The organism is Janthinobacterium saanense (genome assembly GCF_014200675.1).
In the GTDB taxonomy this organism is placed as follows: domain Bacteria; phylum Pseudomonadota; class Gammaproteobacteria; order Burkholderiales; family Burkholderiaceae_D; genus Janthinobacterium.
On record NZ_JACHCI010000006.1, the window covers coordinates 77,931 to 193,273 of the forward strand.

Consider the following 115,343-nt stretch of genomic DNA (forward strand, 5'->3'; position numbering starts at 1 on the left):
GTTGACGACCGTAATGCCAGTGGCCGCCGTGGCGCCGAAAGTGACTGCCGTCGTGCCGGTGAAGTTCGTACCGTTGATGGTCACGCTGGTGCCGCCCGTGGCGGGGCCAGAGGTAGGCGAAATACTGCTTACCGTAGGCGCCGCTACATAGGTGAACTGGTCTGCAGCGCTGGTGGCGCTGGTGCCGCCTGGCGTGGTAATTCTTACGTCCACCGTGCCCGTGCCGGCAGGCGCCGTTGCCGTAATCTGCGTGGCGTTGACGACTGTAATGCCAGTGGCCGCCGTGGCGCCGAAAGTGACCGCCGTCGTGCCGGTGAAGTTCGTACCGTTGATAGTCACGCTGGTGCCGCCGGTGGCGGGACCAGAGGTGGGCGAAATACTGCTTACCGTAGGCGCTGCTACATAGGTGAACTGGTCTGCCGCGCTGGTGGCGCTGGTGCCGCCTGGCGTGGTAATTCTTACATCCACCGTGCCCGTGCCGGCAGGTGCGGTTGCGGTAATCTGCGTGGCGTTGACGACCGTAATGCCAGTGGCCGCCGTGGCGCCGAAAGTGACTGCCGTCGTGCCGGTGAAATTCGTGCCATTGATGGTCACGCTGGTGCCGCCGGTGGCAGGACCAGAGGTGGGCGAAATACTGCTTACCGTCGGTGCCGCCACATACGTGAACTGGTCGGCAGCGCTGGTGGCGCTGGTGCCGCCTGGGGTGGTAATTCTTACATCCACCGTGCCCGTGCCGGCAGGCGCCGTTGCCGTAATCTGCGTGGCGTTGACGACTGTAATGCCAGTGGCCGCCGTGGCGCCGAAAGTGACTGCCGTCGTGCCGGTGAAGTTCGTACCGTTGATGGTCACGCTGGTGCCGCCGGTGGCAGGACCAGAGGTGGGCGAAATACTGCTTACCGTCGGTGCTGCTACGTAGGTGAACTGGTCGGCAGCGCTGGTGGCGCTGGTGCCGCCGGCGGTGATGACGGTGATATCCACCGTACCAATACCGGCAGGCGCGGTTGCCGTAATTTGCGTAGCGCTATTGACTGTAAAGCTGCTGGCATTGCTGGCACCAAAACGCACAGCCCCCGCCCCTGTCAGATTGGTACCGGTGATGACCACGCTGGCACCACCCGCAGCTAAGCCCGTGGCAGGTGAAATAGCACTCACCGTCGGCGCCGCCAGATACGTGAACTGGTCGGCAGCGCTGGTGGCGCTGGTGCCGCCTGGGGTGGTAATTCTTACATCCACCGTGCCCGTGCCGGCAGGCGCCGTTGCCGTAATCTGCGTGGCGTTGACGACCGTAATGCCAGTGGCCGCCGTGGCGCCGAAAGTGACTGCCGTCGTGCCGGTGAAGTTCGTACCGTTGATGGTCACGCTGGTGCCGCCTGTGGCGGGGCCAGAGGTGGGCGAAATACTGCTTACCGTCGGTGCTGCTACATAGGTGAACTGATCGGCAGCGCTGGTGGCGCTGGTGCCGCCTGGCGTGGTAATTCTTACGTCCACCGTGCCAGTGCCGGCAGGCGCCGTTGCCGTAATCTGCGTGGCGTTGACGACTGTAATGCCAGTGGCCGCCGTGGCGCCGAAAGTGACTGCCGTCGTGCCGGTGAAGTTCGTGCCATTGATGGTCACGCTGGTGCCGCCGGTGGCGGGACCAGAGGTGGGCGAAATACTCGTTACCGTCGGCGCCGCCACATACGTGAACTGGTCTGCCGCGCTGGTGGCGCTGGTGCCGCCTGGGGTGGTAATTCTTACGTCCACCGTGCCCGTTCCGGCAGGCGCCGTTGCCGTAATCTGCGTGGCGTTGACGACCGTAATGCCAGTGGCCGCCGTGGCGCCGAAAGTGACCGCCGTCGTGCCGGTGAAATTCGTGCCATTGATGGTCACGCTGGTGCCGCCGGTGGCAGGGCCAGAGGTGGGCGAAATACTGCTTACCGTCGGTGCTGCTACGTAGGTGAACTGGTCGGCAGCGCTGGTGGCGCTGGTGCCGCCTGGCGTGGTAATTCTTACATCCACCGTGCCCGTGCCGGCAGGCGCCGTTGCCGTAATCTGCGTGGCGCTGACGACCGTAATGCCAGTGGCCGCCGTGGCGCCGAAAGTGACTGCCGTCGTGCCGGTGAAGTTCGTACCGTTGATAGTCACGCTGGTGCCGCCGGTGGCGGGGCCAGAGGTGGGCGAAATACTGCTTACCGTCGGTGCTGCTACGTAGGTGAACTGGTCTGCCGCGCTGGTGGTGCTGGTACCGCCAGCGGTAGTCACCCGGACATCTATCGTACCCGTACCTGCGGGCGCAGTGGCCGTAATTTGCGTGGCGCTATTGACAGTAAAGCCGGTGGCATTGGTCGCGCCAAAACGCACGGCTGTCGCACCCGTCAGATTGGTACCGGTGATGATCACGCTGGTGCCGCCGGTGGTAGGGCCAGAGGTGGGGGAAATGCTGCTTACCGTGGGAATAGGCAAAGCATTGATCGTCATACTGATACTGATCGTTTTGGCATAAGGGCCGCCACCACCCGTGCTATCCGTGGATTTCAGGACAAAATTGAAAGTACCTGTGGCCGTCGGCGTCCCCGACAACAGGCCGCTGGCCGACAAGTTCAAGCCCGTCGGCAAAGTACCCGATTCCACCACATAGGTGTAGGCAGAAGTACCGCCACTGGTGCTGAATTGCTGGCTATACGCCTGTGACACGGCACCGGCGGGTGGACTTGCTGGCGTAATTACCAGCACAGGCGCGGCTACCGTAAATGAATAATTTTTGGTGGTGGTAAGCGCTGTCGGCGTGGTCGAATCCGTGATCTGCGCTCCAAACACGAACACACCAGTCGATGTCGGCGTGCCGGAAATGACACCAGCGGTCGATAAAGTCATGCCTGTCGGCAAGGTAGAAGATAGCGTATATGTATACGGCGCAACGCCGCCGGTGGAACTTATGGTCTGGTTATAACTCACACCAACCACGGGAGCGGGCAAGCTGGCTGGCGTCACCGTGATGGGGCTTGATGGCGGCAGAATGGTCACGGTAAAAATGATATCGCCAGCCAGGTCGTCCCTGAGCGTAAAAGTATCGGAGGTCGCTCCGTCGCCATTATTGGTATAAAAAACGATGCCATCGCCATTGCCGGCGACGTTGGGGATACTGCCATGCGAAGGCGGCACTGGCATGCCCGTAAAGCCGAACGGCGAACATCCGGATTGGTCTATCGTGTGGGTGCCGCCTGACGCCACCGTGAAGCTCTGGTTGGGCGGACACTCCGTGCTGGGCCCAGCCTGCGCCGGACTGGCGCCCAAGGCCAGCATCAGCAGGCATAACCAGCCCAGAAGTCTTATTGAACTGGACTGTAGTTTTGCCGTTAGGCCGACGCCGCCTACCCCGGCGCCTATTATTTGCTGTCGATGCAATGCAGGGGAAAAACGAGAAAAAAACCTAATCAACCGATGAGATAGACCGTTGACAAAAAATAACATTATTTCCCCGCACAGAGATTTTTAAAACGAAATTGAGTAGGAATCCACATCACAAACGATGCCAAAAACATACATTTTAGTGAGGCAACAAATATTGACGCTTGCCGTATGTCAACGTATGCTACCTTGCATAGCCAATAAAGCAATAAAAAAAAGGAGACTACCTAAAAAACAACAATGTTAAGAAATTGGAAATGTAAAAATCCCACCGGTAATTTCACTTCAACCCTGGAGAACGACAATGGCTGATGTTTATGTCGGACAAATAATGATGAGCGGATTTGGCTTTGCGCCGCGAGGTTTTGCCGCCTGTAACGGGCAAATACTGCCTATTAACCAGAATCAAGCCCTGTTTGCGCTGCTGGGAACGTACTATGGCGGCAACGGTTCAACCACCTTTGGATTGCCTAATTTACAAGGATCTGTACCGATCCATACGGGTCCGTCGGTCGACCCACAATGGCAGCCCACTACCTATCCCATTGGTAGTCGTGCCGGCGTTGAAGCTGTCACCTTGACAGTGACCCAGATTCCTGCGCATACGCATACAGCCACAGCCCTGAGCACGGCGGCGACCCTGAAGAATCCCAACAACGCACTATTTGCCGACAGTGGTACGGAAGCCATTTATGGCAGTGCCACTGGCCCCAAGGTGACGCTGGCCAGCCAGACCCTGGGACTGACGGGCGGCAACCTGCCGCATCCGAATATGCAGCCATTCCGCGTCATCAATTTCTCCATCGCCTTGAACGGCATCTTCCCTAGCCGCAACTAAAGCCACCACTCCAGGAGATAGCTATGAGCACACCTTATATAGGCGAGATCCGCCTGTTTGCCTTTGCGCGCATTCCCAATGGCTGGCTGGCCTGCGATGGCAGCCTGGTATCGATTGCCAACAATGAAACCCTGTTCACCTTGATCGGCACCACCTACGGCGGTGATGGCGTCAACACCTTTGGCGTGCCGGACCTGCGCGGCCAGGTTCCCCTGCACCAAGGCACGGGGCCACAACTGACGGCGCGGGTACTGGGCCAGAATGGCGGCACCGAGCAGGTCACCCTGCTGGGAACCCAGCTAGCGCAGCATACGCATGGGTTTAATGTGACCAGTACAGTGGCCACTGCCTCTACTCCGGCAGCAACCCTGCTGCTAGCGGCCCCGGCCAATAACGACAAGATGTATACCAGCAGCCTGGCTGGCCTCACCTCTTATTCACTGTCGCAGGCTGCAGTCACTTACACCGGCGGCAACCAGCCACACGACAATACGATGCCAACCCTGACTGCATCCTTTTGTATCGCCGGGGTAGGTATTTATCCGTCGCAGCAATAACAGCTTCCGTGCAAGCAGAGCACCACTACAGGTGCGCATTGCCAACCAAACTGACCAGGAGAACCTATCGTGACAACACCATTCCTCGGCGAAATACAAGTCTTTGGCTTCAACTTTGCCCCGGCCGGCTGGGCCAGCTGTAACGGCGCCACCCTGCAAATACGCCAATATACCGCCCTGTTTTCATTGATCGGCACGCAATATGGCGGCGATGGCGTAAACACCTTCCAATTGCCCAACTTCACGGGACGCGCTCCCTGTAGCCAGGGTCAGGGGCCGGCCCTGACAGCGCGCACTATCGGCGATACATTTGGAAGTGAAAGCGTGCAACTCGATCTGACGCAAATTCCCAACCACACCCATCAGCTCACGGTGGAGCGTCAACCGAATACGACTTTGCAGCACAATGTTCCATTGACGAATGATGGCTTGATTACCATCGGTGGCACGAATACCTTCCTGCCGACAACCACCCCTACCACCACGTTTGCGCCCGCGGCGATCTCTCCTGTGGGCGGCAATCAGGCACACGAAAATCGTCAACCGCTGCTGGCGTTGAATTTCTGCATCGCCCTGCAGGGTGACTTTCCTGCATTTGGCTAATTGCGTGCATCAAGGAACAGGCGATACCATCGCGGTATTTGCCTGGTCCGCCCCCTCGCCCTAATTGAACACTGCCTGATACAGGAAGCCGTGACTGTCGCGTGCTACTGGCACCAGAAAAATACCCATTACACCCAGCACGGCATGCTGCATCTGGAAGATCTTCTGCTCAAACAGAATCGCTGAACTATTGTGAAACAGCAAGCTGAACGGCACGCGCTGCATGGCCTCCGGCGTTGCCCCCTGCAGCGGGCCTGCTTCCAGTAAAACAAAAGCAGCGTTATCGTCGCTGAGCGAAATAAAACTATCGTTGACGCACTCGGCAAAATGTTCCAGGGTAAGAAAAGTCATTATTCCAGGCGTTCCATGCGATAAGGGGATTATGGTTAATGCAATGTTTATTCTAAGTGATGGTGCATCAACTGCATAGCAACTTTCGATGCAAAGCGGCCTGTGCCACCGCGATCGAAATTACATCGTCATGACCGTCTGGTCGATCTTTCGGTGTGCATTGCCGCTAAAGCAACGCTGCTTGATGAAATGCCGGCCCAGAAGGTCGCCACATCAGAACTGGGACGCCGCCTTGACTCAACGCCGCAAAGCGCAGCACGCCTGAGCAATTTACCTTCCGCTACCCTGGCGTTCGAAGCGCAACTGGCGCGAGGTATCTGACTGGTCCGTGGCCAGAAATCCATCGGCCTGCGGTTCGATACGAAAGCGTGCGTTGCCAATGTACATGGCGTTATCCTGCAAGCTGCCCGACTGCACTTCACCGCGGCTATAGGTGGACAGCCGGCCATCTGCCTGCACCGTGAGCTTCACCATCGCCTTTTGACGGCTATCGAAAGCGGAAAACTCGCCCGCATTCCAGCGCTGCACTTCGCGCGGCTGCGATGGCGGATTCTCTTGCTGCGCCTTGTTATTGGCATTGGCGGCCATCGCGGCGATGACCGCCAGGCCGACCACGCCCACCGCAATCGCGGCTTTCTTGTCGCTATCCTTGTCGCGCCCCACCCGGAATTGAGCGGAACATCCCCTGTCGACCCACACGCCCCGGTTTTCATAACCCCAGCTACGGCCTTCCCGGCATTGATTGTTGGAAAACTCCCTGACCAGCTTCACTTCTCCATCCGTATCGGCGCGACAAAAATTGTAGCGCCCGCGCTCACTCTCGCAATTGACCTTATCCGACGCCATCGCAGGAAACGGCACCCATGCCATGGCAGCGATCAGCACACTGCTGACCGAACGACGCAATACAGTATTCATAAAAATCCAGGTAGTTGACGCCAGAACTCGGCTTGTACCCGGAGAATACCACAAAGGTTTTATTTCTACCACTATGGTATATTTAAATTCTTTGTGGTTGTAATTAGTCACCGGTTTGGAAGGTTCGAACTCAGGATTTGCCCGAAGGCGGCATGCTCACCTCAAATATTTACACAAAAATTACACAAAAATATGGTTTTTGTGTAATTTGTGTGTAAAATTCACTGCATGGACAGCGCAGGGGTCATCAAGCAACTCCAGTCCGAAGGATGGGAACACGTTTCCACGCGTGGCAGCCATCACAAGTATCGCAACCCTAAAACTGGTAGATGGGTGATCGTTCCACACCCGAAGAAAGACCTGCCGATAGGCACAGTCAACTCGATACTGAAACAAGCTCAATTGAAGTGAGACCGCACATGTTATATCCGCTCTACGTATGGAAAGACGCCAACAGCGCCTATGGCGCTGCGTTTCCAGATCTGCCTGGGGTCAACACTGCCGCCGACGATCTGCATGATCTCAACAAGGCCGCACAGGAAGCCGTCGAAACGATGTATGAAGGAGAGGCAAATATTCCTGCTGCATCCGACATTGGAAAATGGATGAGCGATCCCGATTACGCCGATGGTTTCTGGATGCTGGTGGAGATCGACCTGTCGAAAGTCAACACCAAGCCGGTACGCCTGAATATCTCCCTGCCGGAAAGCCTGCTGCGCGATATCGACCGGTACGCCAAATCCCGCCACCTCACACGCTCAGGGTTCCTGGCGCAGGCGGCCATGAAGGCGATGGCGGAGTAGCGCGCTGGCGGCAAGCGGGGGACTAAAGAAATAGGATGCTTGTCGCAAGCTCTGGCGCTCAAAGGAGCGGCTGAGATACCCTGCAACTTTCACACCTGATCCTGACGGCGGCTATGTGATCACATTCCGCGACATCCCCGAAGCCATCACACAAGGCGATGACAAAGCCGAAGCCATCTTCATGGCACACGACGCGCTACGCGAGGTGATGGGAGGTGATGGGTTTCTACTTTGATGAAAAACGGCTGGTGCCACTGCCACCAGAAGCCCAGCATGACGAGCGCATGAGCGATCTTCCCATCAGCGTTACCGCCACAGTGCTGCTGTTCAATGAAATGCTGGCTCAGAAGGTCAGCGCATCCGAATTGGGGAGCTGCCTTGGAATAACAAAACAAACCGCAGCGCGCCTCTCCAATTTGGAACAGGCGACCAGGATCGATCAGATCGATGCTGGGCTACAGGCGCTGGGGAAACGGTGGGTGCTGGATGTGGCTGCCGCGTAGTGCCAGTCCTTCCACTCTTTATGTCCGCACCGTTCAGCCGCTATCGACGACCATTCAGACTAGCTAACCAAATATGATTGCTAAGCCCGTGTCTGAATGGCAGAACTGGCCCCAGCTCCGTGCTTACTTTTAATGCATGTGTCCTATTTGCAAATCTGGCCCCAAGATAATTCGAATTCACCAGGTGGCATATCCGCCTCCATAACCGTTAAATCTTTCCCGACTGAGATATACCGCTTAAACCCTGTGTATCCACCAAAGCTATTTTTCGAATTCACTTCGCCACATGGGGCGCCTTTGATGCCGATAAACTGATTCTGAAATTGAGCTGATTCAGGATCCTTTAATTTTAACTTAACGTACTTTTCGCCAAGTATTTTAAGGTTAGCATTAATTCTTGCCTCCTTTTGTGCAGCAGATTCCCCGCACGCAAGCAGAGCTGTGGACATGGCAACAACTCCAAAAGTTAAAAAAATCCTTCGCATACAATTCCTCCATACATTTCAAAGAGGCAATATTACACTAATGAGATTGCTGTACAAAAGCCGCCTCATGGGTGGCAAACAAAAAAAAGACCGCCACATGGACGGTCTATGCAAGGAACAACTCAAGGGCGCGCGCAGAGGCTCTGTCACCGCTGACACGAACGGCAGTCGACTCGCCCCATGGCGGCGGACAATCCCGCTTGGTCGCCCGATGCGATTCAGCCAGATAGTCGCAAGACAGGCGGCGCAGCAGACGCGCTTCCCATGGTTGCAGCTCAAAACCACGGGCGGCCTGCCAGGCGGCCATCTCGGCAAAGGTCACCGGCCCGGCGCCCATGCCGGCAGCAACGGTCGGACCGAACTCATACAGGTAGTCAATCAGATACGGGATCAGGTCAAAGATGGCCAGGCCTACATCTACGTGCAGGACAAAGGCGACCCGCGCCAGGTCGACCTGATCAAAATCTTGAAATTAACTGAAAGCGAAAAATGAGCGATATGAGCGAAGTGAAAAAATTCATGCGTATGCCGGCCGTGATCGAGGCAACCGGAAAGGCGCGCCAGACCATCTACGACAACATGAAAGCGGGCACCTTCCCCCAGTCAGTCCGGATCGGCCCAAGGTCGATTGCATGGGACGCTACGGAGATCGCCGCCTGGCAAAAAAAGGGGAGCGACGAGCGCTCAAAGTCCGATTAAGTACGGAAAAGTACGGCAAGAGCCAAGATTTTTTAAGGCACCTGTAAGGCACGAAGCACCTGGACAAGAAAAAGGCCAATCCGAAGATTGGCCTAAGTCCTTGAATCTATTGGTCGGGGCGAGAAGATTCGAACTTCCGACCCCATGCACCCCATGCATGTACGCTACCAGGCTGCGCTACGCCCCGACGAGGTAGGAATTATAGCAGAGGCTTTTGGGTTTTTGCCATGCTTTGCGCAGGATTCATTTCGATCTGCGCAAAGTTTATTTCTGCTGCCAATCGAGTGCCTTATTCGCCCAGCAGCAAGGCGGCGGCGGCGATGCGGAAGCCGGCGACCATCGGGCCGGTGTTGACATCGGGATTGTGCAACACACGCAGGGGCAAGCCCTGATACATGGAGATCAGGGCGTTCAAGCGCCCTTCCAGCATTTCATCGCCAGCCGGCAAGCCGCGCTTGATGCGGGCGGCGCGGACGATGTCCAGGAACAGCTGGCGCGAGCGGCGGTCCGCGCAGCGCAGCATGGTGGCAATCGCCGGGTTGCGCGATGCTTCGGAGAATATCTCCAGCGGCATCACCCAGGTTTTCGGGTCCATGCTTTCCAGCACGTGTTCGTATGCATTATCGATCACCGCCTGCAGCGGGTCTTCCTGTTGCGCCAGGTCCTGCATCAGGTTCGAGACACGTTCCATATTCTGCATGACGAAGGCGGCGATGATCGCATCCTTGCTGTCGAAGTAGTTATAGATGTGTCCCGCGCTCATGCCGGCGGCCTTGGAGATTTCGGCCATGCTGGCGCCGTGGAAGCCGCGGCGGCTGAAGCAGCTTTCAGCTGCATCGAGCACTTGCTTGCGCCGCGTGTTGGCGCGCTCGGGATCCGGATGCTTCTTTTCAACTTGGTTCATGACTTTTCCAGTAGCGCGCCGGCCCTGCCCTTATGGGCAAGACCGGCGTCGGCGTCCTCCTTGATTATTGGACGCCGCCAGCCGTTGCCACGACTGTCTGCTCAGGCTGCCAACCGCCACCCAGCACCTGATACAAGGTCACCAGATTGGTGGCCTTGGCCAGGCGCGCCGTGATCAGGCTTTGCTGCGCCGTGTACAGCGCGCGCTGGGCCACCAGGGCGTTCAGGTAGGTATCGGCGCCCTGCTTGTAGCGCGCATCATAGATGCTGTAGCTCTTGGCGGACGCGTCAACCAGCGCTTGCTGCGATTGCAGACGCTCGTCGATCGTGCCGCGTTGAGCCAGCGCATCGGACACTTCACGGAAAGCCACCTGGATGGCTTTTTCGTATTGCGCCACGGAGATTTCACGCTGCACCTTGGCGATATCGAGGTTGGCGCGGTTCACGCCGCCATCGAAGATCGGCAAGCTGATCTGCGGGATGAAACTCCAGCTGCCGCTGCCGGCCTTGAACAGGCCAGACAAGTTGCTGCTGAGCGAACCGGCCGTCGCCGTCAGCGAAATGCGCGGGAAGAAAGCCGCGCGCGCTGCGCCGATATTGGCGTTGGCGGCGCGCAAGGTGCGCTCCGCTTCGAGCACGTCAGGACGGCGCTGCAACACATCGGACGGCACGCCCGATGGAATGTCAGCAAGGTTCGCCACCTGGCCAAACTCGCCTTGCGGCAACAGTTCGGCTGGTACGGCGCTGCCGACCAGCAAGGTCAGCGCGTTTTGATCGAGCGCAACCTGGCTGGTGTAGACAGCCACATCGGAACGGGCCGATTCCACGCTGGTCTGGGCATTGTATTTGTCCAGGCCAGACGCGGCGCCTGCGTCGAAGCGGCGCACGGCCAGGTCATACGAGGCTTGCTGGCTCTTCAGGGTGTCTTGCGCCACCAGCAGACGCTGCTGGTCGGCCACCAGGTTCAGATAGGCGCTGGCCACACTCGATACCAGGCTGATCTGCTGAGCGCGGCGTGCTTCTTCCGTCCCCAGGTATTGTTCCAGCGCACTGTCGGACAGGCTGCGCACGCGGCCGAACAGGTCCAGCTCGTAAGACGACACGCCCAGATTGGCCGTGTACTGGCGCGTGATCGACGCTTCGTCGTTCGGGCTGGCGTTGCGCGGAATGCGGGTCGCCGTCTGGCCGCCCGATGCCGACAGGGTCGGTATCAGCGCGGCGCGCTCGATGCCGTAGGTGGCGCGCGCCTTCTCGATATTCAGGATCGAGACGCGCAAGTCGCGGTTATTGGCCAGCGCCAGTTCCAGTACCTGGCGCAAATGCGCGTCGGCAAAGAAATCGCGCCAAACGATGTCGGCCACCGGCTTGGCGTCAGCCGCCGCCGTGTCGGCCTTGTAAGACGGGCCGGTCGGCCAGCCTGCGGGCGCCGGTGCTGCCGGGCGCTCGTAGGTCGGGGCCAGGCTGCAGCCAGCCAAAAAGGCCAGCGCTGCCATGGAGAGTAGCGTTTTTTTCATATTAATGCGCATCCTTAGAAAGCGTGACGGCAGGCGAAGCAGGCGCAGCTGGCTTCTCGTTTTTCGAGAAGAAACCGCGCACCAGCACGAAGAACACCGGCACGAAGAAGATACCGAGGAAGGTTGCCGACAGCATCCCGCCCAGCACGCCGATACCGATGGCGTTCTGGCTACCCGAACCTGCACCGCTGGAGATTGCCAGAGGCAACACGCCCAGACCGAAAGCAATCGAGGTCATCAGGATCGGACGCAGACGCAAACGCACCGCGTGCAAGGTGGCGTCCAGCAAGGACATTCCGGCATCCTGCATTTCCTTGGCAAATTCAACGATCAGAATCGCGTTCTTCGCCGACAGACCGACCACGGTCAGCAAGCCAACCTGGAAGTAGACGTCGTTCGACAGGCCGAACAGCGAGGTGCCGAGGACGGCGCCGATCACGCCCAGCGGTACCACCAGCAGCACCGAGAATGGAATCGACCAGCTTTCATACAGTGCAGCCAGGCACAGGAACACGATCAGCAGCGACAGCGCATACAGCTGCGGCGTTTGCGAACCGGATTCGCGCTCTTCGAGCGACACGCCGGTCCAGCTGAAACCTATGCCAGGCGGCAATTGAGCGACCATTTTTTCCATCGCATCCATCGCCGCGCCGGTACTTTGGCCCGGCGCTGGCGTACCCAGGATTTCAACCGAGGACAAGCCGTTGTAGCGTTCCAGGCGTGGCGAAGCATAGATCCACTTGCCGGTGGCAAAGGCCGAGAACGGCACCATGTCGCCGGTAGCATTGCGCACGAACCACTTGTTCATGTCTTCCGGCTGCATGCGCGAATCAGGCTGACCCTGCATATACACTTTCTTCACACGGCCGCGGTCGAGGAAGTCGTTCACGTAAGCACTACCCCAGCCTACGCTGAGCACGCGGTTGATATCGGCGATCTGCAAGCCCAAAGCGGTGGCTTTCTGCTGGTCGATATCGATCTTGTACTGCGGCGTATCTTCCTGGCCGTTCGGACGCACACCCACCATCACCGGGTTTTTAGCCGCCATACCCAGCAACTGGTTACGTGCAGCGATCAGCGCATCGTGGCCCAGGCCTGCCTCATCTTGCAGTTGCAAGTCGAAACCACTGGCGTTACCCAGTTCCAGCACGGCTGGCGGCGCAAACGTAAAGACCAGCGCATCCTTGATCTGCAGCAATTTGCCCATGGCGCGACCGGCCACCGCAGGCGACTTCAGATTCTTGTCGGTACGCAGTTTCCAGTCTTTCAGGCGCACGAAGGCAATACCCGTGTTCTGGCCGTTACCACCAAAGCTGAAGCCAGCCACGGAAAATACCGAAGCGACTGCATCTTTTTCATCGTTCATGAAGTGGTCTTCCACTTGCTTGATCACACCCAGGGTGCGCTCTTGCGTGGCGCCGGTCGGCAACTGGATTTGCGTAAACAGAATGCCCTGGTCTTCTTCCGGCAGGAAGGAGGTCGGCAAGCGCAGGAAGACAAATACCAGGCCAGCGAGCAACAGTACATACAGCAACATCGAACGGGCGCGGTGGTTGATCATGCTGGCCACCAGGCCCTGGTATTTATTGCTGCTGCTATCGAAGCTGCGGTTGAACCAGCCAAAGAAACCCGTGTTCGAGGCGTGATGGCCTTTTTCTACCGGTTTGAGCAAGGTGGCGCACAACGCTGGCGTAAATACCAGGGCGACGATCACCGACAAGACCATCGAGGAAACGATGGTGATCGAGAACTGGCGGTAAATCACACCGGTCGAGCCGCTGAAGAACGCCATCGGCACGAACACGGCCGACAGCACCATGGCGATACCGACCAGCGCGCCCGTGATCTGCGTCATGGACTTGCGCGTCGCTTCCAGCGGCGACAAGCCCTCTTCACTCATCACCCGCTCGACGTTTTCCACCACCACGATCGCATCGTCCACCAGCAAGCCGATGGCCAGCACCATGGCGAACATGGTCAGGGTGTTGATCGAGTAACCAAACGCGTTCAGGATGCCGAAAGTACCCAGCAGCACCACTGGCACGGCCAGGGTCGGGATCAGGGTAGCGCGGAAGTTCTGCAGGAACAGATACATGACCAGGAACACCAGCACAATCGCTTCTACCAGGGTTTTGACCACTTCTTCGATCGACAGCTTGACGAACGGCGTGGTGTCGTACGCGATCTGGGAGCTCATGCCTTCAGGGAATTGCTTGCTCAGCTCGGCCAACATCGCCTTGGCGGCGTTAGCCGTGTCCAGCGCATTGGCGCCGGTAGCGAGCTTGATCGCCACACCGGTTGCCGCATGGCCGTTGTAACGGGCGACGGTATTGTAGTTCTCGCGGCCCAGCTCCATGCGCGCCACGTCCTTCAGGTACACCATGGCGCCGCTGGTCGTGGTTTTCAGCAAGATTGCGCCGAACTGTTCCGGCGTTTGCAAGCGGCTTTGCGCCGAAACGGTAGCGTTCAGCTGCTGACCCTTGACCGATGGCGTGCCACCGAGTTCACCAGCCGACACTTCGGTGTTTTGCGCCTGCACGGCCGTGATGATGTCGCCAGGCGTCAGGTTGAAGCTTTGCAGCTTGGCCGGATCGAGCCAGATACGCATGGCGTATTGCGAACCGAACAGTGTCACATCGCCCACGCCCGCGACGCGGCTCAAAGGATCGACCACGTTGGCGGCGACATAGTCGCTCAAGTCGGTCTGGTCCATCTTGCCGTTTTCGGAAATGAAGCCGAACACCATCAAGAAGTTCTTGGTGGCTTTCGAGACGACCAGACCCTGTTGCGTCACTTCGGCAGGCAGCAGTGGCGTGGCCAGTTGCAGCTTGTTCTGCACTTGCACCTGAGCAATGTCAGGATTGGTGCTGTTGGTGAACGTCAGGGTGATGGTGATGCCACCGGTCGAGTCGCTGGACGACGCCATGTAGCGCAAGCCATCGATACCCTTCATCTTTTGTTCGATGACCTGGGTGACTGCATCTTCAACGGTCTTGGCAGAGGCGCCAGGGTAGGAGCCAGCGATGGAAATCGATGGCGGCGCGATACTAGGGTATTGCGAGATCGGCAAGCCGAGGATCGACAACACGCCGCCAAGCATGATGACGATCGCGACCACCCAGGCGAAAATCGGGCGGTCAATGAAAAAACGGGCCATTAATATTCTCCTGAATTAGTGGGCGCTGGCGGCCGAGGCGGCTGCCGATGCCGATGCGGCTGCGCCAGGCGCGGCGGGAGCCTGGGCCGGCACGGCGACAGCAGGTGCGCCTGGCTTGATTTTTTGCAAGCCTTCCACGATCACGCGGTCACCAGTAGCCAGACCCGAGGTCACCAGCCAGCTGTCGCCGACGGTGCCACCAGTGGTCAGCACGCGCTGTTCAACTTTGCCTTCCTTGTTCAGTATCATGGCGGTCGCTTCGCCGCGCTGATTACGCGTCACGCCGACTTGCGGCACCGTGATGGCTTGATCGTTGACGCCGGTTTCCAGCTGCGCACGCACATACATGCCTGGCAGCAAATCACCTTTTGGATTCGGGAACAGCGCGCGCAGCACCACGTTGCCGGTGGTCGGATCGACCGTCACGCCAGCAAACTGCAGCTTGCCCGGTTCGCTGTACTTGCTGCCGTCCGGCAGCAGCAGGCTGACCTTGGCCTGGCCATCGCCGGCCTTCTTCAGGCTGCCGTCAGCCAATTGGCGCTTCAGGCGCAGCAAGTCGGTGCTCGACTGCGTCACATCGACGTAGATCGGATCGAGCTGCTGCACGGTGGTCAGGGCAGTCGTCTGGCCTGCCGTGACCAGCGCGCCGGCCGTCACGGTCGAGGTGCTGGTGCGGCCGCTGATCGGCGCCGTCACGGTGCTGTATTTCAGGTTGATGTTGGCCGTTTCCAGCGCTGCCGCTGCCGACTCGACGTCTGCCTTGGATTGCTCGAAAGCCGCGACTGCATCATCGTAATCCTGGCGGCTCACGCCTTCGATGGCCACCAGTTCCTTGTAGCGCGCCGCTTTCGGACCAGCCGTCAGCAGATTGGCCTTGGCCTTGGACAGGGCCGCCTTGGCCGAACTGTAGGCAGCCTGGAACGTCGCAGGATCGATCTGGTACAGGGCCGCGCCTGCTTTGACATCGCTACCTTCGACAAACAAGCGTTTTTGAATCAAGCCGCCCACTTGCGGACGCACATCGGCGACCTGATAGGCATTGGTACGACCGGGCAAATCGACCGTCATCGGCAACGCGGCCGGATTAACAGTAAACACGACCACCTGCGGCGCTTGTTGCGCGTGCGGTGCCTCCTGTTTTTTACTGCAGCCGGCCATGATTACAGTGGCGCACAGAACGGCAATAGCGCCGCTCGTACGCGGCGACGTCAAGGAAAAAGTTGGTTGCATCATGGACTTTCTGAAAGAGAAGCAGGCTAGTGTCGTTAGAAATGAGTGAATTTATTAACGCAGATCAAAGAATGAACGATCATTCTAAAATCGTCAAGGGTCGTTACAATTGAAACAAAGTAACTATTAATGCGATTGAATTGTCAATGAGGCAATATAAAGAACAAAAGAACAGCTGGGTCGCAGCAGCCGGATCAGACAACTGACAGGCGACGGCAAAAGGAGTGACGCGGAATAGTGGCTTGAATGAATACTGTAGCAGGGTAAGAGTTTCTTTGCAGAACGTGGTGATATGTGCGCAACACTAACGGGCGCCCCCCTGTTCGGCATAATTATTTACCAATGGTATCGAAAAGGCACTGTAGAACATGTGCGCTACTATGGTTGTCCGATGCGAGACCAGGCAGGGGTGCCACATGACCGCAATAGCACAGGACAGCACGCCACCACCGCAGGGCCAGGGGGCGCCAGCCTTGCCGGCGCTCCCCTTGTCGCCCTTGCTATCGACCGGCGTAGCGGGCCTCGATACCGTGCTCACTGGCGGCCTGCTGGCCGAGCGCCTGTATCTGGTCGAAGGCATCCCCGGCACAGGCAAGACCACCCTGGGCCTGCAATTTTTGACCGAAGGCGCGCGCCTGGGCGAAGCCGTGCTGTATATCGCACTGGCCGAGTCTGAGCCGGAGCTGCGCGCCGCCGCCCTCTCGCATGGCTGGGACCTGGCCGGCATCGCCATCGAGGAAGTCTCGTCCAACGATGACATCATCGATCCGGAACGCCAATACACGATTTTTCATCCGTCCGAGATCGAACTGGCCTCCACCAACCAGCGCATCGTGGCAGCCATCGAAAAACACCAGCCTACCCGGCTGGTACTCGATTCACTTTCGGAATTGCAGTTGCTGGCTGAAAGCCCGCTGCGCTACCGGCGCCAGGTGGTAGCACTTAAGCAATATCTGGCAAGCAAGCATTGCACCAGCATCCTGATCGATGACCGTTCTGCCCTCGATGATGGCTTGCAAGTGCGCAGCGTGGCCCATGGCGTGCTCTCGCTGGAATTGCACAATCAGGATTATGGCAATGACCGGCGCCGCCTGCGCGTGGTGAAATACCGCGGCGTGTCGTTTCGCGGCGGCGCGCACGATTACAAGATCGCCTACGGCGGCCTGGTGGTGTATCCGCGCCTGGTAGCGGCCGATACCCGGCACGATAGCGGCCATCGCCACCTGTCGAGCGGCATACCCGAACTCGACTTGATGACGGGCGGCGGCCTGGAAGAAGGCATGAGCACCCTCATTTCCGGCCCGGCCGGCAGCGGCAAGTCCACCTTGGCGGCGCAATTCGTGCATGCGGCCACTGCGCGCGGTGAAGCCTGCGCCATGTTCCTGTTCGAAGAAGCGCGCAACAAGTTGCTGAACCGGGCCGACAGCGTGGGCATGCGCCTGAACGCGGCCTTGTCCACCGGCTTGTTGAGCGCACAGCAAGTCGATCCGGCCGAACTGGCGCCGGGAGAATTCGCCCATGCCGTGGTCGACGCCGCCGACCGGGGCGCCAAAATCATCGTCATCGATAGCCTGAATGGCTATATGCATGCGGTGCCCGATGAACGCTTCCAGAATACCTATCTGCATGAACTACTTAACTATCTGAGCCAGCGCGGCGTGGCCACCCTGCTGGTCGGCGTGCAGCCCAATATACTGGGCACGACCATGACTACCTCGTCCGACGCCAGTTATCTGGCCGACAACGTCATCATGCTGCGCTACTATGAAACGGAGGGTGAAGTGCGGCAAGCCATTTCGGTGTTCAAGAAACGCGCCAGTACGCATGAGCGCAGCATACGCCGCTTCGAAATCGATAGGCAAGGCATACGCATCGGTCCTGTGCTGGCCGGTTTTCACGGCATATTGTCGGGCCTGCCTACGGCGGGACAGGCGCCATCGCCCTAGGGCAAGCCATGGAAGAACGCATCCTGATCTACGCGCCGGCCGGCCAGGACGCCATTCTGGCCGGCAAGGTGTTAGCCAGCGGCGCCATGCTCAGCCACGCCTGTCATTCCGCTGGCGAGCTGGCCGAACAACTGGCGCTGGGCGCGGGCGGCGTGCTGACGGTCGATGAAGCGCTGCATGGGGGCGGCTATCAGGTGCTCGATAACTATGCACGCCAGCAGCCGGACTGGTCCGACTTGCCCATCATCCTGCTGACGCATGCAGGGCGGGATAGCCTGCCGCTGCGCCAGGCGATTGCCACCCTGGGCAATCTGACCCTGCTGGAGCGCCCGGTGCAGGTGCTGACCCTGATCACCTCGGCGCACGCCATGCTGCGCGCGCGTCAGCGCCAGTACCAGGTGCGCGAGACGCAGCGCCGCAAAGATCAATTTCTCGCCAGCCTGGGCCATGAATTACGCAATCCGCTGGCGCCCATCAAGACCTCGGCGGCCCTGCTCGGCCATCTGTATCCGGACTCGGCGCAGGTGGCCAGGCTGCAGGCCGTGATCGAGCGCCAGGTGACGCATCTGACGCGGCTGGTGGATGATTTGCTTGACGTGGCGCGCATCAACACGGGCAAGATCGAACTGCAATACCAGGATTTCACGCTGGAGCAGATGCTCGGCCATGTGCTGGAATTGTGCCAGCCAGCCGCCAGCGAGCAGCACATCGGCATCAGCCAGGACTTGCCGCCGTACACTGTCAGGCTGCATGCCGACTATGCGCGCGTGGTGCAGATCTTTGCCAACATCGTGTCGAACGCAGTGAAATTTACGCCGCCAGACGGGCATATCCATGTCGCTGCCCACATGCAGGGCAGCCAGTTGCTCGTCAGCATAGAAGATAACGGGATAGGCCTGGACGCGGACGCCATGGCGCGCATCTTTTCCATGTTCGAACAAAGCCGCACCGTGGAAGGCAAGATGACCAGTGGCCTGGGCATAGGCCTGAGCCTGGCGCGCCAGTTTGCCGAAATGCATGGCGGCACCGTAGACGCCGATAGCGCAGGCCCCGGCCATGGCAGCCGCTTCCTGGTCACATTGCCAGCCAGCAAGGCGGACATACCGGACGCCACGCCTGCCATGCCGGAAACGGCGCCCGCCCCCACCGGGCCAGCCGTGCACGTGCTGGTGGTGGACGACAACCACGATGCAGCCGATTCACTGCTGGCACTGTTCCAGATGGAAGGCTACGCCGCCAGCGCCGCCTACGATGGCGAACAGGCGCTGGCAGCCGTCGCATCAGACTGGCCGCAACTGATACTGATGGACCTGGGCATGCCGGGCATCGATGGTTATGAAGCGGCGCAGCGCATACGCCAGCAGGCGCATGGGCGCGAAGTACTGATGATCGCACTGACAGGCTGGGGCCAGGGCGACGCCCGTCAGCGCACGGCGCAAGCGGGATTCGATCATCACGTCACCAAACCGGTCGACTTCGACGCCATCGCCGCCCTGTTCCGGCAGCACCTCAACGATAAAAAAAAATGAGGTCTATTTCCAATTTCCGCGTAATTCCTGTACCCGCTGCTGCAGTAACTCCGGCGTAGCTTCTTCCGGCGGCACGGGCACACCCACGGCCAGCGACAGGCGCGAGCGCAAGCCTGCCTTGAAAGCCCGCTCAAACAAGTGGCCGTTGCGGTGGCTCAATAAATGCCCCCACAAGCCGCGCAGCGCCAGCGGAATCACGGGCACCTTGCTGCGCTCGATGATCTTGGCGATGCCGCCCTTGAATTCGCTGATCTGGCCTGTACGGGTCAGCTTGCCTTCCGGGAAGATGCACACCAGCTCGCCTTCATGCAGCGCTTGTGCGATATCAATAAACGCTTTTTCCATCAGGAAAGGATCTTCCTTGGCCGGCGCGATCGGTATGGCCTTGGCCGTACGGAATATCCAGCCCAGCAAGGGCATCTTGAAGATGCGGTGATCCATCACGAAACGGATAGGACGCGGGCTGGCCGCCATGATGACGATGGCGTCCACATAACTGACGTGATTGCACACCAGCACGGCCGCGCCTTCGGTGGGAATGCGCTGGCCATCGACCACTTTGACCCGGTGTACGGTCTGTATCAATATCCACGCCAGGAAACGCATCAGGAATTCCGGCACCAGCGAGAAGATGTAGGCGGCCACCAGCGCATTGAGGATGGCGGTGATCAGGAACAATTGCGGTATCGTGAAACCCTGGCCCAGCAGCACGATGGCCACGCCGGCCGCCGCCACCATGAACAGGGCGTTGAGGATATTCATACCGGCGATCGTGCGCGAAATGTGTTTCGGGTCGCAACGGGTCTGTATCAGGGCAAACAGGGGCACGATGAAAAAGCCGCCAAACACGCCGATCATGACGATGTCGATCAGAATGCGCGGCACGCCCGCCTGGGCGATAAAGCCCAGCGCATCGACCACCTGCGTATTGGCATAGGCATTGCTGGCGAAAAACAGATCGATACCGAACAGCGACAGGCCGATGGAGCCGAACGGCACCAGGCCGATCTCGATCTTGTGGCCCGACAAGCGTTCGCACAGCAGGGAACCGGCGCCGATGCCGACCGAAAACACGGTCAGTAGCAAGACGAACACGCTATGGTCGCCATGCAAAAAGTCCTTTGAATACACGGGAAATTGCGCCAGGATCAGGGCGCCATAAAACCAGAACCAGGAGTTGCCCAGCATGGCCAGGAAGACGGGACGGTTCTTGCGTGAAAAACGCAGGTTGCGGAACGATTCAGCGACGAAATTGACGCTGATCTTCAGGTCCGGCTCGGGCGCCGGCGTGCGCGGCACGCGGTAGCTGGCGATCAGGCCCAGCACGGAGACAAAGATGGTCGCGCCGGCCACCAGTTCCACCCCCAGCGGCTTGTGCACGATCAATACGGCGCCCAGTATCTCGCCCAGCAAGATGCCGACAAAAGTGCCCATCTCGATCAAGCCATTACCGCCGACCAATTCCTCGGGTTTCAGCTGCTGCGGCAGATAGGCATATTTGACGGGGCCGAACAGGGTCGAATGCACGCCCATGCCAACCACGGCGGCGACCAGCAGCCACAAGGTGTGCGTCATCCAGCCAGCGGCGGCCACGGCCATGATGGCCAGCTCCATCCATTTCACGAAACGGGCCAGGCCCGCTTTTTCAAACTTGTCGGCCAGCTGGCCGGCTGTGGCCGAGAACACCACATAGGGCAAGATGAACAGGCCGGGGATCAGATTGGTGATGGTGGACGGATCCAGCGTGGTCCAGCTCAGCGCATCGTAGGCGAGTATCACCATCAAGGCCGTCTTGAACAGATTGTCGTTGAAGGCGCCAAAGAACTGGGTCCAGAAAAATGGCCCGAAACGACGCTGTGACAATAAGGAAAACTGGCTTTGTTGACTCATGGTAGGCAATGGGCGATGAAGGAATGGCTAAAATACAGCACTATCTGGCGCACGACAATCTGAATGTCACTGGGTTGCTTATCATCAATACACGATTCTGCGCGCCGCCCCATGCTGGCCACTACTCTGTCTGATGGCTATCATCACCAATCGTACAGAGTGCTCCTACTTTGGGCGTGCCCTCCTGTCACGCCCGTACCGCGAGGAAATTCTATCCATGGCCAACCTCATTCTGATAGCCGTATTACTGGCGGGCGCGCTCAGCACTGCTTTTATCGTATCCATACTGGCCTATATGAATACCATCACGCTGGAGGAGGCCAACAGACAATTGCGCACGGATATTGACAGTATGCAGGCGCGCCTGCGGGCGCTGGAACGCCTTCCTGCTGCGACGACTCCCATCCTTGAACCTGCCAAAGCTGCGCCTGCGGCAGCACCCGTCCAGGCAGCCGCCGTTGTCAAGGCCGAGCCTGTCAAAGCCCCGCCTGCGCCACCGCTGCGGCCAGTCTCACCGCCCCCGCCCAAGCCTGCCCCCACCCTGCCCGATACCCCAGCCTGGATAGCACACAAGGATGGTCTATTTGCCAAGGCCAAAAACTGGCTGTTGACGGGCAATCTGGTGGCCAAGCTGGGTTTATTGATTCTGTTCCTGGGCGTCAGCTTCCTGCTCAAGTATGTGTCGGCGCAAGTGACGCTGCCCATCGAACTGCGGCTGACTGGCATCGCGCTGTTTGACATCGCCCTGCTGGCCTGGGCCTGGCGCATCCGCGGTAGCCGTCCCGGCATCAGCCTGCCGCTGCAGGGCACCGCGCTGGCGATACTGATGCTGGTCACTTTCGGCGCCTTCCGCCTGTACGGTCTGATGCCTGCCGGCCTGGCTTTTGCCCTGCTGTTCGTGCTGACGGCCCTGACTTGCCTGCTCGCGGTGCTGCAAAACGCTGTCTGGCTGGCCGTGTTCGGCATCGTCGGCGGCTTTGCCGTGCCGCTGCTGGTGTCGACCGGCAGCGGCAACCATATCGGCCTGTTCAGTTATTACGCACTGCTCAATGCGGGCGTGTTCGTGATCGCCCTGCAACGTGCCTGGCGCATCTTGAATGTGCTGAGCTTTGGCTTTACCTTTGCCGTCGCCACCACCTGGGGCCTGCTGCGCTACACGCCGGACAATTATCTGTCGGCACAATTGTTTCTGATCCTCTACGTGCTGTTTTATGTCAGCATCGCCATCGCCTACTGCGCGCGCCAGGCGCCGCGTTTGAAACATTATGTGGATGGCACGCTGGTATTCGGCACGCCGCTGGCCGCCATGGGCTTGCAATTTGGCCTGGTGCAGCAGTTTTCATTCGGCCTGGCCTTTTCCGCGCTGATTGCCGGCCTGTTTTATACAAGCCTGGCCGTAACGCTGTGGCGCCGCGACAATTTCAGGCTGCTGGCCGAAACCTTCTTGGCGCTGGGCATCGTCTTCGGCACCCTGGCGATTCCATTTGCGCTCGATGGCCGCTGGACCTCGGCCGCCTGGGCGCTGGAAGGCGCAGGCATCGTCTGGGTCGGCTTGCGCCAGCGTCAGACGCTGGCCTGGGCCTTCGGTTTGCTGGTGCAGGCGGCTGCCTGGATTTCTTTCCTGGTCGCCATGATGGGACTCGATGCGGCTGCGACCCTACAAGCCCATCTATGGCTGGGCTGCCTGCTGCTATCCGCCGCCGCAATGGTGATGGCGCTCAGTTTCCGCCGCCATGGCAGCCCCTTGTATCCTGATCTGATGCCCAACCTGGCGGTGATTTTCCTGATCGCCGCCACGGCCTGGCTGCTGGGCGGCGTCTGGAATGAAATCCTGCTGCATACCGAGGCTGCAACACAATTGAACCTGCTGACCATCAGCGGCCTGGGCGTGGCCGCCTTGCTGGCCTGGCTGGCCCACCGCCTGCAATGGCAAGCCGCGCGCGCCCTGCTGCTGGCGGTGCAGGCGCTGGCCGGCTTGATGTTGCTCAGCCGCGCCAGCTGGGCCTGGGACCAGCATCCTGCCAGCCTGTTCGAAGGCTCCTTCCTCAGCGCCCTGCTGCTGGGCGCCGCCGCCTTTGCCAGCGCCTGGTTCACGCAGCGCCAGGCCCGCCAGGGCGATGACTTGGCTGCCCTGGCGACGCGGCCCCTGCTGCAATGGAGCGCCATCCTGTGGTTTGCCGCCATCCTCGTGCCGCTCAGCAGCTGGCTGCTGCAGCTGATCGATGGCAAGCTGCCATTCCAGGCGCAGGCGGGCGAACACTGGCTGGCCCTGTACGTCATCACCGTGGCCGTTACCACGCCGGCGTTTGTACTGCTGGCCCAACGCCTGGCCTGGCCGCTGCTGCGCTGGTTCGGCGTTGCCGCCTGGCTGGTGCTGGGCTTGTGGAGCATCAATCTGTTGCTGGAACTGTCCATGCGCAGTGATCTGCCGAGCGGCCTGTCGTGGCTGGCGCTGGCTTGCGCCCTGGCAACGGGCGAATATCTCTTATACATCTGGCCGCGCGCCGGCTGGCGTCTCGACGCGCGCGCCTTGCGCCTGCTGCATACGATCAGGACGGCCGCGCCCTGGTTGATGCTGTGGCCGGTGGGTTATCTATATGTCAGCGCATGGCTGGCGCCGCACGAAGACAGCGTCAGCCCTGCCTGGGCACGTTACCTGCCGGCCTGGGCCATGATGCTGGCGCTGGCCTGGCTGATACGCCGCTGCCGCCTGGGCGGCTGGCCGGTGGCGCCCATCGCTGGCTGGTATCAGCGCACTCTGATCCCGCTGGCCGCGCTCTGCTCGCTGCTGCTCATGAGCGCCTGGAATATCCTCGACGATGGCGCCATGGCGCCCCTGCCCTATTTGCCACTGCTCAATCCGCTGGACTTGAGCAGCGGCTTCGCCATGCTGCTGGCAATAAGCGCTCACCGCCTGCTGCCAGCGGGTGAGTGGCCACTGCCAGCCCGGTGGCAGCCGCGCCTGCCTCTGGTCGCCGCCTGCTTCGTGTATGGCTGGTTCAACCTGATGCTGCTGCGCACGGTGTCGCATTATCTGGGCGTACCCTATGAATTTAACGCCATGCTGGGCTCGCAATTCGTGCAAGCCATGCTGTCCCTGGTCTGGAGTATCACGGCCCTGCTGCTGATGCGCCGCGCGGCGCACCGGCAACGGCGCCAGCAATGGAGCCTGGGGGCCGTGCTGCTGGCGCTGGTCGTCGTCAAGCTATTTACCTTCGACCTGTCGAACGTGGGCGGCATCGAGCGCATCGTGTCATTTGTCGGCGTGGGCTTGCTGATGCTGCTGATCGGCTATCTGGCGCCTTTCCCCAAGGCCAACACGCATGTGCCAGCCGAACCGAACCCGGGAGCCGCATGAAAACCGTACTCTTTTTCTGCAGCTTGCTGATAGCGGGCGCCGCGTCTGCAGCATCGCAAGACCAGCCGCAAGACTACGGCTGGAGCATCGTGCTGACGCCGCAAGCTGGCGCCGGCCTGAGCCGCATGAGCTTGCCCACCGATGTGTATCTGCACGCGCGCTCAGCCAGCCTGGACGATGTGCGCCTGTTCGACGGCAGCGGCAAGCCCCTGGCTTTTGCCATTACCGCGCCGCCCGTGCAATCGCGCACGCAGCGCGACAGCATTCCGGTCAACATTTTTCCGGTGGTCGGGACGCAAGTCTCTCACAGCAATCTCGATGGCTTCGATATCCATACCGGCAATGATGGCCGGTTGCTATCGGTCAGCTCGCGCGAAGGCACGGCGCCTGGCATGGCATCGCGCTTGCAGGCACTGGTGCTCGATGCCGGCAAGCAAAGCAAGGATGGCCGCATCAACGCCCTGCGCTTTACCTTACCGCATGACACCGACAACTACAACGCGCAAGTACTGCTGGAAGTGAGCGACGACTTGAAACAGTGGGACGCGATTGCCACCACCACCCTGAACTGGCTGCGCAACAGCGATGCGCAAACCCTGGCGAACGACCGCATCGACTTTGCGCCGCGCAGCTTCCGCTATGCCCGCCTGAGCTGGCAGTACGGCGAACCCATCGCCTTCGCCGCCATCGACGCACAGCAACTGAGCCAGACGGCGATCGCCGCGCCGCGCGCCTCGATTGCGCTGCAGGGCACGGCCGGCAAGAGCGGCGGCGAACGCCTGTATGCCACACCGATTGCCATACCGGCCGATAGCATCAGCTTGCAGCTAGACGACAGCAACACCGTCATGCCCGTGACCCTGGGCGTCTATCACCAGGCAAATACAGCGCCACAACACAGGCTGCGCTTAAGGCCACGGACGACAACCAGCGGCCACTTCGAAGCGCTGCTGAACACCACCTTTTATCGCATCAATGTCGATGGCAAGGAGAAAATCTCGGGTGAGCTATCCATGCCGGTGGTGCAGACGGCGCAATGGGTATTGCGTCCGCAAATAGAAAGCGCCACTGTCATGAACAGCAAATCGATGTTGCATCTGGGCTGGACACCTGCCCAGCTGGTCTTCCTGGCCAGCGGCAAGCCGCCGTATCAGCTGGCCTTCGGCAAACAGGGCGCCAGTGCGGCGGCGCTGCCGCTGTCGCAAGTCGCGCCAGGTGTCAAGCCGGAAGAGTTGCTGGCTTTGCCGACGGCTACCCCAGGCCAGCTGGTGGCGCTGAACGGTACTGCGCCCGTACAAAAAACGCCGGACAGCGCAGGCTTGCGGCTGGCCGCCCTGTGGGCCGCCTTGCTGCTGGGTGTGGCCGTGCTGGGCTTTTTTGCCTGGCGTTTGCTGACACAAATCCGGCAAGAGCCCAGGGCTTAATACCGTCTATTTAAGGCCGCAAATTCAATGCCGCAACAGCGCCTTGAAGGTTTGCGGCATCCACGGCCGTGCCGCCAGCATGAAGCTGATGGCCAGGCGTTCATTGCCGGGCAGGCGCGCATCCTCCTGGTGCTGCTGCGAAAACTCCACCGCCACCTGCTTGAGCCGCTCCAGCAGGGCAGCCGTGGATTTTTTTGACAGCATCACATTGACCAGGCGCAGCAATTCCGTCTCGCCGTCGAATTGCGAATTGAGGTAGTCGCCATACGCTTCTTGCTTGAAGTAGGTATGGATGGGACCGTTCGGTATCCACGCAAACGTGCGCGCCACCAGCAGTTTTACCCGGTTGTTCGGCAACAGTTCCAAAAAACCGATCTTGTCCAGGCGTAGCAGGTATTTGATGGCTTGCGCTTCGCTGATGTCATAGATGGCGAGGATCTGTTCCAGCGGCAGCAAGTTCAGGGCCGAGACGGCCACCACGAACAGGCGCGGATCATCGATGATTTCTTTCTCTTGATCATAGGTCAAGCCCGTGATCAGGGTCGGCACGGCCTGCGCCGCCTGCATGGCTTGCATCAATTGCGGGAAGTCGCTGTCGATGGCCACCAGGATCTGCTCCAGGCGCTGCAGCGTAAATTGCTTGAGCGAAAACATGCGCTTGACGCTGGCTTCCGACACCTCGATGCGCCGGGCCAGTTCGGCATACGTCACGGAACGCGCTTTTAACAAGCGTTTCAAGGCTTCGATCAAGGCATGGGTTTGCTGCATCTCATTCTTTCACAATCAACAAGCAAATATAGTATCAAAAAATAATACCACCAGTATGAACACTCACTACGAGTAGCGTTTTCGTTGACCCAACACAGGCGCTGGCTAATCATGGCGCTGCCAATCAGGCACATATGAAGGAGACCACCATGCAACGCTTGCTACCCCTGTATTTGTCCATCTTGCTCGCCATATCCGGCACGGCCCATGCCGGCGTCTCGGAAAACCTGTCGAAAGGATCGCAAAATCTCAGCCAGGGTTCCGCCATCGTGGTGGCCGGCTCCATGTCGATGCTGGTGGCGTCCGGCCAGATCGTCGTCGCCAGCGTGCAAACCGTGGGCGAAGGCATCGTCATCGTCCTGAAAGGCGCATCCGAAGCGGGCGGCGCCTCCATTCAGTTGAGCGCGCAAGCGGCCAAGGGTTTGTCGGTGGCGGTCGGCACGGTGGTCAGCGTGGTGGCGGTCTCCACCGGCCACGTGCTGGTCTTGTCGGGCAAGGCGATTGCCTTCATCCCGAACGAGCTGGGCCAGGCTTTGCTGCACCACTCCAAGGTTTAACAACGCCACGCATAACAAAGGACACACCATGAAACGATACGCGCTGTTGTTGCTGTGCCTGGCCCTGGCCGGCGCCGCCCATGCGGGCCGCTCGTGCGAAGAAAAGCCCAGCGATGCCGATACCGTGATCAAATCGATGGACCTGGCCAATAAAACCTTGCAGGCGCTGGATGCGTCAGGGGCGCAAGTGGCGCTGCTGTCGCGCATAGGACAAGACTTGTCGAAGTACAATCTGCGCTACTCGCACATGGCGCTGGCCTGGCGCGACCATCCCAAGGGACGCTGGCTGGTGGTGCATGAACTCAATCAATGCGGCACGGCGGAATCGTCCTTGTTCAATGAAGGACTGGGCAATTTCTTCATGAGCGATGTCTTCATGTATGAAGCCTTGATCACCATACCGGATCCGGAAACGCAGCAGCAGCTGGCGCGCATCCTGGCCAGCAATACGCCCAAGCGCCTGCATGAAGCACACTACAATATGCTCGCTTATCCGTTCTCGACCAAATACCAGAATTCGAACCAGTGGATACTGGAAACCCTGGCTGCGGCCAGCAATGCGCCGGGCAAGATCGAAACGCGGGCCGAAGCGCAAAGCTGGCTGCGTAGCGCCAACTACCTTCCGCAAACGCTGGACATACCGGCCACGACGCGCCTGGGCGGGCGCATGTTCCGCGCCAATATCGCCTTCGACGACCACCCGTTCGACCGCCGCATGGGAGGCAAGATCGATGTCGTCACTGTCGATTCCATCACCCGCTTCGTGCGCCAGCGCGAACCGGATGTGCAGGAAATCGTGGTGCGCTGAATTTACAGAAAATCGCCGGACGCCAGCGTGGTCGTCCTCAGCATGGGGGGCTGGGCCAGCGGCGTAGCGCTGCACAGCACGATGGATAGCGCGGGATGGACCAGCGTTACGGAACTGGCCGCATCCTGGCCCAGCTTGTAAGCGGCTTCGGACGCACTCCAGCGCTGATAAAACGCTGCCGTGCGTGCAAGCTGCGGCATCGCCGCCAGCTCGTCTGAAACCGCCGCGCCAAACGCCTGCCGCGCCAGCGCCAGTACATCACGGTGTGGATCGCATACCTCGATGTCGAGCCCCAGCGCCGCTTCGCTACTCACCGCGCAAGCGATCCAGGAGCCGCTGTGTGCAATGCTGAAATACGGACCGGCGGGCGGCACCAGCAATAGTGGCGCCTGTCCTGGCCGCTCCTCCAGCGTAATTCCTGCTGGCGGCAAGCCGAGCATCTGCCCCATGGCCAGGCGCAGCATGGCGCGCCCCAGCAAGAATTGGCGCTGGCGCAATGGCCGTCTGAAACGTCCATAACGCGCCGCCTCCGAGCCACTCAGCCAGGATGCAAACCGGGGGAAATGTGCCGCATCGACATTGCGTGCATCGGTTAGCCAGATGGTAGCGTCGGCATGGGGCAAGGCAGGTAACATCGCAGTCATGGGATAGGAAAAAGCGCAGTCTGCCATGAATCCCTGCAGTTGACACGATAAAAAAGGCAGCAGAGGTTCCCCTCGCTGCCTTTTAGCTATTGCAGAATACCTACGCTTTTACGCCGGCACGCATGACCTTAGTTCGTTGCACCCAGCGACTTGTCATCGGCGCCCGTTGGACCACCTTCGGCACGCACATAATTCGCCTTGATGTAAGAGCTGCTCAGATTGGCGACGCGCGTCAGCATCAAGTTATCGTGTACGCCAAACATGAAGCCGGCTGCCATGGCGCCCGCACGCTGGAAGAACTCAGGAGTCGCTACCGTGACGCCCTTATCATCATGGATCAATACGCGCATGCGTACACCCGAGCTGCCTGCCAGGGGGCCCAGCAGCACGCGCTTGGCGCCGGCGGTGAACTGGATTTCTTCGACGATCGGTTCGATGATCAGCACACGGCCGTTGTCCGGACGTGCATTCCACTGCGTCAGCGATTCAGCCATGTCCTTATGGATATTTTCCTCAATTTTTGCCAGAGCAGCCGGATTGCCGGTATAGCCTTGGGCAAAAACCGTAGGCTTGACTTGAATCCGGCCATACGAGGAAAACGCCTCGCTTGGTGCCGGATTATTGGTTGCCGATGCCTTCACGCGCGTGGCGCAACCTTGCAGCATCGCCATTGCCAGCACCGCGCCAGCAAAAACTACGGTTGTCGAAATTTTTTTCATGAGTACATTCTCTTTCTTATTTAAATGACTTTGTTATCGCCATTCTGGTGATTAGCTGGATTAACAGCCGCTTTGGGCTTCTTTCAGGTTTCTACTTGCTGCCTTTTAACTTGACGAAATCCCCTTTCAGGGCAACGTCAGTCATGATGGCACCGTCATGACATTCGAAATGCGTGGCGCTGGAATGCTCCACGTTTTTGTAATTGCTGACGATATGGATGACAGCATCGGCACCCAGGGCCTGCGCACGCTTTTGCAGCGCCAGCATGTCCGACCGGAAAGTCAAGTTGCACGACATTTCTGCGGATTTGCCCATGCCATTGATTTTCTGGCCAGGACAGCTATCAACGCTGCCATCACCGTTCCTGCGATTATTTCTTTCATTCCGGCTTACTCTTCAGTATAAAAATAATACAAAAAAAACAGGACCACCTTACGTACCATCAAGGCGACCATCATGCGCGATAGCGTTTGAAAATCAGCGACGTATTGATGCCGCCAAAGGCAAAGTTGTTGGACATCACATAGTCGCAATCGATGGCCCGCCCTTCGCCGACGATGTAATCGAGCGGCGCGCATTGCGGGTCGACCTGCTGCAGATTGATGGTGGGCGCAAACCAGCCTTCGCGCATCATTTCGATGCTGATCCACGCTTCCAGCGCGCCACAGGCGCCCAGGGTGTGTCCCATATAGCTTTTCAGTGAACTGATCGGCGTCTGGCCGCCAAACACCTCGAACGTGGCTTGCGATTCAGCAATATCGCCCTGCTGCGTGCCGGTGCCATGGGCATTGACATAACCGATATCGGCAGGCTGCAAGCCGGCGTCGGCCAGCGCCAGCAGCATCGCCTGGCGCATGGTGACGGCGTTCGGCTGGGTCACATGGCAGCCATCGCTGTTGGTGCCGAAACCGACCAGTTCCGCATGGATGGTGGCGCCGCGCGCCTGCGCATGTTCCAGCTCTTCCAGGATCAGACAACCGGCGCCTTCGCCGATGACCAAGCCATCGCGGCTGGCCTCGAAAGGGCGCGGCGTCGTCTGGGCCGCGTCATTGCGCGTGCTGGTGGCAAACAAGGTGTCGAACACGGCGGCTTCGGTGGCGCACAGCTCCTCGGCGCCGCCGGCGATCATCGCCAGCTGCTTGCCGCTGCTGACTGCTTCGTAGGCATAGCCTATGCCCTGGCTGCCCGAGGTACAGGCGCTCGAGGTGGTGATGACCCGGCCCGTCACGCCAAAGAACACACCGATGTTGACGGGCGCCGTGTGCGCCATCATCTTGATGTAGGTGGTGGCATTGATGCCCTTGGTGGTGCGCTCTTCCATCATGCGTCCAAAGTCGCCGATGGCGCTGGGCGTGCCGGCCGACGAACCGAAGGAAATGCCCATCTGGCCGCTCTTGACCAAGGGGTGTTCCGCCAGGCCAGCGTGTTCGAGCGCCAGTTCGCTGGCACGCGTGGCCATCAGGGCGATGCGTCCCATGCTGCGCACCGCCTTGCGGTTGTAGCGTTCCGTCAGCTCGAACGGTGCGGCCGGCGCCCCCAGCTGCGTGTTCAAGCCTTCGTAGCCGGCCCAGTCTTCCATGCGCACGATGGCGTTGCGGTACTCGCCAAGGCGCTGGCGGATGGCTGGCCAGTCATTGCCGATCGGGCTGATACCGGCCATGCCGGTCACTGCAACCCGCCGGCTCATGCCATGCCTCCGTTGACGGAAATAACCTGGCGCGTGATGTAGCCCGCTTCCTCGCCGACCAGGAAACTGACGGCCGCGGCCACCTCTTCCGGAGTGCCGACACGGCGCGCCGGGATCATCTTCAGCGCTTCGTCCAGCGGCACTTCGCTGATCATGTCCGTCTCGATCAGGCCAGGCGCCACGCAGTTGACCGTGATGGCGCGCTTGGCCAGTTCCAGCGCCAGCGCCTTGGTCGCGCCGATGATGCCGGCCTTGGCGGCGCTGTAATTGACCTGCCCCCGATTGCCGATCAGGCCAGATACCGACGCCATGGTGACGATGCGCCCCGGCTTGCGGCGCTGGACCATCGGCATCACCAGGGGATTGAGCACATTGTAAAAACCGTCGAGATTCGTCTGCAAGACGATATCCCAGTCCTCGCCCGACATGGCCGGGAAGGCATTGTCGCGCGCTACGCCCGCGTTGCACACGACGCCGTAATAGCAGCCATGTTCGGCGATATCGGCTTCCAGCGCGGCGGCCGCCGCGGCACGGTCGCCGATATCGAATTGCAGCACGCGCGCCGCGCGCCCCAGCGCCACGATTTGCTGCGCCACCGCTTCAGCTTCACCACGGGCGCTACGGCAATGCAGCACCACGTCAAAGCCGTCGCGCGCCAGGCGCAAGGCAATCGCCTTGCCGATGCCGCGCGACGACCCCGTCACCAATACACTTCTATGACTCATACTGCGCTCCATTCATGCTCTCCTGCAGAAATTGCTTTGCATCCTCGGGCTGGAATACCGTAATCGTCGATTGCGCCAGCACCACGCCGGCCATCTCGATGCGGCATTCGAATGCACCCAGTCCATTCTCGCCTTGCAAAACCTGGTGCACATGCACTTGCAAGACGCTATCGCAGGGAAATACGGGCACTTGCGCATCGTAGCGCCGCGCCCCCAGCAAAAAACCAATCTTCACGGGCCCGCCTGTCAGGCGCGCCTGGTAACCCGCATACGCGGCAATCGCCTGCGCCATGTATTCAACGCCGACCCAGCTACCGACACCGGCCGATGGCGCGTCGTAAAACACGCTGCCGGCATGGATGGACACTTCGGCGCACAGATTTTCCGCATCGGCCGACAGCACCCTGTCGAGCAGCACCATGGCGCCGGAATGGGGCACCAGCTCGCGAATATCTGGAAAACTCATGCTCCCCTCCCAAATAACAGGACGGCATTCGAGCCGCCAAAGGCAAACGAATTACTCAAGGCCCAGTCCAGCGGACGGCCCAGACGCGCACCGGGCAAGGCCAGGCTTAGCGGCGGCAAGCTCTCATCGGGCAAACCATTCCATAGATGCGGCGGCAGCATGCCCTCGGGGTTATCGTCTTGCATGGCCAGCCAGCACAGCGCCGCCTCGATGGCCGCCGCCGCGCCCAGCGCGTGGCCTGTCAGCGGCTTGGTCGAACTGACCATGACCTGCCCGCCGAACAGATCGGCTATCACGCGCGCTTCCATCGCGTCGTTCTGGCGCGTGGCAGTGCCGTGCAAATTCACGTAATCGACCTGCGATGCGCGGATGCCTGCGCGCGCCAGAGCCGAGCTGATGGCCAGTCGCGCACCGCCGCCCTCGGGATCGGGTGCCGACATATGATGGCCATCGGACGATTCGCCCCAGCCCTGCAACGCCACGGCGGACGGTTCGGCCGTCATCAGGAACAGCGCGGCGCCCTCGCCGATATTGATGCCGTCGCGCCCGGCCCCCAGGGGATTGCAGCGCTGCGCGCTGACCGAGGCCAGTGCGGAAAAGCCTGCCACCGTAAAGCCGCACAAAGTATCGACGCCGCCCGTCAGCACCGCATCGACCAGGCCCATGCGGATCAGGCGCGCGGCGCTGGCCATCGCCTTGGCCGCCGAGGAGCAAGCCGTCGAATGCACCCAAGCCGGACCATCAATGCCCAGCTCCTGTGCCAGCATCAGCGCTGGCGAGCCCATTTCCTGCTGCGCATAATGAAAGGTGCCGGGCAAGCCATGGCCCGCCACATGCGCGCCGATCGCCGCTTCCGTTTCGGCGATGCCCGAGGTGCTGGTGCCGATCACCACGGCCACCCGGCTGGCGCCGTAGCGCGTGATCGCCTGTTCTACCGCCGGACGGATCTGCGCCAGCGCCGCCAGCGCCATCTGGTTGTTGCGGCTGCGCGCGCCAATCGCGTGATGCCCAATTGACGGCAGCGGCGTATCGACGACGCCGAGCGGCAGCCTGCGCCCTGGCGTATGGCTATCGACAGGCACCACGCCGCTGTGGGCAGCGAACAGGCGCGCGCGCACCTCTTGCGCACCACTGCCCAGCGCGCAGATAATGCCGCAGGCATTCAAATACACAGTCAGTCCTGCCATGTTCAAGCTCCGTCAGGCGCGTTCTGTATCGTCAAACGATAGTGGTAACGCAGGTTATCGAGCACCACCGTGCCGCTCCAGCGGGGCATGCTGCTGTAGGCGATGACCGTCACCACTTCCCCATTGAGCGACAGGGTACGGCGCAAGCCCTCATCCTCGATATGCCATCCAGCTGGCAAGGCCTGGGCGATGGCTGCACGCGGCCACAGGGTCAGCTGCATGTCTTCCAGCACATCATCGGCACGCACCTGCGCCGGCAGCATCAGATGACGCCAGGACGTCATTTCCTTGCCGTCGTAATGCAGCGACAGCACGCGCTGGCCGAACGCCAGTCCCACCAGGTCCAGGTGCGACGGCTCCACTTCCAGCGCCGCATCGAGTTCATCGATCCTTCCTCCCCGTTCGACGCGCAGATGCTGCTGCACGCTGACCGAAGCGCCCAGTGCGGACGGCGCCAGTTTCAGGCCCAGGCGCGCCGGCGTGGAAGGCGGTGCGCTGGCGCAGCCGGCCAGTACCAGCAACAGGGCTGGCGCCCATCGTTGACAATGTAAAAACATCAGATTGCTCCTGCGGCATCGGCCGCACTACGGTTGTCGGCTTCGGCAAAGCATGGCGACAGCAGCCACACCAGGGTCGTACCCATCAACATGGTCAAGCCAAAGGCCTGCAAGGCGGCTGTCTTGCTCAAGGCAAGCAAACCGAAGGACAAGAGGGTATTGGCCGCCGACAGGCCCACCGCCAGCCAGGGCGTGTGATTGCGGCGGTCCGGATCTTCTTGCATGAAGATGCCGTAATCGACGCCCACGCCCAACAGCAGCATCAGCGCCAGCACGTGGAACAATTGCAGGGGCTGGCCCAGGTAGCCCAGCAGGGCCAAGGCCGCCACGCTGGCCAGCGCCGTCGGCGCCAGCACGCGCCAGGTGCGCCGGCGATAACGCGGCAGCAGCAAGCCATACACCACCAGGTAGGCGCCCAGCACCACAGCGCCCATGTAGACACGGTAGCGTCCCAGCACCGACGATATTTCAGCCACCTTGTCGACCCACTGCACCCCAGGCAGGCCATCGCCTGCATGCGCCAGCAGTGGAATGGCCGCGTACTGCATGCCACGCAGCGCCACGATGGAGGCGTAGCCGCCCTCCACCTTGCCCAGCCATAAATGGCGCCATGGCTCGCTGGCCGGCACCTTCAGGAAATCGGCTATGGTCAATGGCGCGCCTGCCAGCACCAGCTGTGCGCGCACTTTGTTCGCCCACGCCGGACCTTCATCGACAGACTGCGCCAACAGATCGAGTCCGGCGCCTGGCTGCAGAATGGCGGAGTCGAGCAGCGCCCGCCGCTGCGTTTGCGTCTGCAGCGACGGCACCCAGTTCGACATCGCCTGAACACCATTGATGTGCTTTTGTGCGATCAGCGGCAGCAAACGCTGTTTCAGCGCTTCCTCGCGCCGCAGCACATGCTCCACACTATCTGCACGTACCAGATAAAACTGCACCGGCGTTGGCGCATCGAGCAATTGACCGAGCTTGATCTGATCGCGTATCAGATGCGCAGGCGGTGTTTGCAGCAAGCGGATATCGTCGTTGACACCCAGGCGCGCAATGCCCATGCCGGCAAACAGGGCAAACAGCAGTGCGCACGCCAGCGTGGCACGGTTGGCCCGCAACTGCGGCCAATACGCGCGCGCCGCGCCATAGCGCTTGACCAGCACACCGCTTTTCAAGGTGCCGCCACTGATCAAGGCGGGAAACCAGCACACCACCGTCAGCCAGGCAAACACCAGGCCGAGTGCAGAGAACACGGCCATGTGGCGCAAGCCCGGAAATGGCGTCAGCGCCAGTCCCATGTAGCCGATCACCGCCGCCAGCAAGGTCAGCGCCAGGCTGGGCAGCAGGCGGCGCAGCAAGGCGCGCGAATCGAGCGCGGGATCGGCGCCCAGGCGGTTGCACAAAAAGTAAATGCCATAGTCCTGGGCCACGCCGATCAGGCTGGCGCCAAACACCAGCGTCATCAAATGTACTTTACCGAACAGCAGCCAGCATACGGACAAGGAACCCAGGCAGCCTATGCCGATCGACAGCAGGATCAGGGAAATCGGCTTGACCGAACGGAAGGTCAGCCAGGTCAGCAGGATGATGCCGGCCAGCGAACCGAGGCCGATGGTCGATACTTCGCGCGCCGCCTGGCTACTGGCCGCGGCCGCATGCAAAATGACGCCGGCGCTGATGATTTCCACGCCGGGCACAGCAAGTCTTGCAGCCGCTTCCGCCTGGGCCAGCAGCGGCAGCACGGTTTCCTGCGCGCCCAGCGAAAAGGCCGGTGCCTTCAAGGTCATCGGCAGCAAGGCGTACTGGCGTTCGCTGTTGGCGACGAACAGGTGGCCGTCGCGCGGACGCACGGGGGTTTCCTGTGCCCGCTCTTGTACCCAGCCGCCAAACAGGCCAAACGGGTCGTCCTGCCAGGCGCCCAGCTTCGGCCCGCCAAACGGACTATAGAGCTGGCTCAGTGCCGCGTCGCGCCAGAAAACGGCATTTTCCTGGCGCAGCTGCGCTTCCTGCGCCACGCTCACGAGCGGCAGACGATGCTGCTGGAACAGGGCCAGCCAATCATTTTGCGTCTGCTCATCGATTGGCGTGGATTCGAACAGGCCGGCGTGGCGCGCCAGCACGGCGCTGTAGGCGTCAGCCGCCCGCTTGGCATCGTTCCAGTCCGGCGCACCAACCAGTACCACCAGGCGCTGCTGCGCCGCGTCGACCATATGCGTAAACGACGCCTGCAGCACCGGATCGCGTTCCTGCACCGGCAGCAAGGCGAGAATATCGGTCTCCGGCGCGATGCGTTTGCCCAGCCACAGATAGGCATTGTGCGCCAGCAGCAGCGCCACCACCAGCGCCCAGGCGATGGCCATCGCGCGGCCTGCGGCGCGCCTGCGGTTCGTCAGGACATTCAAAACAGGGCCGCCTCTTGCGCCGTGATGGACGACGGTCCCGTTTCAATCGCAGAAAACACGATGCTGGTGCGGTCGCCGCTCGCTTCGCTGATCGTGATGTTTTTCACGAAGGCGCCGCCATCGAGCCGGATGCTGCCGATCGCCTTGGCCAGCGCTGGCTGGCGCGCCTTCAGCGCCACCTGCCAGGTAGTCCCGTCGATGCTGCCATCGACTTCAAACAGGGTATCGAGCTGCGCCAGGTCCCCGCCCAGCAAGGAAAACAGCACGCTGTTGATCATTTTGACCACCGGTTCCGTCTTTGCATCGAGGCGCATGGCCACCCGGTCGCCCTGGAAATGCACGATCTCGTCGCGCGTCAGGCGCAAGGTATTGGGAAATGGCTGCAGGGTGCGCCACAGCACGCCCTTGCCCGCCACCACGCAAAAACGGCCATTCGACGACAGCGCCTTTTTCATGCCAGCCAACTGCTTGCTCTGGTCGAAACGGCCACACAGCTGCTGCGGCCTGGCCAGCATGGCTTCGATTTTCGCCACCGGCGCAGCCGCATGCAGGGGCGCCATCGCCGCCAGGCAGCATACCGCCAGCAAGGTCTTCATATATTTGTTCATACGCTAGTCAATCCCAACTTTTCAAACAGGACGGGCGGCGAGGCAAAACACATCTCGCCGCTGGCGATATCGACGGCCACCTGGGTCGTACTGGCGCGGTTCAGGCGCTGGCCAGTCACGCTGTCAGTGACCAGGTACTCGATCTTCAGGCGGTCCTCCCACTCCACCAGGTCGGCGCGCAAGATCAGGCGCTGGCCGAAGGTGGCCGGCGCCACGTAGCGCAGATGCATGTCGATCACGGGCCAGGCATAGCCGGACGCCTTCATCTCCACATAGTTGTAGCCGATGCTGTCGAGCAGCGCACAGCGCACCACTTCCAGGTATTTCACATAACGGCCATGCCAGACGATCTCCATCGGATCCAGGTCAAAAAATTGCACCTGCATCTGCACTTCCGCGTGCCAGCGGCTGGCAGCAGCCGTCTTGCTGCGTACCTTATGCATGTTTATCTCCGTACAACGGCCAGGCACGGGCGCGCACGCGGTCGAGCAGCACGCGCAGTTCCGGATCGAGGCGGCGGTCTTCTTCCACCGGTGCGATATCGTCGGCCAGCGCCGCCATCATCTGCTCCAGGGCCGGGTGCGGCGCCACGTCGGGATTGACTTTGCAGCGCAGCCAGACGCCCTGGCGCACGGTGATCAGCAAGGCGGCAGCTACCTGCTCGCACAGTTCCAGCACGCGCAGGCAATCGCGCGCGGCGATGGTGCCCATGCTGACCTTGTCCTGGTTATGGCATTCGGTCGAGCGCGAGAAAACCGAGGCAGGCATGGTCAGCTTCAACGCCTCGGCGGTCCATGCTGACGCGCTGATCTGCAAGGCTTTCAGGCCGTGATTGATGGCCGCGCGCGGCCCGGTGGCGCCCGACAGATTGGCCGGCAAACCCTGGCTGTAGCGGCTGTCGACCAGCAAGGCCATTTGACGGTCCAGCAGGTCGGCCAGATTGGCGACCGTGTTCTTCATGCTGTCCATGGCAAAGGCGATATGGCCGCCATAGAAATGGCCGCCATGCAGCACGCGTTCACCCTCGGCGTCGATGATGGGATTGTCATTGGCGCTATTGAGTTCATTCTCGATGGACGAGCGCAGCCACGGCAAGGCGTCGGCCAGCACGCCGATCACATGCGGCGCGCAGCGGATCGAATAGCGGTCCTGCAGGCGCTTGCCATTGCGTTCCCAGGTATCGGTAGGCAAGTCCTCGCGCAGCCAGGCAGCCACCTGCTGCATGCCCGGATGCGGCTTGACCGAAAACAGTGTTTCGTCGAAGTGGTGCGCATTGCCATCGAGCGCAAACGAAGCCATGGCGGTGATACGCGTCGTCAAACGGGCCAGGTATTCGGCGCGTTCATACGCCAGGCAAGCCAATGCCGTCATGACGGCAGTGCCATTCATGATCGCCAGCCCCTCTTTGGGACGCAGGCGCAGCGGCGTGATGCCCGCTTCGCGCAGCGCCTGTTCGGCCGGCACCTGCACGCCGTCGCGCCACACTTCGCGCTCGCCGCACAGCACCGCCGCCAGGTAAGACAGCGGCGTCAGGTCGCCACTGGCGCCGACCGACCCTTCAGATGGAATCAAGGGCAGCAGCCCGGCGTCGAGCAGGCGCGCGATCTGCGCCAGCAATTCGACGCTCACGCCGGAAAAACCCTTGCTGAGCGAAGCCAAGCGCGTCGCCATGATGGCGCGTGTCTGCGCTGGCGTAAAAAATTCACCGAGGCCGCAGCCATGGTAGGTGTACAGATGGTGCGGCAATTCAGCCACCAGTTCCGGCGGCACGGTGACGGTGCACGAATCGCCATAGCCGGTGGTCACGCCGTAGATAGTGCCATCCTCGCGCAGCAAACGGTCCAGGAAATCAGCGCCGCGCGCAATCGCCGCCAGAAAAACGGGATCGCTGGACAATTCGGCGCTGGCCCGGCCATGCGCGATATCGGTAATGTCTTCGATGCGCAGGCGCTCGCGGTCGAAGCGGACGGCGCGCCGGGTATGTTTCAGGTCAGCGAGATGCATCGGGAATATCCAGTCTTGTAGTATCGGGGAGTTGCCAAAAATCGTAAAAATTGAACCATTCGAGCGGCGCGCGCAGGCAGTGATGCTGCAAGCGCGCCGCATAATCGGCAGCCAGTTCGGCCAGCATGGCGTCGCGTGACTTGCGCGGCAAATGCAAAGATGCGCGCAGCAGTTCGAAATGCACTTCCGAGCGCCGGCCTATCCGCATCGAAAACAGCATATAAACAGGACATTGCAGCACGCTGGCCAGCACATAGGGGCCGATGGGAAGCGCCGCTGTCTGGCCCAGGAAAGGCGCCAGCGCCACACGCGGCTGGGGCGAAACGGGAATCCGGTCGCCGGCGATCACCACGAACTCGCCCTGCGCCACGCGCTCGGCCAGCAGCATGGCCGTGGCCGGCGTCATTTCCGTCACCTGCAGCAAATTGAGCTGGCTGTCCGGGTTCAGGCGCGCTAACATCCGGTTGAACGCCTGCGCGTGGCGCGTATGCACCAGCACCGTCAGTTTCAAGCGCGCGTTGTGCTGCGACAGCACGCGGCACAAGTCCAGGTTGCCCAGGTGAGAACAAATCAGCAAGGCGCCGCGCCCCTCATCCAGGCAACGGTTGACGCCGTCGGCTCCATGCAGGCTCACGCTGCGCATGTCATACAGGCCGCCCCACAGCAGCATCTTGTCGAGGATGGTTTCGGCAAAGGAGGCAAAGTGCCGCATTACGCCCAGCCGAGCAGGCCCGCCGCAAGCGGCGATACGGCACAGGTAGGCGCGCGACACGCGGCGCGCGCGCGGCTTGGCCAGCACATACCAGGCCAGCACCGGATAAAGCACCACGCGGAACGGCCAGCGGCCAAAGACGCGGCAAATCCAGAACAACACGCGCATGCCGGCCACGAAGCTCACTTCGTTAAGGCCAGCCCAATGCCCGCGCTGTTGGTCCGTGCTTGCCGTCATTGCCTTCGCCAGTGACGTGCCAGCAAACGAGGCACGCGCCCCAGCATGCCCAAAAACAGGCGTGCGTGCATCACCGATATCTGTACATTGTCGCGCCACAGCTGGAAATGCGAGACGCCGTCGCTAGGATAGCCGACCCGCGTCGGCAGGTTGACCATCGCCAGGCCGTCCCAATACAGGCGCACCAGCACTTCGGTATCGAAATTCATGCGCTGCCCCAGCTGGCGCCGCTGCGCCAGCGCCATCAGCGGCGCCAGCGGATAAACGCGGAAACCGCACATGGAGTCGCGAATCCGCAGCGACAGCGTATTGATCCATACCCAGACATGCGTCGCATAGCGGCCATAGTAGCGCGCCGCCGGCACCGACTCGTCGTACTGGGGATAGCCGACGATTACCGCCGATGGCACCGCCCGTGCCCGAGCCAGGAAACGCGGCACATCATCGGTCTCGTGCTGGCCATCGGCATCGATCTGCAGCGCGTGGCTGTAACCGTGCGCTTGCGCATGGCGGCATGCGGTCAGCACGGCGCCGCCCTTGCCCTGGTTGTGCGCATGGCGCAGCAGGGTTACGCTGGCCGGATGCGCCGCAGCCAGCACATCGAGGACCAGCGCAGCGGCAGCAGCGCTGCCATCGTCGACCAGGATCAAAGGGACGCCATGCGCCAGCAAACGCGCCACCACGGCGCCGATCGCATGTTCATGGTTAAACACCGGGATGACGATGCAGGGATTGAAACGCACTTCAGTCACAGCGTGCTCCGGCGCGGCCAAAGCGCAGCAGCGAATGGCAATACCCGATACCGTCACGCGTGGTCAGCAATTCCAGGCCAGCCGCCTGCGCCAGGCGAATATAGTCGGTGCTCTGGTAAATCTTGCTGTTCCCGCTGGCCATGGCCGTGAAGTACGGCGATGTGTTGATCAGGCAGTAGGCGGCAATATCATATTGCTGGCGATCCCAGAAGGTATCCATGATCAGCACTTGCCCGTTCGGCCCCAGCGCTTGCTCCACCCTGCGCAGGATGCTGGCGATGGCGACCTCGCTGAAGCAGCTGAGAAACTGGCTCATCCAGATCAAATCCATGCCCAATGGCAGTGGCGCACCATCATCGAGCAGGTCGCAGGCATGCAAATGGGCGCGGCCGCGCACCCCGGCACCAGTCAGGGTCTGCTCGGCCACCGCCAACTGGCGCTCCAGGTCGACCAGATGCAATTGCACCCCGGCGTGGTAGCTCAGCGCCGCATTGGCGAACTTGCCCGTATTGGCGCCGATGTCCATGATGCGGCGCGGCGCCGTGGCGAAAACGTCGGGGAAAATCTCGGGAAACGAGGTATCCGAATAGTGATGGTCAAAGGCGAACCAGCTACCCTTGGCCGGCTCCGGCAGCGCAGACAGGCCTTGGTATAAAGTAGGCCAGTCGCCCAGCGCGGCCAGTCCCAGCGGCTGTTCGGCGTCCAGCGAACGGTCAAGATCGTACATGCCCTGGTAACAGACGTCGTGGTTGAAATCCAGGTTAATCTGCGTAATGCTGTCCGTCAGCACGCAATAGCCCACCTTGTCGAGCACGTACGCGCCATCGCGCAGATACACGACACCGGCCGACAGGCATGATTCCAGCGCCACCTTCAGCGCATACTCCGTCCAGCGGCCGCCAGCGGCCATCTCGGCGACGCTCAAGCCGCTGTGGCCAGTGTCGGCCAGCGCCTGCAGCATGCCGCGCTTCCAGGCATAACGCACGCATTGAAAAACGACAGGACCGAAAGCGATCTTTTGCGCCTCGAAACGGGCGGCAAAGGCACTCTGGCGTTCGGGCGAGAATTTTTTATCTAACATGCGCTCACGGCTGGAAAGGTGTAGGGGAGTCGCCACCGGGAACGGCAATGGCATCGGGATGAAAGTCGATGCGGCCACTGGCATGCTGGCCGGCGTCCGACAGATAACGGAAATGCAGGCTGGCCTTGGCCGCGTCATATTCCAGCAGCAGACGCACTGGCCGTTCCGGCAGCACCGGCTGCTGGAATTTCAGGGCATGCATGGCGCGAAAGCGGGCGGGCAGCGCCAGGTGCAGGCGCGCAAAATGCAGCGCCCACTCGACTTGCACCACGCCAGGCAGCAACGGTGCGCCCGTGAAATGGCCATCAAAATAAAACAGCGTGGCGGGAACCCGCAATTCGATCAGCAGCCTCGGCGCGACACCCTCGGTGGCGCACTCGATCAGCTGCGCCTGCGGCAAGCGCGGCTTGTCCAGCAAAGCCAGCAGCAGCGATTGCGTGGTCTTGCCCTGCGCATTGATCGGCATCTGCTCCAGGTAGCGCCAGCGGCGCGGCAAGGCCACCGGCTCGACCTGATCACCCAAGGCCAGTTGCAGTTGCCGGTTCAGGGCCAGCTTGCCTTCTGCCTCCAGCAGCGCGCGGCCGGCAGTGCTGCAAACGATAAAGGCGGCCACCTTCTGGCGCTCGCCGGCAGGCGCGTCGCACAGCAGCACGCGTGCCTCTGCCACCAGCGGCGTGGCCAGCAAGGCCGCCTCGATGGCGCTCAGCGAAATGCGCTTTTCTTCGATCTTGACGATACGGTCGCTGCGCCCCAGCAGCTGGAAATGTCCCTCGGCGGTTTGCCGCGCATGGTCGGCCAGGGCCAGCCAGCCATCATCGGCCAGATGCGCCGAACGTACGGCGAGCGCGCCATCGTCGTCCAGCAGGCGCCACTCTACGCCGGGGAACGCCTGCCAGCTATCGTCATCCGGACGGTCGGCCGCGCGCTGGCGCCATGCCACGCCGCCTGTCTCCGAGCTGCCATAAATCTCGCACGGCATGCAGCCCAGCAGGCGCCCGGCTGCCAGCGCACTGTCCGGGTCCAGCGGGCCACCCGATGAAAACACGGCGCGCAACTGGCTGCGCGCACCTGACCAGGCCAGGTGTTCGGGCAGGCGTTTCAAGTGCGCCGGACTGGCGGCCAGCACGCAAGGCCCCTGCGCCAGCAAGGCGGCCAGCTGTTCCGGGAAATCCACGCTTGACGCATGCACGGCACGCCCGGCGCACAGCGGCCACAGCACCTTGAACAGCAAGCCATAAATATGCTGGTGCGTGACGGTCGCGACCACCGCCGCGCCATCGGCACGCGCACCAAACAACTGCTCCAGCGTGGCGATCTCGCTGCCTAGCTGTGAAAGCTTCTTCGGAATCGCCTGCGCCACGCCGGTGCTGCCTGAGGTGTACACCACCAGCGCGGGGAAATCGTCATCGAGCACTGTCCATTGGCGTACGCCGGGAACGTGGGCAGGCGCTGACAGCGGCGCATACGCCGCCGGAAACTGGCCCAGGAAGCCGTCTACTGATGCGGCCAGCGAGGCGCAACTGGCCGGCAAGGTATCGGCCGTCAGCCAGATCGTCTTGCCTGCCTGCCAGGCGCCCAGCAGCGCGGCGCCAAATTCGATGCTGTCGTCAAGGTACAGCGCAAAATGGCGGCCCGCCTGCCCTTCCAGCAAGCTGGCCCAGGCATCCATGCGCGCAATAAAATGCACATGATCGCGTACTGTGCCGTCGCGCCAGCCGACCGGCATGGCAGCGGGACGGGTGGACAAGGCGTGCGCGAGGCTGGCCAGCGCAAGAATGGGAGAACGTGGTTCAGGCATGATGCAAACGTTTAAAACGCAGACGGACCAGATATTCGGCGCCGAATAACAGTCCCATTAAAATATAGGCGATCAGACCCGTGTACAACGACCAGACGGCTTCGCTGGCCCACAGTGCCGTGCCCAGTGCGATGCTGCCGTTGACGATGAAAAAGCCGCACCAGACTTGTGTCACGCGGCGCGTGTACTGCACTGCGGCGGGCGGAAAATCCGTTTCGCGCAGGCGCGCCAGCCGCTCCACCACCGACTGCGGCGTCCACAGGCTGTAGCCGAAGGTCAGCAACAAGACCGCGTTGACCAGTACCGGGTACAGTTTCAGCGGCAGCAGCAGGTTGCTCCACAGGGCGCAGGCGGCCAGCAGCAGCCCGGCCGCTACCGACCAGCGCGCAGCGCGCTGCAGCTTCAGCGCGGGCAGGCGGCAGGCGACCGCCAGCAAGAGCAGCAAGGCCAGCCAGCGCGGCTCGACCTGGCCATGAGCAAGCCAGATCGCCAGCGGATAGAGCACGGTCAGCAGCAGCGCGATGGCATTGAGCAGCACGCTTTATACCGCCTGCTCCGACAACGACATCGCGTGCAGCGCCTCGACCACATCGTCAATCGTGCGGATGGTCTTGAACACTTCTGGCTGCAAGCGCTTGCCCGTCAATTGCTTCAGTTTCACCGCCAAGTCCACCGCGTCGATACTGTCAATATCGAGTTCTGCGTACAGATTCGACTGGGGCTTCAGCACTGCCGGGTCAAGTTCGAACATTTCGGCCAACAACTGCACCACCCATGCATACAGCTCATCGCGGCTCATTTCACTCATATCTACCATTTTGCTGTTCCCTTACTTCTTTCTGTGAGTGTCAACCATGGCCGCCAGCGCCCGTACCGAGGCAAAGTGGCGGCGTGTATCGGCCGAATCAGCCGACAGGGAGATGCCATATTTCTTCTGCAGTGCTACGCCCAACTCGAGCGCGTCGATCGAATCGAGTCCCAGTCCTTCTACAAACAGGGGCGCATCGGCATCGATATCAGCAGGACTGATGTCTTCCAGCTGCAGCGCCTCGATGATCAATTCCTTCACTTCCAGTTCAAGCATGTTGTTCCTGTATCCCGCTAAAGTAATGTTGTAGATAATTGGTTAAACTGCGCGCCGCCATCACGTCGCTGGCACCATCACCGGTAAATTGGCCAATCGCCAGGTCGTCCTGCACCGTGATCTCGAAGTGCGCGCGGCACGAAGGCACGCGCCACCATTTTTCGCCCTTGCCCAGGGTCGAAGGCCGGCAACGTATCAGCACCGGTGTCACATCGCGCTGACCACGCACGGCGATATTGGCAGCGCCACGCTTCAGTACGATCTCACCGCTATGTGGCGTCCGCGTCCCTTCCGGAAAAATAATCAGGTTATTGCCGCGTGCCAGCGATGCCAGGCAGGCATCGACCAGTTCGGGGCCGCCCGTGTTATTGATGTAACCGGCGGCGCGCACGGGACCGCCTGTAAACAGGTTGTTCCACAAACCAGACTTGACGATACAATCGGCCCGCTTGACATACGCCATCAGAAAAATCGTATCGATCAGGGTCGGGTGATTGGCCAGGATCAGCAAACCTCCCCGCTTCAACTTGTCGATACCGCGCAGGTCATAGCGCAGCACACCCAAAGCGCGCATCAGCCCTATATAAAAACGAAAGCTCCAGCGTATGACGGTGCGCGCGCAGCCAGTTCGTGCCTCACGCCGCCATACCAGCAGATGCAGCAAGGGGAACACCAGCACCCGCAGCAGCACCCCACCCAAGCCAAAGGAGGCAAAACTGAACGCCGTCGCGACGGTGCGCCAGCCCAGGCACAGCCCATCACGCATAAAAATCAATTTACGCAAGACGGCTCCAGCACCACTGCTGGCGATTGGTGGCATGCTGGTACGTGCGCGCCTCGCCCAGCATGAAGCGCTGGACCGCCAGGGTGGCGGGCATGGCGCTCGCCGGCATATCTAACGCCGCGCCGTCGCTCTCACGCCCGCGCCATGACAATTCAAAACGGGCACCCTGCCCTGCGCTATCGGCCTGCAACAGCCAGGCAAACGCATGCGGCTGCTCATGGCAGTCCTCGAAAGCCTCGAACGGCGCGGGCAAGGGGCAGTCGGCAGCCAGCAGCAACACCTGCGCTGCACCATCTGCCAGCAGAGAGCAGGCCTCGATCACTGCCGCCTCGATACTGGCGCCGCCGGCAGCCAAGGCCAGCTGACTCGCGTGGTCTGCACGGGCAATCGAAAACAGCGCGGCGCTGGCGTTATGCACGGCCATGCCAAACGCCGTGGGAGACAAAGGCTCGCCCTGCACCAGCGCGGACAACAGTTCGACTGCGCGCCCCACCTCGCCATGGCGCGAACAAAATACCAGGGGAATATCGCGTTGCTCGCCAAGACAGGCATACGCCGTCTCCAGCGCCATCTTGCCAAGCTGGCCTGCGCGGCGGCGCAACAGGGGCGCCATCAGGCGTACGCCGGGCTCACCACCGGGAGGAATTGGCGCAGGCGGCAGGGCCGCTTGCGCCCACGCCTGCCACTGCTGTGACGTCTCCAGACCGGGAGCCCAGGCAGCATGTCTGATAATGGAAAAACGTACGCCGTTGGTGCGCATATATATTTACCTGAGCTCATATAAAAAGTTGAACTCAGGTCAAAACTACGCAAAAAAAAGCCCCGCCAGCGTTCTTTTAAAATTATAAACGAAGGCAATCAAAATGGACAAAACAAATATCCATGAGGCAACTTTATTATAGAAAGTAAAAATACTGAAAATTGAGTATGCGCCGTGCCCAGTTACTATCTGTAACACTTTTTTTCATTATGATTCAGGGTAGAAGTCGTCATTTCAGCAGCCGTTTACAGCACAGGGATTTTCGGCGATGCGGAAGAACGAGCGCCTTGATAGCCCCATCACTGTTGTTTTTAAGAAACAGTCACTCATGCCAGGGTCATACTCGTAAATATCAATTAATTAATTTTTTCATTTATCCGGGGTTTTGCCATTCATCCACAGAGGGAAAATCTCGTCCAGGGCTTCCCATGCAGGGATGGCTATTTTCAGGGATAAAACAATCTCACCGTTTTACCGCGTGGATTTTGCAATCGCAAAAGAAATTATTTTTTATATAATTTTGAGAATAATGGACCTATCAGCAACACCAGCACCACCATGCGCGCCACGTGAAAGGCGGTGACGATGGGTACGCCCAGATGCAGGGTCTTGGCCGTCAGCGACATCTCGGCGATGCCGCCCGGCGAAGTGGCCAGGATGGCCGTGCCGGCATGAATGCCCATTGCCTGCGACAGGCCCAGGCCGAAAGCGGCCGCTGCCAGCAGCATGGCCACCGTGCATACCGCCACGCCAGCGAGGAAACGGGGTGCGGCATACAGAAAATCAGGGGTGAAACGCGTACCCAGCGCGATGCCGATAAACAGCTGGCCGGCGCGTATCATCCATTCGGGCAAGCGGGACAAATGGATGCCGAACGCTGTCAGCAGCAGCGCCGCCAGCAGCGGCCCGATCACCCAGGCGTTGGGCAGCTTGCCCCGCTTGAAAACGAGGGCGGCGGCCACGGTGATCAATACCAGCAGCAGCAAGCCGCCCACATCGACCATGGCGGCGCCGGGCACGAAATTCTCATGCCCTTCTTCCAGTCCATGGCTGCCCCAGTAGCGCACGCCGAATGGTATGGTGGCCACCACCAGCATCATGCGCAGGCTGTGCGCGGCGGCGACCCGGCCCACATTGGCGCCATGGCGCTCGCTCTGCACCGCCATTTCGGACGCCCCGCCGACCGCCATCGCAAAGAAAGCGGTGGCACGGTCCACGCCGGCGAGGCGCTGCAGCGCCAGGCCTCCGAGCCAGCCCAGTGCCAAGGCAACCACCACGCCAAAGATGATCCATGGCGTGTACGAAGCCAGCACGGCCAGCACGGGCGCCGTGAAATACAGGCCCAGCGCGGTGCCGATGGCCCACTGGCCCGCTTCGCGCACGCGCACGGGGCAAGCCAGTTCGCGCCCCGCCAGGCGCAGCGCAGCGGTGGCAAACAGCGGGCCTATCATCCACGGCAGCGGCGTGTGCAGCCACAGACAAATGGCAGCACCGAGCAGGCCCGCGGCCAGCGCCGCAGCGAAGGCGCGCCAGCGCGGCCACCACAGCACGTTTAAAACACCCAGAGTTTATCGGCCGGCATATGCAGCCAGTACTTGCCCGCTTCAAGCTTGTGGCGCGAATACGCGCGCAGGCTGATATTGTCGCCGCCCTCGTGCTGGAACAGGCATTCCCAGCGGTCGCCCAGATACATGCAGGTCAACAGCGGCAGTTGCACGGAATTGTCCACCTGCATGGCGCTGATCTTCACCTCTTCCACGCGTATCATGGCCGTCACTTCCGCACTCGTGTTGGCGCCGCGCGCCACGCCCTGCATGGTGGCGCCGTCGACCAGCAACTGCACCTGCTTGCCGTCGCGCTGCAGCAGCTTGCCGGGCAGGCGGTTGTTACTGCCCATGAATTCAGCCGTGAACAGGGTGTCCGGTGTTTCATACATGCTCTGCGGCGTGCCCTGCTGCTCGATCTTGCCGTTATTGAGCAGCAAAATACGGTCGGAAATGGCCATCGCTTCGGCCTGATCATGCGTCACCATCAGGGCCGACAGGCCCAGGCGCACGATCAGTTCGCGCAAGAAGGCGCGCGCCTCTTCGCGCAGCTTGGCGTCCAGGTTCGACAGCGGTTCATCGAGCAGGATTACGGGCGGGTTGTACACCAGCGCGCGGGCAATCGCCACGCGCTGCTGCTGGCCGCCAGACAATTGATGCGGATAGCGCTCGCCCAGGTGTCCCAGGCCCAGCTGCGTCAGCACTTCCTTGACGCGCGCGGCGATTTCCGTGCCGCCCATTTTGCGCAGCTTGAGGCCGTAGGCGACGTTGTCGAACACGGTCTTGTGCGGCCACAGCGCGTAGGACTGGAACACCAGGCCCAGGTTGCGCTGCTCGGCCGGCATCTCGAAGTTTTTCGCGCCATCGAAGACATTGCGCTCGCCGATTTCTATCGTGCCGCCTTTCGGGCTTTCCAGCCCGGCGACCGCGCGCAGCAAGGTGGTCTTGCCGCTGCCCGAAGGCCCCAGCAAGGCAACCACTTCGCCTTTTTTCAGGTGCATCGAGACACCCTTCAAAATCTGGTTGGCGGACGGGCCGGTGCCGTAATCGAGGTACAGCTCATTGACGGTCAATTCATTCATGGTCTTGTCTCAATCTCTGTATTTGGTCTATGTAATTAGTTGTGTAACTTGACGCCAAAGCGCAGCGCGATCCCCAGGCCGATGGCCACCAGGGTGATGTTGATGAAGGACAGCGCCGCCACCAAGTCGGTGGAGCCGCCCGCCCACAGCGATACCAGCATCGCACCGATCACTTCCGTGCCTGGCGAGAGCAGGTACACGCCGGTCGAATATTCGCGCTCGAAGATCAGGAACACCATCAACCAGGCGCCCAGCAAGCCGTATTTGATCAACGGCAGGGTGACGTCGCGCGTCACCTGGCCACGGCTGGCGCCGACGGCGCGCGCCGCCTCTTCCAGTTCCGGGCCCACTTGCAGCAGCGCGGTGGAGATCAGGCGCATGCCATAGGCCATCCATACCACCGAATACGCCAGCCACAGGGCGAAGATGGTGGAGCGCACTTCGCGCAGCGCCGGGATCAGATGGGCGCTCAGCCACATCGCCACGCCGTTATCCATGCCCTTCAACATGCCATCCAGCCAGGCCGGCACGAACAGGAATACCCACAGAAAGGAGAGACCGGCCAGCAGGCCCGGCACGGCGCGCGGCACCAGCACGCTGTAGTCGAGCAGGCGCGTGATGCCGTCCTGCTTGCGGTGCATGGCCAGCGCAATGAAGCTGTAGCAAGCCACGGCCAGTGCACCGCCGACCACGCCGATCAAGATCGTGTTGACGATGCCGCGCACCAGCGAAGGCTGTTCGAAAATATCGCGGAAATGCTGCAGGGTCAGCACGTCGGCCAAGTGCACGCCCTCACCCCAGTACTGCACGAAGGAGCGCAGCACGATGCCCGTCAACGGCAAGATAATCGTGAACAGCAGCCAGCCGGCCAGCAGGGCAAACGCCAGCCACTTCCAGCGGCCCAGCGGCATGGCCTTGCTGCGTGCGCCCTTGCCCTTGATCGACACATATTTATTGGCAGACTTCAGCAGCCAGCGCTGTATCATCACCAGCGGCATGGTCACCATCACCAGGCAGACGGCAACGGCGGCCATCAGGTGATACGACGGCGTACCCAGTTTATTGGTCAGCTTGTACAGATAGGTCGGCAGCACCAGATGGCCTTCCGGGTCGCCCAGCACCAGCACCAGGCCGAACACTTCAAAACCCAGGAAGAACACCAGCACGCCGGCATACGCCAGCGCCGGCATGATCATCGGCAGCGATACGTTCAGCATCACCTGCATAGGCGAGGCGCCAGCCACGCGGGCCGCTTCTTCCACGTCCGATCCCAGGCTTTTCAGGGCCGACGAGGCGTACAGGTAAACGTGCGGCACGTGCGTCAGGCCGGCAATGATGATGATGCTGGTAAATGAATAGATATTCCAGGGCACGAAGCCGAGCAGCTCCTTGGCCCAGATCGAGTAAAAGCCCACAGGCCCCATCGAGACGACGTAGCCAAAGCCCATCACCATCGGCGAGACGAAAATCGGCACCAGCAGCATCGGAGCAACCCAGCTGCGACCCGGCAAATCGGTGCGCACCATGAGGAAGGCCAGCATGCCGCCCAGCGGCACGGCGATCACGGTCAAACCAAAAGCGAGCATCAGGCCATTCTTGAAGGCCATGGCGAAATCGGGATCATCAAAGATGAAACGGTAGGAATCAAAGCCGAATTCGCGCACCGGCATGAAGAAGGGTGCGGACAAAAAGCTTTGATAAAAAATCAGGAACAGCGGCAGAAAAATGGCGATGCAGGTAATCGTCACAACCAGGCCGCGCGACCAGTTCAGGCGCGACAAGAGTGAGCTTGACCGTACAGGCAAGGGCAAGATGGCAGTTTGCATGATGAATCCAATGAATGAAGGGTGCGGCATCCGCGCGCAGGTTTTAGCTGCGCGCGGCTAAGACGGCTTTACTTCTTACCAGCCGTTTCCTTCCACTGCTTCAGGAAAGCCATGCGCTTGGCTGGCCCCAGGAATTGCAGGATGATCGGGTGCACGGGCACCGGCTTGATGTTATCGGCGCCGATCACCTTGATCAGGTCAGCCGAGGTGGTCTCGCCCTTGACGTCGGCGCGGATGGCGAACAGCTTGGAATCGTTGGCGATCACGGTCTGGCCGCGCTGCGACAGGATGTAGTCTAGCCACAGCTTGCCGGCGTTGACGTTTTTGGCGTTCTTGTTGATGAACTGTACGCGCGACAGTATCAGGGTGTAATCCTTCGGCAGCACCACGCCGATCGATGGATCGGTCTTGGCGCGCACCAGTGCGTAAGAGCCCAGCACGTTATAACCGATCAGGTTTTCACCCGATGAAATGCGTTCCATCATGGTGCCGGTCGACGATTGCACGCGCACCTTGGCGGCGCCAAACGCGTTCAGCAGCCCCATGAATTGCGGGTTTTCCTTGGCGTCCTGCGCCATGAACATGAAGCCCACGCCCGATTTTTCGATGTCGTAGGTGGTGACCTTGTCCTTGAACTTCGGCGTGGTGATCAGCTTGGCGAAATCGGCATGCGTCTGCGGCACTTCCTTGGGGTCGAGCAGACGCTTGTTGTAGACGATGGCGGCCGGCTCGAAGGTGGTGCCATACGCCATGTCGTCCCACATCGCCCAGCCGGGAATTTTGGCCGCTTCCACCGATTTGTATTTCAGCGCATAACCGTCCGAGGCCAGGCGCATCTGCAAATCCATCGCCGACGACCACATCACGTCGGCCGTATTGCCGCCCGCCGCCACTTCGGAAATGAAGCGGTTGTACACCTCGGTCGAATTCATGTCGTTGTATTCAACCGTGATGCCCGGGTACAGGGCATTGAAGTCCTTGATCAGCGGTGCCGTGGCCTTGCTGTCGGTGGCGCCGTAGATGACGACCTTGCCTTCCTTCTTCGCCGCATCGATGATCTTCTGATAATCGGCCGGATAGCCGGGAGGCACTTGCGCAAAAGCGGCGCCGGCCAGGCTGGCAAAGGCGGCGGCAAGCGCTGCCTGGAGGATGGTTTTGGTTTGCATGGTGATAGGTCTCCGTCTGTAAAAGTTTTTATGACTGCTAGTTGTTATGCGCGTTCAGCGCATCAGGCCCAGCTCACTGGCACGTTTGGTGTAATCGTCGACCGCTTTTTTAACGTAGGTGCTCAGCTGCGGCCCTGTCAGGGCAAAGGGATACAAGCCTGCCTTGGCCCGCAGGCTGGCAAACTCCGGCGTGGCCATCATGCGGTCAAAGGTGGCCACCCAGCGCTGGTAGTCTGCGTCGGGCACTTGCGGTCCCATCCAGACGCCGCGGATGATGGGCCAGACTACGTCGACGCCCTGCTCGCGCGCCGTCGGCACGCCGGCCAGCACGCCTGGCAGGCGCTGGTCGGCCAGCACGGCCAGCACGCGCGCATGCTGGCCGTCCGCGTTCAGGGTGGCTTCGGAGGTATCGCCCGACACCACCTGCACGTGATTGGCCTGCATCGCCGTGAACACTTCGCCGCCGCCTTCGAGTGCGACAAAGCGCAGCACCTTGGGATCGATACCCGCCTGGCGCGCCACCAGCGCCATCTTCAGCCAGTCCTGGCTGCCGATGGTGCCGGAGACACCGATCAGCACCTTGTCCGGATGCTGGCGCAAGGCGTCGATCAGGTCGGCCAGCGTCTTGTAGGGCGAGTCGCTGCGCACGGCGATCATGCCGTAGTCGGTCCCCAATGCCGCGACCCAGCGCACATCGCCAGCCTTGGCGTTGCCGAACTTGCCCTGTGCCAGATTGAGCAGCGAACCGCCCGAAAACGCCACCAGGGTGTCAGCTTCTGCCCGGCGGCGCTGCGAGGCCATCGAATGCCAGGCCACGGCGCCGATGCCACCGGGCAGATAGCTGATGTGCATGGGACGTGACTGGCTCTGCTGCAGCGCCAGCCCTTTCCGCGCCAGCTTGCAGGTCAGGTCCATGGCGCCACCCGGCTTGGATGGCACCACGCATTCGACTGGCGCCAAGGCAGCCGCGCTGTCCGCCGCCATGGCTAGCGGCGACAGGAAAAACAGGGCCAGGAAAAGAGTGCGCAACATGGCCATGGATCAGAAGCGGTGCTGCATGCCAGCCATCAGGCCACGCTGGGTGTTGCCGAAACCTGGGTCGTCGCGCGACAGGCCCACCAGCTGGTTGTTCTTGGCCTTGGCGTAGGCGCCCACCACATACAGGTCGGTACGCTTGGACAGGGCATAACGCACGCGCGCCACGTACATGATCGGATCGGCGTCCGTGTTGGCAGCGACGTTTTTCACGTCCTGGTAGTAGATGGCGCCGGTCAGCGTGACGGCCGGTGCGGTCAGGTAGCTGACGCCGCCCCAGTAGATGGTGCCGCGCACGTCCGGCTTGCCGGTGGCCGCCGGATCGAGCTTGTAATCGCGCGCCACGGCCTGCACCTTCCATGCGCCTTCGTTGTACATCGCACCCAGGTGATAGGCGGTGGTTTTGTCGCGCCCGCCGTTGGCTATCGTATTGCCGTTGACTTTTTCATAGGTCGCCAGCAGGCTGACAGGCCCGGCCTTGTAGGTCACGCCGCCAGAAAACTTGGCGCTGTCCTGCGCGCCGCTCGCCTGTTCGCCGAAACCATACGAGGCGCCGTACTTGAAGTCGCCGGCGCTGCCCGAATACTTGACCATATTGTCAAAGGCCGTGGTCATGCCATATTTGCTGGGACCGGTGGCGTTGCCCGAGGTTGCCCAAGAGTAATTGGGTGCATACGCCAGCGGGTCGAACGGCAGCACGAAGTCATACACGGTAGTAAACGAACGGCCCAGCACCAGGCGGCCGTAGCTGCCCTCCAGGCCCACATAGGCCTGTCGCTTGAACAGCGCGCCGTCGGAAGCGCCGGTATCCATCAGGATGCCGCCTTCCAGATTGAACACGGCTTTCAGGCCGCCGCCCAGATCTTCGCTGCCGCGAAAGCCCCAGCGCGAGGTATTCATGCCGCCCGAGGTGACGCGGCTCATCGAACCTTTCGATGGCGAGGCATTGCTGATGTTGTCGATGCCGACGTCGAGCAAACCATAGAAGCTGACGTTCGACTGGGCTTGCGCGCCACCGGCTGCGGCGGCGAGAACGGCCATGGCGGCCAGAGAGAATGCGGTTCTTTTCATGAGGGTCCCCTGTTTTTAGATATAGTTATGAGTGATATGCCTGATCACTTCTGTGAATCAGGAGCACACTATATGAGAACCTTCCTTTCAATTGGCTTTCAGAGTGATAGCTGTCGTCAAGCAACCACAAGTGAGCGCAACTTATTCGGCGCTGACGCTATCGGCGATAGCATCTGCAGGCTTACACTGCATCCTTTCAAACGAATGGCGGAGACCATGCGCATATTATTAGTGGAAGACCATCTGGAACTGTCGCACTGGCTGGCAAAAGCACTGCGCGACGCACACCTGACGGTGGAGACAGCCCACAACGGCGCCGATGCCGACGCCCTGCTGCACACGCAGGAATACTCGCTGGTGCTGCTCGACCTGACCTTGCCCAAGATGGATGGCCTGGACGTGCTGCGCCGCCTGCGCGCGCGTGGCGGCACGCGTGGCAAGACGCCCGTCATGATACTGACGGCGCGCGGCGGCCTGGATGAAAAAGTCCAGGGCCTGAACCTGGGCGCCGACGATTACATGGCCAAGCCCTTCGAACTGGCCGAACTGGAAGCCCGCGTAAAAGCCCTGCTGCGCCGCAGCCAGGGCAACGAGGCGCTGGTGCACCATTGCGGCGCGCTCAGTTTCGACACCGTCACGCGCATGTTCAGCTATGCCGGTGCAGCGCTGGCGCTGACGCCGCGCGAACACGCGGTGCTTGAAGCGCTGATCACGCGCTCCGGCCGCGCCGTATCGAAAGAAAAACTGTTCGATGAAGTGTTCGCGCTGGCCGACGACGCCAACCTGGACGCCATCGAGCTGTATATCCACCGCGTGCGCAAAAAACTGGAAAATGGCGCCGGCAGCGGCGATGGCGCGGTGATCACCACCCTGCGCGGCATCGGCTACCTGCTGCAGCCGCGCAGCGCCATGGCGGCCACGGCGTCGAAATGACGGCCCGCCGGCCCGTGCTGGAACGCCTGCGGCTGCGCCTTGCCCAAGGCATGCCGCTGGGTAGCCTGCGCAGCCAGCTGCTGCGCTGGCTGCTGATACCGCTGGTGATACTGGTGCTGCTGGACGCCGTCTTTGTCTACCGCAATGCGCTCGATGCGGCCGACATGGCCTATGACCGCTCGCTGCTGGCCTCCACCCGGGCGCTGGCCGAACGCGTCTCCATCGTGAACGGCAAGGTGGTGGCGGAAGTGCCTTATGTGGCGCTCGACAGCTTCGAAACCGATACCCTGGGCCGCATCTACTACAAGGTCACGGGCCTGAACGGCGAGCTGGTATCCGGTTATGACGACTTGCCGCCGGTGCCCAAGAACGTGCCCCGTTCGGAAAATTATCCCGCCCTGGTGCGCTTCTACCACGCCGATTACCACGGCAAGCCGATCCGCATCGCCGCCCTGCTGCAGCCCGTCTACGACGACTCGATGCGCGGCATCGCCCTGATACAGGTGGCTGAAACGCTGGACGCCCGGCGCGGCCTGTCGAACCAGATACTGTTCGATACACTGCTGTGGCAAGCGGCCATGGTGCTGCTGATGGGCGCCCTGGTGTGGTTTGCCGTAAGGCTGGTGCTGCAGCCACTGATGCGCCTGAAGACGGAAGTGGAAACACGTACCCTGTCCGACCTGTCCGACGTCGATCCTGTCCTGGTGCACCGCGAAATGCGGCCGCTGGTCAGCGCCATGAATGGCGCCATGGGCCGTTTGCAGCAGTTGATCGCCAGCCAGCGCCGCTTCATTGCGGACGCCTCGCACCAGCTGCGCACCCCATTGACGGTGCTGAAAACGCAGGCCGAACTGGCTTTGCGCGAGTGCGACCGCCAGCCCGATCATCCGCACAATATGGCGGCCCTGCGCGACATCGTGAAGTCCATCGCCAGCACCACCGATTCCACCGTGCTGCTGGCCAACCGCCTGCTGACCCTGGCCCGCATCGAACATGGCGGCGAAAACCTGCCCATGGAAGCCGTGTCGCTGCGCGAACTGGCGCAACAGGTGGGCCTGGAATTGGCCATGAGCGCCGTCAGCCGCGATATCGACCTGTCGCTGGAAGCACTGGATGACGCGCCGGTGCAGGGGCAGGCGCTGCTGCTGCATGAATTGATCGCCAACCTGGTCGACAATGCGCTGCGCTATACGCCCCCCGGCGGCAACGTGGTCTTGCGCGTGCGGGCCGCAGCGCCAGACACCCTGCAGGGCGCCGTGCTGGAAGTGGAAGACAGCGGCGCCGGCATTGCGCCGGCCGAACGCGAACGCGTTTTCACGCCGTTTTACCGCGTTGCCTCGGCGCTGGAGCGCAACCCAGGCGGGGCAGGCCTGGGCCTGTCCATCGTGCGCGACATCGCCGCCCTGCACGGCGCCAGGCTGGAACTGGCGACAGCAAGCTATGGCCATGGCTTGAAGGTTAGTGTGCACTTCAACCTGGCGATTTGACTTGCATGAAACATGACAGGACTGCAGCGCGACACTGTAAATCGCATGTTGCCTAAAAACAACACGTAATTTATTTTTAATACTTAATTGGCATCCACATTAATCAATTGCCTTACGTAAATATATTTATCCCTATAAAATTCGGCCTCCATTAAGCGGCAAGACCATCTTTCCGTTTTAATTAATTTCTTAGGAATAAAAATGAAAAAGCAATTGTTTGCAGTAGTCGTAGGCGCCGCTCTGGCATTCCCACTGTTCGCACAAGCTGAAGGCGCTTATGTTGGCGGCAATATCGGCCGTGCAGAATTGAAAGCCGGCGGCGACGGCTTTGGCAAAGAAAACAAAACCAGCTTTAAAGCCTACGCTGGCTACGATTTCACCGCCAATTTCGGCGTGGAAGCTGGTTACGCCAGTTTTGGCAAACTGAAAGGCAACGATGGCACGGAATCGTCCAGCGGCGATACCAGCGCACTGTACGCAGCTGTTACCGGCACGCTGCCACTGAACGAACAGTTCTCGCTGCTGGCTAAAGTTGGTATCACGCGCAACGAAACCAAAATCAAGATCGACGATACCAACTTCCATTTCAGCAGCACCGAAAACAAAACCTCGGCCCTGATTGGCGTAGGCGCTGCTTACAACATCAACAAAAATCTGTCGGCTGTCGCTGAATACGAACATTTCGGCAAAACGCTGGAACTCGGTGGCGCAAATATCAAGGCATCGCAATTCTCGGTAGGCCTGCGCTACAAATTTTAATTCACGATTTTTTGTGAATTAAAATTAAGCCATTAATACGGCATTAAGGAAACCGGCTGAATAGCCGGTTTTTTTATGCCCACCTCAAATGCAGCGCTGCTGCGGATGTTATGATCGCGCCCTGCAATTTGAATGAGGGCGCATGCCATGATGAGCAAAGAAGAAGTCGCTGAACTGTTTGACAATATCAAAGAAAATGCTCCCTGGGATCTGTCCCAGCCGCTGCTGTGGGGCTATTACTTCACCAATCCCACGCCGGAATCGCTGGAACAGGCGGCCGCTTTGCTGGCCATGCAGGGCTATCGCCCGGTGGAACTGTACCAGCCCGAACTGGAAGATGCTGCCGCGCCGCCGGTGTGGGTGCTGCACGTGGAAAAAGAAGAAGTGCATGGCGTTGACAGCCTGCATGCGCGCAATGGCGAACTGATGCAATTCGCCCAGGAACACCAGCTGGCCAGCTATGACGGCATGGATGTGGGCCCGATCGGCCAGCAGCAGGATGTGCCGCAGTTCTGATACGGTGCGGACATAACAAAACGGCGCCAACTGGCGCCGTTTTGCATGCAACCGAGGAAACTTAGCTCAGATTTTCCAGGCGTATCTTGGTCACCGTGCCCACCACGCTGCTCAGGGCTTCCATCTTGGCAATCGCTGCCGTGACGTTCTTTTCCTGCGTCTGGTGCGTCAGCATGATGATGTCCGTTTGCGTCTCATCTTCGGCCGGCTCCTTTTGCAGCATGGCGTCGATCGAGATGCCGCCATCGGCCAGGATGCGCGTCAGGTCGGCCAGCACGCCCGGCTGGTCGGCCACATGCATGCGCAGGTAATAGCTGGTGGTGATTTCGGACATCGGCAAAATCGCGATATCGGTCATGGCGTTCGGCTGGAAAGCCAGGTGCGGCACGCGGTGTTCCGGATCGGCAGTGGCCAGGCGGGTGATGTCGACCAGGTCGGCGATCACCGACGAGGCGGTCGGCTCGGCGCCCGCGCCACGGCCCGAATACAGGCTGGCGCCGACGGCGTCGCCATGCACCAGCACTGCGTTCATGGCGCCTTCCACGTTGGCGATCAGGCGCTTGGCCGGGATCAGGGTCGGATGCACGCGCAATTCGATGCCTTCCACGCCATTGACGGTGGCGCGCTTGGTGATGCCCAGCAGCTTGATGCGGTAGCCCAGTTGTTCGGCATAGCGGATATCGACCGCATTGAGGTTGCTGATGCCTTCCACATAGGCTTTATCGAATTGCACCGGGATGCCGAAGGCGATGGCCGACATGATGGTGGCCTTGTGCGCGGCGTCCACGCCTTCGATGTCGAAGGTGGGATCGGCTTCCGCATAGCCCAGTTCCTGCGCCTGTTTCAGCACGGTGGCGAAATCGAGGCCCTTGTCGCGCATCTCGGACAGGATGAAATTGGTGGTGCCGTTGATGATGCCGGCGATCCATTCGATGCGGTTGGCCGTCAAGCCTTCGCGCAGCGCCTTGATGATGGGGATGCCACCGGCGACAGCCGCCTCGAAGGCCACCATCACGCCCTTGTCCTGGGCGGCGGCGAAAATCTCGTTGCCATGCACGGCCAGCAGGGCCTTGTTGGCCGTGACCACGTGCTTGCCATTGGCGATCGCCTGCAGCACCAGGGTGCGCGACAGGTCGTAGCCGCCTATCAGTTCGACCACGATATCGATGTCGGGATCGTTGACGATCAGGGCCGGATCATTGACCACCTTGCAGGCGCCGGCGACCAGCGCTTCAGCCTTGGCCACGTCGCGCACGGCGACGGCGACGACTTCGATGCCGCGGCCGGCGCGGCGTTTGATTTCTTCCTGATTGCGCCGCAAGACGCTGAACGTGCCGTAACCGACATTACCCAGGCCCAGCAGGCCGATTTTGATGGATTTCATAATGTACTAAAAGCTCATAAGTGACGCGCGCCAGAGGCACGCGCCAGGTTGATCGAGTGTGCTGCTGCCGGCTCAGCCCCGGCTGTGACGCTTGCGGTAACCTTCGAGGAAGCGCGCAATGCGTCCCATGGCCTCGGTCAAGTCGTCGGAATTGGGCAGGAAGACGATGCGGAAATGGTCTTGCGCGATCCAGTTGAAACCCGTGCCCTGCACGATCAGCACCTTGGCCTCGGCCAGCAATTCATAGGCAAACTGCTGGTCATCGGCGATCGGGTAGATCAGCGGATCCAGGCGCGGGAACATATACAAGGCCGCTTTCGGCTTGACGCAAGTCACGCCCGGAATCTCGGTCAGCAGCTTGTGCGCCAGGTCGCGCTGTTTCAGCAAGCGCCCGCCCGGGCCCACCAGGTCGTTGATGCTTTGATAGCCGCCCAGCGCGGTCTGGATCGCGAACTGGCCCGGTGCATTGGCGCACAGGCGCATCGAGGCCAGCATGTTCAAGCCTTCGATGTAATCCTTGGCGTGGCGCTTTTCGCCCGACACCACCATCCAGCCGGCACGGTAGCCGCAGGAACGGTAATTCTTCGACAGGCCATTCAGGGTAATGAACAGCACATCATCGGCCAGCGAGGCGATGGACACGTGCTCGGCTTCGTCGTACAGCACCTTGTCGTAGATCTCGTCGGCGAAAATGATCAGCTGGTGCTGGCGCGCCAGTTCGACGATCTGCAACAGCAGTTCCACCGGATACAGGGCGCCGGTCGGATTGTTCGGGTTGATGACGACGATGGCGCGCGTCTGCGACGTGATCTTGCGGCGCATGTCCTCGATATCGGGATACCACTCGTTTTGCTCGTCGCAGACATAATGCACGGGATTGCCGCCGGACAGGCTGACAGCAGCCGTCCACAGCGGATAGTCGGGCGCGGGCACCAGCACTTCGTCGCCGCTATTGAGCAGCGCGTTCATCGACATCACGATCAGTTCCGAGGCGCCATTGCCCAGGTAAATATCGTCGATGGTGACGCCGGCGATATTTTTACTCTGCGTGTAGTGCATGACGGCCTTGCGCGGCGCGAACATGCCCTTGGAATCGGTATAGCCTGCCGCGTTCTGCAGGTTCAGCATCATGTCGCGCACGATCTCGTCGGGCGGGTCGAAGCCGAACACGGCCAGGTTGCCGATGTTGAGCTTGGTGATCTTGTGGCCTTCTTCTTCCATTTGCCTGGATTTTTCCAGGACCGGGCCGCGGATGTCGTAGCAGACATCCGCCAATTTATTCGATTTCTGAATCGGTCGCAAAATAAATCCCTGTCGTGATACGGCGCGGCTCGCCGACGCTTGCGGCGTGGCATCTGCACCAGAACTATGAAACCATGAGACTGCAATGGCGAAACAACAATACGAAACGTGTATTCTCGCCGAAAGCAGGCCATTTTATCAAATTAAACATGGTGGACAGCGGCATTTGGCGCAAAATCTGCCAAAGCTGCCTGCCGCGCAGGCACTGCGTCGGTCGCACTGTCTTCACCATTGCTTCACTTTGCGCACATCGGCCCGCGCTACCATGGCGCTGCACCGCTTGCATCTGCCCGATTTAATTGCATTTAGAAAAGATTCCCCCTGCCATTCGCTCTTTTCAAGCATTTATGGCATGCTTACGCCCCTTCGCCGCAGTACGGCAAGCGCCCCCGATCAACCGTCCAGAGCAGCCCAAACGCCATGAAACTTCATGCCAGCACCACCCAACAATACCAGACCGTCACCGGCTACGATGAAAACGGCGTCGAGATCAACGCCCAGCCGTATAACTATAGCCTGATCGTGATGCCGGAAGTGCCGCCACGGGCGTGGGAAGTGGCCAGTTTTGAGGCATTGACCGAAGCGCATTTCGCGCAAATCCTGGCCGATGCGCCCGACGTGGTGATCCTGGGCACCGGCGAGCGCCAGCGCTTCGTCCACCCCAAGCTGACGGCCGCGCTGACCATGCGCCGCATCGGCGTCGAATGCATGGATAGCCAGGCTGCCTGCCGCACCTATAACATCCTGATGGGCGAAGGCCGCAAGGTCACGCTGGCCCTGATTTTATCGAGCGGCAAGGGTAGCGCGGCATGAAGAAATTCAATATCAACGAATTGCACACCTCGCGCGTGCTGATGTGGTCCCTGCTGGGCATCTTCATCGTCGTTACCCTGTACGCGCTGGGCATCCGCACGCTGGTGCCGCCCGATGAAGGCCGCTACGCCGAAATGGCGCGTGAGATGCTGTCCACTGGCGACTGGATCACCACCCGCCTGAACGGCATCAAGTACTTTGAAAAACCGCCGCTGCAAACCTGGATGAACGCGCTGACCTTCGCTGCCTTCGGCCTGGGCGAGTGGCAAGCCCGTTTGTGGACGGGCTTGTGCGGCATCATCGGCGTCTGCATGACGGCGCTGGCCGGCAAAAAGGTGTTTGGTCCGCGCATCGGCCTGTATGCGGGCCTGGTGCTGGCGTCCAGCCTGTTCTGGCTGGCGTCGGGCCAGATCAATTCGCTGGACATGAGCTTGTCGGCCATGATGACCATCGTGCTGGCCAGCCTGCTGATCGCCCAGCGCGATGACGCTACGGCCGCCGAGCAACGCAACTGGATGCTGGCCTGCTGGGCCGGCATGGCGCTGGCGGTGCTGGCCAAGGGCCTGATCGGCATCGTGCTGCCCGGCGCCGTGCTGGTACTGTACACCGCGTTCTCGCGCGACTGGCGCATCTGGACCCGCTTGCACCTGGTCAAGGGCCTGATCGTGTTTTTCGCCATCGCCACGCCCTGGTTCGTGCTGGTCGGCCTGCGCAATCCCGAGCAGCCGCACTTCTTCTTCATCCACGAGCACCTGGAACGTTTCCTGAAAAAAGGCCACCAGCGCGAAGGCGCCTGGTACTACTTCCTGGTGCTGCTGATACCCGGCATCCTGCCGTGGATAGGCGTGCTGCCGCAAAGTATCGCTGCCTCCTTCAAGCGCCAGGACGGCGCCTTCCAGCCCCGTTTGATGGTGCTGATCTGGGCCGTCTTCATTTTCTTCTTCTTCAGCTATTCGACTTCCAAGTTGCCCGGCTACATCGTGCCCGTCTTCCCTGCGCTGGCCCTGCTGATCGCGCTGTACCTGGAATCGGCATCGCGCCGCCAGCGCATGCTGGCCGCCGGCCTGCTGACGGCCCTGGGCCTGGCCGTGCTGGTGATCGTGCCGTTCGCCTTCCAGCACGCCAGCGCACGCGACCCGCTGGAACTGGCTGCACTGAAAGGCTATCAGCCGTGGGTGATGGCGGCCGGCTTCTTCGCTCTGGCGGGCGGCGCCCTGGCCCTGCTGCATGCACGCCAGCTGCGCCGCGACATGACGGTGCTGACGATAGCTGGCGCCGGCTTCCTGGCTACGCACTGCATCCTGGCCGGTTCCGAACTGTATGGCCAGAACCGTGCCGGCACCGATCTGCTGCCGCAGATCCAGGCCGAACTCAGTGCCGACACCAAGATCTATTCGGTGGGCATTTATGAACAATCGCTGACGTATTACTTGCAGCGCCCGGTGATCCTGGTCGACTATTGGGATGAATTCACCTTCGGCCTGGAACAGCAGCCTGAGCTGTCACTGCCGAAAGTCGAGCAATTTGTCGCGCAATGGACGCGCGATGCGGCCAACGGCGTACGCGACGTGGCCATCATCAGCCACGACCAGTACAAGCAGTTGCAACAGCAAGGCGTGCCGATGCGGCTGGTGGCGCAAGATGCGCGCCGCATGGTGATTGCCAACAATATCGTTGTTGGCAAATAGCAAAAACCTCTGTTTGCCCAATCTGATCCGGGACCAGCGCGTCCCGGATGTTTGGCCATCACGCCCGGGCGCTACGGAAACTGCCGCGCCACCACCCCGAATAAAGCTATAAAATAGCGTTGCCTGCCAGCGGACACGGATCACGCTGGCAACAATCACAATAATACGGCCTACACCATAAAACCCAAGAACAAGACGAGTGCCCCATGACCTCTGCCCTGCCCTTTTTGCCATTTTCCAAACCCACTATCGATGAAGCCACCATCGCCGCCGTCGGCGAGGTGCTGCGCTCTGGCTGGATTACCAGCGGGCCAAAAGTGCAAGCCTTCGAAGCACAACTGTCCGAGTACTTTGGCGGCCGCCCCGTGCGCACCTTCAATTCCGGCACCTGCACCATGGAAATCGCCCTGCGCATCGCCGGCATAGGCCCTGGCGATGAAGTCATCACCACGCCCATCTCGTGGGTGGCCACCGCCAACGTCATCATCGAAGTGGGCGCCACGCCGGTGTTTGCCGATATCGACCCGGTCACGCGCAATATCGACCTCGACAAGCTGGAAGCGGCCATCACGCCGAGAACCCGCGCCATCATCCCCGTCTACCTGTCGGGCTTGCCGGTCGACATGGACCGCCTGTACGCGATTGCCGACAAATACAAGCTGCGCGTGGTGGAAGACGCCGCGCAAGCATTTGGTTCCGAGTGGAAAGGCAAGCGCATCGGCGCGTTTGGCGACTTCGTGTCCTTCAGCTTCCAGGCCAATAAAAACCTCACCACCGGTGAAGGCGGCGCGCTGGTGCTGAACAACCTGGAAGAAGCCAGGCTGGCCGAAAAATACCGCTTGCAAGGCGTTACCCGCAGCGGCGTCGATGGCATCGATGTCGATGTGCTGGGCGGCAAATACAATATGAGCGACATCATGGCTGCCATCGGCCTGGGCCAGTTCGCCAATATCGAAGCGATCACGGCACACCGCCGCAGCCTGGCGCGTCATTATTTTGCACAGTTCGGCAGCGATTTCGAGGCACAGAGCGGTGCGCAATTGCCGGTAGCCGACTTTGAAAACAGCAACTGGCATTTGTTCCAGATCATCCTGCCCGACAACGGCCCCGGCACGCGCGCGGCCTTCATGCAGAAAATGGCGGAACAGAATGTGGGAACCGGCTACCATTACTCGCCCATCCATTTGTTCACCATGTACCGCGAGCGCGGCTTCACGGAAGGCATGTTCCCCGTTGCCGAAAAAATCGGCTACCTGACCGTGACCCTGCCGATGTTCTACGCCATGACGAAGCAGGACGTGGAACGCGCCGTCGCCACAGTCAAATCCATCCTCATCAAGTGAGCAGCGTGCCGATGAAACCTGAACTGTCCATTATCATTCCAATTTACAACGAACAGGATGGCCTGGCCGCCCTGTTCGCGCGCCTGTATCCGGCCCTCGACGCCCTGCAGACCAGCTATGAAATCATCTTCATCAACGACGGCAGCCGCGACAATTCGGTGGCTATCCTGGCCGAACAGTTCCGCCAGCGTCCCGATGTGACGCGGGTGGTGCTGTTTAACGGCAATTATGGCCAGCACATGGCCATCCTGGCCGGCTTTGAAGCCTCGCGCGGCCAGATCATGATCACGCTCGACGCCGACCTGCAAAACCCGCCCGAGGAAATCGGCAATCTGGTGGCAAAGATGCGCGAAGGCTACGACTACGTCGGTTCGATCCGCCGCAAGCGCCAGGATTCGGCCTGGCGCACGCTGGCCTCGAAAATGATGAACCGCCTGCGTGAAAAGATCACGAATATCAAGATCACCGACCAGGGCAATATGCTGCGCGCCTATGGCCGTAATGTGATCGACCTGGTCAACCAGTGCGCCGAAGTCAATACCTTCGTGCCGGCGCTGGCCTACACCTTTGCCCGCAAGCCGACGGAAATTACCGTCGAGCACGAGGAACGTTCGGCCGGCGAATCGAAATACTCGCTGTATAGCTTGATCCGCCTCAATTTCGACCTGGTGACGGGCTTTTCGCTGGTGCCGCTGCAAATCTTTTCCATGCTGGGCATGGCGCTGTCGCTGGGTTCGGCCCTGCTGGTGGTATTCCTGCTGATACGCCGCTTCCTGCTGGGCGCGGAAGCCGAAGGCGTGTTTACGCTGTTCGCGATCGCCTTCTTCTTCATGGGCGTGATTCTGTTCGGCATCGGCCTGGTGGGCGAATACGTGGGCCGCATCTTCCAGCAAGTGCGCGCGCGCCCACGCTACGTGGTGCAGACCATCTTGCAGGACGGCATGGTCCAGGCAGAATCGGAAGCGCCATCGTATGTGCGCCTGGACAAGCGCCAGGTGAGCCGCTGATGCGCGCCGTCGTTTTTGGCTACCACAACGTGGGCGTGCGCTGCATCAAGGTGCTGCTGGCCGGCGGCGTGGATATCGCCCTGGTCGTCACGCATGAAGACAGCCCCACGGAAAACCTGTGGTTCGAGTCCGTCGTCAGCCTGTGCCAGGCCGAAGGCATCCCCTACATCACGCCAGCCGACGCCCGCTCGCCGGAACTGCTGGCGCAAGTGCAGCAGGCGCAGCCGGACATGCTGTTCAGTTTTTACTACCGCAACATGTTGCCGGCTAGCATACTGGAAGTCGCTCCCGCCTATAATATGCACGGCTCGCTGCTGCCGCAATTCCGTGGCCGCGCTCCCGTCAACTGGGCGGTGCTGCATGGCGCCACGGAAACTGGCGCCACCTTGCATGAAATGACGGTCAAGCCGGACGCGGGCGCCATCGTGGCGCAGACGGCCGTGCCGATCTTGCCCGACGACACGGCGTTTGAAGTGTTTGGCAAAGTCACCGTGGCCGCCGAACAAACCCTGTGGAACGTGCTGCCTGCCTTGCTGGACGGTACGGCGCCGCGCCAGCTGAACGATTTGCGCCAGGGCGGCTACTTCGGCGGACGCAAGCCGGAAGATGGCCGCATCGACTGGACCTTGCCTGCGCAACAAGTGTACAACTTGCACCGCGCCGTGGCGCCGCCGTATCCAGGCGCCTTTACCGAAGTAAATAATGTCGTTTACATTATCGAAAAAGCCCGTTTGAGCCTGCGTCCTGCGGGAAGTTTGCCACCGGGCTTGGCAGTAGTGGATAATTGCATCTTTGGCGTTTGCGGAGACGGCCACATGCTTGCCATTTCCGCATTGACGGCTGGCGACGCAGCGATTTCCGCTGCACAGCTGCAAAGCCGCCTGGCCGCCCCCGTCAGCGCACACTGAACATTACATAGAGAATCTCATATGAAAAAAGTCCTCATCTTAGGCGTCAACGGCTTCATCGGCCACCACCTGTCCAAACGCATCCTGGAAACCACCGACTGGCATGTCTATGGCATGGACATGAACACGGACCGCATCACCGAACTGCTGGACAACGAAGCGTATAAATCGCGCATGCACTTCTTCGAAGGCGACATCACGATCAACAAGGAATGGGTGGAATACCACGTCAAGAAATGCGACGTGATCCTGCCGCTGGTAGCCATTGCCACGCCATCGACCTACGTCAAGCAACCGCTGCGCGTATTCGAACTGGACTTCGAAGCCAACCTGCCTATCGTGCGTTCGGCCGCCAAATACGGCAAGCACCTGGTCTTCCCATCGACTTCGGAAGTGTATGGCATGTGCCACGACGAAGAGTTCGATCCGGAAAACTCGGAACTGATCTGCGGCCCGATCAACAAACCGCGCTGGATCTACTCGAACGCCAAGCAATTGATGGATCGCGTGATCTGGGGCTACGGCATGGAAGGCTTGAACTTTACGCTGTTCCGTCCATTCAACTGGATCGGCGCCGGCCTGGACTCGATCCACACGCCTAAAGAAGGTTCTTCGCGCGTCGTGACGCAGTTCTTTGGCCATATCGTACGCGGTGAAAACATCTCGCTGGTCGATGGCGGCGCGCAAAAACGTGCGTTCACTTACATCGATGACGGTATCGATGCGCTGATCCGCATCATCGCCAACAAGAATGGCGTAGCCAGCGGCAAGATCTACAACATCGGCAACCCGACCAACAACTATTCGATCCGCGAACTGGCCGGCATGATGCTGACCCTGGCTGCCGAATATCCGGAATACGCCGAAGGCGCGAAACACGTAAAAATCGTGGAAACGACCTCGGGCGCCTACTATGGCGCCGGTTACCAGGACGTGCAGAACCGCGTGCCGAAAATCACCAATACCTGCGAAGAGCTGGGCTGGGCGCCGACCACCACCATGGCCGATTCGCTGCGCAACATTTTCGACGCCTACCGCAGCCAGGTAGCCCAAGCCAAAGCCCTGATGGATTAATGTTGAGCAAGCCCTTACTGACCCTGAAAATCGACGTCGATACCTATCGCGGCACGCGTGAAGGCATGGGCAAGCTGGTGCGCATGCTGGCCGCGCACCAGGCCCGCGCCACCTTTTTGTTTTCGCTGGGCCCCGACCATACGGGATGGGCCTTGCGGCGCGCGCTGAGACCTGGCTTTTTCAGCAAGGTGTCGCGCACTTCGGTGGTCGAGCACTATGGCTTGAAAACATTGATGTACGGCACATTGCTTCCCGGCCCCGATATCGGCAAGCAATGTGTGCAAGAACTGCGCGCCGTGCGCGATGCCGGCTTTGAATGCGGCATCCACACCTGGGATCACACCTTGTGGCAAGACAACGTTGCCAAGCGCGGCGCTGCCTGGACCATCGGCATGATGCGCAAGGCCGCCACCCGCTATCAGCAAGTGTTCGGAACAGAGCCGCACACGCATGGCGCGGCCGGCTGGCAAATGAATGTCAGCGCCTTTGTCGAACATGACACGGCAGGCTACCGCTATGCCTCCGATGGCCGCGCCATCCTCGATGAGCGCGGTGCAATGGTGTATCCGGGCAATGGTCCGCACCGTCTGCGCAATGGCAATACCTTGCTCAAATGCGTGCAATTGCCCACTACCCTGCCCACCCTGGATGAGCTGCTGGGCTGCGAAATCGATGGCAAGACGCTCTCAACGGCCAATGTCGCCGAGCATATCCTGGCGTTGACGGCAGAAAATCGCCGCGACCATGTGTATACCTTGCATGCGGAACTTGAAGGACAGAAACTTGCCCCCATTTTCGAGCAGTTGCTGACAGGCTGGAAAGCCCAGGGCTATGAATTCGCCTCCATGGGCGATTATTATGAAAAAGTAAAAGACACGGAATTGCCCATCTGCCCCGTCACCTGGGGTGAACTGCCAGGCCGTTCGGGACGCCTGATTGTGCAGGGCAAAGCTGCCTGAATGTTGTATTGTTCCACCTGGATGCGTTGCCAGGATAAAAACAGCGCTGATGATCACCGTTCAGGAGAGAACCTGTGGCTGATAGCCAATCCCTCGTAAGCCTACCCGACTTTAGCGCCGCCATGACCAGCGGCAAAACCTTTCAGTTGCTGGGCCGTCCAGCCAAGACCACGGTGCTGTTTTTTTACCCAAAAGACAACACTCCAGGTTGCACGACTGAAAACATGGCCTTCCGCGACGCGCATCCGCAATTTCTCGCCGCCGGCGCGGAAATCTATGGCATCAGCCGCGATTCCCTGCGCTCGCACGAGAATTTCAAAGCCAAGCTGGAACTGCCGTTCGAATTGATTTCCGATCCGGACGAAGCCGTTTGCCTGCTGTTCAACGTCATGAAGATGAAACAGATGTATGGCAAGACGGTACGCGGTGTCGAGCGCAGTACGTTTATTATTGACGCAAAGGGCCGATTGGTGAAAGAATGGAGAGGCGTGAAGGTCGCCACTCACGTAGAAGAAGTGCTGGAATTCGTAGCGCATCTGAACTGATCAGTTGATCGTATGCGTTGCCAGCTCTCAGCAAAAACGTCACTCAACCCGTCTTCCAGTTCACTGTACAGATCGCAATCTTGAGTCAACGCAACGCCTCTTCCCACTTCGCCAGACGGGCCTACCGCCCGCCACTGGCGCTCCTTCCCGGCCATCTGGCCGGCCTGTCGGCAGTCATATCGTCCCTTAACATTCGTCCAGTATCCATTGTTGTTCATCGCATCGACCCCATGAGACGCCGCCAGAAGCTGGCTGCCCGTGGGCGATTCATTCCAGAAATTTTTTGATTGAGATCCTGATGCCACTGCCAAAAATACCTAGCAAGCCAGCCACCATCCTGGCAACACAAGATTACCCAACCGCAGGCGCCGCGCGCCCGGCCGGCAAGAGCCCGGCTGCCAAGAAAGTTGCAGCACCCGTCATTGAAGCGGCGCTGGCCGAAGTAGCCAAACCGGTACGCAATGCCGCCACCAAGATCAAGCAAGTAGCGGCCCTGATGGTCGCCAAGCCGGCGCCGGCCGCACAAGCAGCACCAGCTGTCGCTGCACCAGCGCCTGCACCAAAGGCCAAGGCGCCGAGTGCCAAGGTCACGCCGATCAAGTCTGCGAAGCAGGCGGAACAGCCGCATCCAGCCAAGCACAAGGCCGTCGAAGTACAGCTGAAATCGTCGGCCAGCCGCGCCGCCGACCAGCGCGGCATCAGCAAGCTGTTCGTGCTCGACACCAATGTGCTGATGCACGATCCATCGTCGCTGTTCCGCTTCGAGGAACACGATGTCTACCTGCCGATGATGACCCTGGAAGAGCTGGACAACCACAAGAAGGGCATGACGGAAGTCGCGCGCAACGCCCGCCAGGTGTCGCGCACGCTCGACGCCCTGATCAGCAATACGGATGACGACGCCATCGAGCAAGGCATCTTGCTGTCCAAACTGGGCAACAAGGACGCCAAGGGCCGTTTGTTCTTCCAGACGCGTTTGCAAAGTGCCGATCTGCCTGCTGGCTTGCCAGTTGGCAAGGCCGATAACCAGATCCTGGCCGTGGTGCGTTCGCTGGAATCGGAACAGGAAGGCCGCCCCGTGGTGCTGGTGTCGAAAGACATCAATATGCGCATCAAGGCGCGCGCGCTGGGCTTGCCGGCCGAAGATTACTTCAATGACCATGTGCTGGAAGACACGGACTTGCTGTATTCGGGCATCGTGCAATTGCCTGACGATTTCTGGAACAAGCATGGCAAGGACATGGAATCCTGGCAAGAAAGCAAGAACGGCTACAGCTCCACCTTCTACCGCGTGACGGGTCCGTTCGTGCCTTCGATGCTGGTCAACCAGTTCATTTACCTGGAACCGAAAAACGGCGAAGCGCCGTTCTATGGCCAGGTGAAACAGATCAACGGCAAGACGGCCGTGCTGCAAACCTTGCGCGACTTCAGCCACACGAAAAACAATGTGTGGGGCGTAACGGCGCGCAACCGCGAGCAGAACTTCGCCCTGAACCTGCTGATGAATCCGGAATGCGACTTCGTCACCCTGCTGGGCCAGGCCGGTACCGGCAAGACCCTGCTGGCCCTGGCCGCCGGCCTGGCGCAAGTGCTGGAAACCAAGCTCTACAACGAAATCATCGTCACCCGCGTGACGGTGCCGGTCGGTGAAGACATCGGCTTCCTGCCAGGCACGGAAGAAGAAAAGATGTCGCCATGGATGGGCGCATTCGACGACAACCTGGAAGTGCTGAACAAGTCCGACTCCGATGGCGGCGAATGGGGCCGTGCGGCAACGCAAGACCTGATACGCTCGCGCATCAAGATCAAGTCGCTCAACTTCATGCGCGGCCGCACCTTCGTGAACAAGTTCCTGATCATCGATGAAGCGCAAAACCTGACGCCGAAACAGGTCAAGACCCTGGTCACGCGCGCCGGTCCCGGCACGAAAATCCTGTGCCTGGGCAACATCGCCCAGATCGATACGCCTTACCTGACGGAAGGCTCGAGCGGCCTGACCTATGTGGTTGACCGCTTCAAGGGCTGGTCGCACAGCGGTCACGTGACCCTGGCGCGTGGCGAGCGTTCGCGCCTGGCCGATCACGCCAGCGAAGTACTGTAAGCATAGCCACCGCGGCACAAGCCGCAGTTGCAAACAAAAGCCCCGCTGGCAGCGATGCCAGCGGGGCTTTTTTATCTCTAACAAAGAACAAATGCCACACTTACTACTCATACAAATACATCAGAGTAGCATCATGATAATTTAATCCATCTGCTGGGCGTAACACGCCAGGCTAGCGGACTGAGGCGAACAATATTGATCCGCGGCTTTCCTCGCTCATCATGATGCTTATCACGTCTTGCAAAAAATCATCTAGCGGGTGCCGCGAGGCGCAAATACCTACCCTAGCCCACCAGCACCAGTTTCCGGTTCACGAATTCCATGATGCCCAGGTCAGACAATTCACGGCCGTAACCGGAATTCTTGACGCCGCCGAACGGCAGTTCCGGCGCCGTGACGGCAGGCGAATTGATGAACACCATGCCCGTGTCGATCTGGCTGGCGATGCGCTTGCCACGCGTAATGTCTTTAGTAATGACCGTGCCGCCCAGGCCGAAGGGCGAATCATTGGCCAGGGTGATGGCCTCTTGCTCATTCCTGACGCGGAAAATCATCGCTACCGGCGCAAAAAATTCCTGGTAATAGACGGGGTTCGATGGCGCCACATCGGTAAGGATGGTCGGCTCCATGAAATAACCGCTGCGGGCTATGCGCTTGCCACCCAACATCACCTTGGCGCCGCCTTCGAGCGCCTGGCCAACTTGCTTCAAGGCTAGTTCCAGCGCGGCCAGGCTGGACATGGGCGCCAGGGTGGTCGAGGCTTCCATCGGATCGCCCGGCAGCAGTTTTGCCAGTTCGGCCTGGAAACGGGCGAGGAAGTTATCGGCGATCTTCTCATCGAGGATGAAACGTTTGGAACCCGTACACACCTGGCCGGAATTTTGCATGCGGCCAATCACCGCCAGCTTGACGGCGGTATCGAGGTCGGCGTCATCGAGCACGATGAAGACATCGCTGCCGCCCAGTTCCATGGTGCTTTTCTTCAATGCCTTGCCAGCCGTGGCCGCCACAGAGGCGCCGGCCCGTTCGCTGCCGGTCAGCGCCACGCCCTTGACGCGCGGGTCAAGAATGGCGCTCGCCACCTGTTCGCTGCTGATGAACACATTCGTGTAGGCGCCGACCGGCGCACCAGCGTCGATGAACAATTGCTCGAAAGCCAGTGCGCATTGCGGCACATTGGACGCATGTTTGACGAGCAAGGTATTACCTGCCATCAAATTCGGGCCAGCCACGCGGGCCAGTTGGTAATACGGGAAATTCCACGGCTCGACACAAAAGATGACGCCCAGCGGACTGATTTCAACGTGGGCTTCGCCGCGTTTGACATCGATAGACTTTGGCGCCAGGAAGGTTTCGGCATTATCCGCGTAATAATCGAGAATCTTGACGCACAGCGACACTTCCTGCTGCGCTTCCTTGAACAGCTTGCCCATTTCCAGCGTAATCAATTTGGCAAACTCGTCGCGCCGTTCCTTGAGCAAGGCGGCAGCCAGTTTGACGATGGTCTTGCGCTCGGCGTAGCTGCGCTGGCGCCAGTCGGTTTCATACAGATCGGCCGCCACGGCCAGCATATTGTCGAGCTGTGCATCAGTGTGGCTGGTAAAAGTCTCAACAACTTGTTCGCTGTAGGGATTGGTGGTCTGATAAGTCATGGTCTATCCTGTGGTGTGCAGTGCGAAGACAGCCAGTATCGCGCCCACCAGGAATCAGGACGGTGCGCAGACGTACATAGCGCACACATCCTTTAGCTCACTACCAGCCGCCGCCCAAGGCACGGAATACTGCCACCGCCGCGCGCGCCTGGTCGGCATGGATGCGCACCAGCTGATCGCGGGCAGCCAGCAATTGCCGGTCTTCCTGCAGCACTTCATACAGGCTGCTGGCGCCGCCCAGGTAGCTTGCCTGCGCCGCATCGCGGGCGCGCTGTTCGGCCGCCACCTGCCGCGCCACTTCCAGTTGCTCCGCTTCCAGTCCGCTCAGGCTGACGATGGCGTTTTCCACGTCTTCGGTGGCGCGCAGCATGGCTTTGCGGTACACGGCCAGCGCTTCAGCGTGGGCCCCCTTGGCATGCGCCACTTCAGCGTCGACCTTGCCAAAGTCAAACAAGCGCCAGCGCAAGCCCGCTACCGCCTGCGGTTGAAAGGACGCTGCCGACACCAGTCCGCTGCTGCCCAGGCTGGACAGCCCCAGCAAGGCCGACAGCGACAACGATGGATAATATTGCGCGCTGGCCACACCGATCAGTGCATTCGAGGCAGCCAGGCGGCGCTCGGCGGCGATCACGTCGGGACGGCGGCGCAGCAGATCGGCTGGACCGTGCGAGCTGGCAATGGCTGGCGTGGCAATATCCGGCGCGGCGCCTTTTAACTCCCCGGCATACGTACCGGGCTGGGTGCCCATCAGCACGTCCAGCCGGTTCAGCTGGATATCGCGTTCGGTCGTCAACGGTGGCATGGTTGCCTTGGCCTGCGCCAGCACGGCTTCGGCCTGGGCTGTTTCGCGTTCGGCCGACAAGCCATCGGCCTGGCGCAAACGCACCAGTTCCAGCAACTGCTGATTGGCATCGACCTGCTGCTGCGCCGTGACGATGCGGCGTTGCGCACCGCGCACGCGGAAATACGCATCGGCCGCTTCGGCCGCGACGGAAATACGCACGCCCAGTTGATCGGCTTCGGCCGCCTGCGCTTCAGCCACGGCGTTTTCCGTGCCCCGCTTCAAGCCGCCAGCCAGGTCCAGCTCCCAGCTGTCGCCCACGCCGGCGTCGTAAATCGATTGATAACGTGCATAGCCTGGCAAGTTGCTGGCGATCAAGCCCAGCGGGCTTTGCAGGGACTGGTGCTGGCGGGCCACGCTGGCATTCAAATCGCCCGAGGGCAATTGCCGCGCGCCCGCTTCATTGGCTGCCGCGCGCGCCTGGGCGACGCGCGCCATGGCAGCGTCCAGGTCCAGGTTTTGCGCCAGCACGCGTTGGATGATGCGTTCAAGCGCGGGATCATTGAAACCATTCCACCAGGCATCGAGCGCCGGCGCGGGCAAGCTTTCCTTGCGCCCATTGTGTCCGTCGAGTTTCGCCTGGCCCTGATAACTGGCCGGCATCGCTGCTTCCGGCGCACGGTAATCCGGTCCCGCCACGCAGCCGGCCAGCAACATGGCCAGCAAGGCGCTTGCCCCACTGCGCAAGCTGAACGGCCGCACGCCATCGATACGATTGTTCATAGTTCACTCCCTGTGATGCAGCGTGTTGCCGCAAAAAAAATACAGCCAGTCCGGTATTTCAACATACTTGCAAACTGCAAGTGACAAGTATATAGTTACTTGCATATTGAAAGCAATATCAAATAAAGGAAACCTGACATGAGCAGCAATACCGAAGCGGCAGCGGCCAACCTCCCTCCTCCATCGAGCAAGAAGCGCCGCGTGCTGCTGCCGCTGGCCATCGTTGTCGCCGTCGGCGCCATCTGGTATGGCGCCCATTGGTGGCAAGAAGGGCGTTTCCTGGAAGAAACCGACGATGCCTATGTGGGCGGCGATATCACCGTCATCACGGCCAAGGTGCCTGGCTATATCGAGCAAGTGCTGGTCAGCGATAATCAGGTGGTGCACGCTGGCGATGTGCTGGCCAGGCTGGACGACCGCGATTACCGCGCCGCGCTGGACCATGCCGAAGGCGCGGTGGCGGCGGCGCAAGCGGCGCTGGCCAACCTGGAAGCGACGCGTGCGCTGCAGCAGGCGGTAATTGCCCAGGCACATGCCGGGCTGGCCGCCAGTAGCGCCGAAACCACGCGCGCGCGCGAAGATCAGCTGCGCTATCAAAACCTCGCGGCTAAAGCAGCCGTGTCGCAGCAAAGCGCGCAAAAAGCCAACGCCGAGTATCAGCAAGCCTTGGCGGGCGACAAGAAAAACCAGGCGCAGGTGCTGGCGGCCGAGCGCGAGCTGGACGTAATCGGCACTCGCAAGCAGCAAGCTGAAGCGGCGCTGGCGCAAGCGGCGGCCGTGCGCGAGACGGCCCGCCTCAATCTGGGCTACACGGTGTTGCGCGCACCGATCGATGGCAGCATCGGCAACCGCCGCGCGCGCAATGGCGCTTATGCGGCCGCTGGCAGCCAGTTGCTGTCCCTGGTGCCGGCCCACGGTTTATGGATAGACGCCAACTTCAAGGAAAGCCAGCTGGCCGGCATGCAGGCGGGCCAACGCGTGCGCATCGCCGCCGACGTGCTGCCCGGCCATGTGTTCCACGGCACCCTGGCCAGCCTGGCGCCCGCCACGGGCGCCCAGTTCAGCGTATTGCCTGCTGAAAATGCGACCGGCAATTTCACCAAGATCGTGCAGCGCGTGCCCGTGCGCATCGCGCTCGACGCCAAAGACGCCACCCTGGGCACCTTGCGCCCGGGCTTGTCGGTCAGTGCGGAAGTGGACGTGCGGCCACTCATGGCAGCGGTGACAAAATGAGTGGCGTAAATGCTACCCCGTGGCAACCACGGGAGTTGACGCAAAGCCAGAAAATTCTGGCTTTCGCCACCATGTGCGCCGGCATGTTTATCGCCCTGCTCGATATCCAGATTGTCTCGGCCTCGCTGCGCGATATCGGCGGCGGGCTGTCGGCCGGTGCCGATGAAACCGTGTGGGTGCAAACCAGCTATCTGATCGCTGAAATCATCGTCATCCCGATGTCGGGCTGGCTGTCGCGCGTGATGTCGACGCGCTGGCTGTTTGCCGCCTCGGCCGCCGGCTTTACGGTGGCCAGCATGCTGTGCGGCCTGGCCTGGAATATCCAGAGCATGATCGCCTTCCGCGCGCTGCAGGGTTTCCTGGGCGGCTCGATGATCCCTTTGGTATTCAGCACGGCCTTTTACTTTTTCCAGGGCAAGCAAAGGGTCATTGCCGCCGCCACCGTGGGCGGCATCGCCTCGCTGGCGCCCACCCTGGGGCCGACTGTCGGCGGCTTTATCACCGACCATACGTCCTGGCACTGGCTGTTTTTCGTCAACCTGGTGCCCGGCATTTTTGTTGCCGTGGTCGTGCCCATGCTGGTGCGCATCGACCGTGGCGACCGCTCCCTGCTGCGCAACGCCGATTACCTGGGCATGCTGCTGATGGCGCTATTTCTGGGCTGCCTCGAATACACCTTGGAAGAAGGCCCACGGCTGGGCTGGCTGGGCGATTCGGTGATACTCACCACGGCCTGGATTTCAGGTTTATGCGGCATCGGCTTTATCTGGCGCAGCCTGGTCTACGAACACCCGATCGTCGATTTGCGCGCCTTGAAAGACCGCAACTTCGCGCTCGGCTGTTTCTTTTCCTTTGTGACCGGCGTGGGCATCTTCGCCACCATTTACTTGACGCCATTGTTCCTGGGCAGGGTACGCGGTTTCAGCGCGCTCGATATCGGACTGGCCGTGTTTTCCACCGGCGTGTTCCAGATCATGTCGATTCCCTTTTACACCATACTGGGCAACCGGGTCGACCTGCGCTGGCTGATGATGTTCGGCCTCGGCTGCTTCGCCCTGTCGATGTACAATTTTGCGCCGATTACCCACGACTGGGGCGCAGCCCAGTTGATGCTGCCGCAAGCCTTGCGCGGCATCGGCCAGCAATTTGCCGTGGCGCCTACCGTGACCCTGACTTTGGGCGCCTTGAGTCCGGTGCGGCTGAAACTGGCCTCCGGCCTGTTCAATACCATGCGCAACCTGGGCGGCGCAATCGGCATCGCCCTGTGCGCCACGATTTTGAACGACCGCACCAATCTGCATTTCCTGCGGCTGGCCGAACATTTAAATGGCGGCAATGAAGCGATGAATGGCATGCTGAGCCATACGGCCAGCAGCATGGTGGCCTTGGGCAACGACGACTGGACGGCGCACACGGGCGCCCTGCAGCAGCTAGGGGCGCTGACCTACCGCGAGGCGCAAACCCAGAGTTTTGGCGATATCTACCTGTACATCATGGTGGCCTTCGTCATCGCCATCCTGCTCGGTCCGCTGATGCGCAAGGTGACGCCGCCCAAAGCGCCGTCCGCCGATGGACATTAAACGCCGTGAAAGTGGCGTCTGCACAGGCAAGCCGTTACAATCGGCCGCTTGTGCAGCACCACCCCAACAAGCCAGCAAGCATACGACAAGGAGTCCGTCATGAAACCCACGCAATTTTCCGACATGCCGTGCCCGATAGCGCGCAGCATGGGCCGCGTCGGCGACAGCTGGAGCATGCTGATACTGCGCGATGCCTTCCAGGGCATGACGCGTTTCGATGAGTTTGTCAAAAGCACGGGCATCGCACCGAATATCCTGACACGCCGCTTGAACGACCTGGTCGAGAACGGCATGCTGGAACGCCGCCTGTACAAGGACAAACCGCCGCGCCATGAATACCTGCTGACCGAGATGGGCCGCTCCTTCCGCCCCATCATGTTCGCGCTCATTAGCTGGGGCAATAAACATTTTTCACCGGACGGCGTCCGCATGCAGCTGGTGGACCGTGTCACGGGCGCCCCAGCCGTGCCGGTGCTGTTCGATGCCGAAGCGCGACGGCCCTTGACGGAAGACAACTACATGGTGGCGCCCGGCCCCGCCGCCAGCGACACCATGCGCGAGCGCCTGGCCAACGCCGAACGGCGCCGGCGTGAGCGCCTGGGCCTCACAGAAGCTTAAAAGTTGACCTTCAAACTGAGCAGCGCTTCACGCTCCGCCCCACGGAAGATGCCGCCAAAGTATTTCTTGTCGAACACGTTGCCGATGTTCAAGGCCAGGCGGTAGCGGGCCGTCTCATACGCCACGGCAATATCGGCCAGGGTGTACGGGTCATTCATATAGATCGCGTCGGCCGTACCGTTATACGGCGAGGCGCCACGGTAGCGCAAGCCGCCGGCCAGCATCAGGCCGGGCACGGCCATCGGACGATAGTCTAGCCAGACGCTGGCTGCATGGCGCGCAGTCTGCAAGGTCTGGCGGCCGATCTCGTAAGCACGGTTGCTCTGGGTGGTGCGCGGATCAAGATAGGTATAGCCGGTCAATACGCTCAGCTCGCTGAACGGCTTGAACGTGCCTTCCAGTTCCAGCCCCGTGGAGCGCACTTCGCCCGTCTGGACGGAAGAGCGCGGGTGATCCGGGTCCGGTGTCGTGACATTGCTTTGCCTCAAGTCAAACAAGGACGCCGTCAGCATGGTCGCGCTGCCTGCCGGCTGGTATTTCAAGCCCAGCTCCACTTGCTTGCCCTTGCGCGGCTCGAAAGCCTTGCCGTTGAAGTCGCGGCCCGTGGCCGGATCGAACGCCGTGGCGTAACTGGCATACGGCGCCAGACCATGGGCTAACAGATACAGCAAGCCGGCGCTGCCCGTGGTGGCGCTGTCATCCATGCGCGTGGCCGATGAACCCGTTTGCGTGGTGCGCGCGCGGTCGTGGCGCAGGCTCACGTTGGCCACCCATTGCCGCAATTTGAACTGGTTCAGGGTATACATGCCCGTCTGCTTCAACTGCGTGTCGGTGTAATCCAGTTCCGGCGCGGCGATAGCCAGTCCATACACGGGCGCATAGATGTCGAGATTGGGCACGTCCCAGCCAAAACCGAGGCCGTCATTTTCAGTGTATTTCAGGTAATCTACGCCAACGATGAAACGGTGCTCGACCTCGCCCCAGCGAAAGTCCTGCTGCGCGCGGCTATCGACGGCCAGGGTCTTGCCATCGACTTTTTCCGCCAGGCTGCCGCGCGTGGCCGTGCGGCCATCGGCCAGCAAATCCATGGCATAGATATGCTGGTAGCCCACCTTGATGGTCGAGTAGCGCAAGTTTTGCATCAGCTTCCAGCCACTTTGCGTGGTGTGCTCAAACTGATAGCCGAGGGCGCGCGTGTCGCGGTCGAAATAATCAAAGGAAGGATCGCCCGCCGTGCGGCTGACCGGTAAATTCTTGATTTGCGGATACACGAACAAGCTGGGCCACCATGGTTTCGGCGTGCCCTGCTCTTGCGAATACGTGCCCAGCAAGGTCAAGCTGGTGTGGTCGGAAATGGCCCAGCGCAACGAGGGCGAAATCGAGACGCGGTTGTTCTTTGAATCGAGCGGACGGTCGTCGGCGTCGCGGCCCGTCATGATGACGCGGTACAGCAGATCATCCTTGCCAGCAATGGCACCGCCCAGGTCGGCGTTCAGCTGGTAGCGGTGGTAGCGGCCGACTGAAAAACCCAGGCTATTGACGTGATCCACTTCAGGCAGCCTGGAGGTAACGTTGATCATGCCACCGGGACGGCCCTGGCCATAAAACACCGAGGCCGGTCCCTTGATCACTTCCACGCTGTCGATATCTTCCATATTGCTATTCCAGGAGCCATAGCTGCCGGCCGACAGGAATTTCAAGCCATCCTGGTAATACGAACTGCCATCGCTGAAGCCGCGGATGGTGGCGCCAGACATGCGCACGTCGGCGCCGGTCACATCCGTCAGCACGCCCGCCGTATAGGCCAGCGACTGTTCTATGCTTTTCGGCGCCTGGGTCTTGAGCTGCTCGCGCGTGACGACGGCAATTGCACGCGGCGTCTCGATCAGGGGCGTGCCCATCTTGGTGGCAGCGGCATTGATAGGCACATAGCCGCGCGAGACAGTCGCCGTGCCCGCATCCTGCGCGGCGCTGACGGAAATCAAAGGCATCATCTTCTCGGGGGCCGGGGCGGCAGACTGGGGCGCAGCGCGCAGCACATAACTGCCCGCTTCCAGTTCCACCGCCTGCAAACCCGTGCCTGCCAGCAAGGCGGCCAGGGCCGACTGCGGCGTGTGCTGACCTTGCAAGCCGGCCGTACTCTTGCCGCTGGCTTGCTCGGGCGTGTAGGTCAGCAAGACATTGGCGGCACTGGCCAGGCTGCGCAGCGCGGGCGCCAAGGGGCCGGCGGGGATGTTGTAGAGCAGGCGTGTACCCTGTACTTGTTGGCCAGTAAGCGCCTGAGCCTGCGCCAGGGCGGGCACACTCACAGACAGGGCCAGGCTGCAAACGGCCAGTGATACGGCGCGGGAGACTGGAGATTGCAATGGACGACGGTGTTGCTTGCTGCGAACTGACATGTAGTGCCTCTCAAAGTAGCTGCTGAAATGTTTCCCTACTTAGCAGGTGCCTTGAGAATGCGTATCGGTCAGGATCGGAGCAAAAAAAAATGCCCGCCGGCAGCAAAAGCTGGCAGGCAGGCGTGGCAAGCAGCAACGATCAGTTGACGCGCTTGGCCGGCATGTCCTGCCCTTCCTGGCGCAGCACCAGTTGCTCGATCTTGCCGTCGGCATCCTTGCTGAAACGTACTTCCGCATCGACGTCATTCGAGAAGAAAGCCGTATCACTCATCGGCAGCATCGTCAGTTTGCGGAAACCCGTCACCTGGGCAAAGAACTTGTCGCCTTCACGCGTCACTTCCAGGTAGACCTGGGGCGCCAGCGCATATTTGCCCACATAGGCGTCGAACTGCGCATTCGTCATGGCGACCACAGTGCGGGCCGGCTTGGCAACGCTGGCGCGCTCAAAGACCGACTTCGATTCACCTGCGTCATTGAGTATCAGTTGCGCTTCGCCCTTCGGTCCCCGTTCGAACTCGGCCGTAGTCAGGGTGTTTTCAATCAGGAAGCCATTCGGCGAATAAGCCAGCAGGCGTTGCGCGGGACGGCCCGTGCGTTGCAGCAGCAGATTGCCTTCGAAGTTGCGGATCGTGTAGCCAGCGTTGTCACTGATTTTATACACGCCCGCGTAGGCGTCGAGAATGGCGGGCTTGAGCGTGATGACCTTGATTTCCGGATACGGCCGGCCAACCGCGACAGCGGCTGCCTTGCGCGCCACCACATCGGGGTCGACCAGGCCCGTGTCAGAGTTTTCCAGCACGGCCACATACACTTTTTCCTTCGGCAAGCGCATCGCATAGGTGGCAAAGCCGTTGATGCCGCCGCCATGATGGATCACGGGCGAATTTTGCCAGGTGCCCAGCATCCATCCGTAGCCATAGCGGGTAGCCTTGCCGTCGTTCAATTTAGCGGGCGTAAACGCCTGTTGCCAGGTGGCAGCCTTGAGCAGCTTGCCTTCGGAGATGGCGGCATCCCAGCGGGCCAGGTCATCCACGGTCGACACCAGCGCACCGGCAGAATAAGGCTGGCTCATGCTCAACGGCAAATTCGGCACATAGGCGTCGCCTGAACGGATGTGCCCGGCGGCACGCTTGACGGGCGCGCGTTCATGACCTTCGTAGGCCGTGTCGTTCATGCCCAGCGGCACGAAAATCTGCTGCTCGACAAACTTGGCGTAGGGCTGGCCCGATGCCTTTTCAATAATTGCGCCCAGCAGGAAATAACCGGAACTACTGTAGCGCCACTGCGAACCCGGTTCAAAGTCGAGCGGATCGTTCTTGAAGAAATCGATCATCTGCGCCACGCTCAAATCCTTGCTGCTGTTGGGCACGAATTCAGGCTTGATGGTGTAGTCGTGGATGCCGGAGGTGTGCGTCAGCAACTGCTCTATCGTGATCTTCTTGCCGTGGGTGGGATAGTCGGGCAAGAAGCGGGTGATGTCATCGCTCAGCGCCAGCTTGCCCTGGTCAGCCAGGATCAGGATGGCGACGGCCGTGAATTGCTTGGACACCGACCCCAGGCGCAGCGACATGTCAGGCGTCAACGGCTGCCCCTCCTTGACGCTGGCCAGGCCATACGCCTTGCGCAGCAATGGCTGGCCATCTTTGACGACGATCACCACGGCACCCGGTTCGGTGGACTTGAAGTAGGGGGCGATACTGGCGTCGATCTGGGCGGCCAGCGCTTGCTGGCGCTGACTCAGGGGAGCCGGCTGGTCGGCCCAGGTGGAAGGTGTTTGCAACAGGATCAGGGCGGCGAGACAAATGCTGGAAACTTTACACATGCAAACACTTTCCAAAAGAAGATGAACAAACATGGCCGTGCCCGGACGGCGGCGATCGGTTTGACGTTGCGTCTTAGAAAATATTTCTAAGAAGTAAACTCAGGGTATCAGACGCTCCGCTTGTAATTCTCTCCATTTATCACTTTGGAAATTATTTCCAAGTTAGCATCCGGAAATTTTGGTGACGCATGCCGATGCATTCCATTACACTCGGCCTTACCACAAACAAATAAGGATATTTATTTTTACGCTAGCCGCATACAGCCGGCGCCTGGCCCTGTGGGCAATACGCTCCTACCAGCGCTACCTGTCGCCCTACACATGTTGAGATTCATTCGGAAAATGAATAACACCTATCGCAACTATGAATTTGCCGACTGCAAGACCGCGGCCTATACTGCTGCCGTCTCCCCTACACTGCCTCCCATGCACACCCAGTCCAGCCCGCGCACACAGCGGGTTTTTTGTACCCGGCACTTGCCGCCGTTTCACTTGGAAACCTTTCACTTCACACTATCCGGGGGCGCAGCATGATCGTGCGTGACCGCCCCTCGGCGTTAAAACTGTTCCTGGTCGTGCGCGGTTCCGTCCTGCCCCGCATCCTCAACACCCTGATCGCCAACACGCTGTTCGCCGCCTTCATCACCTGGTGCCACGGCACTTTGTTTGATCACAAGGTGATACTGACCACCATCCCGTTTACCCTGATCGGCTTGCCGCTGGCCATCTTCCTGGGTTTCCGCAACACGGCCGCCTATGACCGTTACTGGGAAGGGCGCAAGCTGTGGGGAGAACTGGTGCTGCGCAGCCGCAACTTTTCGCGTCAATGCCAAAGCATGATACGCAGCGAGGCACCGGCCCACGCCAGGCTGGGCCTGGACGATGTGCGCGTGCGCATGATTTACCGCACCATCGCTTTTTGCCATGCGCTGCGCCACCAGTTGCGCGACACGCGCGGCCAGTCCGACCTGCAGCCGCTGCTGCGCCCGGCCGAATGGGAAGCGGCAGGCAAGGCGTCAAATCCATCCGATTACCTGATGCTGCAGATGGGCCACGACCTGGCCGATTGCGTGCAGCAAGGCCGTATCGACAGCATCCTTGCTGCGCAGATCGATGGCACCATCAGCGCCATGGTCGGGGCCGGCGCTTCCTGCGAGCGCATCCGCAGCACGCCGATTCCGTTTTCGTATTCGCTGCTGCTGCACCGCACGGCCTATCTGTATTGCTTTTTGCTGCCTTTCGGCCTGGTCGATTCGCTCGGTTTCATGACGCCCTTCGTGGTCGCCATCGTCGCCTACACCTTCTTTGGCCTCGATGCGCTGGGTGATGAAATTGAAGAGCCGTTCGGCACCGACGCCAACGACTTGCCCTTGACGGCCATGTGCCGCGCGATTGAAATCAATCTGCGTGAATCCTTGCAGGACGACAATCTGCCACCGCCCATGAAAGCCAATGATTTCACCTTGAATTAAACGATATCAGCGCTTTCGCTTGACCTTGCCACCGGGGGAAGGCTTACAGTGAAGTCACTTAACCATTACAGGAGTGCTTGTCATGTATCAATTGCAAGTGGAAAACATGAGCTGCGGCCATTGCGTCGGTTCCGTCACCAAGGCCGTGCAGGGTATCGACCCGGCCGCCCAGGTGCAGATCGACCTGGCCAGCAAGAGCGTGAAAGTGGAATCGTCCGGTGCGCTCGACAGCATCAAGGCAGCCATCGTGGACGCCGGTTATCCGGTCACCAGCGCACAGTAATCGCAATAGCAGCATCCAGACAGCCGGCCCCACGCCGGCTGTTTTTATTTAGCCGTCCAGTTCAGGATAATGGCGGAAGATACCGTCCTGATTAAAGGCTATCCTGCGCTTCGACTTCAGGTAGCGGGCGATATTCGGCCGTGCCGCCACCGCATCGTGCAAGTCGAACAAGGCGGAATAACGTGGCGCCAGGCGCGCCATGGCTTGCGGAAAAGCATAATGCAGGCCAGCCAGCATCTGGAATAGCGACAGATCGCCATACGTCAGCTTGGCGCCCGCCAGCCAGCCGCCACGGCGCGGATTGTTGGCCTGCACCTGCGTAAAGTAATCGAGGAATTTCGGCAGGCGGGTGTCGCGGAAATCCTGCGCGCGCACGGCGGCGGCCTGTTTCTGCTCTTCGTAATACTGGTTCATCGACAGCGGATGGTGCGTATCGTGCACTTCCGTCAGCCAGTCGGCCATGGTCAGTTGCAGCTGGTTCAGCCACAGCCTGCCCTCTTCCGCGCGCGGCGCCAGGCCCAGGCGCCGCCCAAGATACAGCAGAATATTTGGTGTCTGGGCGATCAGCAGTTCGCCATCGCGCAGCACGGGCGGGGCGTAGGCCGGATGCAGCGTACTGTCGCCATCGAGGCAAGCCAGCACGGCCGGTACGCCCATGCCGCTTTTTTCAGGTTTACGTGCAATATCGACATACCCGGCGCCCGCCTCTTCCAGCGCCAGCCGGATGAATTCACCACGCCCCTGTATCGTGGGCCAGTAATACAGTTGATACGGAGCGCGCATGATCCATCCTTTCGGTCAAGACATTAAAAGTCCATCCTGGCGCCGATCTCCACCGTCCGCAGCGGCGCCAGCAACACCTGGCTGCTTGCGCGCCCGCCATAATCGGCATACAGCTTGTTGCTCAGATTGCGCACGCGCACGGTGATCGTAGCATTATTTATCCGATACGCAGCGCCTGCATCGGCCGTCGTGTGCCCGTTGATGCGGATCTGGTTGGCCGTGTCCGTGAAACTGGCGCCCGTGTGATTTACCCCAAGAAAGAGTTCCGTCGGCAACGCTTCAGGCTTCCACGTCGAGAACAGGTTATACACGCGCTCAGGCACATTGGTCGGCACATTACCGATGCGCGAAACGCCCCCCGCTTCGATCAGGTTGTCGAAGCGGGCGCGCAGGATGGCGGCGTTGCCGGACAAGCTCCATTGCCGGGTCGCCCGCCATGCCGCCGTAAGTTCCAGCCCCTGCGACGATTGCTTGCCATTATTGACGGTCAGATTGGCATTGTTCGCATCGCGCGACAGCACATTATCGAGTTCGATGCGGTACACGGCCGCCGTCCAGCTCAGGCGTGCATCCTGCGTACTTTGCTTGAAGCCGAGCTCGGCCTGCTTGCCACGCGATGGTGCGAATGCCGTATTGGCTGCCGAGTACAGGAACAGCGTGCTGACCGGCAAGGTGGCCGTGGTGTACTGGGCGTAGGCGCTGCTGGTCGCATCAAAGTCATACACGCCGCCCAGGCGTGCCGAGGTGGCGTTCAGATTGGTGCTGAAGGCGCTAAAGCTGCCCGTATTCAAATCGCGCACCGAGCGATCCAGGCCGGTATGGTCATAACGCAAGCCGCTGACCAGGGTAAAGCGGCTGCCCAGTTTCAGCGCGTCTTCCATGAACAGCGCCGCGCTGTTGATATCGGTGGTGGTATTGGTCCGGTTGCCGGCGCCGGTAGACAGCGTAGGCGATGGCTTGAATAATCCAGGCTGGGGCGCGAGCGCGGAGGTGGTCAGCAGCGCGCGGGTGGCGCTGCTGCCATCCGAGAAACGGCGTTCGCTGTCAAAGCCGGTCTTGCCCAGCTCCGTGCCGATCACAAAGCGGTTGGCAAGACCGGCCAGGCTGCCTTGATGACTGAGATCAAAACGGTCGGCCACATAATGCTGCTCGTGCGTAATCAGGGTCTGGTCACGCACGATGCTCTCCGGACTGACAAAAACAGCGCTTTCCGCATTCTTGAACAAGCGATGCGCCTGGTTGATGGCCAACTCGTTTTGCCAGCGCCATCCGGGTGCAAGATTGCCGCTCAGCTTGACTCTGCCCCAGTAGGTTTCCGAACTGTTTTCATTGTCCAGAACGTTGTAGTTATTGCCGGCAATGCGGCGATCGATGACCCTGCCGTCCGGCGTACTCACCACACTGCTCGGCTCCGTTGCAAACGCGCGTGGCACCAATGGCGTGCCGAAATAGCCCTGGTTATTGTCCTTCAAATAATCCAGGCTGACTTCAAGCTTGACGTCTTGCGGCAGATTAAAGCTGACGGCGCCCGTCAGGTGGTCGATTTTCTCGCCGGCATTCGGCACCGTACCCAGCTTGCTTTCATTGTGGCTATAGTCGAGTCGATAAGCGCCATTCGCACCGATGGCCCCGCCCAGGTCCACGGCGGCGCGGTAAGCGCCATGGCTGCCGTAGGACAACATCAGCTCGCGGCTGGTGTTGCGTTCAGGCTTGCGCGTCACGACATTGACGATACCGCCGATGGCCGTGTCGCCATTGAGCACCGATGCCGGCCCCTTGAGTATCTCGATGCGCTCATAATTCCAGGTGTCTTCCACCCGGTTCGTGATGCCGGCGGCGGAACTGCGCATGCCGTCATACAGGAACAGCACGTTATTGAAGCCGCGCATCGACAGGCTGGCCGGCGCCGACGGCGGATTGCCGCCGCTCACGCCCGCCGCGCCGCGCAAGGCGTCCAGCACGGTGCGGTCGCCCCGCTCTTGCATGGTGTCCTGGGTGATCACTTCCACCGAGGCCGGTGTTTCGCGCAAGGTCAGGCCCAGCCGGCTGGCAGCGCCTGCACTGGTATCCAATGTACTTACGCTGCTGTCACGGGTGCCGGGCACTTCGACCACCGTCAGCGGCTGCGGCGCGGACTCCTGGGCCCATACCGTCCCTGCGCTCATCATCGCCAGGGCGGCGGCCTTGTAGATCTGTCTGTTCATTTTTTGCATGCTCTCTTTTGTGGTGTAATGGTTTTTTTAGATGACTTGATAGCGCCGCAAACGCCAGCCGGCAAAGGCCAGCAGCAGCAAACACGGTGCGAGCAATTGGACCAGGGCGATAAACGCCCCCTGCCTGACGACGGTGCTGTTTTCTTCGCGCCAGGTGAAGCGGGGGATGGCGGCGAAATCGGCCACAGCCAGGGCTTTGCCGGCGTCGATGCGGCGAAAGAAGAATTGTTTCCACGCGGCGTGATAGTCCGAGGTTTGCTGCATGAACCAGGCGTGCCGGCGCTGGCCGGTGCCGGCCAGGGCGCTCATCGCTTCCGCAGCGACTGCGGCCGGCGACAAAAAGCTGTAGCGCACTACCAGCGCCTGCCGCAGCGCTTGCTGGCGATCAAAACGGGCCAGTTCGGGGGCGATCTTTTGATCGACTTCGCGCTCGATAAAAAACATGCCGCGCAAGCGCCCTGCCATCTGGATGCTGCCGTCTTTCGGCACCAGCACGCCGGGTTTGCCGACATGGGCATAATCGGTGCTGAGCAGCTTGTTATTGCGCGCCATGGCCTCGGCAGTCAGCACCCGGGTGCGTGTCGCCAGTTCGGCTCGCGAGGGCGACGGCACGGCCCGGTTCACGGCCAGGTTCAGCAACGCGGGCAATACCAGCACCAGCATGACCCAGGCGATGATCAGCACCATCGCATTGGTCGCCGACGATTTACCGCACGCATTGACAGCGAGCACCAGCGCAAACCAGAACAAGGCATATACGCCCACGGTGGCCAGCCAGGCCAACGGGGCAAACATGCCGCTGCTGAGCGCAGCCGGCTGCGCCAGCAACAGGATGAGGGCCGGCTCCACGACCGCCAGCGCTAGCAAGATCCCTGCCCGGCTGACCACTTTGCCAATCAGCAATGTCCACAGCGCCAGCGGCTGCGACATCAGCAGGCGCAAGGTGCCGCTTTCGCGCTCGCCCGACAACAGGTTGTAGCCCAGCGCAAAGATCAGGAAAGGCAACAGGTAGACCACCACGAAGGACAGGTCGAAATGGCCGCTGAGCAAGTTCCACGGATTTTCGCTATCGTTGTTGCCGATAAAACTGATCTTGCTTTCGTAGGTGACCTTGTATTGACTGGGAAACAGATCGTCTTGTCCCAACGCAATGGCCGCCAGCGGCGCAGGCGGCAGGATGGCGTGGTGCGCGCCATAGCCGCCGCCCATATGGGTAGGATCGGCCGGGTTGTCGAAGGGGCCAGGAATCACGTCGCCGGCCATGATGTGTTCAAGTTTGAGCAGTTGCTGGGTGCGCCGCTGTGTGTCGTCATGCACGATGGCCGCCTGGGCATCCTTGTGCAGGGTTGCCTGATGGATGCCGTTCGACAAGCCATAGGCTATCAATAGCAGGAACACGATACTGACAATCCAGAAACTGCGGTCGGCCGCGAGCAGGCGCAGCTCTTCCGCCATCACCATGCGCAGACGGCGCCCTTGGAATATTTTTTTCATGATTTTTCTTAAAAAGCGCGCTGCCGCACAGTAGCTTGCCAGGCAAACACGAGGGCTAGCGCGAGGGCCGCGCACAGCGACAACAAGCTGCGCCCACTGCGTTCGATGGCCCAGGCGGCAGCGGGTGGATGGTAATCAAAGGCCGGGATGCGTTTCCATAATTCCGGTCCCGACTGGTAGGCGAAGTGCTGGCCGCCCAGTACATCCGCATGCTGCACCAGGTCTGCGCTGACGATGTTCTGGATCAACCGTCGATGCTGTTCCGCCGCCGTGGTAAAGCTGCGGTGATGGCCGAAATCCGTACCCGCCGCATTGCTCGACAGCGCACGCATGGCCAGCATGGGCAGCAAGGCGCCGCTCCATTCCTGCACGCTTTGCTGGCGTTCCCAGGTATCCCACAGCCGTCCAAAATGGCGGTCGAATACGGCGTAGCTGGCATGATCGTCGAGCTGCAGGGCGCGGCCCCACTTCGAGAGCGGCACGTCGCGTCCCCAGCGCTCGGTGGTGCCGAAATTGGCCAGCCACAAACGGTCGGAAGTCGCTTTCAGGTCGGCGCCCAGTTGCTGGTTGAATTGCAGCTGGGTCGGCGTCGGGTAGAGCCGGCGCGACAGTTCAGCCATCACGCGCGGCGCGATCACGGCGTTGGCGATCCACAGGGCCAGCAAAACCGTGATCGCCACGCGCGAAGTCGAAGCGAGCGCCGACACGCCCAGGGTCAGGAAGATGAACACGGCGAAATACAGACAGTAGCACAGCACCAGCAAGCCAAACCGCAGCAAGGTGTCAAAGCCCGTTCCGGGATCGGCGCCCAGCATGGCGGCCACGCCGGCAATCAGGCCTGGGGGCGCCAGCAGCATCAGCAGGCTGAAGCCCAGTGCGGCCGCCTTGCCCCACAACATGCGCGAAGCCGGCACTCCCAGGCTCAGCGCCTGGCGCAAAATGCCCTGTTCGCGCTCGCCAGCAAAGGCGTTAAAGCCCAGCACGATCACCAGCAGCGGCCCCAGCACCTGCAAGATCCAGCCGGCGGACAAGTCGCCAAAGCGCTGCAGGCCGGTGGCGTCCTGCGCCGGGCGGAACATCACATCGCTCTGCCGATGCGCCTGCAGCCAGATGGTGCTGCCGATATACGGATTGATGCCGGGATCGATCAGCGCCAGGGCCGCCTCGGGCTTGAACGCGTGCATCCCTTGATGCGCGGCATCATGCGGATGGCGGCGCCCCTGCTTGAGCCAATCGGCATAATCCGCGCTTTGGGCGGCACGCTGTTCGGCACGCGCCTGCTGGCGGTGTTCGTAGCCGATCGCCAGGGCGGTCAATAGCAGCACCATGATCATGCCACCGGCCCATAGCAGGCGGCCATCGCGCCAGCGTTCGAGCACGTCGCGGCGAGCCATCAGCCAGATCATAGCGACGTCTCCATATGGCGCAGATATACGGTCTGCAATTCGCGGTCGCTGATCTCGGCGCTGGCAAAATTTTCCACCAGCTTGCCCTGCTTCATGATGCCGATGCGGGTGCCCGTATGGCGTGCGTGGAACAGGTCATGCGTGGTGGTCAGCACGGCCACGCCGTTGGCGCTGGCGCGTATCAGCAAGTTCGAGAATTCATTGGCCGCGTGGGGATCGAGGCCGGAAGTGGGTTCGTCCAGCAGCAAGGCCTTGGCCTCTTTGGCCAGCGCGACGGCAATCCACACCTTTTGCCGCATGCCTTTTGAATAGCCCGCCACGCGCCGGTCGGCGACCGCCGGATCGAGGCCGACTTCCTCCATCAAGCCCAGCAAACGCGCACGCGTCAGTTCATGTCCCAGTGCCAGGGCCGAGAAATAACGCAGGTTTTCCAGTCCGGACAGGGTCGGATACAGGTTGACCTGCTCTGGAATGTAGGCAACGTCCTGCTTGGTGCGCAAGGGGTTGCGGCTGACATCAAGACCATTGATCAATGCGCTGCCAGCGCTGGGCGCAATGAAATTGAGGAACAGGTTGATGGTGGTGGTTTTGCCTGCGCCATTGGCGCCCAGCAAACAGAAAATTTCGCCGGGTGCGACACGCAGGTCCAGCCTGTCCAGGGCGGTATGTTGGCCATAGCATTTGCGCAGGCCGATTGCTTCAAGCATAAGTCACTTTCTTCTGAAAGCGACAGAATACCTTAATGAGAATTGATTATCAATAACGAAGTGGCGAGTCCGTCAACAACGAGGGTTTCAACGGCTTCAATGGCAGCAGTCGCCTCCCACCGTTCCCAGGCTTTGCAAGATCGGGCAATCGGGCCGGTCGTCGCCGTGGCACGATTGCGCCAGGTGGGCCAGGGTGTCGCGCATCTCCGTCAATTCGGCGATGCGCTGGTTCAAGTCGGCCACATGGGATAAGGCAATGTTTTTCACATCGGCGCTGGCGCGCTGGTTGTTTTGCCACAGCGACAGCAATTCGCGGATTTGCTCCAGCGAAAAACCCAGTCCCCGCGCGCGCTTGATAAAGCGCAGCGCATGTAAATCATTCGGCGTGTAGACGCGGTAGCCGGCATCGGTGCGCGCACTGGGTTTCAATAAGGTGATGCTTTCATAGTAACGTATCATCTTTGCCGATACGCCCGTTTCACTTGCCGCCTGACCGATATTCATCCTGATCACTCCTTGGTATGTGCGCTGCGCGCTGTCCAGCGGCGCAGCAACAGGGCATTGCTGATCACGCTTACCGAGCTGAACGCCATCGCCGCGCCCGCCACCATGGGGTTGAGCAAGCCGAAGGCGGCCAGCGGAATGCCGATCAGGTTATAAATGAATGCCCAAAACAGATTCTGCCGTATCTTGCTGTAAGTGCGGCGCGAGATATCGATCGCGTCGGCCACCAGCGCCGGGTCGCCGCGCATCAGGGTAATCCCGGCGGCGTGCATGGCCACATCGGTGCCGGTCGACATGGCGATACCCACATCGGCCGCCGCCAATGCGGGCGCATCGTTAATGCCGTCGCCCACCATGGCGACCTTCGCGCCCTCGGCTTTCAACGCCACAATTTTAGCGGTTTTATCGGCTGGTAACATTTTCGCAGCCACCACGTCGATGCCCAGCAGCTTGCCGACAGCGTCGGCACTACCTTGATTGTCACCGGTCAGCATCACGGTCTGTATGCCCAGGCCATGCAGGTGGGCAATGGCCGCCTGCGCGTTCGGCTTGACCTGGTCGCTGAAGGCAAACAGGCCCAGCAATTGCGTGCCTGACGACAACCAGGAAATCGTGTTGCCCGTGTTTTCCAGTGTTTGCGCCTGGGCTGCCAGCGGCGCCATGTCCACCTTCAATTCCTGCATCAGCCGCGTACTGCCCAGCTTCAAGTCCTGGCCATCGACTTGCGCCGCCAGGCCCCGCCCCGGCAAGGCGGACAAAGCAGTGGCCGGCAATGGCGTGATATTGCGCGCGCCAGCGGCGTCCAGCACGGCGGTGGCCAGGCTGTGCTCGCTGCCGCGCTGGATGCTGGCCGCCAGTTGCAGCAGGCGCACCTCATCGATACCGTGCGCATGCAGGGCCGCCAGCGCAGGTTTGCCCACCGTCAAGGTACCCGTCTTGTCGAACACCACGGTGGTGACGGCATGCGCCACTTCCAGCGCTTCCGCATCCTTGATCAAAATACCGTAGCGGGCCGCCACGCCCGTGCCGGCCATGATGGCGGTCGGCGTGGCCAGGCCCAGTGCGCATGGGCAGGCAATCACCAGTACGGCCACGGCATTGATGATGGCTGTTTCCAGCTGGCCCGTGGTGAGCCACCAGCCCAGCAAGGTCAGCAGCGCCAGCACCAGCACCACGGGCACGAAGATGGCGCTGACCTTGTCCACCAGGTGCTGGATGGGCGCCTTGGCCGCCTGCGCATCTTCCACCAGGCGGATGATGCGCGACAAGGTCGTCTCGCCGCCTACCGCCTCGGTGCGCACCACCAGCAAGCCATCGGCATTGATGGACCCACCCGTCACCTTGTCGCCCACATGCTTATCGACCGGCAAGCTTTCACCGGTGATCAGGGACTCATTGATCTGGCTGGCGCCTTCCACCACCACGCCATCGACGGCCACCCGCTCACCGGGGCGTATCACCACCAGCTCACCGACTTTCACGTCAGCCACCGGGACATCGCTATCCTGGCCATCGCGGCGCACGCGGGCCGATTCCGGACGTAATACTTGCAAGGCGCGGATGGCCGACGCCGTTTGCCGCTTGGCGCGCGATTCCAGCCATTTGCCCAGCAACACGAGGGTAATTACCACGGCCGCCGCTTCAAAATACAGATGCGGCAACATGCCGTCCGCCGTCAACCATTGGTAGACCGACAAGCCATAGGCGGCGCTGGTGCCCAGGGCTACCAGCAAATCCATATTGCCGCTGCCCGCCCGCACCGCCTTCCAGCCAGCCTTGTAGAACCGCGCGCCAAAATAAAACTGCACGGGCGTGGCCAGCGCAAATTGCAGCCAGCCAGGCAACATCCAGTGGATGCCCGCCCACTCCAGCAACATCGGCAGCATCAGGGGAAACGCCAGGATAGCGGCCAGCACCACCTTGAGGCCGTCGCGCGAGGACGTCTGGATGGGAGTGTTCGATGAGCTAGCCACCGGCACGCTTGCCTCGTAGCCCGCCTTGGCGATGGCGGCGATCAGGGTAGCCGCATCGGCATCGCCCGTAACTTTCACACGCGCACTTTCGGTGGCCAGGTTGACGCTGGCGCCCGCCACGCCGGGTACTTTCAACAGGGCTTTTTCGACCCGGCCCACGCAAGAGGCGCAAGTCATGCCGGCAACGCTCAAATCGATATCGCGCTGGGCGACCGTATAGCCAGCCTTTTCCACGGCGGCCTGCAAGCTGGCAAACGGGATCGCTGTGTCGGATACGACCCTGGCCGTTTCCGTGGCCAGGTTGACGCTGGCGCCAGTCACGCCGTCAACCTTCAGCAAGGCTTTTTCTACCCGGCCCACGCAGGATGCGCAGCTCATGCCTTCGATGGCCAGCGCCTGCTGATGGGCAGAGGAAGAGGATGGTAAGGAAGGGGACAGTGCGGTCTGGTGCATGGCAGATCCTGTACGATAGATTAACTAATGTGTTCAGGATCTGCTATCCAATGATGGGAAGGTCAAGCCTTATTTGATTGCCATAACAATATCAACGTACCACGCAATCGATGGCCGCTGCATTCTTGCCTGCACCGCCAGCACCAGCGCCGGCCGCACCCGTGGCGGCTGAAAACGCTGGCGGCGGCGTGAATTGAATGTCAGGATGCGATGGAATGATGATCGGCGGCTGCAGGATGCCCGGCGTAAAGCCGAATTGCCCCGCTGCAAAATTTTGCGCCCCACCCGTATTACTCACATGAATCATACCTTCAATCACTTGCACGTACAGGCCAGGCGACAGGCTGCTCGATGCGGCCGATGAGGGCAATGCCGTGGCCGGCACTCCTCCCACCAGGGTCGCCGTAAAGGTAGTGCCCCGGATGCCGATGGTGGCCGACGGCGTCTTCATCTCGAAACGCTCCTTGTTGCGCTTGCCCAGCAAGCCCGTCACCGAACGCAAGCCGCCCTTGAGCAGGCTGAATATGGCGTGGTCGCCATCGGGCTGTTGCGCCTCATAGCTGAACTGTTCGATGACGAAGCTGGTATTCGGTTTCAGGGTGATTTCGCTGTTATCGATCAGTTTGATGAGGGCATAGGTATCCTTTTCCGTCAGCAAGGTATCGCCCGACTCGACTTCGGACTTGATGGCCAGGATCTTGACCTTGCCATCGGCTTTCTTGGCGAACAAGGGACCGTTCAATTGCATCACCGTGCCCGCCACCTGCCCGGCCCAGGCCTGCATGCTCGCGCACAGCAGGACCAGCCACAGCACAGCCTTAATTGCAGTACATTTTTTTAGTGCCATCATTGAATTTATTTCCTGTTGATTGATCGGCCGTCGCCACTTCCTTGACGTCATCCTTTTTCTTGTCACCGGCCGTGGTGTTCGTCACCGTGGGTAACAGAGAAGCGTTGGCCTGATCCGCCTGCTTGATAATGTTCAACGCGTCATTGATGGCCATATTCAAGCCCGGAGTGATGACGGGAGGCACGATCACCGGCGGTACAGTGCTGGGCAGGAAGATGGCGTCAGGCATGGACACCGTGCCGCCAGGCGCCAGCAAACTGACATCGCTGCGCTGGCGGTTGATGCGCACGCCGGAAGTGCCCGTGATGTTGCCGGTTTTAGCCAGCACCGTCATGCTAGCAGCAGGCACGGCAAAGCTGGCCGTATCGGCAAAGCGCACATTCGCGCCAGCCGTGGCAGCAAAGTTGCCACTGCTAACTACCTTGGTGTTTCCATTGAAGCTGAGATCACGTCCGGCAGTCAGGCTGATATTGCGCGCCGCCGCCAGGCTAGCACCGTCAGCCAGGGTAATATCGGCATCCGCCGCCAGATTGATATCGTTGCCGTTGAGCGCGCCATTGAGCGTGATGGGGCTATGCGCCGTCAATGTCACATTGCCGCCCGTGGTCTTGATATTGCCAGCCACAATGCCGCCGCTATTGTCGATGGCAATATTGCCGCCACCGCTGCTGATATCGCCCAGGCTCAGGCTGCCAGGCGCCGAAGTGTTCTTCAACACGATACCGCCGTCGCCACTATTGTTGGCAGTAAAGCTAGCAACCTGATTACCGGTATTGTCGAGCACGGTGCCGTTCGACGATTGCGTAGTCAAATTGGCGCTCACGATGGCGCCGCTCTGGCCGATGGCGCCGTTTAGCGCACTCAAGCGCACATCGCTCGCCGCCAGGCTGGCGAAGCGCAGGTCGCCGCTAGCCTGCTTGATCGCCAGTTGGCCGCCGAGATTGATCGCCCCGGCCGTCTGGCTGAAACTGTTGCCGATGGCCAGATTGCCGCTGCCGCTCAGCAGACCGCCACTTTGTCCGTAATGATCGGCCGACAAGCTGCCGTTCAGCAACAGGCTGCCACCGGTAATTTCCAGGCCCGCACTACCACCGAGCACGGAATGGTCTTGTGCGCTCTCACCCAGGCTCAAGCTGCCGCCCGTCAACAACAAGCCAGTCGCCGAGTTCAGGTTTTTCAAGACCGTGTTGCCAGCCGCTGCGTTATACGTGACGACGCCGCTGCTATGCGAAAAGTCGACCGCCAGCACGTTCGCCCCTTCCGGCACCACGCCGCCATCCCAGTTCGCTGCATCGCTCCACAAACCATTGCCGCTGCCTATCCAGGTGGACAAGAGTTTTTGCGAAATCGTCGCCTGAGCCGTGCCGCCCGTGGTGTTCAAGACATAGTTGCCCGCATCGGCGCCCGCCAGGCGGAAACCGCTGGCCGTCACCAGCTTGTCCGTGCCCGCATTCTTGTCGGCGAAACTGCCGCTGCCGCCCACCACGCTCACCACATCCTGGCCCAGCAGACCAGACACCCCAGCGCTGACGGCAGCGTTAGTCGTGCCGTCATACACCTTGTTGCCGGCAACCAAGCCAGTCAGGTTCAGGGCGGCTGGCGTGATGCTGGCCAACAAGCCAGTTGGCAAAACCACAAAATAATTGCCTGCATCCTGGCCAGACAAGGCCACGCCATTGAGACTCACGACCTTGCCGGCGCCCACATTCTTATCGGCAAAGCTGGCACTAGCCGCCAGCCCCAGCACGTCGCCGGCAACCCGGTCATCGCCCAGCACGACATTTGCCGCCGTGCCGCCGTCATAGATTTTATTGACACCAGTTGCCGATACAGTCAGGGCACGTGCCGCAATATCGGCCGTGGTGCTGCCGCTGTGGCTGCTGAGCACATAGTTGCCCGCATCCGTTCCGGTCACGCCGACATTGCTCACGTTGACGGTTTTACCGGTACCAGCATTCTTGTCGGCAAATTCTGCATTGCCAGCCAGGTTCAAGACATCACCCGCTACCCGGTCATCACTGATATTGAGACCAACGCCGGTATTGCCATCGTAAGTCTTGTTGACGCCGCTGAAATTCAGGTTCAGGGTGCGCGCAGCAATATCGGCCGTGGTGCTGCCGCTATGCGTATTCAACACATAGTTGCCAGCATCGGCACCAGTCACACCAACATTGCTCACGCTGACGGTTTTACCCGTACCAGCATTCTTGTCGGCAAATACTGCATTGCCAGCCAGGTTCAAGGCATCACCCGCCACCCGGTCATCACTGATATTGAGACCAGCGCTGGTGTTGCCGTCATAGGTCTTGTTGATGCCCGTAAAGCTTAGGTTCAGGGTGCGGGCGGCGATATCGGCCGTGGTGCTGCCGCTATGGCTGCTCAAGACATAGTTGCCCGCATCGGCTCCCGTCACACCCACATTGCTCACGCTGACGGTTTTGTTGCTGCCTGCGTTTTTGTCGGCAAATGCTGCATTGCCAGCCAGGCTCAAGACATCACCCGCTACCCGGTCATCACTGATATTGAGACCAGCGCTGGTATTGCCATCGTAAGTCTTGTTGACGCCGCTAAAATTCAGGTTCAGGGTGCGCGCGGCAATATCGGCCGTGGTGCTGCCGCTATGGCTGTTCAATACATAGTTGCCCGCATCGGCTCCCGTCACACCCACATTGCTCACGCTGACAGTCTTGCCCGTGCCTGCATTCTTGTCGGCAAATGCTGCATTGCCAGCCAGGTTCAAGACATCACCCGCTACCCGGTCATCACTGATATTGAGACCAGCGCCGGTGTTGCCGTCATAGGTCTTGTTGATGCCCGTAAAGCTCAGGTTCAGGGTGCGGGCGGCGATATCGGCCGTGGTGCTGCCGTTATGGCTGCTGAGCACATAGTTGCCCGCATCGGCACCGGTCACGCCGACATTGCTCACGCTGACGGTTTTACCCGTACCTGCGTTCTTGTCGGCAAATGCTGCATTGCCAGACAGGGTCAAGGCATCACCATCGATACGGTCATCGCTGATGCTCACACCAGTCGACGTCGTGCCATCGTAAGTCTTGTTGACGCCATTGAAGCTGATGTTCAGGGTGCGTGCCGCGATATCGGCCGTGGTTGTGCCGCTGTAGGCACCCAATACATAATTGCCGCCATCACTGCCTGACAGCGCACCGCTGCCGCTGTAATTGATCGTCTTGCCATGGCCGGCATTCTTGTCGCCGAAACTGGCCTGCACATTCGCCAGGCTGACCTGGTCGCTGCCCAGTACGCCCGCAAGCGCCGCGTTGATGCTGGCACTATTGCTGCCGTCATAGACTTTGTTGATGCCGCTGACAGTGCCCAGGCTCAAAGCAGCGCGGCTGATGTCGGCGCTGCCGCTGACCGTATCGGCGGCCAGCATGTAGTTGCCTGAGGCATCACCAGACAGGCTGACGCCGCTGGCGTTGACGCTCTTGCCACTGCCAGCGTTCTTGTCGAGAAATTGCGCATTGCCGCTAGCGTGCACATTGTCGCCATTGACCACATTGCTCAGTGCATACGTGGCGCCGCCGAAACCGGTAGTGCCGTCATAGACCTTGCTGCCGCCCACCGTCACACCGAGCAGACGCGGCGTGATCGCCAAAAGATTGCTGCCTGTGATGCTGATGTCGTATTTGGTCGACCACAAGCCATCGAGCGCGTAACTGCCAACATTGCGCGCCGATTGATAGGCCAATATCCCATTGGCGCTGGTGTCGCCGTCGAGCAAACCGGTGTACACCAGCGTACCGTTGAAGATAGCGAACTGGCCATCGTAGACTTTGCTGGTGGCGGCGCCCGAGACATCCACTGTCAGCGGTTTCAGGAACGCTTTCAGCATCGGCGTGGTATGGCCGCTATAAATGCGCCACACGGCACCATTGCTGAAATTAAAGCCATTAAAACTCGATTGCAGCTGCATATGCTCTGCATCAAGGCCGCTGGCGCCGCCATTGTCGGTTTGCTGGCCGGAATTATCCTTATCCCAGTAAGCGCCGCTGACTGTGCCGCCGGCATTGCTGCCCACTACGCCGCCAATCGCCGCCGTAAAGCCGCTGCCATTGACCGCACCGCTGCTGAACACATTGCTGACGGTGCCGCTATTACTACCGGCCAGGCCGCCCAGATTCTCATGCACCAGTGTCATATCTGCGCCGCTCGCCATGCCGACCGCACCAGTGGCGTAGGCATCGCTGATGCTGCCACTATTGCTGCCGACCAGGCCACCCACGCTGCGTGAGCCGCTGACATTGCCGGTCGCATACGATTGCGTGATCGTCGCCTGGTTGCTGCCGACCAGGCCGCCGACAAATTCACGCGCGCCATTGACGGCGCCGCTGGCGGTCGACACAGTAATATTTCCAGCGCCAAAGTTGGTACCGGCCAGGCCACCGACAAACGCGCCACCAGCCTGGTTGTCACCGTTGACATTGCCACTGGCGCCAGAATGATTAATGAGGCCGCTATTCGCACCCACCAGGCCACCAACGGCATTGCTGCCGCTGACATTCGCGCTGCTGAACACATTATTAAGCTTGCCACCGTCATTCAAACCGACCACCGAACCTACGTTGTAAAGACCGGTGACGCTACCACCTTGCAAACTCAGATTGTTGATGGTTCCGCCTTGCAACCTGGCAAACAGACCCACGCCAGAGGTGCCGGGCAGATTGTTGGTATTGACGGTCAAAGCACTGATCGCATGACCGGCGCCGTCGAAAATGCCGGCGTAGCCTGGCACATTACCGTTGGCAATCGCGGCAAAACCAGCACCCTGATTCCAGTTGGCAGTACCGCTGGCGTCAATATTGGCAGCCAGCACATAGTTGTTTGCCATGCCCAAGGTGTTGATACCTTGCAAGCCATAGATATCGGCAATCTGGTATGGCGAAGCACTGCCGTTACCACCCATGACACGCAAGAAACTACCATTCTGCAAAGTAAAACCACGCGCATAAAACGCGGGCAGGCTGGCGCTGTTTTGTTGCCACGCGCCACCATCGAGGGTAAATACGCCGCCCACGTTGACGGCGCCAGTCGCACCGATGGTGCCGCCGCCCACCATCAAATCCTTGGCCACGGTCAATGGGCCGCCCAGGTTCATTGCGCCGCCCGTACGCAGCTCCAACAAATTGAGGCTGCTCAAGCTGCTTAAATCCAGGCTGCCCAGCAAGTTCAAGGGGCCGTTGAAGGTATGGCCGCCTACCGTGATATGCCCAGCGGCAATGGTTTTCAATTCGGTGTCGGTCAAGCCCAGCACGGTTGAACTGTCAGCTGCGCCGCTACCGATATCGATTTCACCATCGGAGCGCCGCTCCAGCGTGACTTGCCCGCCAGACAGCGAATCCGCGCCACCGCCCAGACTCATCTTGTCGGCTTGCAGCATCATGTTCGTCGCCGCCAAACTGCCGCCACTGTCAACGGTCAGGGTGCCGCCCACGCCCGTTTTCAGTTGCAGATAGCTGTCAGACTGGAGCATCGCCAACTGGTTCGATACGGTGATATTGCCGCCACTTTCCAGGTTCAGATTCTTGATACCCGTACCGGTCGTGGTTTGCGCCAGATTGATCGCCTGGAAGGTCGAAATGTCGCCACTGTTACTGTTGCCAATATTTAGGGTACCAACGGAAATCCGATTCAATTGGTCATTCAGCAAGCCCAGCGCATTACCGGCCAGGTTACCCAGAAAGATAGCGCGGCCATTCGTCCAAGGCACCAAGGTAACGCTGGCCTGGCTGGCAGCACCGCCAAAATTGATGTTACCGGTAAAACTGATGTTGTCGGCTTGCAGGCTGACCGTCTGGTTCGTCCCGCCTTCGCCCTTCAATTGATCGCCGCTGCCAGTCAAGGCAATGCTGCCGCCAGCCTCGTTGGCGCTCAATGCCAGCTTGCCACTGCCGACATTGATATTGCCAGCACCGAGCACGCTGGCGCCAGAAATCGTTACCGCACCACCATTGCTGCTAATCGCTGCATTCAAGTTGACATTCGACCCCGCAATCTTGGTACTGCCACTGCTGGCGTCATTAGCCGACAGCGTTACCGCACCGCCATTGGTTGTAATGGCCGCATTGACATTGATCGCCTCGCCCGCCTGCGCGGTCAGACCGACGTTCGCCTGCGCGATATTGATGGCGCTGCTGAAGGTGATGCGGTGCAGCGCCTGCAAGGTGACATTGCTCGTGGCGCTGGAAATCAGGTCGGCGCCGATGGAAGTCGTGCCGGTGACCGGGGCGTCGCCAAACTGGTCAACGTTGCCGAGCACGCCACCGTTGCCAGCCACCACCTCGATATCGTAAGGATCGAGCAGCCAGTTACCCTGCTTGCCGCGGCTGGCGCGGGTATCGACGCGGATGCCATCGACCGCCAGGTAATGGCCCGAAGTTTCCACAAAACCACCATCGCCGGACGCGGCCCCGCCACGCGCCGATATGCTGCCGAACACGCGTGCCGTCTGGTCGCCCCAGACGATCACCTTGCCGCCATTGCCGCTGTCGATCGCATCGGCCGCTACCGTGGCATCGCTATCCACAAATACCTGGCGCGCATTCGGGATGGCGGCATTCTTGCCCTGATAATCGCCGCCCAGCAAGACCGTGCCGCCACCTTTGGCGCCGCTGACATCAATGTGCGCATCACCGGTCAAGCCCACCTGGTCGCCCAGCACCGTGACCTGGCCACCCGTGCCAGCGCTATTGCTGGCGCTGGTGACGCTGCCCGCTTCCAGCATCGCCTTGCCGCTCGCTTGCAAAACGATCTTGCCGTTTTCGCCGACCACCGCGCTGTTCGCGTTCAAGCTGCCGCGCTGGTTGATGAGCGCACCATACATGCCGATCTTGCCGCCCTGCGCAATCACCTGGCCCACATTGAGCGCCTGGTCCGACGGCGCCGACACCACCACCTGCAAACCGGGGTTGGCGGCATCGGCCAGTTGCACGCTATGGCCAGCAGCCAGCACCACTTCGCCATTCGGCGCGGTAATGATGCCGCTATTTGTCACGTTCGGCGCGATCAGCAATACCTTGCCGCCGCTGCCCGCATCAATACTGCCCTGGTTGCTGACGGCCCCGGCGCTGCTGGCGCCATTGAAGTTCATCTTGCCAGCCAGGAAATCCTGGTTCGACAAGCCGAGGCTGGACGCCACCAGGCCGTTGACGTCGACCCGCGCATCGCGCCCAAACAGCACGCCGTTGGGATTGATCAGGAACACCTTGCCATTCGATTGCAGCGCACCGAGGATCTGGCTAGGATCTTGTCCCGTGATGCGGTTAAGCACGGCGCTATTCGCGTTTTGCTGGATAAAACGGGTCAGCTCGCCGGGATTGATCGAAAAACTCTGCCAGTTGATGATGGTGTTAGGCGTGTTTGTAATCGAAAATACATTGCCTTGCTGATTGAACGTCGCCTGTCCACTGAGCACTTGCGGCAAGGTCGGATTCGCATGGGCCATGCCGAAACAGCTGGAGATCAGCAGCGCCAGCGCGGTGCGCCGCAATGGCGGCGTCAGGGCCGTTTGGCGGCTGTGCAGGATGGGATCTGTATTTTTCATGAATTATTCTGGATACTAATAGGACAGGGCCAGCCTGAAATGCAGGCGGTTGCTGTCATTGCGGCCGGTATCACCGGCGTTGAGTACATGCGCGTAATCGATTTGCAGATTGGCGTAACGACTCAATAGCAAGCGCGTGCCGATACCAAAACTGCCGATCGCATTGCCTTGCGATTCGCCCGGCAAGCTGTGATTGCGGTTCAGCCAGGCACTGTCGTAAAACACCAGTCCGCGGCACTGATACAGGGCAGTATTGCCGCACCAGTTGGGCGTGTAAATTTCCAGATTCAGACTGGCGCCGGAATCGCTCGATACCTGGCGCTCGTCGAAACCGCGTACCGACGCCGCGCCGCCGGCGCCGAACTGTTCGCCAGGCACCAGTGCATCGGGTGTGTATTGGGCATTGAAAATACTGCGCAACTGCCATTCATTGCTGAGCACCTTGCCCCAGTTCATGCTCAGGCGCGCCGTGCTGTAGCTCGCCTTGGCGCCAGCCCGCGCCAGGTTGAAATCGGCCTGGGTACCGTGGCGGCCACCGGGCAGGTTGCGCGACAAGGTTAGCGCCAGGCTAGCTTCGCCATCCTCACGGGTCCATGCGCCGACATAGGCGACGCTGAGCGGATGCACGGTAACGTCGCCGCCCAGCTCAAAGCCCAGCAATTGCACGCTATTCTGATACGCCTTGTAATCGATACCGTAGATCAGCTTGGGTTCGTAATTGTCGGTCTTGGGAAAATTTTGGTTGTAGCGCAGGCCGGCCATGGTGCCACGGCCACTGACAGCGAGGTCAAAAATGCCGGCCGCCACGGTGCCCGAATCCACATTCGAATAACTGGCGAACACATCGATCGAATCACCGAGCGCATACAGCGGCACATGGTAGCCAAGACCATAGATGGCAACCTTGTCCGGCTTTTCCAGCGAGGTCGTGTATTGCAGGCTGGCGACATGGTCCAGGCCCCACAGGTTCGCATTTTGCAGCACCACGCCGGCATGCGTCTTGCCTGTTTGCCCACTGCCCGTATTGTCCAGGTTCAGCATGGTTTTCCACGGGTTCTCATCGGCCACCGACACAGTCGCGTCGAGCTGGCCTTCGGTCTCGCTGGCGGCCAGCTTGACTTCCATCTTGCGGGCCGGATTTTCATTGGCCAATTTCAGGCTTTTCCCCAATGCCGGCAAGTTCGGCGAACTGCCCACGCGCAGTGCAGGCAAGGCGTGCAGCACATTCGCTGCATCGGCATGGCGGTTGCCGCTTATCGTTATCTGGCCGATCGCCGTTTCCACTACGGTCAGCTGCACCACGCCCCGGTCCAGCTCCTGCTCCGGCAAGGTGACTTGCACCACCGTGTAGCCGCGTTCGCGGTAGGCATTTTCCAGCGCCTCGACGGCGTGTTGAATATCGCCAAAATCGCGCTGCGTGCCGGTAAAGGGCGTCAGCAGGGTGGACAGCAATGCGGGCGCCAGCAAGGTATTGCCCTGGACATCAAAGCGTACGATGTCGAAATGCGGAATCGCGATATCCGTTGCGGGAGCGGTGGCAGACTGCGCGGCGGCCTGAGTTTGCCCTGCAGCGGCTGGAGCGATTGCACAGGCAGCGCCCGCGACGAACAAAAGCGCCGAGCCCGCAAGCAGGTGCACCAAACGATAATTCATGAGTGAAGATTTCTTGTGGTTGCATGAGCACGACGCTGGCCAGGCGCAACACCGTTGTGCTCATCAATTGATTGAATGCAAAGTTTAGACGGGTTTTTGTTTCCAGTCAGAACTTTCTACCATTGGAACAGCGATTTCCGCCATCACAGCGCAAATCAGCGTCCAAGTCCCTGAAAAAACAGCTTTTTTCACAACAGCAACACCGGACATACCAGCATATCGGGCCGGTATTTTACCCCTTTATTAGCGATCTACTTGCTGTCAAAAATAGTCACGCCATCCCAGTCATCCGGTGGCGATTGCGCCAGGTAGCCAGACAGCCGCGCCGCATAGTGCTGGTACAAGCCATCCTGGGGCTGCTCGAGCAGCAATTGGGCCACCAGTTGCTGCGCGCCCGCCCACTCGCGCGCGCGCAGCAACACCAGCGCACGCGACCAGCACTCCAGGCGCGCCAGGGCAGCAGCATCGACTTGTTCCGGCAAGCCCAGCGGCTCGAAAATGGCTACCGCTTGCTGCTTGCCCTTGACCGCTACCCGGTCCAGTTCGCGGTACACAAATTGCGGCGCGGCATGGCGGGTAGCGGCGCTGACGACGATGCCGACACCATAGGTCTTGGTGATGCCTTCGAGGCGCGCCGCCAGATTCACGCTGTCGCCCATCACGGTATAGGCGCGGCGGATGCGCGAGCCCATGTCGCCCACATGCATCAGGCCCGTATTGATACCGATGCCGATATGCAAGGCGGGCCAGCCGCGCGCGAGAAAATCGCGGTTCAAACGGGCCGCACTGTGCTGCATCAGCAAGGCGCTGGCGACGGCCCGGCTGGCATGATCCGGGAAGGCCAGCGGTGCACCCCAGAACGCCATCACGGCGTCGCCGATGTATTTGTCCAGCGTGCCGCCATGGCTGTCACGGATATCTTCCGACATGGCCGTCAGGTAGAGATTGATGTATTCACGCAAGGCTGTCGGCGCCATGTTTTCCGAGATCGCCGTAAAACCGCGCACGTCGGCAAACAGCACCGTCAATTCGCGGCTCTCGCCTTCCATGGTGTAGCGCTGTGGATTATCGGCCATCTCGGCCACCAGTTCGGGCGCCACATATTGACCAAAACGGGCTACCAGCGCCCGTCCCTTGCGCACCTCGAAAAAGTAGCCCCAGGCCACGTTCAAAATAAACAGCGCGGTGATCAGCAACAGCACCAGCGCGCTATCGACCAGCATATCCTGCACCCGGTACAGATACAGGTTAAAACCCAGGGCAGCGCCCAGCGCCCCCAGCGCCAGCAGCATGGACCAGGCGGGCGACAGCACTGCCAGCGCACCGGCCAGCACCAGGCCGGCCAGCAGCACCTGGCCCAACTCAATCGCCAGCGCATAATCAGGGCGCGACTTGAAACGCCCGTCGAGCATGGACTTGATCAGGTTGGCGTGCACTTCCACCCCCGGATACTCGGCATTGACGGGCGTGGCCCGCACATCGTTCAAGCCAGGCGCGCTGGTGCCCACCAGGGCAATCACATCTTTCAACAGGGCTGGCGCCACCTTGCCCTGCAGCACGTCGGATGCCGACACATAGGCAAACGCGCCACCGGACGGCCCGCCGCGGCCACGGTATTGCACGGTGGTGGTCAGCGCTTCGCCCACCGGGATGGCACGCGGGCCTTGCGGCGTAAACATCAGCAATTGATCGAGGCCGCCATTGGCCAGTTCGGCGGCCGACATGCTGTCGGCGTTTTGCGTGAAATGCGGCGCAATCGCGCGCGCCTTCAGGTACACGGCGGCCGTGGCCAGCGACAGCGATGGATAATAAGCGTCGCCTATGCGCTGCAGCAAGGTTGACGAACGCACCACGCCATCGGTATCGGTCAGCGCCGTAAAAATGCCGGCGCCGCTGGCAGCGTTCTGCAAAGTGGCGATATTGGCTTCGTAACCACGCGCTGAAAACGCCGTGATGGCGCGCCCGTTCAGGCTTGCCACGGTGAACGCTGGCGCCGGCAACACGCCCTTCTTTTGCTGGTCCGACACATTAAAACCCAGCACCACCGGCTGGCCGCGCATCGCTTGCGCCAGCAAGCCATCGTAATCCATGCCAGGCTTGAGTTTTTGCAGCTGGGCATCAAAACCGGGCACGCCGGCCAGTTCATGCTGCGCCAGTTTTTCCAGCACGGCATAACCGGAACTGGTATCGGCTTCCGGGAACGAGATATCGAAACCCAGCGCCGCCACGCCATAGTGGCGCGTCAGCTGCGTCACCAGTTGCGCCTGGATATCGCGGCTCCAGGGAAAGCGGCCGATGCGGGTCAGGCTTTTTTCATCGATGTCGACAATCACGATGCGCCGGTCCAGCACGGCCGGCTCGGCACGCATGCGCAAGTCGCTCAGCATCGCATCCAGCCGGGTAATCGTTGCGCTGTCGACCAGGCCGATGCTGAGACTCGCCGCCAGCATGGTCAACATCAGGCCGGCCAGCCAGCGTGCAGCGTATTTTTTCAGTTTTTCGGTCCACGCCGGCATCACGGGCTGTATCCGGGAATCACCGCCTCGTCGACCACATCGATCTGGCTGGGATCCATATGTTTTTCGGCAAAGGCCAGGTATACCTTGCTGCGAATAAACACATCGAACAGATCGGGATCGATATGCCCGTTCAGGCTGAAATTGCCGAGGATGCGCAGCGATTCGGACAAGGACTTGCCTTTTTTATAGGGCCGGTCGCGCGCCGTCAGCGCTTCAAAAATGTCGGCAATCGCCATCAGCCGCGCCGGCACCGACATCTGTTCCTTCGTCAGGCCGCGCGGATACCCCTTGCCATCCATGCGCTCATGGTGGCCGCCCGCGTATTCAGGTACTTTTTGCAAGTGTTTCGGCCACGGCAGCGCTTCGAGCATGCGGATCGACACGCTGATATGGTTGTTGACGATGGCCCGTTCAGCCGCCGTCAAGGTGCCGAAACGGATGGTCAGGTTTTCCGTCTCGTCGGCGTCGAGAAAATTGCGCAGTTCGCCATCGACCGCGCGCCAGCGGCGCCGCGCAATCTGGCGCACCCGCTGCTGGTCGCCCTCGGCCATGCCTTCGCTGCCGATATTGGCGCGGCGGATAAAGTCACGTTCTTCGCGCAAGGCAACTTGCTCGCCAGCCAGCGCGGCGGCGATCGCATCGACCTGGTCGGGATGGGTGATTTGGCGCTGCAAGGCCGCGATCTCTGCGTCGCGCAGCAACACCTCGTAACGCGTGTCGATCAGGGCGATGCGGTCAAAGATGGTTTCCAGCTTGGTGGCCTTGTCGACCACGTGCACGGGCGTGGTGATCTTGCCACAATCGTGCAGCATGCCGGCCAGCCACAGTTGCTTGCGCTCATTGTCGCTCAGGCGAAAATTGGCCAATGGCCCCGTCTCGGTGGCGTGCGCGGCATCCGCCAGCAACATTGTCAATTCAGGCACGAACTGGCAATGGCGGCCCGTGTAGGGCGACTTTTCATCGATGCCGATATTGATCAGCTTGACCAGCGACTCCAGCAATTCCTCCAGCTGCAAGATCAGTTGCTGGTTGGTCAGCGCCACGCCCGCCTGCGCCGCCAATGCCTCGATGAAACGCTGGTCGGTGGCGGAAAAAGCGCGCACCTGGCCGCTGGCCTCATCCTTGGCATTGACCAGTTGCAGCACGCCGATCAAGTCGCCTTCATGGTCGCCCATGGGCACCGTCAATATCGATTGCGTGTGATAGCCATGGTGGCGGTCAAAATCGCGCATGCCGGAGAAATTGAAGGCTTCGTCGCGATACACATCGGCAATATTGACGCAACGGCGCATATGGGCCGCATAGGCTGCCACAGACGCCAGGTTAGGCTGCTTCTGTGCATCGAACAGGGGCACGCCAGGCACGCCGATATCGCTATCGAGGCCGATGCCCAGGCTATCGTTGACGCTGATATGGAAATCGAGCTGGCGCCCGTCAGCGGCGGGGCGGTACAAGGTCGCGCCATCGGCGCCGCTCATGCTCTTGGCCAGCAATACGATGCGCTGCAGCAACGGGCCGATATCGTGCCCCTGGCCGCCCAGGCCATGGCCGAGAGCTACGCTCAATTCGGTCAACTGCTCCAGTCTGTGGGCGATTTTCTCAGGGTGCAGCTGCGGCATGGTGGGCGCTAAAAAGATAAGGAAACAGGCGCCAGTGTAACTGCTGGTTTGCCGCACTGTACATTACTTAAGCGCAACAAGCCGAAATAACTTACCGTGTTGCAGCATCAATAAAAGTTGGCGTTGGACATATTGATTAGAATAGAATCAACAATCATTACACAGTAACAAGGTATTGCATGAAATTCACGTTCAGGGGCGTCCGCGGCTCTATCCCCTCCCCCGGTCCGCTCACGGCACGCTATGGCGGCAATACCACTTGTATCGAAGTACGCAGCAACGACGATAGCCTGATCATCCTCGACGCGGGCAGTGGCATCTTTTCATTGGCGCAACAGCTACCGGCTGGCCAGCGCGTCGATGCGCACATCTTCATCACGCACAGCCACTGGGACCATATCCACGGCCTGCCGATGTTTACGCCGCTGTTCGCGGCCGGCAACCGGATACGCCTGCACGGCGCGCAGGACACCGCCAGCGGACGCGGCATCGAACACGTGATGGCGGTGCAATTGCAAAGCAGTTACTTTCCCGTCAGCGAAGCGGCGATGGCAGCCAGCATCGAGTACCGCACCATCGCCGAAGACGACACCGTCATGGTCGGCCAGGCCCGCGTGCGCGGCGTGCAAATGAACCACCCGGTCGTCAACCTGGGCTACCGTATCGATTGCGCGGGCGCCTCGCTATTTTTCAGCGGCGACCATGAACCGTTCTACAACCCCCATCCACCCGGCCACGTTGACCACGCCGCTTGCGCCGAACACAATGCCCGCCGCCAGGCATGCATCGAGACCATGCTGGCCGGCGTCGACGCGCTGATCATGGATTGTTCCTACACCCGCGAAGAATACCCGGACAAGCAAGGCTGGGGCCACGGCACCTTCGACGCCGCTTTTGATTTGGCCCTGCGCTGCGGCGCCCGCCGCCTGTACTGCACCCACCACGAACCGACCCGCAGCGACGAGCAGCTGGAAACCGTGTTTGCCGATGTGATGGCGCGCTATCAAGATAGACTGGACGGCTTGCAAGTGTTTTTGGCGTATGAGGGACTGACGGTGGCGCTGGCTTAGACTGTTGCGGCAGCACTATGTTGTACAGCGAACGGTGCGCTTCATCGCGGCACGGCATGATGAACGCTCATTCTTCAAGGAGAGCGCCATGAGCAAGACCAACGACACGCCGCGCGAACAGCAACAGCAGGAACACCTGCAAGCCGAGCAGGAAGCAAACAAGATCCGCCAGAACGATGGCCTGAAGCAACACCAAGGTGGCGACAAGGGCCCGCGCGGGCAGTAAGCAAAAAAAAGGAACCTCGCGGTTCCTTTTTTATTATTGCGGACCATCCATTACATGATGTGGTCGACGTTCCCACTACGAACCGCCCCCGCCTGGAAGGTTTACAGGTGTTCCTGGCGTATGAGGGATTGACAGTGGAGCTGGCTAAGGACTGACTGAAGTCAGCAAACGCTGATACATGCGTTTTGTCGCCGCCTGTATTTCCGGCTCAAGCTCGCTCAACATATTCTCGCCGTTATTAATTGCTGCATCAAACGCAAGCAAGAGTGGTCGTGCATGTTTTTCATATCCCAGGCTGCGCATTTCCGCGAGCAATGCCGATGCGGCTTGTGCATCGGCCAACATGGGCGCCAGAAAACCTTCAATAAATTGCTCATGAACCAAGGCGGCGGCGATATTGGCAGGGTCTGCCTGCAAACGCGTCAAAGCATCGCGCAATGCGGAGTGATTGCCGGCTTCAATGGCTACTTTGGCTGCGGCGACACACAGACGTACGCGCAGCCTGGTATGGATAGCTTGCCAGTACGGAGGCAAGTCGGCACCCAGCAAGATGGCTTGCTCATATGCGGCTGACGCTTCCGTCTCGCGATGCAGAATCTCCAATAATTCGCCTAAATTATTCCAGGCCTTGGCATCAGTTGGATCAAGCTTGATCGCTGTGCGATAAGCAAGCTCAGCTTCATCGTAGCGTTGCCGTTTATCTGCCAGGAAAATACCGAGCATCAGCCAAGGCAGCGATAGGGAGGGTTCAAGCTCAATTGCTCTCCTCAGTACAAACTCAGCCTCATCATAACGACCAAGCTCACTCACCAGCAATATCCCCAGCAACAGCCAAGAGCGAGCATCTGCTTTATCAAGATCAATGGCCTTTCGATAAGCAATTTCACTTTCTTCATAACGATCCAACGTTACCCCTAGCAATATCCCTAACAATAACCAAGGGTTAGCAGCAGTGGAATCCAACTCAATTGCTTTACGATAAGCTTGTTCGGCCTCACTGGCCCGGTCACTTTTATCCAATAGCATTCCTAACATAATCCACGCCCGGAAACTCGCTGGCTCAAGTTTAATCGCTTCGCGGTAAGCCACTTCCGCCTCATCTTGACGGTCAATATCTCCTGCAAGCAACATTCCAAGGTCAATCCATGCCCGAGTAGAAGTTGGATTAATCTTGATCTCATGACGGAGTGTTCGCTCAGTTTCTGCGGCATTTGTCGCTCCCCGGACAGCAACAGTTGTTGCAATTAATTCAACCGAATAGTGCACCGAAGGTTCACAGACTACACTCCCAGGCAATACAGCATGCGTGGCAATATGCGACAAGTAGTCTCCAATTTCCCCGCCATGACTCTTCAGGTGCGAACGTAATCTGTCAGCACCATAAGCCTCAAACTCTTGACGCTGAGATGCCGTTACTGATTTGGTCACGGCCACGGCGAACGCAAATTTTGCTTCCGCCAATGCGCTTGCGCCACAGTCGTCTTTCAGTTTTTCCTGTAACTCTTCCGCGTCATACATGGCTTCAAAGAACCGGGTCAATCCAATGACATTCTGGCGAATGCGGCGCGTGCCGCGCATTTGCAACCACAGCCGAAATAGTTGTTCAGCAATACGGTATTGGGTACGGCCATGATCGGCGGATTTTTCCACCAGTCCCTCGTTTTCGAGGATCGTCAATTGCGCCGATATAGTGCTGGTAGGCAATCCTGCATGAGCACCGATCTGGGCGGCCGTATGACCGAAACGCAAGCCTTCGCCAGTTCCCACGCCTTGCACCGCCAGCGCATGCATGATGGCCTGGGCCTGCTCCGACAAATCCTCGATACGCGCCTTGTAGTATGGCGTAGTGATATCCATCAAGCGCTCGAAATCTTCGACAGCGCGACTGTTCGGGCCATTGCGCAGCAGTTCAAAAATGAGGCCCAGTGCACGCGGGTTGCCGCCGGTAAGCTCAAACAGCGCTTCGATGCGGCCGGGATGTGCGCGCAGACGCTGTTTCAAATCGGGAATGTTCTGGGCGTCGGTCCAGCGTTCAAGCACCAGCCGGGCTTCAGTCAGAGTCAGCTTGCCCAGCCGCTTGGGCAGGAAAAAGTCATAAAAGGCTTTATCGTAATCCTTGAATGGCGCCGACAAGCGCACGGAGCCGCCGATGACAATCGGCGAAGTACGGGTCGATAGCGCCTCGCGCAAGGCCCAGTAGGCCGGCGCATGCGGATCGTTGAGTTTGCGTCCATTCTTGTCGATACGCTGGAATATCATGTCCAGGTTATCTACCAGCATGACTGGCCGCCGCCCTAAAAGTACGCACGTTTGCTGCAACAGCTTGAAGCCGGCATCGGATGTCGTATTGCTTCTGTCATCCTCGGCACGCGCCTGCTCGAGCGCATCCATCAAGCCATCTGCTTCCGTGCTCAGTTTCAGAAAGTCGAGTTCATCAGCCAGTACTTCGCAAGCAGTCCACCAAAAATCCGCCAAGTTCTTGACTTGATACAACTCTTCAGGAAACGACAGTACAATCAGGTGATCATTCAATGCACTGTCACGGCGCACCGCAATGGCCAGCCGTTTCAATAGCGTCGTCTTGCCGGCGCCACGCACGCCAACCAGGAGGTAATGCTGGACGCTTCCTTCCAGCGGCGCCTTGGCCAATTCATCGCGCAGGAAAATAAACTCGTCTTGACGAGCGACAAAACTGGCAAGCAACGCATCCTCGCCAAGCCAATCGGGATTGTAGTGATGATGGGAAACGACGTTCATTACAGGGTATTCCTTCTCAGCCACCATCGGCGTAAGGGTTCGAGTCGAAAGCGATAACGTTTGACGCCAGAGCTATCATCAGGCCACCAATAAGCGTCGCGTTCCAGAATATCGTGTAGGTTGATAAAGATGCGCCGCGTCACTTCCGGCAACGCATGCGGCAAACGGTCTTCGATCACCGCCAACAGTGCTTCGGGACGTGCACCTTGGCGATCTTGCGAGCAAAGGTTGAGTAAGGCCATCGCATGGCTGGCGTCGGTTTGAAGCAACTGCTGATGCAACCGTTGTTCCCAATGATAAAAGTCGTTGTCCGAGCCGGGCTGCACCATGATATCAACGGCTTGCGCGATCAACGCACGCATATCTTCATCGGCATGGGAGGAAACCAGGGTGCGCAAGTGATGGAAGGCCACTTGCAAATAATAAGGCTGCGGCCATTGCACTGCCTCGACCAGGCTGCGCGCATCATCTGGCGTTAATGGGATCACATAGTGGGCGGCCAGCTCCTTGAGCATGGCGATAGCCACTTCGTCCTTGAAGGCCGGCAAGCTTTGATGGCTCAGGCTATTAATCGTATCGGCCATGCCATGTTGCTGCACCAGGGTATCGAGACCCACCGATCCGGATATCAGCCAGCGCACCGCATGCGCGCCAGGAAGGCCCCGTACATCATTGCGCAACCAATCGAGAAAGCGCCGCACACGCTGCACGCCGGTAGCCGGATCATTGCGCATGATATTGAACAGCATGATCGGCAACTCATCGACATAGATGAGCCAGTTGTTTTCGGCCTGCCCTATCAGGCGCAGCACATCACAAGCCACCGCCGCCCACTCTTCGGCAATACCATCCTTGATGTCGACACCGATGCCGCCCGTACCTGGAATCGGCAGTTTGATCGACTTGATACGGCTGCCGACAGCCGAGAGCGCATTGCCGATCAGATTCCTGGCTTTTTCACTGATCGTGGCCAATTCCGGAGCGAGCGCAGCATCGAGCTTATCGAGAAAGCCGCGTTCATCAATGCAAGAGGCGACATTGATCTCTATCGCAGACCAGCCCTGGGTTCGCAGCTGCGCCATGACGGCCCGCGCAATGGAAGTTTTACCAATACGGCGAGGTCCCAGCAGCAGGATATCGTCATTGACGAGAATGTCAGCCAGCCTCGCAGCCTCCTTGTCACGGCCAAAGAAATTCGCACCCTCTACTGGTGAACCTGCGATGTTATCCATGGAAGCACCTCACACAAGCGATAAGAAAATATAGCGCTAATAAATCTTAGCACTATGTTTTTTTAGTGTAAAGCGATAATCCTTGAAGATCGTGACATGGCACAAAAAAAGGGAGCCAACAGGCTCCCTTTTTCATTGTTTCCGACTATCCATTACATAATATGGTGGCCTATCCACCATGCAATCGCTGCAACAAACGCCGAGGCAGGAATCGTGAAGATCCAGGCCCAGACGATATTGCCTGCCACGCCCCAGCGGACGGCGGACATTTTTTGCGCGGAGCCGACGCCGACGATGGCGCCCGTGATCGTATGTGTGGTCGATACGGGGATGCCCAGTGCGGTCGACAGGAACAGTGTAATCGCGCCGCCCGTTTCGGCGCAGAAGCCGCCGACGGGTTTGAGCTTGGTGATCTTCTGGCCCATGGTCTTGACGATGCGCCAGCCACCGAACAGGGTGCCGAAGCTGATCGCCGTGTAGCACGAGATGATGACCCACAGCGGCGGCATCTGATCCGCCACGTTCGAATAACCGGCGGCGATCAGCAGCATCCAGATGATGCCGATGGTTTTTTGCGCATCGTTGCCGCCGTGGCCCAGGCTGTAGGCTGCGGCCGAGAACAATTGCAGGCGGCGGAACCATTTATCGACCTTGCGCGGCGTCGAACGCACGAAGACCCACGACACGATCAGCATCATGATGGAGCCGAAGATAAAGCCCAGCAAAGGTGAAATGACGATGAAAGCCACGGTTTTCCACAGGCCGCCCGCAACCAGCGCGCCGGTGCCCGACTTGGCAACTGCAGCGCCCACCAGGCCGCCGATCAGCGCGTGCGAGGACGACGAGGGAATCCCGTAGTACCAGGTAAACAGGTTCCAGAAGATGGCGCCCATCAGCGCACCGAAAATCACGTACTGGTCGACTACAGTGGGGTCGATCGTGCCCTTGCCGACGGTGGTGGCTACGGTCAGCTGGTGGAAAATGAAAATGGCGACAAAGTTGAAGGTGGCGGCCATGGCAACGGCCGTCTGCGGTTTCAATACGCCCGTCGAGACCACCGTCGCAATCGCGTTGGCGGCATCGTGGAAACCGTTCATGAAGTCAAACAGCAGCGCCAGGGCGATCAACAGGCCTAGCACGTAAATGCTGATTTGTATGGTCATTATTGTATTCTTTTCTGATTCTGGTTCAGGACAGGCCTAACGCTTACGCGTTTTCGACGATGATGCCTTCGATGATATTGGAGACATCTTCGCAACGGTCGGTCACGGTTTCCAGAATTTCGTAGATCGCTTTCAGCTTGATCAGGTTGCGCACGTCCGGTTCGTCGCGGAACAGCTTGGACATGGCGGCGCGCATCACATGGTCGGCGTCCGATTCCAGGCGGTCGATCTCTTCGCAGATGGCGACGATCTTGCGCGAGTTGTCCATGTTGTGCAGCAGGGCGACGGCGTCGCGCACTTTCTCGGTACAGGCCAGCACCAGTTCAGCCAGGCGCTTGGCTTCCGGCGTGACCGATTTCAGGTCGTACAGGGAAACAGTTTGAGCGGCATCTTCCAGCAAGTCCAGGATATCATCCTGGCGCGTGATCAGTTGGTGAATATCATCGCGGTCGATAGGCGTGATGAAAGTCTTGTGCAGCATTTCCACGGTGGCGTAAGTGACTTTGTCTGCCTGTTTCTCAATGCTTTCGATCGCATGTACGCGGTTTTCCAGGTCATCGAAATTGGTCATCAGGCCAAGCATTTCTTTTGCGCCTTTAACGCACAGTTCTGCGTGCTGGTTAAACAATTCAAAAAACTTGCCCTCAGTGGGCATCAAGCGTCCAAACATGTCATTCTCCGTTAAGCATTGAGTCGTGTTATTTACTACAGAAAGCCGCCCCCGTTTTGCGGGGGCGGCCAATGGAATTGCCAGTGCTGCTGTGTTAGTCGCCTTGGTACAGCGCCAGTCCACCACTGTAATTGCCAAATTTGGTGTACTGCCCCATGAAGGTGAGGCGGATGCTGCCGATCGGGCCGTTACGCTGTTTGCCGATAATGATCTCGGCAGTACCCTTGTCGGGCGAATCGGGGTTGTAGACTTCGTCGCGGTAAATGAACAGGATCACGTCGGCATCCTGCTCAATAGCGCCCGATTCGCGCAAGTCCGACATCACGGGACGTTTGTTCGGGCGTTGCTCCAGCGAGCGGTTCAGCTGGGACAGCGCGATCACGGGGCAGCCAAGTTCTTTCGCCAGCCCTTTCAAGCCCCGCGAAATCTCGGAAATCTCGGTGGCGCGGTTGTCGCCAGGGGTATTGGCCGACATCAGTTGCAAGTAATCGACGATGATCAGGCCCAGCTTGCCGCATTGGCGCGACAGCCGGCGTGAGCGCGCCCGCAGCTCGATCGAGTTCAAGGCGGGCGTTTCATCGATGTACAACTGCGCGTCATTCATCTTTTGAATCGCGTTGGTCAGGCGCGGCCAGTCTTCGTCATTCAGGCGGCCAGTACGCAAACGGTGCTGGTCGAGCTGGCCGACCGAGCCCAGCATACGCATGGCCAGCTGGGCGCCGCCCATCTCCATCGAGAACACGGCGACCGGCAAGCCGCTGTCGATCGCCACGTTTTCACCGATATTGACGGAAAAAGCCGTTTTACCCATCGACGGACGGCCGGCCACGATCACCAGGTCGCCCGGCTGCAGCCCCGAGGTCATGCGGTCGAGGTCGATGAAACCGGTGGGCACGC

General features: G+C 60.3%; 95 protein-coding genes and 1 tRNA gene (1 of these 96 only partly in view). 36 read left to right on the forward strand and 60 right to left on the reverse strand.

What is annotated here, in order from left to right:
• Positions 1–3,282: beta strand repeat-containing protein (locus HDE72_RS10970; protein ID WP_183740462.1), on the reverse strand; the 3,282-nt coding region annotated here is incomplete at its 3' end.
• Positions 3,283–3,691: 409 nt separating this feature from the next.
• Here HDE72_RS10970 and HDE72_RS10975 point away from each other — a divergent pair.
• The 3 genes from HDE72_RS10975 (at position 3,692) to HDE72_RS10985 (ending at position 5,385) form a co-directional block, all read left to right on the forward strand.
• Positions 3,692–4,225 (forward strand): phage tail protein, encoded by a 534-nt coding sequence (locus HDE72_RS10975; protein ID WP_183740468.1) that lies wholly within the window; start codon positions 3,692–3,694, stop codon positions 4,223–4,225.
• 23 nt (positions 4,226–4,248) lie between these two features.
• Positions 4,249–4,782, forward strand: a complete 534-nt coding sequence (locus tag HDE72_RS10980; protein ID WP_183740471.1) for a phage tail protein — start codon at positions 4,249–4,251, stop codon at positions 4,780–4,782.
• A gap of 69 nt (positions 4,783–4,851) precedes the next feature.
• Positions 4,852–5,385: a phage tail protein gene (locus tag HDE72_RS10985; protein ID WP_183740474.1), complete on the forward strand. Its 534-nt coding sequence runs from the start codon at positions 4,852–4,854 to the stop codon at positions 5,383–5,385.
• A 60-nt stretch (positions 5,386–5,445) separates the two neighbouring features.
• On the opposite strand, the gene HDE72_RS10990 is transcribed toward HDE72_RS10985, so the two are convergent.
• On the reverse strand, positions 5,446–5,736 hold the full coding sequence (locus tag HDE72_RS10990) for a DUF6916 family protein (protein ID WP_183740477.1): 291 nt from the start codon (positions 5,734–5,736) through the stop codon (positions 5,446–5,448).
• Between the two features lie 270 nt (positions 5,737–6,006).
• The gene (locus tag HDE72_RS10995) at positions 6,007–6,654 is read right to left on the reverse strand and encodes a DUF3011 domain-containing protein (RefSeq protein ID WP_183740480.1); all 648 of its coding nucleotides are present in this window, start codon (positions 6,652–6,654) and stop codon (positions 6,007–6,009) included.
• Positions 6,655–6,882: 228 nt separating this feature from the next.
• Here HDE72_RS10995 and HDE72_RS11000 point away from each other — a divergent pair, with 228 nt between their 5' ends.
• From HDE72_RS11000 to HDE72_RS11010, 3 genes are all read left to right on the forward strand, one after another.
• A complete protein-coding gene (locus HDE72_RS11000) occupies positions 6,883–7,065 on the forward strand; it encodes a type II toxin-antitoxin system HicA family toxin (RefSeq protein ID WP_183740483.1) in 183 nt (60 codons plus the stop codon).
• An 8-nt stretch (positions 7,066–7,073) separates the two neighbouring features.
• Complete coding sequence (locus HDE72_RS11005; RefSeq protein ID WP_183740486.1) at positions 7,074–7,457, forward strand: type II toxin-antitoxin system HicB family antitoxin; 384 nt, start codon at positions 7,074–7,076, stop codon at positions 7,455–7,457.
• 215 nt (positions 7,458–7,672) lie between these two features.
• A complete protein-coding gene (locus HDE72_RS11010) occupies positions 7,673–7,960 on the forward strand; it encodes a hypothetical protein (RefSeq protein WP_311735228.1) in 288 nt (95 codons plus the stop codon).
• Between the two features lie 143 nt (positions 7,961–8,103).
• On the opposite strand, the gene HDE72_RS11015 is transcribed toward HDE72_RS11010, so the two are convergent.
• Positions 8,104–8,409 (reverse strand): hypothetical protein, encoded by a 306-nt coding sequence (locus HDE72_RS11015; RefSeq protein ID WP_260176622.1) that lies wholly within the window; start codon positions 8,407–8,409, stop codon positions 8,104–8,106.
• On the opposite strand from HDE72_RS11015, the gene HDE72_RS11020 reads away from it, so the two are divergent.
• Both HDE72_RS11020 and HDE72_RS11025 read left to right on the forward strand, forming a co-directional pair.
• The gene (locus tag HDE72_RS11020; RefSeq protein WP_183740898.1) at positions 8,408–8,938 is read left to right on the forward strand and encodes a hypothetical protein; all 531 of its coding nucleotides are present in this window, start codon (positions 8,408–8,410) and stop codon (positions 8,936–8,938) included. The two genes, HDE72_RS11015 and HDE72_RS11020, sit on opposite strands and share 2 nt — an antisense overlap.
• The gene (locus tag HDE72_RS11025; RefSeq protein ID WP_260176623.1) at positions 8,935–9,144 is read left to right on the forward strand and encodes an AlpA family transcriptional regulator; all 210 of its coding nucleotides are present in this window, start codon (positions 8,935–8,937) and stop codon (positions 9,142–9,144) included. The genes HDE72_RS11020 and HDE72_RS11025 overlap by 4 nt, the downstream gene beginning before the upstream one ends.
• Positions 9,145–9,254: 110 nt before the next feature.
• Here HDE72_RS11025 and HDE72_RS11030 read toward each other — a convergent pair.
• The 5 genes from HDE72_RS11030 to HDE72_RS11050 form a co-directional block, all read right to left on the reverse strand.
• Positions 9,255–9,331 (reverse strand) — tRNA-Pro (locus HDE72_RS11030).
• A gap of 102 nt (positions 9,332–9,433) precedes the next feature.
• A complete protein-coding gene (locus tag HDE72_RS11035) occupies positions 9,434–10,048 on the reverse strand; it encodes a TetR/AcrR family transcriptional regulator (protein ID WP_183740495.1) in 615 nt (204 codons plus the stop codon).
• A gap of 64 nt (positions 10,049–10,112) precedes the next feature.
• Positions 10,113–11,561, reverse strand: coding sequence for an efflux transporter outer membrane subunit (locus HDE72_RS11040; protein WP_183740498.1), 1,449 nt, complete (start codon positions 11,559–11,561; stop codon positions 10,113–10,115).
• 1 nt (position 11,562) lies between these two features.
• Positions 11,563–14,718: an efflux RND transporter permease subunit gene (locus HDE72_RS11045; RefSeq protein ID WP_183740501.1), complete on the reverse strand. Its 3,156-nt coding sequence runs from the start codon at positions 14,716–14,718 to the stop codon at positions 11,563–11,565.
• 15 nt (positions 14,719–14,733) lie between these two features.
• Positions 14,734–15,948: an efflux RND transporter periplasmic adaptor subunit gene (locus HDE72_RS11050; RefSeq protein ID WP_183740862.1), complete on the reverse strand. Its 1,215-nt coding sequence runs from the start codon at positions 15,946–15,948 to the stop codon at positions 14,734–14,736.
• A 416-nt stretch (positions 15,949–16,364) separates the two neighbouring features.
• Between HDE72_RS11050 and HDE72_RS11055 the strand changes: the two genes are divergently transcribed.
• Positions 16,365–17,894 (forward strand): ATPase domain-containing protein, encoded by a 1,530-nt coding sequence (locus HDE72_RS11055; RefSeq protein WP_183740504.1) that lies wholly within the window; start codon positions 16,365–16,367, stop codon positions 17,892–17,894.
• 8 nt (positions 17,895–17,902) lie between these two features.
• Positions 17,903–19,423 carry a hybrid sensor histidine kinase/response regulator gene (locus HDE72_RS11060; protein ID WP_183740508.1) on the forward strand — a complete coding sequence of 507 codons (1,521 nt, stop codon included), beginning with the start codon at positions 17,903–17,905 and terminating at the stop codon, positions 19,421–19,423.
• A 3-nt stretch (positions 19,424–19,426) separates the two neighbouring features.
• Here the strand turns inward: HDE72_RS11060 and HDE72_RS11065 are convergent, their stop codons facing one another.
• Entirely contained in the window at positions 19,427–21,313 is a 1,887-nt protein-coding gene (locus HDE72_RS11065) for an MFS transporter (protein ID WP_183740511.1), read from the reverse strand.
• Positions 21,314–21,530: 217 nt separating this feature from the next.
• Between HDE72_RS11065 and HDE72_RS11070 the strand changes: the two genes are divergently transcribed.
• Both HDE72_RS11070 and HDE72_RS11075 read left to right on the forward strand, forming a co-directional pair.
• Positions 21,531–24,671 carry a DUF2339 domain-containing protein gene (locus HDE72_RS11070; protein WP_183740514.1) on the forward strand — a complete coding sequence of 1,047 codons (3,141 nt, stop codon included), beginning with the start codon at positions 21,531–21,533 and terminating at the stop codon, positions 24,669–24,671.
• Entirely contained in the window at positions 24,668–26,095 is a 1,428-nt protein-coding gene (locus HDE72_RS11075; RefSeq protein ID WP_183740517.1) for a DUF3999 family protein, read from the forward strand. Before HDE72_RS11070 ends, HDE72_RS11075 begins: the two co-directional genes overlap by 4 nt.
• 24 nt (positions 26,096–26,119) lie before the next feature.
• Here the strand turns inward: HDE72_RS11075 and HDE72_RS11080 are convergent, their stop codons facing one another.
• Positions 26,120–26,863 (reverse strand): helix-turn-helix domain-containing protein, encoded by a 744-nt coding sequence (locus tag HDE72_RS11080; protein WP_183740520.1) that lies wholly within the window; start codon positions 26,861–26,863, stop codon positions 26,120–26,122.
• A 149-nt stretch (positions 26,864–27,012) separates the two neighbouring features.
• On the opposite strand from HDE72_RS11080, the gene HDE72_RS11085 reads away from it, so the two are divergent.
• The gene (locus tag HDE72_RS11085; RefSeq protein WP_183740524.1) at positions 27,013–27,420 is read left to right on the forward strand and encodes a hypothetical protein; all 408 of its coding nucleotides are present in this window, start codon (positions 27,013–27,015) and stop codon (positions 27,418–27,420) included.
• A 28-nt stretch (positions 27,421–27,448) separates the two neighbouring features.
• A complete protein-coding gene (locus HDE72_RS11090) occupies positions 27,449–28,228 on the forward strand; it encodes a DUF2145 domain-containing protein (protein ID WP_183740527.1) in 780 nt (259 codons plus the stop codon).
• Between the two features lie 2 nt (positions 28,229–28,230).
• Here the strand turns inward: HDE72_RS11090 and HDE72_RS11095 are convergent, their stop codons facing one another.
• Positions 28,231–28,872 (reverse strand): 4'-phosphopantetheinyl transferase family protein, encoded by a 642-nt coding sequence (locus HDE72_RS11095; RefSeq protein ID WP_183740529.1) that lies wholly within the window; start codon positions 28,870–28,872, stop codon positions 28,231–28,233.
• Between the two features lie 128 nt (positions 28,873–29,000).
• Positions 29,001–29,591, reverse strand: a complete 591-nt coding sequence (locus tag HDE72_RS11100) for a hypothetical protein (protein WP_183740532.1) — start codon at positions 29,589–29,591, stop codon at positions 29,001–29,003.
• A gap of 157 nt (positions 29,592–29,748) precedes the next feature.
• On the opposite strand from HDE72_RS11100, the gene HDE72_RS11105 reads away from it, so the two are divergent.
• Positions 29,749–29,997 carry a hypothetical protein gene (locus HDE72_RS11105; RefSeq protein WP_183740535.1) on the forward strand — a complete coding sequence of 83 codons (249 nt, stop codon included), beginning with the start codon at positions 29,749–29,751 and terminating at the stop codon, positions 29,995–29,997.
• A gap of 49 nt (positions 29,998–30,046) precedes the next feature.
• On the opposite strand, the gene HDE72_RS11110 is transcribed toward HDE72_RS11105, so the two are convergent.
• From HDE72_RS11110 to HDE72_RS11225, 24 genes are all read right to left on the reverse strand, one after another.
• Complete coding sequence (locus HDE72_RS11110; protein WP_183740538.1) at positions 30,047–31,279, reverse strand: beta-ketoacyl-ACP synthase; 1,233 nt, start codon at positions 31,277–31,279, stop codon at positions 30,047–30,049.
• Entirely contained in the window at positions 31,276–32,004 is a 729-nt protein-coding gene (gene fabG, locus HDE72_RS11115) for a 3-oxoacyl-ACP reductase FabG (protein WP_221291235.1), read from the reverse strand. The genes HDE72_RS11110 and fabG overlap by 4 nt, the downstream gene beginning before the upstream one ends.
• The gene (locus tag HDE72_RS11120) at positions 31,994–32,470 is read right to left on the reverse strand and encodes a hotdog family protein (RefSeq protein ID WP_183740544.1); all 477 of its coding nucleotides are present in this window, start codon (positions 32,468–32,470) and stop codon (positions 31,994–31,996) included. Before HDE72_RS11120 ends, fabG begins: the two co-directional genes overlap by 11 nt.
• The gene (locus tag HDE72_RS11125) at positions 32,467–33,657 is read right to left on the reverse strand and encodes a beta-ketoacyl-ACP synthase (protein ID WP_183740547.1); all 1,191 of its coding nucleotides are present in this window, start codon (positions 33,655–33,657) and stop codon (positions 32,467–32,469) included. The genes HDE72_RS11120 and HDE72_RS11125 overlap by 4 nt, the downstream gene beginning before the upstream one ends.
• A 2-nt stretch (positions 33,658–33,659) precedes the next feature.
• Positions 33,660–34,214, reverse strand: coding sequence for a DUF3261 domain-containing protein (locus tag HDE72_RS11130; RefSeq protein WP_183740550.1), 555 nt, complete (start codon positions 34,212–34,214; stop codon positions 33,660–33,662).
• Entirely contained in the window at positions 34,214–36,565 is a 2,352-nt protein-coding gene (locus tag HDE72_RS11135) for an MMPL family transporter (RefSeq protein ID WP_183740865.1), read from the reverse strand. Before HDE72_RS11135 ends, HDE72_RS11130 begins: the two co-directional genes overlap by 1 nt.
• A gap of 38 nt (positions 36,566–36,603) precedes the next feature.
• On the reverse strand, positions 36,604–37,215 hold the full coding sequence (locus HDE72_RS11140; RefSeq protein WP_183740553.1) for an outer membrane lipoprotein carrier protein LolA: 612 nt from the start codon (positions 37,213–37,215) through the stop codon (positions 36,604–36,606).
• Entirely contained in the window at positions 37,212–37,658 is a 447-nt protein-coding gene (locus tag HDE72_RS11145; protein WP_260176624.1) for an acyl-CoA thioesterase, read from the reverse strand. Before HDE72_RS11145 ends, HDE72_RS11140 begins: the two co-directional genes overlap by 4 nt.
• Positions 37,651–39,219, reverse strand: a complete 1,569-nt coding sequence (locus HDE72_RS11150; protein WP_183740556.1) for an HAL/PAL/TAL family ammonia-lyase — start codon at positions 39,217–39,219, stop codon at positions 37,651–37,653. The genes HDE72_RS11145 and HDE72_RS11150 overlap by 8 nt, the downstream gene beginning before the upstream one ends.
• Positions 39,206–40,168, reverse strand: a complete 963-nt coding sequence (locus HDE72_RS11155) for an LpxL/LpxP family acyltransferase (protein ID WP_183740559.1) — start codon at positions 40,166–40,168, stop codon at positions 39,206–39,208. The genes HDE72_RS11150 and HDE72_RS11155 overlap by 14 nt, the downstream gene beginning before the upstream one ends.
• The gene (locus tag HDE72_RS11160; RefSeq protein ID WP_183740562.1) at positions 40,165–40,920 is read right to left on the reverse strand and encodes a glycosyltransferase family 2 protein; all 756 of its coding nucleotides are present in this window, start codon (positions 40,918–40,920) and stop codon (positions 40,165–40,167) included. The genes HDE72_RS11155 and HDE72_RS11160 overlap by 4 nt, the downstream gene beginning before the upstream one ends.
• The gene (locus HDE72_RS11165; RefSeq protein ID WP_183740565.1) at positions 40,913–42,001 is read right to left on the reverse strand and encodes a methyltransferase; all 1,089 of its coding nucleotides are present in this window, start codon (positions 41,999–42,001) and stop codon (positions 40,913–40,915) included. Before HDE72_RS11165 ends, HDE72_RS11160 begins: the two co-directional genes overlap by 8 nt.
• Before the next feature lie 4 nt (positions 42,002–42,005).
• Entirely contained in the window at positions 42,006–43,799 is a 1,794-nt protein-coding gene (locus HDE72_RS11170; RefSeq protein ID WP_183740568.1) for an ApeI family dehydratase, read from the reverse strand.
• A complete protein-coding gene (locus HDE72_RS11175) occupies positions 43,792–44,337 on the reverse strand; it encodes a COG4648 family protein (RefSeq protein WP_183740571.1) in 546 nt (181 codons plus the stop codon). The genes HDE72_RS11170 and HDE72_RS11175 overlap by 8 nt, the downstream gene beginning before the upstream one ends.
• A 3-nt stretch (positions 44,338–44,340) precedes the next feature.
• Entirely contained in the window at positions 44,341–44,607 is a 267-nt protein-coding gene (locus HDE72_RS11180; protein WP_409254961.1) for an acyl carrier protein, read from the reverse strand.
• Positions 44,608–44,628: 21 nt separating this feature from the next.
• Positions 44,629–44,883, reverse strand: a complete 255-nt coding sequence (locus tag HDE72_RS11185; RefSeq protein WP_183740574.1) for a phosphopantetheine-binding protein — start codon at positions 44,881–44,883, stop codon at positions 44,629–44,631.
• Positions 44,876–45,649, reverse strand: a complete 774-nt coding sequence (locus HDE72_RS11190) for a lysophospholipid acyltransferase family protein (RefSeq protein ID WP_183740874.1) — start codon at positions 45,647–45,649, stop codon at positions 44,876–44,878. The genes HDE72_RS11185 and HDE72_RS11190 overlap by 8 nt, the downstream gene beginning before the upstream one ends.
• Positions 45,650–45,659: 10 nt before the next feature.
• Positions 45,660–46,427 carry a beta-ketoacyl synthase chain length factor gene (locus tag HDE72_RS11195; RefSeq protein WP_183740577.1) on the reverse strand — a complete coding sequence of 256 codons (768 nt, stop codon included), beginning with the start codon at positions 46,425–46,427 and terminating at the stop codon, positions 45,660–45,662.
• Positions 46,428–46,930: 503 nt separating this feature from the next.
• A complete protein-coding gene (locus HDE72_RS11200; RefSeq protein ID WP_183740581.1) occupies positions 46,931–47,977 on the reverse strand; it encodes an AbrB family transcriptional regulator in 1,047 nt (348 codons plus the stop codon).
• A 2-nt stretch (positions 47,978–47,979) separates the two neighbouring features.
• Positions 47,980–49,053 (reverse strand): ABC transporter ATP-binding protein, encoded by a 1,074-nt coding sequence (locus tag HDE72_RS11205; protein ID WP_183740583.1) that lies wholly within the window; start codon positions 49,051–49,053, stop codon positions 47,980–47,982.
• A 35-nt stretch (positions 49,054–49,088) separates the two neighbouring features.
• Positions 49,089–50,879, reverse strand: a complete 1,791-nt coding sequence (locus tag HDE72_RS11210; RefSeq protein ID WP_183740586.1) for an ABC transporter permease — start codon at positions 50,877–50,879, stop codon at positions 49,089–49,091.
• 68 nt (positions 50,880–50,947) lie between these two features.
• A complete protein-coding gene (locus tag HDE72_RS11215; RefSeq protein WP_183740589.1) occupies positions 50,948–52,045 on the reverse strand; it encodes an ABC transporter substrate-binding protein in 1,098 nt (365 codons plus the stop codon).
• Between the two features lie 54 nt (positions 52,046–52,099).
• Complete coding sequence (locus HDE72_RS11220) at positions 52,100–53,083, reverse strand: Bug family tripartite tricarboxylate transporter substrate binding protein (RefSeq protein ID WP_183740592.1); 984 nt, start codon at positions 53,081–53,083, stop codon at positions 52,100–52,102.
• Positions 53,084–53,086: 3 nt separating this feature from the next.
• The gene (locus HDE72_RS11225; protein WP_183740594.1) at positions 53,087–54,151 is read right to left on the reverse strand and encodes a porin; all 1,065 of its coding nucleotides are present in this window, start codon (positions 54,149–54,151) and stop codon (positions 53,087–53,089) included.
• A gap of 216 nt (positions 54,152–54,367) precedes the next feature.
• On the opposite strand from HDE72_RS11225, the gene HDE72_RS11230 reads away from it, so the two are divergent.
• The 4 genes from HDE72_RS11230 to HDE72_RS11245 all read left to right on the forward strand — a co-directional run bounded on the left by HDE72_RS11230 (position 54,368) and on the right by HDE72_RS11245 (position 57,846).
• Entirely contained in the window at positions 54,368–55,084 is a 717-nt protein-coding gene (locus HDE72_RS11230) for a response regulator (RefSeq protein WP_183740597.1), read from the forward strand.
• Positions 55,081–56,571, forward strand: coding sequence for a sensor histidine kinase (locus tag HDE72_RS11235; RefSeq protein ID WP_183740600.1), 1,491 nt, complete (start codon positions 55,081–55,083; stop codon positions 56,569–56,571). Before HDE72_RS11230 ends, HDE72_RS11235 begins: the two co-directional genes overlap by 4 nt.
• A 201-nt stretch (positions 56,572–56,772) precedes the next feature.
• On the forward strand, positions 56,773–57,330 hold the full coding sequence (locus tag HDE72_RS11240) for a porin family protein (RefSeq protein WP_183740603.1): 558 nt from the start codon (positions 56,773–56,775) through the stop codon (positions 57,328–57,330).
• Positions 57,331–57,477: 147 nt separating this feature from the next.
• Positions 57,478–57,846, forward strand: coding sequence for a ribonuclease E inhibitor RraB (locus HDE72_RS11245; RefSeq protein WP_183740606.1), 369 nt, complete (start codon positions 57,478–57,480; stop codon positions 57,844–57,846).
• A 61-nt stretch (positions 57,847–57,907) separates the two neighbouring features.
• Here the strand turns inward: HDE72_RS11245 and HDE72_RS11250 are convergent, their stop codons facing one another.
• On the reverse strand, positions 57,908–59,230 hold the full coding sequence (locus tag HDE72_RS11250; protein WP_183740609.1) for a homoserine dehydrogenase: 1,323 nt from the start codon (positions 59,228–59,230) through the stop codon (positions 57,908–57,910).
• Between the two features lie 72 nt (positions 59,231–59,302).
• Positions 59,303–60,532: a pyridoxal phosphate-dependent aminotransferase gene (locus tag HDE72_RS11255; protein ID WP_183740612.1), complete on the reverse strand. Its 1,230-nt coding sequence runs from the start codon at positions 60,530–60,532 to the stop codon at positions 59,303–59,305.
• Positions 60,533–60,617: 85 nt separating this feature from the next.
• Here HDE72_RS11255 and HDE72_RS11260 point away from each other — a divergent pair, with 85 nt between their 5' ends.
• The 10 genes from HDE72_RS11260 (at position 60,618) to HDE72_RS11305 (ending at position 70,970) form a co-directional block, all read left to right on the forward strand.
• Positions 60,618–60,956 (forward strand): hypothetical protein, encoded by a 339-nt coding sequence (locus tag HDE72_RS11260; RefSeq protein WP_183740615.1) that lies wholly within the window; start codon positions 60,618–60,620, stop codon positions 60,954–60,956.
• Positions 60,953–61,345: an Mth938-like domain-containing protein gene (locus tag HDE72_RS11265; protein ID WP_183740618.1), complete on the forward strand. Its 393-nt coding sequence runs from the start codon at positions 60,953–60,955 to the stop codon at positions 61,343–61,345. The genes HDE72_RS11260 and HDE72_RS11265 overlap by 4 nt, the downstream gene beginning before the upstream one ends.
• Entirely contained in the window at positions 61,342–63,033 is a 1,692-nt protein-coding gene (locus HDE72_RS11270) for a glycosyltransferase family 39 protein (RefSeq protein WP_221291237.1), read from the forward strand. Before HDE72_RS11265 ends, HDE72_RS11270 begins: the two co-directional genes overlap by 4 nt.
• Positions 63,034–63,239: 206 nt before the next feature.
• Positions 63,240–64,376, forward strand: coding sequence for a DegT/DnrJ/EryC1/StrS family aminotransferase (locus HDE72_RS11275; RefSeq protein WP_183740621.1), 1,137 nt, complete (start codon positions 63,240–63,242; stop codon positions 64,374–64,376).
• 11 nt (positions 64,377–64,387) lie between these two features.
• Positions 64,388–65,383 carry a glycosyltransferase gene (locus HDE72_RS11280; RefSeq protein ID WP_183740624.1) on the forward strand — a complete coding sequence of 332 codons (996 nt, stop codon included), beginning with the start codon at positions 64,388–64,390 and terminating at the stop codon, positions 65,381–65,383.
• Positions 65,383–66,291, forward strand: a complete 909-nt coding sequence (locus HDE72_RS11285) for a formyltransferase (protein ID WP_183740627.1) — start codon at positions 65,383–65,385, stop codon at positions 66,289–66,291. Before HDE72_RS11280 ends, HDE72_RS11285 begins: the two co-directional genes overlap by 1 nt.
• 21 nt (positions 66,292–66,312) lie before the next feature.
• A complete protein-coding gene (locus HDE72_RS11290) occupies positions 66,313–67,365 on the forward strand; it encodes a bifunctional UDP-4-keto-pentose/UDP-xylose synthase (RefSeq protein WP_183740630.1) in 1,053 nt (350 codons plus the stop codon).
• Entirely contained in the window at positions 67,365–68,324 is a 960-nt protein-coding gene (locus HDE72_RS11295) for a polysaccharide deacetylase family protein (RefSeq protein ID WP_183740633.1), read from the forward strand. The genes HDE72_RS11290 and HDE72_RS11295 overlap by 1 nt, the downstream gene beginning before the upstream one ends.
• A gap of 74 nt (positions 68,325–68,398) precedes the next feature.
• A complete protein-coding gene (locus tag HDE72_RS11300; RefSeq protein ID WP_183740636.1) occupies positions 68,399–68,869 on the forward strand; it encodes a peroxiredoxin in 471 nt (156 codons plus the stop codon).
• 298 nt (positions 68,870–69,167) lie between these two features.
• Complete coding sequence (locus HDE72_RS11305; RefSeq protein WP_183740639.1) at positions 69,168–70,970, forward strand: PhoH family protein; 1,803 nt, start codon at positions 69,168–69,170, stop codon at positions 70,968–70,970.
• 284 nt (positions 70,971–71,254) lie between these two features.
• Here the strand turns inward: HDE72_RS11305 and HDE72_RS11310 are convergent, their stop codons facing one another.
• Together HDE72_RS11310 and HDE72_RS11315 are read right to left on the reverse strand one after the other, a co-directional pair.
• Positions 71,255–72,622: an NAD-dependent succinate-semialdehyde dehydrogenase gene (locus tag HDE72_RS11310; RefSeq protein WP_183740642.1), complete on the reverse strand. Its 1,368-nt coding sequence runs from the start codon at positions 72,620–72,622 to the stop codon at positions 71,255–71,257.
• Between the two features lie 100 nt (positions 72,623–72,722).
• On the reverse strand, positions 72,723–74,186 hold the full coding sequence (locus HDE72_RS11315) for an efflux transporter outer membrane subunit (protein WP_183740645.1): 1,464 nt from the start codon (positions 74,184–74,186) through the stop codon (positions 72,723–72,725).
• A gap of 138 nt (positions 74,187–74,324) precedes the next feature.
• Here HDE72_RS11315 and HDE72_RS11320 point away from each other — a divergent pair, with 138 nt between their 5' ends.
• The 3 genes from HDE72_RS11320 (at position 74,325) to HDE72_RS11330 (ending at position 77,617) form a co-directional block, all read left to right on the forward strand.
• On the forward strand, positions 74,325–75,419 hold the full coding sequence (locus HDE72_RS11320; protein WP_183740649.1) for an HlyD family secretion protein: 1,095 nt from the start codon (positions 74,325–74,327) through the stop codon (positions 75,417–75,419).
• Positions 75,416–76,999 carry a DHA2 family efflux MFS transporter permease subunit gene (locus HDE72_RS11325; RefSeq protein WP_183740651.1) on the forward strand — a complete coding sequence of 528 codons (1,584 nt, stop codon included), beginning with the start codon at positions 75,416–75,418 and terminating at the stop codon, positions 76,997–76,999. The genes HDE72_RS11320 and HDE72_RS11325 overlap by 4 nt, the downstream gene beginning before the upstream one ends.
• A 99-nt stretch (positions 77,000–77,098) precedes the next feature.
• Positions 77,099–77,617 (forward strand): winged helix-turn-helix transcriptional regulator, encoded by a 519-nt coding sequence (locus HDE72_RS11330; protein ID WP_183740654.1) that lies wholly within the window; start codon positions 77,099–77,101, stop codon positions 77,615–77,617.
• On the opposite strand, the gene HDE72_RS11335 is transcribed toward HDE72_RS11330, so the two are convergent.
• Both HDE72_RS11335 and HDE72_RS11340 read right to left on the reverse strand, forming a co-directional pair.
• Complete coding sequence (locus HDE72_RS11335) at positions 77,614–79,926, reverse strand: TonB-dependent siderophore receptor (RefSeq protein WP_311735227.1); 2,313 nt, start codon at positions 79,924–79,926, stop codon at positions 77,614–77,616. The two genes, HDE72_RS11330 and HDE72_RS11335, sit on opposite strands and share 4 nt — an antisense overlap.
• A 229-nt stretch (positions 79,927–80,155) precedes the next feature.
• Positions 80,156–81,838: a serine hydrolase gene (locus tag HDE72_RS11340; RefSeq protein WP_183740661.1), complete on the reverse strand. Its 1,683-nt coding sequence runs from the start codon at positions 81,836–81,838 to the stop codon at positions 80,156–80,158.
• 530 nt (positions 81,839–82,368) lie between these two features.
• Here HDE72_RS11340 and HDE72_RS11345 point away from each other — a divergent pair.
• Both HDE72_RS11345 and HDE72_RS11350 read left to right on the forward strand, forming a co-directional pair.
• Positions 82,369–83,310: a bestrophin family protein gene (locus tag HDE72_RS11345; protein WP_183740666.1), complete on the forward strand. Its 942-nt coding sequence runs from the start codon at positions 82,369–82,371 to the stop codon at positions 83,308–83,310.
• Positions 83,311–83,392: 82 nt separating this feature from the next.
• On the forward strand, positions 83,393–83,593 hold the full coding sequence (locus tag HDE72_RS11350; RefSeq protein WP_183675884.1) for a heavy-metal-associated domain-containing protein: 201 nt from the start codon (positions 83,393–83,395) through the stop codon (positions 83,591–83,593).
• A 48-nt stretch (positions 83,594–83,641) separates the two neighbouring features.
• On the opposite strand, the gene HDE72_RS11355 is transcribed toward HDE72_RS11350, so the two are convergent.
• From HDE72_RS11355 to HDE72_RS11410, 12 genes are all read right to left on the reverse strand, one after another.
• Positions 83,642–84,376: a glutathione S-transferase gene (locus HDE72_RS11355; protein ID WP_183740669.1), complete on the reverse strand. Its 735-nt coding sequence runs from the start codon at positions 84,374–84,376 to the stop codon at positions 83,642–83,644.
• Positions 84,377–84,399: 23 nt separating this feature from the next.
• Complete coding sequence (locus HDE72_RS11360; protein WP_183740672.1) at positions 84,400–86,580, reverse strand: TonB-dependent receptor; 2,181 nt, start codon at positions 86,578–86,580, stop codon at positions 84,400–84,402.
• Positions 86,581–86,616: 36 nt separating this feature from the next.
• On the reverse strand, positions 86,617–88,083 hold the full coding sequence (locus tag HDE72_RS11365; RefSeq protein ID WP_183740675.1) for an ABC transporter permease subunit: 1,467 nt from the start codon (positions 88,081–88,083) through the stop codon (positions 86,617–86,619).
• Positions 88,084–88,091: 8 nt separating this feature from the next.
• Positions 88,092–89,489 (reverse strand): ABC transporter permease subunit, encoded by a 1,398-nt coding sequence (locus HDE72_RS11370; protein ID WP_183740678.1) that lies wholly within the window; start codon positions 89,487–89,489, stop codon positions 88,092–88,094.
• Positions 89,486–90,196, reverse strand: coding sequence for an ABC transporter ATP-binding protein (locus HDE72_RS11375; protein WP_183740681.1), 711 nt, complete (start codon positions 90,194–90,196; stop codon positions 89,486–89,488). Before HDE72_RS11375 ends, HDE72_RS11370 begins: the two co-directional genes overlap by 4 nt.
• Positions 90,197–90,292: 96 nt before the next feature.
• A complete protein-coding gene (gene cueR / locus HDE72_RS11380) occupies positions 90,293–90,700 on the reverse strand; it encodes a Cu(I)-responsive transcriptional regulator (protein ID WP_183740684.1) in 408 nt (135 codons plus the stop codon).
• A 5-nt stretch (positions 90,701–90,705) separates the two neighbouring features.
• On the reverse strand, positions 90,706–93,126 hold the full coding sequence (locus HDE72_RS11385; RefSeq protein ID WP_183740687.1) for a heavy metal translocating P-type ATPase: 2,421 nt from the start codon (positions 93,124–93,126) through the stop codon (positions 90,706–90,708).
• Positions 93,127–93,217: 91 nt separating this feature from the next.
• On the reverse strand, positions 93,218–93,940 hold the full coding sequence (locus tag HDE72_RS11390) for a FecR family protein (RefSeq protein WP_311735226.1): 723 nt from the start codon (positions 93,938–93,940) through the stop codon (positions 93,218–93,220).
• 4 nt (positions 93,941–93,944) lie between these two features.
• Positions 93,945–101,537: a YDG domain-containing protein gene (locus HDE72_RS11395; protein WP_183740693.1), complete on the reverse strand. Its 7,593-nt coding sequence runs from the start codon at positions 101,535–101,537 to the stop codon at positions 93,945–93,947.
• Between the two features lie 15 nt (positions 101,538–101,552).
• On the reverse strand, positions 101,553–103,190 hold the full coding sequence (locus HDE72_RS11400) for a ShlB/FhaC/HecB family hemolysin secretion/activation protein (protein WP_183740696.1): 1,638 nt from the start codon (positions 103,188–103,190) through the stop codon (positions 101,553–101,555).
• Positions 103,191–103,441: 251 nt separating this feature from the next.
• Complete coding sequence (locus HDE72_RS11405) at positions 103,442–105,706, reverse strand: CHASE2 domain-containing protein (protein WP_183740697.1); 2,265 nt, start codon at positions 105,704–105,706, stop codon at positions 103,442–103,444.
• Positions 105,706–107,328: an HD domain-containing phosphohydrolase gene (locus HDE72_RS11410; protein ID WP_183740698.1), complete on the reverse strand. Its 1,623-nt coding sequence runs from the start codon at positions 107,326–107,328 to the stop codon at positions 105,706–105,708. Before HDE72_RS11410 ends, HDE72_RS11405 begins: the two co-directional genes overlap by 1 nt.
• Before the next feature lie 179 nt (positions 107,329–107,507).
• Between HDE72_RS11410 and HDE72_RS11415 the strand changes: the two genes are divergently transcribed.
• Positions 107,508–108,398, forward strand: coding sequence for an MBL fold metallo-hydrolase (locus HDE72_RS11415; protein ID WP_183740700.1), 891 nt, complete (start codon positions 107,508–107,510; stop codon positions 108,396–108,398).
• A gap of 88 nt (positions 108,399–108,486) precedes the next feature.
• Positions 108,487–108,624 carry a hypothetical protein gene (locus tag HDE72_RS11420; RefSeq protein ID WP_183740702.1) on the forward strand — a complete coding sequence of 46 codons (138 nt, stop codon included), beginning with the start codon at positions 108,487–108,489 and terminating at the stop codon, positions 108,622–108,624.
• Positions 108,625–108,768: 144 nt separating this feature from the next.
• Here the strand turns inward: HDE72_RS11420 and HDE72_RS11425 are convergent, their stop codons facing one another.
• The 5 genes from HDE72_RS11425 to HDE72_RS11445 all read right to left on the reverse strand — a co-directional run.
• The gene (locus tag HDE72_RS11425) at positions 108,769–111,381 is read right to left on the reverse strand and encodes a tetratricopeptide repeat protein (RefSeq protein ID WP_183740704.1); all 2,613 of its coding nucleotides are present in this window, start codon (positions 111,379–111,381) and stop codon (positions 108,769–108,771) included.
• The gene (locus tag HDE72_RS11430; RefSeq protein WP_183740706.1) at positions 111,381–112,613 is read right to left on the reverse strand and encodes an ATP-binding protein; all 1,233 of its coding nucleotides are present in this window, start codon (positions 112,611–112,613) and stop codon (positions 111,381–111,383) included. Before HDE72_RS11430 ends, HDE72_RS11425 begins: the two co-directional genes overlap by 1 nt.
• Positions 112,614–112,765: 152 nt before the next feature.
• Positions 112,766–113,779, reverse strand: a complete 1,014-nt coding sequence (locus HDE72_RS11435; RefSeq protein WP_183740879.1) for an inorganic phosphate transporter — start codon at positions 113,777–113,779, stop codon at positions 112,766–112,768.
• Positions 113,780–113,819: 40 nt separating this feature from the next.
• Positions 113,820–114,446: a DUF47 domain-containing protein gene (locus HDE72_RS11440; protein ID WP_183740708.1), complete on the reverse strand. Its 627-nt coding sequence runs from the start codon at positions 114,444–114,446 to the stop codon at positions 113,820–113,822.
• Between the two features lie 94 nt (positions 114,447–114,540).
• A protein-coding gene (locus HDE72_RS11445; protein WP_034750488.1) for a replicative DNA helicase crosses the window boundary here: on the reverse strand, positions 114,541–115,343 show its 3' portion. 583 nt of this gene lie beyond the right edge of the window; the window shows 803 of its 1,386 coding nt (coding positions 584–1,386); its start codon lies beyond the right edge, outside the window; it ends in the stop codon at positions 114,541–114,543.

What these genes read in the sequence shown, in the direction of transcription:
- HDE72_RS10975 (WP_183740468.1), top strand. Translation starts at nt 3,692, where the DNA reads ATGGCTGATGTTTATGTCGGACAAATAATGATGAGCGGATTTGGCTTT.
- HDE72_RS10980 (WP_183740471.1), top strand. Translation starts at nt 4,249, where the DNA reads ATGAGCACACCTTATATAGGCGAGATCCGCCTGTTTGCCTTTGCGCGC.
- HDE72_RS10990 (WP_183740477.1), bottom strand. Translation starts at nt 5,736, where the DNA reads ATGACTTTTCTTACCCTGGAACATTTTGCCGAGTGCGTCAACGATAGT.
- HDE72_RS10995 (WP_183740480.1), bottom strand. Translation starts at nt 6,654, where the DNA reads ATGAATACTGTATTGCGTCGTTCGGTCAGCAGTGTGCTGATCGCTGCC.
- HDE72_RS11000 (WP_183740483.1), top strand. Translation starts at nt 6,883, where the DNA reads ATGGACAGCGCAGGGGTCATCAAGCAACTCCAGTCCGAAGGATGGGAA.
- HDE72_RS11005 (WP_183740486.1), top strand. Translation starts at nt 7,074, where the DNA reads ATGTTATATCCGCTCTACGTATGGAAAGACGCCAACAGCGCCTATGGC.
- HDE72_RS11020 (WP_183740898.1), top strand. Translation starts at nt 8,408, where the DNA reads ATGGCAACAACTCCAAAAGTTAAAAAAATCCTTCGCATACAATTCCTC.
- HDE72_RS11015 (WP_260176622.1), bottom strand. Translation starts at nt 8,409, where the DNA reads ATGTCCACAGCTCTGCTTGCGTGCGGGGAATCTGCTGCACAAAAGGAG.
- HDE72_RS11025 (WP_260176623.1), top strand. Translation starts at nt 8,935, where the DNA reads ATGAGCGATATGAGCGAAGTGAAAAAATTCATGCGTATGCCGGCCGTG.
- HDE72_RS11035 (WP_183740495.1), bottom strand. Translation starts at nt 10,048, where the DNA reads ATGAACCAAGTTGAAAAGAAGCATCCGGATCCCGAGCGCGCCAACACG.
- HDE72_RS11040 (WP_183740498.1), bottom strand. Translation starts at nt 11,561, where the DNA reads ATGAAAAAAACGCTACTCTCCATGGCAGCGCTGGCCTTTTTGGCTGGC.
- HDE72_RS11045 (WP_183740501.1), bottom strand. Translation starts at nt 14,718, where the DNA reads ATGGCCCGTTTTTTCATTGACCGCCCGATTTTCGCCTGGGTGGTCGCG.
- HDE72_RS11050 (WP_183740862.1), bottom strand. Translation starts at nt 15,948, where the DNA reads ATGCAACCAACTTTTTCCTTGACGTCGCCGCGTACGAGCGGCGCTATT.
- HDE72_RS11055 (WP_183740504.1), top strand. Translation starts at nt 16,365, where the DNA reads ATGACCGCAATAGCACAGGACAGCACGCCACCACCGCAGGGCCAGGGG.
- HDE72_RS11060 (WP_183740508.1), top strand. Translation starts at nt 17,903, where the DNA reads ATGGAAGAACGCATCCTGATCTACGCGCCGGCCGGCCAGGACGCCATT.
- HDE72_RS11065 (WP_183740511.1), bottom strand. Translation starts at nt 21,313, where the DNA reads ATGAGTCAACAAAGCCAGTTTTCCTTATTGTCACAGCGTCGTTTCGGG.
- HDE72_RS11070 (WP_183740514.1), top strand. Translation starts at nt 21,531, where the DNA reads ATGGCCAACCTCATTCTGATAGCCGTATTACTGGCGGGCGCGCTCAGC.
- HDE72_RS11075 (WP_183740517.1), top strand. Translation starts at nt 24,668, where the DNA reads ATGAAAACCGTACTCTTTTTCTGCAGCTTGCTGATAGCGGGCGCCGCG.
- HDE72_RS11080 (WP_183740520.1), bottom strand. Translation starts at nt 26,863, where the DNA reads ATGCAGCAAACCCATGCCTTGATCGAAGCCTTGAAACGCTTGTTAAAA.
- HDE72_RS11085 (WP_183740524.1), top strand. Translation starts at nt 27,013, where the DNA reads ATGCAACGCTTGCTACCCCTGTATTTGTCCATCTTGCTCGCCATATCC.
- HDE72_RS11090 (WP_183740527.1), top strand. Translation starts at nt 27,449, where the DNA reads ATGAAACGATACGCGCTGTTGTTGCTGTGCCTGGCCCTGGCCGGCGCC.
- HDE72_RS11095 (WP_183740529.1), bottom strand. Translation starts at nt 28,872, where the DNA reads ATGACTGCGATGTTACCTGCCTTGCCCCATGCCGACGCTACCATCTGG.
- HDE72_RS11100 (WP_183740532.1), bottom strand. Translation starts at nt 29,591, where the DNA reads ATGAAAAAAATTTCGACAACCGTAGTTTTTGCTGGCGCGGTGCTGGCA.
- HDE72_RS11105 (WP_183740535.1), top strand. Translation starts at nt 29,749, where the DNA reads ATGACATTCGAAATGCGTGGCGCTGGAATGCTCCACGTTTTTGTAATT.
- HDE72_RS11110 (WP_183740538.1), bottom strand. Translation starts at nt 31,279, where the DNA reads ATGAGCCGGCGGGTTGCAGTGACCGGCATGGCCGGTATCAGCCCGATC.
- fabG (WP_221291235.1), bottom strand. Translation starts at nt 32,004, where the DNA reads ATGAGTCATAGAAGTGTATTGGTGACGGGGTCGTCGCGCGGCATCGGC.
- HDE72_RS11120 (WP_183740544.1), bottom strand. Translation starts at nt 32,470, where the DNA reads ATGAGTTTTCCAGATATTCGCGAGCTGGTGCCCCATTCCGGCGCCATG.
- HDE72_RS11125 (WP_183740547.1), bottom strand. Translation starts at nt 33,657, where the DNA reads ATGGCAGGACTGACTGTGTATTTGAATGCCTGCGGCATTATCTGCGCG.
- HDE72_RS11130 (WP_183740550.1), bottom strand. Translation starts at nt 34,214, where the DNA reads ATGTTTTTACATTGTCAACGATGGGCGCCAGCCCTGTTGCTGGTACTG.
- HDE72_RS11135 (WP_183740865.1), bottom strand. Translation starts at nt 36,565, where the DNA reads ATGGCCATCGCCTGGGCGCTGGTGGTGGCGCTGCTGCTGGCGCACAAT.
- HDE72_RS11140 (WP_183740553.1), bottom strand. Translation starts at nt 37,215, where the DNA reads ATGAACAAATATATGAAGACCTTGCTGGCGGTATGCTGCCTGGCGGCG.
- HDE72_RS11145 (WP_260176624.1), bottom strand. Translation starts at nt 37,658, where the DNA reads ATGCATAAGGTACGCAGCAAGACGGCTGCTGCCAGCCGCTGGCACGCG.
- HDE72_RS11150 (WP_183740556.1), bottom strand. Translation starts at nt 39,219, where the DNA reads ATGCATCTCGCTGACCTGAAACATACCCGGCGCGCCGTCCGCTTCGAC.
- HDE72_RS11155 (WP_183740559.1), bottom strand. Translation starts at nt 40,168, where the DNA reads ATGACGGCAAGCACGGACCAACAGCGCGGGCATTGGGCTGGCCTTAAC.
- HDE72_RS11165 (WP_183740565.1), bottom strand. Translation starts at nt 42,001, where the DNA reads ATGTTAGATAAAAAATTCTCGCCCGAACGCCAGAGTGCCTTTGCCGCC.
- HDE72_RS11170 (WP_183740568.1), bottom strand. Translation starts at nt 43,799, where the DNA reads ATGCCTGAACCACGTTCTCCCATTCTTGCGCTGGCCAGCCTCGCGCAC.
- HDE72_RS11180 (WP_409254961.1), bottom strand. Translation starts at nt 44,607, where the DNA reads ATGAGTGAAATGAGCCGCGATGAGCTGTATGCATGGGTGGTGCAGTTG.
- HDE72_RS11185 (WP_183740574.1), bottom strand. Translation starts at nt 44,883, where the DNA reads ATGCTTGAACTGGAAGTGAAGGAATTGATCATCGAGGCGCTGCAGCTG.
- HDE72_RS11190 (WP_183740874.1), bottom strand. Translation starts at nt 45,649, where the DNA reads ATGCGTGATGGGCTGTGCCTGGGCTGGCGCACCGTCGCGACGGCGTTC.
- HDE72_RS11195 (WP_183740577.1), bottom strand. Translation starts at nt 46,427, where the DNA reads ATGCGCACCAACGGCGTACGTTTTTCCATTATCAGACATGCTGCCTGG.
- HDE72_RS11205 (WP_183740583.1), bottom strand. Translation starts at nt 49,053, where the DNA reads ATGAATGAATTGACCGTCAATGAGCTGTACCTCGATTACGGCACCGGC.
- HDE72_RS11210 (WP_183740586.1), bottom strand. Translation starts at nt 50,879, where the DNA reads ATGCAAACTGCCATCTTGCCCTTGCCTGTACGGTCAAGCTCACTCTTG.
- HDE72_RS11215 (WP_183740589.1), bottom strand. Translation starts at nt 52,045, where the DNA reads ATGCAAACCAAAACCATCCTCCAGGCAGCGCTTGCCGCCGCCTTTGCC.
- HDE72_RS11220 (WP_183740592.1), bottom strand. Translation starts at nt 53,083, where the DNA reads ATGGCCATGTTGCGCACTCTTTTCCTGGCCCTGTTTTTCCTGTCGCCG.
- HDE72_RS11225 (WP_183740594.1), bottom strand. Translation starts at nt 54,151, where the DNA reads ATGAAAAGAACCGCATTCTCTCTGGCCGCCATGGCCGTTCTCGCCGCC.
- HDE72_RS11230 (WP_183740597.1), top strand. Translation starts at nt 54,368, where the DNA reads ATGCGCATATTATTAGTGGAAGACCATCTGGAACTGTCGCACTGGCTG.
- HDE72_RS11235 (WP_183740600.1), top strand. Translation starts at nt 55,081, where the DNA reads ATGACGGCCCGCCGGCCCGTGCTGGAACGCCTGCGGCTGCGCCTTGCC.
- HDE72_RS11240 (WP_183740603.1), top strand. Translation starts at nt 56,773, where the DNA reads ATGAAAAAGCAATTGTTTGCAGTAGTCGTAGGCGCCGCTCTGGCATTC.
- HDE72_RS11245 (WP_183740606.1), top strand. Translation starts at nt 57,478, where the DNA reads ATGATGAGCAAAGAAGAAGTCGCTGAACTGTTTGACAATATCAAAGAA.
- HDE72_RS11250 (WP_183740609.1), bottom strand. Translation starts at nt 59,230, where the DNA reads ATGAAATCCATCAAAATCGGCCTGCTGGGCCTGGGTAATGTCGGTTAC.
- HDE72_RS11260 (WP_183740615.1), top strand. Translation starts at nt 60,618, where the DNA reads ATGGCGAAACAACAATACGAAACGTGTATTCTCGCCGAAAGCAGGCCA.
- HDE72_RS11265 (WP_183740618.1), top strand. Translation starts at nt 60,953, where the DNA reads ATGAAACTTCATGCCAGCACCACCCAACAATACCAGACCGTCACCGGC.
- HDE72_RS11270 (WP_221291237.1), top strand. Translation starts at nt 61,342, where the DNA reads ATGAAGAAATTCAATATCAACGAATTGCACACCTCGCGCGTGCTGATG.
- HDE72_RS11275 (WP_183740621.1), top strand. Translation starts at nt 63,240, where the DNA reads ATGACCTCTGCCCTGCCCTTTTTGCCATTTTCCAAACCCACTATCGAT.
- HDE72_RS11280 (WP_183740624.1), top strand. Translation starts at nt 64,388, where the DNA reads ATGAAACCTGAACTGTCCATTATCATTCCAATTTACAACGAACAGGAT.
- HDE72_RS11285 (WP_183740627.1), top strand. Translation starts at nt 65,383, where the DNA reads ATGCGCGCCGTCGTTTTTGGCTACCACAACGTGGGCGTGCGCTGCATC.
- HDE72_RS11290 (WP_183740630.1), top strand. Translation starts at nt 66,313, where the DNA reads ATGAAAAAAGTCCTCATCTTAGGCGTCAACGGCTTCATCGGCCACCAC.
- HDE72_RS11295 (WP_183740633.1), top strand. Translation starts at nt 67,365, where the DNA reads ATGTTGAGCAAGCCCTTACTGACCCTGAAAATCGACGTCGATACCTAT.
- HDE72_RS11305 (WP_183740639.1), top strand. Translation starts at nt 69,168, where the DNA reads ATGCCACTGCCAAAAATACCTAGCAAGCCAGCCACCATCCTGGCAACA.
- HDE72_RS11310 (WP_183740642.1), bottom strand. Translation starts at nt 72,622, where the DNA reads ATGACTTATCAGACCACCAATCCCTACAGCGAACAAGTTGTTGAGACT.
- HDE72_RS11315 (WP_183740645.1), bottom strand. Translation starts at nt 74,186, where the DNA reads ATGAACAATCGTATCGATGGCGTGCGGCCGTTCAGCTTGCGCAGTGGG.
- HDE72_RS11320 (WP_183740649.1), top strand. Translation starts at nt 74,325, where the DNA reads ATGAGCAGCAATACCGAAGCGGCAGCGGCCAACCTCCCTCCTCCATCG.
- HDE72_RS11325 (WP_183740651.1), top strand. Translation starts at nt 75,416, where the DNA reads ATGAGTGGCGTAAATGCTACCCCGTGGCAACCACGGGAGTTGACGCAA.
- HDE72_RS11330 (WP_183740654.1), top strand. Translation starts at nt 77,099, where the DNA reads ATGAAACCCACGCAATTTTCCGACATGCCGTGCCCGATAGCGCGCAGC.
- HDE72_RS11340 (WP_183740661.1), bottom strand. Translation starts at nt 81,838, where the DNA reads ATGTGTAAAGTTTCCAGCATTTGTCTCGCCGCCCTGATCCTGTTGCAA.
- HDE72_RS11345 (WP_183740666.1), top strand. Translation starts at nt 82,369, where the DNA reads ATGATCGTGCGTGACCGCCCCTCGGCGTTAAAACTGTTCCTGGTCGTG.
- HDE72_RS11350 (WP_183675884.1), top strand. Translation starts at nt 83,393, where the DNA reads ATGTATCAATTGCAAGTGGAAAACATGAGCTGCGGCCATTGCGTCGGT.
- HDE72_RS11355 (WP_183740669.1), bottom strand. Translation starts at nt 84,376, where the DNA reads ATGCGCGCTCCGTATCAACTGTATTACTGGCCCACGATACAGGGGCGT.
- HDE72_RS11360 (WP_183740672.1), bottom strand. Translation starts at nt 86,580, where the DNA reads ATGAACAGACAGATCTACAAGGCCGCCGCCCTGGCGATGATGAGCGCA.
- HDE72_RS11365 (WP_183740675.1), bottom strand. Translation starts at nt 88,083, where the DNA reads ATGAAAAAAATATTCCAAGGGCGCCGTCTGCGCATGGTGATGGCGGAA.
- HDE72_RS11370 (WP_183740678.1), bottom strand. Translation starts at nt 89,489, where the DNA reads ATGATCTGGCTGATGGCTCGCCGCGACGTGCTCGAACGCTGGCGCGAT.
- HDE72_RS11375 (WP_183740681.1), bottom strand. Translation starts at nt 90,196, where the DNA reads ATGCTTGAAGCAATCGGCCTGCGCAAATGCTATGGCCAACATACCGCC.
- cueR (WP_183740684.1), bottom strand. Translation starts at nt 90,700, where the DNA reads ATGAATATCGGTCAGGCGGCAAGTGAAACGGGCGTATCGGCAAAGATG.
- HDE72_RS11385 (WP_183740687.1), bottom strand. Translation starts at nt 93,126, where the DNA reads ATGCACCAGACCGCACTGTCCCCTTCCTTACCATCCTCTTCCTCTGCC.
- HDE72_RS11395 (WP_183740693.1), bottom strand. Translation starts at nt 101,537, where the DNA reads ATGAAAAATACAGATCCCATCCTGCACAGCCGCCAAACGGCCCTGACG.
- HDE72_RS11400 (WP_183740696.1), bottom strand. Translation starts at nt 103,190, where the DNA reads ATGAATTATCGTTTGGTGCACCTGCTTGCGGGCTCGGCGCTTTTGTTC.
- HDE72_RS11405 (WP_183740697.1), bottom strand. Translation starts at nt 105,706, where the DNA reads ATGCCGGCGTGGACCGAAAAACTGAAAAAATACGCTGCACGCTGGCTG.
- HDE72_RS11410 (WP_183740698.1), bottom strand. Translation starts at nt 107,328, where the DNA reads ATGCCGCAGCTGCACCCTGAGAAAATCGCCCACAGACTGGAGCAGTTG.
- HDE72_RS11415 (WP_183740700.1), top strand. Translation starts at nt 107,508, where the DNA reads ATGAAATTCACGTTCAGGGGCGTCCGCGGCTCTATCCCCTCCCCCGGT.
- HDE72_RS11420 (WP_183740702.1), top strand. Translation starts at nt 108,487, where the DNA reads ATGAGCAAGACCAACGACACGCCGCGCGAACAGCAACAGCAGGAACAC.
- HDE72_RS11425 (WP_183740704.1), bottom strand. Translation starts at nt 111,381, where the DNA reads ATGAACGTCGTTTCCCATCATCACTACAATCCCGATTGGCTTGGCGAG.
- HDE72_RS11430 (WP_183740706.1), bottom strand. Translation starts at nt 112,613, where the DNA reads ATGGATAACATCGCAGGTTCACCAGTAGAGGGTGCGAATTTCTTTGGC.
- HDE72_RS11440 (WP_183740708.1), bottom strand. Translation starts at nt 114,446, where the DNA reads ATGTTTGGACGCTTGATGCCCACTGAGGGCAAGTTTTTTGAATTGTTT.